Here is a 111,716-nt window from a genome sequence, read left to right as displayed (position 1 = left end):
TGCCCGCTGGCTCGAGAAAGCGTCGCATGAGGTGGTGCGCGGCCAGCAGAGCGACCTCGCGAGCATCGGTGTCGCCCGTGAGTTTCCAGGCGGCGACCGAAGCCAGGGTGTACAGGAATCCCAGGTCGTGGGTTTCCAGATCCTCACCCGCACGCACGCGTCGGGCGAAGTCCCTGGAGTGAGCAGCGGCCGCGGTGCGGAAAGTGGGGTCACCGGTGAGTTCCCAGGCGAGCCACTGCATCCCCGGGACAAAGCTTGTGGTCCATCCCCTATTGGCACCTTCGGCGAACCCGTGGGCGGCATGCCGCAACGGGTACCGGCGCTCCAGGGTCGTGTCATTCGGATAGCGCTCCCCGAATGCGTCGATATTCCGACGCACGGTCTGGAGCGCTGCCGCGATCGCGGCGTCCAGATCGAGAGGGATGTTCTGCTGCGCAGAAGAGATGGAACTCATAGGTCGTGATGTCTTTCGTCGTGGAGGGCGCGGTCGGTCATGCGACCGCGGCGGATTCTGTGTCGATCGCTGGTCGAAGGGAGTAGCGGGAATTCGCCCACACCAGATAGAGGGCGGGCGTCGCCGTTACACCGAGCGCAATCGCCGGGATCGAACTGAACAGCACAGCTTGTGCGATCAGGACCGCGAGCGAGACCGCCGTGAGATACCAGCGCCGCGCCAGGAAGTACAGGCTCACCGTGACGACGGTGCGCAGCCGAGCCCTGGGTTCCTCCGCAATGGCAACGAGTCCGACGGCGCCGAGAGCGAGACTCAGTGCGGTCAGCACCGCGAGCACGGGAATGATGACGACGCCCGCCTGGCCACCGGCGAAGAAACGCACGTCCACCAGCAGCACCGTCAGCGCGACGGCGACCAACGAGCCCAGCAGCATCGACGGCCGCCAGTTCAGGCGCCAGGCACGCAGGAAGAGCCGAAGGACACTCGGGTCGCCCTGAGCATTCCCCCCGAACACCGCGAAAGTTGCGCTCAGGCTCGGCGCGCACAGCGGTATCGCGACGACGATCAGCGGCCACGAATACGCCGGATCGGTGGTGACCAGCAGAGCGATCAGGGGCAGGCAGCCCACAACCAACAGTGCATTCGTCATGAGGCCGAGGTAGACGACGCCGAAGATCGCGGAATAGACGCCATGAGGAATTGCGCGCATGCCACTCATCCCTTCAGTCCGCTCGTCGCGAGTCCCTCGACGAAGAACCGTTGTCCGAAGAGGAAGATCAGGGCGATCGGGATCACCGAGATGCTCAACCCGGCGAAGAGGAGGGCGTAGTTGGTGTCATAAAGGCTGCTCACGAAACTCTTGAGCCCGAGCTGAATCGTCCACAGATCGGGGTTGCGCAGATAGATCAGCGGACCCAGATAGTCGTTCCAGGTCGTCACGAAGGTCAGCAGCGCGAGGCTCGCCAGAGCCGGCACCGACAGCGGCAGCATGATGCGCCACCAGATCGAATACTCACTGAGTCCGTCGATGCGCGCCGCCTCGGACAGTTCCTCGGGGATCGTCTCGTAGAACTGTTTCATGAGGAAGACACCGAACGCGCCGAACGCCTGTAACAGGATGATCGACCAGAGCGTGTTCGAGACCTTGAGGTTCGTCAGCAGGATGAACTGGGGGATCATGTACGACGCCCACGGGACGGCGATCGTGCCGACATAGAGCAGGAAGAGCGCGTCTCGACCACGAAAGCGCATCCGTGCGAAGCCGTAGGCAGCAAAGGAGCCTGTGAGCAACTGCAGGAAGGTCACGACGACGGCCAGGAACAGGGTGTTGCGAATCCACGTGACGATATCCGCTTTGGCCCAGATGTCGACGTAGTTGCTCCACACAAAGGTGTCCGGAATCCACACGACCGGCACCGAGAAGACCTCGTTTGGCGATTTGAGCGAACTCATCACCATCCAGAAGAAGGGAACCAGCAGTGCCACTGCTCCCACGATGAGCACGACATAACCGATGACTCTCCCCAGGCGCGATAGTGGAGATGCCTTGCGCCTGGGCCTCTCGCGCGGTTCGCCTTCGCGAAGCGTGAGCCTGGCTGGCGCCTCCGGGGCGACGAGTCCGGTCATGAGTTGCTCCTTCGCCTGTTCCACAGAAATTGCCCGATCGTCACGAGGATGCAGAGGAAGAACAGGGCAACCGATGCAGCCGAGGCGTAACCGAACTGACTCTCAACGAGACCCTTGCGGTAGATGAACTGCGACAGCACGAGCGTCGACTGACCGGGGCCGCCATCCGTCATGACGAGAATGAGATCGAAGATCTTGAACGAGTTGATGGTCAGGATCACGAGCACGAAGAATGTCGTGGGCCGCAGGCCCGGGAGCGTCACGTTGAAGAATCGCTGGATGACGTTGGCTCCGTCGACGCGGGCCGCCTCGATGAGTTCACGGGGCACGGTCTGCAGACCCGCGAGGAACAGGATCATGTAGTAGCCCATGTCTCGCCAGACGCTCACGACCACTACGGCCGGCATGGCCCAGTCTGTCGAGGTGAGCCACCCCGGAGGATGAGTGATCCCGACGAACCTGAGCACCTCGTTGATGGGCCCGTATTGCGGACTGAACAGCAGGTTCCAGACGATCGCGATCGCGACGATCGAGGTGATGTAGGGGAAGAAGGCGGCCGTGCGGAAGAAGGCGACCCCGCGAAACTTGTTGTTCAGCAACAGTGCAAGGCCGAGGGATGCGACGATCGTCAGCGGGATGTTCATGACCGCGAAATACAGAGTGTTCAGCAGGGCGATCCGAAAGCTGCCATCGCCGACGAGTCGCTGGAAGTTCGCGAGACCGATGAAGTCGGCTCTGCCGAAGACGTTCCAGTTCGTGAGCGACATATAGAAGAGCACGACCACCGGAACGAGCGTCAGCGCGCCGAACCCGATGAAATTGGGGAGGATGAAACTCCAGCCGATGAGCGCGTTGCGCCGTCGGAGCGCTGACGGGCGACGCGTCGGCCGCTGGTGCGCCTCCCTGGCGGGAACGCCGGTCTCCGGTGGAACGACTGTTGTCATGAGGTTGCGCCTTCTGCTGCTGGGACGAAGCTGTTGTGGCCGACCCGGCACTCTACGTGCCGGGTCGGCCACCCAACGGGATCAGTCGATGCCGACTTCGTTCTTCACGCGATCCTCTGCGGTCTTGATCGCGTCACTGATGGATGCCGAGCCCGACATGACGGAGGTGTGCAGATCACCGAGGATGCCCTGCACCGCGGCCGTCTTACTCGACGTCGGATTCTCTGGCTTCGTCAGGTGTGTTGAGTACGCGAACTTCGAGAGATCGTCGGTCGGTGCTCCCTTCACCGCGAAGTACGCGTCTGCAACTGCGGCATTGCCGAGCGCTGGCGTGATGCCGATCTTGGCGAGCGAAACGGCGGCCTTCTCACTTGCGGCGTAGGCCAGGAACTCCTTCGCGGCCTTGACCTTCGCCTTGTCGATGTTGGCGTTGATGCCGAAGCCGGTCGGGTCACCGAAGGTCACCGGCGTGTTCTTGAGTCCGGTGCTCTTCTTGCTGTACTGGGGAATCGGAGCGATACCCCACTCGAACGCGTCCGAGTCTCCCGAAGCCTGCTGCGCGATCAGGGTAGCGACGTACCAGGTGCCCATCGGCATCATGGCAGCGTGCTGCTTTCCGAACTCGCCCTGGTAGGTCAGCTGGTTGGCCTTCTCGGTGTTGAAGTCGACCTGGCTGCCATCCTTCTGCAGGGAGAGAACCCGGTCGTAGTACGGCTTGAGGTAGTCATAGTTGCCGCTGAGGATGTCTCCCTTGGGCGACTGCGAATTGGCGAAGCCCTGCACCGTTGACTGCCAGTTGTGCTGGTAGGTGCCCTTCGCATTCTTGTCCTTGAGCGCCGCCGTCAGCTTCGCCGCCGCAGTGTCGTAGTCATCCCAGGTCCACGAACCATCCGGCGTGTCGACACCGGCGGCCGTGAACAGCGCCTTGTTATAGAACAACACCCAGGAGTCCTGGCGGTAGGGAACTGCGTATGACTTTCCGTCGATCTTGTAGGAGCTTGCACCCCCGATGCCCTTGGGGAGCTTCACGTCAGACACGTCGAGCAACTGCCCTCCCTCCTGGAAGACGGGAACGTACTTCACCTCCTTCTGGGTGATGATGTCCGGTCCCGTGCCGGCTGCCAGGTCCGCAGTCACCAGGGTGTTGTACTGGGTGGGGTCGTACTCCTTGAGCTCGACCGTCACGTTCGGATTCTCGGCGTGGAAGCCATCCGCGAGCGTCTTGAATTCCGGCGTCGTCGCCAGGCTCCAGCCGGAAAGGCTGATGGTGACGGGTCCACTGCTCTTGGCAGGCTGGGCCGGTCCAGCGCTGCAGGCGGCGAGCGCCAGCATGGCCGCGACGGCTACGCCACCGGCGGCTATCAACTTGTGTTTCATGTGTTGCTGCTCCTTTGCGAGTGCTTTTCGAACCCATCCTCGGGTCCGTGGGTTCACCGATCCGCCACAGCGGCAGTTCGGAGTTCGATGAGCCGACTGGTCGTGGCGACCCCGTCTGGCCAGATGATCGAGGCCGTGAGTGCGCCCTCGACCGTGGCGAGGTTCAGGCTGCTTCGCCGGTCGACCGCGGGCGCGCCTGTGAGGGTGACGAGCGCACCCGTCCACTCCCCGACGGTGACCTCGTATTCGAGTGTTGGAACCACCGCAGCGGGGCCGAGCGGGCTCGCGTCCTCCCGCCTGACGGCCGTGGCCGTCGCCGTGCCAAGGAGGCTGTACAGGCCGCTTGTCGTTGCACCGGCAACGAGATGCGCGGTACCGCTGTCGACATGTGCGCGAGGCTCACCCGTCAGTGGCCATCCGCCGACACGGAGGCGAAGTGCCGAGGTCTCCACGCCCTCCCGCAGTGACTCGATCAGGCTGAGGCGCACCTCCCACGCGCCTCGGATGATCGAGCAGACGGTGAGCCGCCCGGCGACGGTTATCTCGCCCTCGATGCCGGAGCCGTGCCTGTGCTGCTCGGCTGCCGGGGCGATCCAGTGAGCGAGCGAGGTCGAGGCGGCGATGCCCACACGACCGCCTTCGTCATCTTGCACCCGCACGCCGAGGTTCTCGATAGCAGCACGGTGCGTGGCTGCGCCGTCTCCGTCTACGAGACACACGGACTGCTCAAGCGGTTCGTTCCAGGCTTGCGCGTCAAGCAGTGGCGCGGTCGCTGTGGAATAACCCAGTCGTGCGTAGAGCGGAGAGTCACCCACCATGGTGAATTGCCGCGCGTGGTCCGTGCCGTGATTCGTGACGCGGACGATGCCGTCCTCCTGTGTCGCCGACACCAACCACCCTGCGGCCCTGATCGACCGGATGTCATCGCTGAGCTGGATCGGCAGCGGCTCGGCCGGCGCGGACCAGACGGGATGATCGGCGGGAAGCGCGATTCCGAGCAGACCTTTTGCCGCCCAGTACGGGGACGCCGGCCCCGAGTAGGACTGCGCCAGGGTGCGCCACGGCCCGTGCCAGCCCATCGTCAGGAGGCCTTGCGCATCCGGCACGCCGTGGTCGCTGAAGTGGCTCACCACTCGCCCGGCCGCCGTGCGCAGCAGGCCCGGGGAGAGCGAGGGCACCTCCGCGATGACCCCGACCCAGAAGGGAGCAGCGGCGGCGAAGCGGTAGATGAGAGAGCGCCCTTGGATGAGTGGAGAGCCATCGGCGCCAACCAGCCTGACGGCATCGAGCAGATACCTGTCGAGCGCGGCGACGTCTCGCTCCGTGCGGCCGTGTGCAAGCTCTGCCGCACCCCGCATCCTTGCCCAGAGGGCCGGATAGAGATGCAATGCCCAGCCGACGTAGTGGTCGAACGAACGTTCGTCGCCGTCGGAGAGCCATCCGTCCTGCCTGATGAAGGAGTCGTGACGTGCGAGATCGTCGGCGATGTCCCGCTCGGACCACGGTCCACCGACCGAGCGCAGAAACGTCTGTACGACGATTCGGAACCATACCCAGTTGGTCTGCGGATAGCTCGTGTCACCCACGACCGGCGACAAGTACTCGATCACGCGGTCCCGAGTGAGCCCGTCGAGGCGTTCCCAAATCCATTCCCTGGTGAGGTCCAGGATGAGCGCAATGGATGCTGCTTCGACCTTCGCCTGCGGATGTTCGTCCAGGCGCACCCAGCGGTCGGACGCAGCCGGATCCACGCCGGTCTCAATGCCCTTGACGTAGAAGTCGATGAGTTCGTCGAGACCCTGTCCGCGCTCTCCGGCGATGCGGAAGCCGGCGAGGAGAAAGCTGCGGGCGAATCCCTCGAGTCCGTCAACGGCGGTGCCGTATCCACCCTCGGCCCCGGGCGGCGTGATACGCGCGTTGCCTGGCGATGCCCATGCCATGACCCCGGAGAGCAGGCGATCGGCGTAGCCGAGCCACTGCGCTCGACTCCAGTCGCCGCCCGCTGCACTCGTGCCGAGCGCATCGCTCTGCAGGAACGTCACCGCCACAATCTCCTTTGACTACTGACCGCCAGCATCCGCACCACGCCCTCGCGTGCGACACCGATCGTTTTGGAGCATATCGGCCCGTTTCGGTCATTGCAAGACATTATTAGAGTGGATATGATCGATTTAGACCGCTTTGGTCTCGGGTTCGCGACGACAGCGCCCGATCGCGCAGGGAGGAGGAGCGAGGAGATGGGCCAAGTTCACCCGTTCCGTGGACCGCTTTTCGAACTCTTTGCACGGCATGCGGCGCCCGATCGCCCCATTGAGGCGCTGACGGACCTCCTGCGCGCCGCGGTGCTGCCGCCCGACCGCGCGCTCCCGGTGGCGCCCGCCGTCGACCGTACGCTGTGGGACGGCGTCGACCGCGCAACGGTCGAGTCGCTCATCGCTCGAGCCGCGGCAGACGTCGGGACCGCCTGGCCCCAGCCGCTCGCGAGTGCTGCCGCGCGCGTGCACCGCGACGGTGATCGTCTCGCCTGGGAAGACCCGGCCTTCGCTCGCCAGCGACGTCTCAGCCGCGCCGCCGTCGCTGCCTTGGCGACACTGGAGGATCGGTGGGTCGACGAGGTCGCGGACGGCGCCTGGCTGCTCTGCGAGCAGACTTCCTGGTGCTGGCCGGCTCACGATGACAGCATGCGCGAACACGACTCGGTTCTCGCGACCGTCACCGATCCCTTCCTTGACCTCGGCGCCGGCGAAGTGGTCGCCCAGCTCGCCTGGATCGACCACCTCCTCGGCTCGCAGCTCGACGATCGCTATCCCGGACTGCGCACGCGCATTCGGCACGAGGCGCGCACCAGAGTGTTCGGACCATTCGTCGAGCGGCGCAACTGGCACTGGCTGGGCCTCGACGGTGACGTGCACAATTGGAACCCCTGGATCCACGGGAACGTGCTCGTGGCCGCCCTCAGGCTGCTCGATCAGCCAGAGGAGCGCGAGGAGCGCCTCCACGTCATCGCACTGACGATCGAAGGTCTTGACCGTTATGTCGCATCGCTTCCCGACGACGGAGCGATAGACGAGGGCTACGCCTACTGGTGGAATGGCGCCTGCCGCGCGCTGGAAGCACTCGACCTGCTCCGCTTCGCCACGGCGGGCGCGCTCGACGCGGTCCCTTCGATCGAGGCGCTGCGCAATACGGTGGCGTTCCCCCACCGGATGCACCTGGGCGGTGACTGGTACCTCAACCTTGCGGACGGGCAAGCGAAACCTTCGAGTGACCAGCCGTGGCACGCGCTGCACCGAGCCGCCGTGCGCGTCGGAGACTCCGAGGCCAAAGCCCACGCGGCAACACACAGGATCACCGGAGGCGCCGCAGCCACCGAGGCAACCGGGCTCGGTCGGCTCCTGATCGGGATGACGGATGCCGCATGGCTGACAGCGTCTGCGGCATCGTCGCCGCTTCCCCGTGAAGTCTGGCTCGGTTCGACGCAGGTTCTCATCGCGCGCGAGCGCGGCGGCTCGACCCTCGGATTGACTCTTGCGGCTAAGGCCGGCAACAACGGCGAGCACCACAATCACAACGATGTCGGATCGTTCGTTGTCGCATCCGACGGCATTCCCGTGCTCATTGATGCGGGGAGGCCGACATACACGGCAACAACGTTCGGCCCGGACCGGTACACGATCTGGACCATGCAGAGTTCGTGGCACTCGGTTCCCGACATTCGTGGGATCGCTCAGTCGGCGGGCAAGGAATACGCCGCGTCCAACGTCCAAGCGGCTCTTTCGCCGTCCTCGGCGTCACTCGGCCTCGACCTCGAGGGCGCCTATGATGTTCCCGGTCTTGGCCGTTGGCGGCGCGAGCTTCGACTCGACCGCGACGATGCGCCAGACGGGGCAGGCACCATCGTCATCGCGGATTCCTGGGACCTCGAACCGGGCTCGGCCGCCGGCGAATCGACCACGATCCGCCTCCTCGTCGCGGGCCGAGTGGCACTTGCCGCGGGCACCGCCGTGATCACTCCTCTCGAGGGAGCTCCGCCGCTCAGACTCCGCTGGCCGGAGGACGTGGGTGCCGCGACGACCGTGCGTGCCCTGGACGATCCGATGCTCTCCGAAGTGTGGGGAAGCACTCTCACCAGAATCGATCTCGACGTCACGGCTCGTGACAAACTCTCCGTTACGGTAGAGGTAGCAACAGGCTCCGGCAGAGGTGACCGATGACCGACGACATTCAGCGCACGCCGCTCGCCGCAAGCCGCAGAGCTCACATCCTGAGCTCCCTCGCGCGCGATGGCGCGGTGCGCTTCTCACAGCTCATGGAGGAACTCGGCGCCGCGCCGGTCACCGTGCGCCGCGACCTCGCACAGTTGGAACGTGAAGGGCTTCTCGTGCGCGTGCACGGGGGCGCCATGCCGCCGGACAACCCGGTGCAACTGGCGCTCGCGTCGACTCGAAACACCGCGCTCCCGGCAGATTCGCCGGCGGGATCGATCGCGGTGCTGGTCCCCTCGCTCAACTACTACTGGCCCGGCGTCGTGCGCGGCATCGAGGCCGAGGCCAAGCGACATGGCATGAAACTCCTGCTGCGAGGCGCATCCTATGAACTGCAGGATGAGCGCCCCGTACTCGAGCGGCTCGTCGGTATCGAGCACGTTCGTGGCCTGATCGTCGCGCCCAATACGGACACTGCGCACGCGCAGGACGTCATAGAGTGGCTCGCCAACCAGGGCACGCCCTCGGTTCTGGTGGAGCGCGATGCTGTGCTCCTCAGCGCGGGTACCCCGGTCGAGTCGGTCACCACCGACCACACGCTGGGCGCCGTGCTCGCGGCTCGACACCTGGCAGAACTCGGGCACCGCAAGGTGGGCCTCATGCTCTCCCGGGACTCGCCCACCTCACACAAGATCGCGATGGGCTGGGAGGCCGCCTGCGCCGAACTCGGTCTGACCCCGGCCGACCATTTCGAACAGGTCCTGCCCGATCGAAGCAGCCGAGAATTCTCAGGCGTCGTAGAAGCAACCCTGGATTTGGCTCTCACAACGGGAGTCACCGCGCTTCTCGTGCACTCGGACCCCGAGGCCATGGCCTTCGTCGACCTCGCTCTCAACCGCGGAATCTCGGTGCCAGACGACCTCTCTGTCATCGCTTATGACGACGAGGTGGCGCAACTCTTCACGCCAGCACTGACGGCCATCAGCCCGCCTCGGGCCTCGGTCGGCGAGAGCGCGGTGGATCTGCTCCTCAAGCGCATCGCAGACCCGTCGCGACCGGTGCACCGTGTGACGCTGAGCCCGAGCCTGAACGTTCGCGGGTCGACCGCTCCGCCGCGGCAACGGGAGAATTAGGAGGCGGCGAGCGCCTCGGCGACGACCTGCAGGCCCTCGGTCAACAGCTCGTCGGAGATGGAGAGCGGCGGCAGGAACCGGATGACGTTGCCAAAGGTTCCACAGGTCAACACGATGACGCCCGCGGTGTACGCCGCGGTCGCGATCCGCCCCGCGAGTGCCGCGTCGGGCGCCCCGGTGGCAGCGTCGACGAGCTCGATCGCGACCATGGCACCGCGGCCGCGAAGGTCGCCGATGCGGGCATCCGACTGCTTGAGGGCGCCGAGCCTCTCGAAGAGGATGTCGCCGAGTTGCCTCGCACGCTCGATCAGCCCGTCCTCTTCGTAGCTGCGAATCGCGGCGAGCGCTGCAGCGCAGGCGAGCGGGTTGCCGGCGTAGGTTCCGCCGAGTCCTCCGGCGTGCGGCGCATCCATGATCTCCGCCCGGCCCGTAACCGCCGAGAGCGGAAGTCCACCGGCGATGCCCTTGGCGGTGAGGATGATGTCGGGCACGACGCCCTCGTGCTCACAGGCGAACATCGCGCCCGTGCGAGCGAAGCCGGTCTGCACCTCATCCGCGATGAAGACGACGTCGTTGGCGGCCGCCCACTCGACGAGCGCCGGGAGGAATCCGGCAACTGGCACGACGAATCCGCCCTCGCCCTGGATCGGCTCGATGATGATGGCGGCGAGGTTGGCGGCACCGATCTGCTTCTCGATCATCGTGATCGCCTGCTTCGCCGCCTCGGCTCCGCTGAGTCCGCCGTCGCGGAACGGGTACGACATCGGGGCGCGGTAGATCTCCGGCGCAAACGGTCCGAAGCCGCTCTTGTACGGCATGCTCTTCGCGGTGAGCGCCATGGTGAGGTTGGTGCGGCCGTGGTAGGCGTGATCGAAGGCGACCACGGCCTGCTTGCCGGTGTAGTTGCGGGCGATCTTGACGGCGTTCTCCACGGCCTCGGCGCCGGAGTTGAACAGCGCGCTGCGCTTCTCGTGATCCCCGGGAGTGAGCCGGTTGAGGGCCTCGGCGACCTCCACATACGAGTCGTAGGGCGTGACCGTGAAACAGGTGTGGGTGAACTGCTCGAGCTGGGCGCGCACGGCCTCGACCACGCGTGGTGCGCTGTTGCCGACGCCCGTGACGGCGATGCCGGAGCCGAGGTCGATGAGCGAGTTGCCGTCGACATCGACGAGCACCCCTCCCCCGGCGGCCGCCGCGTAGACGGGGATGGCGTGTCCCACGCCCGAGGCCACGGCCTGGCTCTTGCGCTTCTCCAGTTCGACCGACTTCGGACCGGGGATGGACGTGACCAGCCTGCGCTCCTGCGGCAACGATGGGCCGCCCAGCGGCGTGCTGATTGCGGGGTCTGAAACGATCGTCATGCTCGTCATCGTAGGCTCGGCGGGTGCGCCGTCATATATACACTCTGTACAAGCACGAACGCGCAATGGCCGATACGTACAGGAGGTGCTCATGCCCGCAACGCTGCAACGGCTGCTCGAGGCGCCGGGCCTTGGTCTGCGATTGCTGAATCCCGCGGATGAACTGCCGCCGGCATCCCTGACCGCTGACGTCAGTTGGGTGCACAGTTCCGATCTCGTCGACCCGACCCCGTTCCTCTCCCCGGGCCAGGTGCTGCTGACGACGGGTGCGCACTTCCCGACGGACGACGGCGATGACGACTTCTACGGGCACTACGTCGACCGCCTCCACGAGCGGGGCATCGCCGGGATCGGCTTCGGCACCGAGGTGCTGCGCTCGGGAACTCCCGAGGCGCTCGTGGCCGCCTGTCGTGACCGGTCGCTTCCGGTGTTCGAGGTGCCGTACCGCACGCCCTTCATTGCCGTAGCGCGGCTCGCAGCTGACATCGTCGCCGAGGAGAACCATGCCAGGGAGAGCTGGGCACTGCGAGCGCAGCGGGCGATCTCACTCGCGGCCATCCGCCCGGACGGACTCTCGGCCACCCTCGCCGAACTGTCCACCCAGCTGGACTGCTGGGTTGCGCTCTTCGACGCGGGGGCATCCCTCGATCGTGTCTTCCCCGACCGCGCGGTGCCCGGCTCGACCATCGATGCCGTGCGGGCCGACGTGACGAGGCTGCTGCGCGGCGGGCAGCGTTCGAGCGCAACGGTCTCCGCAGCGGGCGAAACCGTCACGCTGCAGACCCTCGGCGAGCGCGGGAGGCTGCGCGGTGCGCTCGCGATCGGCGGTGCCGGCCAGCGCGACCAGGCGAGTGAGCAGGTGGTGACGAGCGTCATCGCCCTCGCCAGCCTCGCCCTCGAGCAGAACCACGCCCTCGACCGCGCTCGCGGGCACCTGCGCTCGGGACTGCTGCACATGCTGCTGAACGGTGAGGTCGACCTCGTCGCCGGCATAGCCGAGCAGATGTGGGGCGCGCTGCCCGAGGCGCCCGTGCGACTGATCATCGGCGAGGCTCGGCCGGACTCCCTCGACGCGGCCGTCGAGTACCTCGAGGTGCGCGCTCAGGATGCGGGGTCACCGCTCTTCTACGCCCTGCTCGACGAGACCGTTGTGCTCTGCGTTCCCGCGGGTGCCGATGTCGACGAACTCGTGGACTCGCTCGACCTGCGCGCCGGCGTATCCGCACCACAGGGCTACGACCGGATGCCCGAGGCCCGGCGCGAGGCGACGCTCGCACTCGAGGCGGCCAGGCTCGACGGCGGCGGAGGCGTGCGATTCGAGTCCCTCGCCGAGCGCGGCGTGCTCGCATTCGTCAGCGGCGACGGCGCGCGAGCACTGGGGCTCGGCATCCTTCGACCACTGCTCGATCACGATGCTGCCGAAGGCGCGCACCTCGTCGAGACGCTGCGAGTGTGGCTCGCGAACAACGGGCAGTTCGAGGCGGCCTCGCGCACGCTGGGGCTGCACCGGCACACCCTGCGCGCCAGGATCGCCCAGGCCGAACAGCTGCTCCGGCGCGACCTCTCCTCCTTCGAGGTGCGTGCGGAACTGTGGGCAGCGATCGTCGCCGCACGGGCCGACATCCGCGGCCCCGACTGAGCACTCGACCTGCCGTGCGCTCCCACCTAAAGTGGTGATGAACGTGCGCCGTCGCCGACCTCTCCGGGTGCGGATCTGCCGCGCACAGACGAGCGAGGAACACGATGAGTGAGTTTGCAGTGGTCAATCCGGCGACGGGCGAGACCGTGAAGAGCTACCCAACCATCAGCAACGACGAACTTGTGGCTGCCATCGCGCGAGCCGACGAGGCGCACCGCAGCTGGTCACGATCGACCACCGTCGAGCAGCGCGCCGCGCTCATCCGCCGCGTCGGCGAGCTGCACGTGGAACGCCGCGAGGAACTCGCCGACATCATCGTGCGCGAAATGGGCAAGCCGCGCGAGCAGGCCCTCGGTGAGATCGACTTCAGCGGCGACATCTACGGCTATTACGCCGACAACGCCGCGGACCTGATGAGAGACGAACCGATCGAACTGATGGGCGGCGAGGGCAGCGCCCTCATCCGGCGCAATTCCCTCGGGGTGCTGCTCGGCATCATGCCGTGGAACTTCCCGTACTACCAGGTGGCTCGATTCGCGGGGCCGAATCTCATCATCGGTAACACGATCCTGCTGAAGCACGCGGCGCAGTGCCCAGAGTCCGCGGCCGCGATCGAGCAGATCTTCCTCGATGCCGGGTTCCCCGACGGCGCGTACGTGAACATCTACGCCAGCCACGACCAGCTCGGCACCGTCATCGCCGACCCGCGCGTGCACGGCGTCTCGCTCACTGGGTCGGAGCGGGCCGGCGCCGCTGTCGCCGAGCTTGCCGGCAAGCACCTCAAGAAGGTGGTGCTCGAGCTCGGCGGCTCCGATCCGTTCATCCTGCTGAGCACCGATGACCTGGATGCCACGGTCGAGGCCGCCGTCGCCGCCCGCGTCGACAACAACGGTCAGGCCTGCAACGCGGCCAAGCGCTTCATCGTGATCGACGACCTGTACGAGCCGTTCCTGGAGAAGTTCTCCTCCGCGATGTCCGCCGTGGCGTTCGGCGACCCCATGGCGGACGACACCGTGCTGGGCCCGCTCTCCTCGGCCACCGCATCCGACCGCCTGCAGGAGCAACTGGACCGCGCCATCGCCGGTGGCGCACGGGTCGTGGTGTCCGGCGATCGCAAGGACAACTACTTTCCCGCAACGGTGCTCACCGACATCACCCCGAGCAACGACGCCTATCACGAGGAGTTCTTCGGCCCCGTGGCCGCGGTCTATCGGGTCGGCTCAGAGGACGAGGCGATCTCCCTCGCCAACGACACCCCCTTCGGTCTCGGCTCCTACGTCTTCACCACGGATGCCGAGCAGGCACTGCGCGTCGCCGACCGCATCGACGCGGGCATGGTCTTCGTCAACGTGGTGGGCGCCGACAGCCCCGAACTGCCGTTCGGCGGCATCAAGGGCTCGGGGTCCGGACGCGAGCTCGGCCGCTTCGGCGCGGACGAGTTCGTCAACAAGAAGATGATCCGCATCGGCTGAGTCGCAACGCCCACGTCGCGCCGCTCGCCTCGCGGCGCGGGCACCGCGATAATGGGGGCTGGCAGGTCATTGCGACCGTACAAGGAACGAGGAGGGATCCATGCCCGAGCTCGTCCCCATCCCCAATCCGGGAGTACCCGAGAGCTACGGCGCGACGGGCAATCCGCTCGTCGTGCTCGTGCACGACTGGTACGGCAGGCTCCCGTGGCTCAAGTTCTACGCCGAGGCGCTCGCCCACCGCGGCTTTCGCGTGGTCGTTCCCGACCTCTACGACGGGGTTGCCACCGACGATGCGGGCGACGCCCAGAAGCTCATGGAGGGCCTCGACGTCGCGACCGCACTCTCGGAACTCGACGACATCATGCAACTGGCTCGCTCCGAGGGCTCGCAGCGCATCGGACTCGTCGGCTTCTCGATGGGCGGGTGGCTCTCCCTGTTGCACGCGCAGTCCGGCGTCGCGGATGCCGTGGTCGCCTACTACGCGACGCTCAGTCCCGAACAGCACGGCGTCATTCCCAGCCCCGTGCAGCTGCACTTCGCGGAGTTCGACGAGTGGGACGAGGGCGAAGACCCGGAGTCGTTCATCGACCGGCTCAAGGACCACGGAACGCCGATCACGGAGTACAACTATCCGGGAACCGTGCATTCCTTCGCGAACGCCACCATTCCCGACAAGACGGATGTCGACGCGGCAGCCCTCGCCTTCGCCCGCACGGCGAGCTTTGTCGAGAAACACCTCATCGACTGACGCTCAGCGCGGTGCGATCACGCGCTGGTGCTGCTCACCCAGTCCCTCGATCGAGAGCCTCAGCTCGTCGCCGACCCGCAGCCACTGCGGCGGCTCCATTCCTGCCGCAACTCCGGGTGGGGTGCCGGTGTTGATCAGGTCGCCGGGCTCGAGCACCATGAACTGACTGAGGTAGTGCACGAGGTACGCCGGGCTGAAGATCATTGAGGCGGTCGAACCGCGCTGCCTGCGCTGCCCATTCACGTCGAGCTGCAGTTCAAGGGCCAGCACGTCGTCGAACTCGTCGGGCGTCACGAGCCAGGGCCCGCAGGGGTTGAAGGTTTCGGCCGACTTGCCCTTGGAGAATTGCCCGCCGCGCTCCTTCTGGAAGGAACGCTCGCTCACGTCGTTGCTGATGGTGTAACCAGCGATGACGGTTTCTGCTGCGGCCTCGTCCTCGAGGTAACTCGCCCGGGCACCGATGACGACGCCTAGTTCGACCTCCCAGTCGAGCTTGGTGGAGCCTCGCGGCATCCGCACGTCGTCATTCGCCCCGACCATGCTGTTCGGCGACTTGGTGAACAGGATCGGCTCCTCGGGCACGGCCGCGCCCGTCTCGGCGGCATGCTCGCGATAGTTCAGTCCGATTGCCAGGATCTGGTGCGGCCGCGCGATGGGCGAGCCGATGCGCTCACCCTGGAACGCGTGCACCGAGCCGGCCGCGACGCGCTCGTCCACCACGGGACGCAAACCATCCAACCCGGATGCGAAGAAGGCCTCGTTGAAGTCGGGGACGACATCCGAGACGTCGACATAGCTGTCGTCACTGATGCGAACGACGGGCCGCTCGGAGCCGGAGGCGCCAATGCGCATGAGATACATCTGAACGCTCTAACCGGCCCGGCTGAACGCGCCGCCGCTCACGTCCCAGAGGTGATGCACGGGGTCGTGCACGATGTACTTGCCGAAGCTGCTCACGGTGAAGCGCGCTCCATCGCTGCGGCGACCCGACCTGGCCCGGGCATCCGCGGGCACCGCGTCGAACGCGGCGGCGGCAGCGGAACCCGCATCGACGAGCTCGCGGCTCACGACCTCCGGCTCCTGCTCGTTGTAACGCTCCTCGATGGCCGTCGCGTCCTGGTCCCAGTTCGCGTACAGCGGGTCGTCTTCCTCGAGCATGAGGTTCAGGCGCACGACCGCGAGCCGGAACACGTCCCGCACGTGGGCCGCGTATTCGAGCGGCGACCAGGTGCTGTCGTCCGGCCGCGCCGCGACATCCGGGCGCTGCAGCACGGCGGGCCACGCGGCGGCGTTCGCGCGAAGCAGCGACCCGACCGCGTCATCGTCGACGACGGATGCGTCGTATCCGCACTCGGGGCAGGTGCGCTCGAGCACCCAGGTCCAGTTCTTCGTGTCGGGCGTTATCGGCATGCACCCATACTGCACCCGCCCGGCGGCGACGCAATGTCAAGCCCTGACCAAACCAACGAGGCGACCACTACGAATGGAAGACATGCGCGACGACCGTCGGGCTGTTTTGAGGAGGAAATCATGACCAAGTCCCCAAACCGTATGCTGGCTACTATTTTCGGCGCGGTCTATCTTCTAATCGGCCTGCTCGGGTTCGCCGTCACCGGCGGAGTCGGCTTCATCGCCACGAAGGGTGGCCTGCTTCTGGGCCTCTTCGAGGTGAACCCGCTGCACAACGTGGCCCACCTTGTGATCGGTGCCGCGCTTCTCATCGCGGGGCTCTCCAGCATTCGCGCGTCCAGGACGGTCAACTCCGTCGTCGGCGCCGTGTACCTGCTGCTCGGTATCGTCGGGCTCTTCATCCTGGACTCGCCCGTGAACATCTTGGCCATCAATGGCTGGGACAACGTGCTGCACTTCGCGAGCGCGATCATCCTGCTCGGTGTGGGTCTCGGCGCCGACAAGGGTCTGCGCACCGCAACGGCCTAGTTCGCAGCATCACTCAAGGGAAGGGGAGAGCAGATGTCACAAGTGACCCGCTGTTGGTTGTCTTTTGCCGCCATTGGATCTGGCATCGTCCATCTGGCGCTCGTGATCAGCTCTCCCCTTCCGCTCGCGATCCCGCTCCTCGTGCTGGGCGTCGCGGAGCTCGTCTGGGCGGTGAGCGTGCTGGTGAAGGACCGCGTCGTGACCGCCCGGCTCGCGCAGATCGGCGCGACAGCACCCCTCATCCTGTGGAGCCTGCTCGTGGTCGTCGCCACGATGCTGGGCACGCCACAGATCGCCTCGCCCCTGCGCTTCGTGCCCATGGCCATTGCCGCGGCGTTCGAGCTCTTCATCGCCGGCGTGCTCGGTGTCTACCTTCGGCGTCTCTCCGCCACACGGGGGCCGGATGCCGCCCCCGCGCCCGCAAAGACCCCTCCCGCTAAAACTCAGAGCGCCGGCAGATACCTGGCGGCAGTCTTCGTGGGAGGTCTGCTCGTCGGAGCTCTCACGACGCCCGCCCTCGCGGCCACCCAGGCCGGGACTGTTGCCCAGGAGCACGGTGGCACCATGGGTGGCATGATGATGATGGACATGCCCGGGATGGGCCACTAGCGTCTACCCCACTGTGCCGGTCGCACTCAACCAGCTGGGTGCGGCCGGTGCTTCACCCGCTCGCGGCCGAGACCGGACTGCTAGGCCTCGATGCCCGGCACGGCGACCGCCTGAGACATGAAGCGCCGCACGTTCTCGTCGACGATGATGTCGCTCGGCCGCAGCGGTCGGCTCAGGTAGAGCCCGTCGAGTGACGAGATTCGGCTGAGGGCCACGTAGGTCTGGCCCGGCGCGAATGAGCGCTGCCCGAGATCGACGATGGCCTTCTCGTAGGTCTTGCCCTGCGACTTGTGAATGGTGACGGCCCAGGCGAGCCGCAGTGGAAACTGGGTGAATTCGGCGACGATGTCGCGCTTCAGCTGCTTGGTCGCGGCCGAGTAGCTGTACTTGTACTTCTCCCACACTGCGGGCTGCACCTCGTGCTCCTCGCCGTCGACCTCGACGAACACCGTCGAGGAGATCTTCGTGACCGTGCCGACGCTGCCGTTGACCCAGCGCTGATCGGAGTCGTTGCGCAGGAACATCACCTGCGCGCCGACCTTCAGCTCGAGGGATTCGTCGGCCGGATAGGCACGCCCTCCGAACTCGCCGGTGATCTCGGCCTTCGCGGTGAGCACGCGACCGGGCAGGCGGGCGAGTTCGCTCGCGTTGATGCGGTTCACGGTGGCGTTGGTGGTGGCGAGCGTGATCGTGCCATCGGTCGGCGGTTTTCTTGCGCCGGTGGTGTTCAGTTGCTCGGCGATCTCGGCGGTCACCCGACCGTGCCGCACGGCGTTGAGCATGTACTTGAACTCCTGCTCGTGCTGCCGGTGAATGGTGCTGAGTTCGAAGATGCGCAGGTCGGTCTCCTGCCACACCTTGGCGTCGAAGAACCACATGGAGCGGTACTGGTCGTCGAAGTACGCCCGCTCGTCCTCGTCACCGGGCACCGGCGCCAGCTGGTACGGGTCACCGAAGAGCACGAGCTGCACGCCCCCGAAGGCCTCGAGCGGGCGCTGCCTGGCCTGTCGCAGGCTGCGGTCCACGGCATCCAGCAGGTCGGCGTTGACCATGGAGACCTCGTCAATCACGAGGGTGTCGATCGTGTTGAGCAGCTTGCGCAGCGCCGCGCTCTGGTCGATCTCGCGGTCCGCGATCACCCCGATGGGCAGCAGGAACAGCGAGTGAATGGTCTGGCCGCCTACGTTGAGAGCGGCGACGCCGGTGGGCGCGCAGATAACGACCTGCTTCGAGGTGTTCCACGACAGGTGGTTCAGCAGTGTCGACTTGCCCGTGCCGGCGCGGCCCGTGACGAAGATGTTGTCGCGCGTGGTCTCGATGTTGTCGAAGACCGCCGCCTGCTCGGGGGAGAGCGTGAACTCGCTCACGAAAAACCCTCTCACCGCGATGGACTGACTCTCCAATCTACTGCCCGACCGCTGAGAAGAACGGATGCCGCAGCGGCCTGTGCAGGAGCGCCGCCGAGGCCGCGCTGTGCAGGGCACTTTAGGATGTGGGCATGGGTCAACGCCGCGTCGCCATCACCTGGGCGGTGCTCGGCGGACTCCTCGTGGCGGTCTTCGCGGGCACCGTGCTCATCCTCAACGCGACGCTCTACAGCGCCTCCGGATTCGCGGGCTCCTACCTGGCCGCTCTTTCCCGCCACGACCTCTCGGCGGCGCTCGAACTGGCGGGTCCCGCGAGCGCGAGCGATGCCGCGAAGGCGGGCCGGGATCTGCTCGACCCGCGCGCGCTCGGGGAGCTCAGCGACATCCGCCTGGTCAGTGATGTGGAACGCGGCGGCGCGCACCTCGTGCGATACAGCTATCTGATGGCCGCGGGCGCGACGAAGAGCACGGGCACGACCACCTTCACGGTGGAGCGCGACGGGACGAGAATGGGCCTGTTCGCGGGCTGGTGCTTTTCCGCGACTCCGCTCGGCACGCTCACGATCACTCCGCAGCACGACGCCGGTTTCACGGTGAACGGGCTGCAGTTGACGTCGAGTGCACCGGATGCCGCCACTCGGCAGCTCGTGCTCACCCCCGGCCTCTACGTGCTCGGCCACGATTCCGATTACTTCACGGCCAAGCCGGTGCCCACCCGTCTCAGCAAGGCCGGCGCGGCATCGAAGGCCACGGTCGACGTGCAGGCGAACACCGCCTTCGTCTCGCAGGTGCAGAAGGGGTTGAACGCACAGTTGAAGACGTGCGCGACCCAGAAGGTGCTGCTGCCGACCGGATGCCCGTTCGGCAAGGAGATCGGCGATCGCATCGAGGGCGCGCCGGCCTGGTCAATCGTTCACAACCCCGTCGTGACGATCGCGCCGGGGGTGACCCCCGGAACCTGGCAGGTGCCGCACACGACGGGAGCGGCGCACCTCACTGTGAAGGTGCGCTCGATCTTCGACGGTTCCGTCACCACGCTCGATGAGGACGTGCCGTTCACCGTGGCCTACACGATCGGCTTCGCGGCCGACGGTCGGCTGGTGATCACCGGTACCTGACGACTAGGGCCGGTTCGACAGCTTCTGCAGCATCCGGTTGTATTCGGCCAGATCGAAATCGCCGTCGCGATCCGCCTTGCGATCCATGCGTTTTGCCTCTTTGGTGTCGCTCCGGCTCCACATGACCGCGATGACGATGGCGAGGATCACTGTGGGAATCTCGCCGACGCTCCACGCGATTCCGCCGCCCGTCTGTTGGTCGGCGATCGCGCTCACCCCCCAGGTGCGACCCATCGCGCCGTACCAGCTCGCCTGCAGCAGACCCGTGCCGGTCATGAGCCCCACCCCGAAGAAGGCGTGGAAGCCCACGGTCGCGAGCAGCACTATCAGCCGGATCGGGTAGGGCGCGCGGTAGGGAGCGGGGTCGACTCCGATGAGGGCCTGGATGAACAGGTACCCCGCGAGGAGGAAGTGCACGATCATAAAGGTGTGGCCGATGTGGTCGCGAGTCGCCCAGCCGAAGAGCGGTGTGTAGTAGAAGAGCCAGAGCGACCCGGCAAAGATCACTCCCGCCACCACCGGGTTGCCGAGAACTCCGGCCACCCTGGAGTGCACGGCGAGCAGGATCCATTCCCTCGGTCCGCGGCTGCCATCCGACCGTTTGGCTATGGCACGCATCGCGAGCGTGATCGGCGCCGCGGGCACCAGCAGCAGCGGCACCATCATGCCGAGCACCATGTGTCCCAGCATGTGCGCGCTGAACAGGTACTTCTCGTAGGCGTTGATGCCGCCGTTGGTCACGTAGAAGAGCAGCGCCAGGCCGAGGAGCCAGGTCGTGGTGCGATACCAGGGCCAGCGGTCGCCGCGCTTGTGCAGCCGCCAGACGCCCGCGATGTAGAAGAAGGCGAGGAACGCGGTGATGAGCACCCAGAGCAGGTCGAAGTTCCACTCGGTGAAGTAGCGCGCGAAGGTGAGCTGCGGCGGCATTGGCTCGCCCGTCAGCACGTAGGCGGGCGTCGTGGTCACCTGCACCTGTGGAACGAGCGGATCGGTCCTCGCGAGGGCCGCTGCGACCCCGGATGCGATGCCCATGAACCCGAGCTCCGCGACGACCAGCCACCAGAATGCCGGGTTGCGCCCATTCTTCGGCTGCTGCATCCGAGCGATCAGGAAGCGGCGCTGGGTGAGGCCGAACAGGCCAAGTGCACCGAGGGCGGCCACTTTGAGCAGAATGAGGATGCCGTAGGGCTTCAGAAGTGCGCCGAACGATCCGACGCGCAGCGCCGCATTCACGTACCCGGATGCCGCCACCACGATGAAGCAGATGATCGCCAGGGTGGAGTAGCGGGTGAGCACTGGTCCGATGCGGCCGCCCTCGAGCGATGGGCGCAGCAGCACGATCGTGAGCAGGCCGCCGAGCCACACGGCCGCGAAGACGAGGTGCAGACCGAGGGAGGTGACCGCTATGTCGTGGCCGCTTGCGCCGGCCGAGTGCCCCTGCTCCGCCATCGGCAGCAACCCGATGCCGGCGAACAGCGTCACGAAGAACAGCGCGGTTCGATTGCGCACCGCGAAGCACAGCACCGTCACGGTCGCGGCGACGAGGGTGATACCGAGCCAGGCCTGCCCCACCTCCGAGCCGGTGAGAAACTGTCCAAGCAGCTGGCTGAAGTCGGCGTCGAGGCTGACCTTCGAGTTCGACAGACCCAGGTAGGTGAAGAACGCGGTGGCACCGGATGCGACGGTCCAGAATGCGGCAAAGCCGGCGGCGACATCCAGTGCACGTTCGTATTCAGGCTCGCGGTCGCTCAGCGCAAACAGCGCGAGCACGAGGGCGCCGATGGTGCCCGCGACGCCGATGTTCACGAGCATCGTGACGAGCGGCAGCCCATAGCGGATGACGGGCCCCGGATCGAAGATGATCGACGCCTGCGCCGCCCCGCCTATCTGCAGTGCCGCGAGGAGGGACAGCAGCGCCACGACCAGCAGAACGGCTGGCCCGGCGACTCGCACTAGCCTCGGCACAACCTCCAGCCTAAGCGAGTGCGGCCGTGCTGATCACACCGGGGCTGCTGACACAAAGGGAAAGGGACGGCGCCCTGTCGGGCACCGTCCCTTTTCGAAGAAGGAGACTACTTCGCGGCGGCCTTCAGCTTGCTGCCCGCGCTGACCTTCACGCCGTAACCGGCGGCGATCTGGATGGCCTCACCCGTCGAAGGGTTACGACCGGCGCGCGCTGCGCGGTGGGTGCGCTCGACCGCGAGCCAGCCCGGGATCGTGACCTTCACGTCGTTGCCGACGGACTTCGCGAGGGTGTTGAAGAGAGCGTCGAGAACGGTGTTCACCGAAGCCTGGCTCTGGCCAGACTCAGCGGCAACAGCCGCGACGAGCTCGGTACGGTTTAGTGACTTGTCAGCCATCGAATGTCCTCCTCGGACGATATGTGTTGCAGTACGAGCGTGTCAGCCGATCAGGCTGCCCGTCCGTTTGGATCGGATCAGTGGTTGATCAGTACGGATCCTCCGTGACCAATGATCACGTCGAATCGACTGTAATTTACCAGCTTGACTTGGTAATTCCGGGCAATTCGCCGCGGTGCGCCATATCGCGGAAGCGCACGCGCGAAACACCGAACTGCTTGAGGAAACCGCGCGGGCGGCCGTCGATCGAGTCGCGTCCACGAACGCGCACCGGAGAGGCGTTACGGGGAAGCTTCTGCAGACCGAGGCGTGCGGCCTCGCGCTCCTTGTCGGTCGACGCGGGGTCGACGAGGGCCTTCTTCAGCTCGAGGCGCTTGGCCGCGTAACGGGCGACCACGACCTTGCGCTGCTCGTTCTTGGCAATCATGCTCTTCTTCGCCATTGTTAGCGCTCCTCGCGGAATTCGACGTGCTGGCGCACGATGGGGTCGTACTTCTTCAGCACGAGACGGTCAGGGTCGTTGCGACGGTTCTTCTTGGTCACATAGGTGTAACCGGTGCCTGCCGTCGAACGGAGCTTGATGATCGGACGAACGTCCTGCTGCTTGGCCATTAGATCTTCTCCCCACGGGCAAGGATGTCCTTGACCACGGACTCGATGCCGCGAGCGTCGATGACCTTGATGCCCTTGGCGCTCAGGGTCAGCGTGACGTTACGGCGCAGCGACGGCACGTAGTAGGTCTTCTTCTGAATGTTCGGATCGAAGCGTCGCTTGGTGCGACGGTGCGAGTGCGAAATGTTGTGCCCGAAGCCGGGAACGGCGCCGGTCACTTGGCAGGTTGCTGCCATGTCATCCTCCATCAGTACCGTAAGGCGATCTGCCTTACCCAAGGTCTCTTGTCGGCACACGCAACCCCACATATGGTGAAAAAGGTGGGATTCGCGCACATGGGCACACGGAGATACCGCGGCCAGCGACCAAGCTTACGTGCCAGGCGCGCACAGCGCAAACGCTGATCGGTCTGGGCTGCGAGCGGCGTGGCGGGTTTCGATGCCCTCCTGCCTCGCTACTCAACCCGCTGTGGTGCGCTGGCGCTGCAGCTCGCGCAGAGCCCGAAGACGTCCACGACGTGGGTGGGCTGGGTGAAACCGTGCTCGGCTGCCACGGTCTTCGCCCAGACTTCAACGGCATCCGCCTCGATCTCCACGGCGAGACCGCAGTTTCGGCAGATCAGGTGGTGGTGATGCTGACCGGGCGTGCAAGCCCGATACAGGCTCTCGCCCTCGGTCTGCAGCGAGTCGGCCTCGCCCTCGCCTTCAAGGTCGGCGAGCGCGCGATACACGGTGGCGAGTCCGATCGGTGAGCCCGCATCGCGAAGCTCGGAGTGCAGCGTCTGCGCACTGATGAACCCGTCGCTGTCGCCGAGCGCCTCGCGCACCGCCTCGCGTTGCCAGGTGTTTCTCTTCACCGCATCCTCCCTTACAGCGCGATTCTAGGCTTCGACCGTGCGAGCCGGCAGGCGGCCGTTCTGACCGCGACGGCTCCTGCGAGCGCCGACGATGCGGCACACGACGTAGATCAGGAACGAGATGGTCGTGACATACGGACTGATCGGCAGACCACCGAGAGCCAGCAGGATGCCACCGACGACCGATACCACGGCAAAGATCACACTCAGCAGGGGTGCGAGCAGCGGCGAGGCTGTTACTCGCATCGCCGCGGCAGCGGGCGTCACGAGCAGCGAGAGCACGAGCAGGGCGCCCACGATCTGGATGGCGACGGCCGTCGCAAGCCCAAGCAGGATCATGAACACGATGCCAAGGGCGCCGACGGGAAGTCCCTTGGCGCGGGCGACATCCGCATCGACGCTCGCGAAGCTCAGCGGCCGCCAGATCACGAGCAGCGCCAGGATGACGACCGCCGAGATGATGACGAGCGTCAGCAGTTGCGGGTTGTCGACCGAGACGATCTGACCGGTGAGGAGGCCGAACTTATTGGCGCTGCGCCCCTTATAGAGGGCGAGAAATAGAATGCCGAGCCCCAGCCCGAATGGCATGAGCACGGCGATGATCGAATTGCGTTCCTTCGCTCGGGCACCGAGCACGGCAATGAGCAGGGCAGCCAGCAGCGAGCCGGCCACGGACCCGGCGACGACGTTCACCCCGAAGAGCAGGGCGGCGGATGCCCCGGCGAACGACAGTTCGCTCACGCCGTGCACGGCGAAGGCCAGGTCGCGCGTCATGACGAACGGCCCGATGAGGCCGCCGACCACGCCGAGGATGGCACCGGCGAAGATCGAGTTGCGCACCAGAACGAGCAGTTCGCCGTAGTTGGCGAATCCGAAGATCTGCGACCAGAAGTCCCCACTCACGGTTCCGACCTCGCCGTTCCGTGGTGTTCCAGGTGATCGTGCACGCCGTAGCCCTCCGGCGCGCCAAGCACGACGATGCGGCCGCGGCTGCGGATGACCTCGACCGGAGTGTCATACATATAGGAGAGCACCTCGGAGCGCAGCACCTCGTCGGGGGTACCGACCTGAAAGCGGCCGCCTGCCAGGTAGAGCACTCGGTCGACCATGCCGAGGATCGGGTTGACGTCGTGCGTCACGAAGACGACGGCGGTATTGGTGGCCTTGCGCCGCTCGTCGATGAGTTCGCTGATGCCGCGCTGGTGGTGCAGGTCGAGCGAGAGCAGGGGTTCGTCGCAGAGCAGCACGCGGGGGTTGCCCGCGAGGGCCTGCGCCACCCGGATGCGCTGCTGCTCACCACCGGACAGTGTAGCGACCGGTACGTTCGCATACTCGCGCGCGCCGACGGAGTCGAGCGCCGCGTCGACCGTGCGCCGTACCGCCTTCGACGTGAGCGGCGGACCCCAGCGGTGGCCGTCGACGCCGAGGGCGACGAGGTCCCGCGCGCGCAGCGGCGTGCCCTGCTCGAGAAGCTGCTGCTGCGGAATGTAGCCAATCGCCCGGGAGCCGCGGCGGATCGGTTCGCCAAGGAGGCTGACCGAGCCGGAGGTGAGTCGCTGCTGGCCGAGAATCGTCTTCAGGAGGCTCGTCTTACCGGTGCCGTTGGGTCCGAGCACGGCGAGGAACTCGCCCGGCTGCACGTCGAGGTTGAGACCGCGCCAGAGAACGCGTTCCCCGAAGGCGAGCGTCGCGGCGCGAAGGCTCAGGACCGGCTCGGCGATTGCAGTCTCCATCAGCTCAGCGCGGCCTTCACCGCGTTAAGGTTGTCGGTCATCCAGCCGATGTAGTCCTTGCCGTCGGGGAGGGTCTCCGTCATGCCGATCGCTGGAACGCCCGCGGCCTTGGCCGCAGCGAGCACCTGGTCCGTCTCCGGGCCGCCGGTCTGCTTATTGTAGGCAAGCAGCGCGACGCGGTGCTCCTTGAGCAGTGCGAGCGTTTGCCTCAGCACGTCGGGGGCGACATCCGTTCCCGCCTCGATCGCCTCACTGAACGCATCCGGGGTCTTGTCGACCAGGCCGGATGCCGTGAGCAGATACAGGGGAACCGGCTCGGTGATCGCGACACCCTGCCCCGCCGCAGGCCCCGCCTTGATCGCGGCCTCGTCGGCCTCGAGCCCGCCGAGCGCCGTGTCGAACGCCCTCGCGTTCGCCGCGAAGGTCGCGGCGCGCGACGCGTCGAGGGCGGTCAGCGACCTCGCGATGCGAGCCGCGACCTTGCGCACGGTCGGGAAGTCGTACCAGATGTGTTCGTTGAGCCCGGTGCTCTGGTAGCCGGAGATATTCACGGCGTTGAGCACCTGCGCGGTGCTGTTGCCCGCGCCGCCGAGCAGGGTGCGCGCGAAGTCGTCGTAACCCCCGCCGTTCTCGATGACGATGTCGGCCTTCGACAGGGCGAGTTGCACCTGTGCGTTGGCCTCATAGGAGTGCGGGTCCTGTGCGGGGTCCGAGATGATCGAGGTGACGTGGATGGCGTCGCCGCCGATCTGCTTCGCGACATCGCCCCAGACGTTGGTCGACGCGACGACCGAGATCACGCCGTCATCCTTCGGCGAGGTCGAGCTCGAGCAGCCTGCGAGCGCGGTCGCCGCGATGGCGAGCGCCGCGAACAGAGCTGTGGCCTTGGTGGTGGAACGCATGAGAGGTGCCTTCTAAGCCGGAGAGCCCGACCGGTAATGAGATTCGTTATCATTAGTATGGCATAACGAAGCGCGCGCATCGCATTGGGGGCGAGATTCGCGCTTCGACAGGCTCAGCGACCGCGTTCCCTGAACAGGTCGAAGGGGCTCAATCGAGCAGCAGAGCGGGCTCCTCGATGATGCTCGCGACATCCGCCAGGAAGCGGCTCGCGACATCTCCGTCAACGATGCGGTGATCGAAGCTCGCGCCGAGCGTGGTCACGTAGCGCGGCCGAACCTCGCCGTCCACCACCCACGGCTTCTGCTTGATCGTGCCGAGGGCAACGATCGCGACCTCACCCGGATTCAGGATCGGCGTGCCCGTGTCCATGCCGAAGACACCGATGTTCGTCACCGTGATGGTGCCATTCGACATGTCCGCCGGCTGCAGTTTGCCCTCGCGGGCCACGTTCGTCATGCTCTCGATCGCCTGCGCGAGTTCGCGCAGCGAAAGCTCCTGGGCATCCTTGATGTTCGGCACGACGAGGCCTCGTGGGGTCGCCGCCGCGAAGCCGAAGTTGACGTAGTGGTGCACGACGATCTCTTTGTCGCTCCAGGTGGAGTTCACAGTGGGGTTGCGCCGAACCGCCCAGATCATCGCCTTGGCCATGATGAGCATGGGGGAGACCTTGACTCCCGCGAAGTCTGCGGAGTTCTTGAGCCGCTTGACGAACTCCATCGTGCGGGTCGCGTCGACGTCGACGAAGACGCCGACGTGCGGCGCCGAGAAGGCACTCTTGACCATCCCCGTGGCGATCGCCTTGCGCACGCCCTTGACCGGGATGCGCTCCTCACGTTCCACACCCCACTCCGGGGTTTCGATGTTGCGGAACACGCTCGCCTGCGACGCGGCGCGCACCACGTCGTCACGAGTGACCTCTCCGACGAGGCCCGTCGCCTCGACGACCGAGAGGTCGACGCCGAGGTCCTTGGCAAGCTTGCGGATGGGCGGCTTCGCGATGACGTTCGTTGTCGCTGCCGGTACGGCAGGGCGCGCGGGAGCCGCCGTGCGGGCGCGCCGGGAGTTCACCTGCCCCTTGAGGCCGTAGCCGACGAGCACGGCGCCGGAGGAATCCGCATCGGACTCTGTCGCGATGCTGCTGGTGGTGTCTGCGACGGCCGTGTCGGCATCCGGAGTGTTCGGCTCAGTCCCGTCTGACGACACCGTGATGATGGGCGTGCCCACGTCGACGGTCTGTCCCTCTTCGACGAGCAGCGCCGTGACGACGCCCGCGAACGGCGAGGGAAGCTCCACGAGCGACTTGGCGGTCTCGATCTCGACGAGCACCTGGTTCACCGAGACGGCGTCGCCGGCCTTGACCTTCCAGGCCACGATCTCCGCCTCGGTCAGTCCCTCGCCGACATCGGGAAGGGTGAAGTTCGAGCTGCTCACGATGGCGCTCCTTCGTTCTGGTTGCTGCGATATAGATCTAGGTCGAAAAATACAGCATGCGCCTAATAGGCCATGGCTCGATCCACTGCCTCGAGCACCCGGTCGGCGTCGGGGAGGTAGGTGCCCTCGAGCTTCGCCGGCGGGAAGGGCGTGTCGAACGCGTTCACCCGCAGCACCGGGGCCTCGAGCGAGTAGAAGCACTGCTCGGTCACGGTGGCCGCGATGTCGGAGGTGATGCTGGCAAGGCCGGGAGCCTCGGATGCGACGACGAGTCGACCGGTCTTCTGCACCGACTCAATGATGGGGCCGTAGTCGAGCGGCGAAAGCGATCGAAGGTCGACGACCTCGACGCTCGTGCCCTCGGCCTCAGCGAGTTCGGCCGCCTGCAGCAGCACGGTAACCATGGCGCCGTGGCCGACGAGCGTGACCTGCGTGCCGGTGCGCACCACGCGGCTGGCGTGCAGCGCGGCGGCACTGGCCGAGAAGTCGACGGCGCCCTTGTTCCAGTACCGGCTCTTCGGTTCGAAGAACAGCACGGGATCGTTCGAGGCGATCGCCTCCTGGATCATCCAGTACGCGTCGTTCGGGGTGCTCGGGCTCACGAGGCGAAGCCCCGGCGTGTGCGCGAAGTAGGCCTCGGGGCTCTCCTGGTGGTGCTCGACCGCGCCGATGTGCCCGCCGTAGGGCACGCGGATGACGACCGGCATCCGGATAGCGCCCTCGTGCCTGCTCGTCAGCTTCGCCAGCTGGGTGGTGATCTGATCGAAGGCGGGGAAGATGAAGCCGTCGAACTGGATCTCGCAGACCGGCCGGTAGCCGCGCATCGCGAGTCCGATTGCGGTGCCGACGATGCCGGATTCTGCGAGAGGAGTGTCGAAGACGCGCTTCGACCCGAAGTCCGCCTGCAATCCCTCGGTCACCCGGAAGACGCCGCCGAGCGGGCCGATGTCCTCGCCCATGAGGAGCACCTTCTGGTCGTCCTCGAGCGCCTTGCGCAGTCCGGCGTTCAGGGCCTTGACGAGCGGGATCTCCTGCTGTTCGGCGGTCATGCGCCTCCTCCGAAGGAGTTCTCGTAGTCCTCGAGCCACTTCTTCTGCTCGACGATCAGCGGGTGCGGCTCCGAATACACGTGATCGAAGATGAGGTCTCTGGAGGGAAGGCCGAGTTGCAGGGTCCTGGCACGCACATCCGCGGCGAAGTCTTCGGCCTCGACCGTGAGTTCCGCGAAGAACGCGTCGCTCTCGCCGCGGGAGCGCAGCCAGGTCTCGAAGCGCACGATGGGATCGCGAGCGATCCAGGAGTCGAGCTCCGCGTTCAGCCGATACTTGCTGGGGTCGTCGCTCGTGGTGTGAGCGCCGATGCGGTAGGTGAGCGCCTCGATGAACCGCGGTCCGCCGCCCGAGCGCGCCTCGTCGAGGTTGCGGCGGCTGACCGCGTAGCTCGCGAGCACATCGTTGCCGTCGATCTGGATGCCGGGAATGCCGAAGCCGCCCGCGCGCTGGGCGAGCGGACCGCGCGACTGCACGTCGACGGGCACCGAGATCGCCCACTGGTTGTTCTGCAGGAAGAAGACCTCGGGCGTCTGGAAGCTCGCGGCGAAGACGAGCGACTCGCTGACGTCTCCCTCGCTGGTCGATCCGTCACCGAAGTAGACGATCACCGCCTCGTCACGCTCGGGGTCGCCCGTGCCGCTCGCTCCGTCGAGGGCGATGCCCATCGCGAAACCGGTGGCGTGCAGCGTCTGCGTGCCGAGCACGAGCGTGTAGAGGTGGAAGTTGCCGCACTCCGCCGGGTTCCAGCCGCCATTCGTGACACCGCGCATGAGCCGGATGATGTCGATCGGGTCGACTCCGCGATCGAGCGCGACCGCGTGCTCACGATAGGAGGGGAAGGCGTGATCCTGGCTGCGCAGCGCGTGCGCGGAGCCGACCTGGGCGGCCTCCTGCCCGTGACTCGGTGGCCACAGCGCGAGCTGGCCCTGCCGCTGCAGGTTGGTGGCCTCGAGATCGAAGCGACGGGTGATCACCATGTCGTGGTGGAAGCGACGAAGCTGGTCGTCATCCAGAGCTTCGATGTATGGCAGGTATTGCTCGGTCGACTCCCCGGTGACCAGCGTGCCCTCGGGAGAGAGTAACTGGACCGTCGTTGCAGTTCCTGCCACGATTACCTCGCCGTTCTGTCTGAGCTTGGGTGCTGGGCTTCGGGTTCTGGACTTCGGATACCGCACCACCGGACCTTCACGGGCGCAGTGTGCGACACCGCCTGCCGCACCAGATCTCTAATCTAGCCGCGCCCCGGACACCGTACTTGGTAGGTCACGCACAACCTCTGCCGAAGCCTTTAGGAGTTTATCCACAGACTGCGGCTCCCCGATCGAGACCCGGATGCCGTCGGAACCGAGCGGGCGCGCCACGATTCCGTGGGCGGCGAACACCTCCGCGACGCGCGCGGTCGCCTCACCCGTCTCGAGCCAGACGAAGTTGCCCTGGGGCTTCGGCACGTTCCAGCCCTGGTCGATGAGCGCCTGCCAGATCTGGTCGCGCAGCACCGTCAGCCGGGCGACCCGCTCGAGCAGCGCATCCTCGTGGTCGAGCGAGACGAGCGCCGCGTGCTGCGACGGTGTGGTGACCGAGAGCGGAATCGCGGTGGCGCGGGCGGCATCCAGGATGTACGCGGGGCCGATCGCGTAGCCGATGCGCAGGCCGGCGAGACCATAGGCCTTGGAGAAGGTGCGCAACACGACCACGTTGGGGTAGCGGCCGAGCACGTCGACACCCTTCACGGCATCGGGGTCGGTCACGAACTCGCCGTAGGCCTCGTCGAGCAGCACGAGAACGTGCTGGGGCACGGCCTTCATGAACTCGGCGAACTCCTTGGCCGTCACGATGGTGCTGGTCGGGTTGTTAGGGGTGCACACGATCACGACGCGGGTGCGATCCGTGATCGCGGCGGCCATCGCGGGTAGGTCGTGCCTTCCGTCGGGCAGCACGGGGACCTGCACGCTCGTGGCGCCGGCGACGGTGACGAGCCCCGGGTAGGCCTCGAAGGAGCGCCAGGCGTACAGGACTTCGTCACCCGTACTCGCTGCCGCCTGGATGAGCTGCGCGATGATCGAGACGGAACCGGCGCCGAGGTGCACCTGCTCGATGCCGACGTTATAGCGGTGGGCGAGGCGCTGGCGCAGGTGAATGCCCGCGGCATCCGGATAGCGATTGATGCCGCTGGCCTTGGTGACGGCCTGCAGAACTTCCGGCAGCGGGTCGAACGGATTCTCGTTGGACGACAGCTTGAAGGCATCGTCGGCAGCCGGCTTGCCCTGGGCATAGGCGGCGAGCGCCGTGATCTCCGGGCGAAGGCGAACCGGGGAGGCGTCTGGACTGGTCACCGTCCAAGCCTAGGGCGGCCGGGTCCATTGCGGCTCGCCGAGGGGGCAGGGCATAGTGGTGCAATGTCAAGATTCCTCGTTCGCCTCGTCATCAACGCCGTCGCCCTCTGGCTGACCACACTTATCGTCCACGGCGTGACGGTGCGGCCATTCGCCCCGGGGGACACTCTCGCGTGGGTGCTGACCTACCTGCTCATCGCCCTCGTCTTCGGCGTCGTGAACGGCCTGATCGGCAACCTCATCCGCATCGTCGCCTTCCCGCTCTACATCCTCACGCTCGGCCTGATCGCTCTCGTCGTCAACGCCCTGCTGCTGCTGCTGGTCAGCTGGATCACCACTCTGCTCGGCTTCGGGCTGTACATCGCGGGCTTCTGGTGGGGCGTGCTCGGCGCGCTCGTGCTCGCACTGCTCAGCTGGCTCATCGGCATCCTGCTGCGCCCGGTTATCGGTCGCAGGTAGCGCTCATCCGCCGGTTCTGACCGCGTGGAAGTAGCTGGACTGCACCTCCGTCGTTCCCTCGGTGAAGTGGCGAAGGGCATCCCGACTGTCGGCAAGCCTCTGCTCGTCTGAGGCGTCGGCGAGGCTCGCGGTCTGCCGATAGTTCGAGAGTTCGTGAGCGGGAAAGAAGATGTCGCCCGAGTACGGATGGTCGCCGTACACGGTGAGCGTGACGAGCACGGGGTCTGACGACTTCCACACGCCGCCGGTGGCGGGCACGAGGTCGTCGGCGTGCTCGAGCGCGACGTACGGGATGTCGTGCGGCACCGAGACGCCTCCGGCAGGCCCGCCGAAGGTGACGAGCCCGCGGGTGTCGAAGTCTCCGGATGCCGCCAGCTGGGCCGAGAGCAGGCCGCCCTGCGAGTAGCCGGTGAAGACCACGGGCGTGGTGGAGTCGATGCCCGCCTGCTGCATCGCCTGCCGCGCCGCGACCATCGAGCCGGAATCGGCTCCCGCCACCGCATTGAGGTTGCTCGTCATGTCCCACGGCTCCGTGCTCGAGACGACGGAACCGTCAATGGTGCCGCCGAGGTACACCTCGAAGTGGTCGGGACCGTCGGGCTGCGAATACCGGTCGATGCGGATCTGATCATGGCCGGTGGGTATCCGCCGTGCGCGTTCGGCGAGGCCGATCGCGGGCGGCGCACCGACGCGGGTGGAACTGAGAGTGGTCGTCACCGGCGTCTCCCGCAGCGCACCGGCGGCGCCCGCGACTCCCACAGCGACCGCGGCCGAACTGCCGACGCCGAGGATGCCGAGGCCGTCGTCTCCGAGTAGCTGGGCAAGCGGCTCGGGCAGGTGCACGAGCCCCTCCCCGAAGTCATCTGCGCTCGAGACCGCCAGCCGCACGAAGCTTACGAACCGTGGGTCGCTGAGGATGCCCTTGTTCGCCTGCACCCACTCGTTCATCGTCTTCTCGCGGCGCGCCTCCGGCGTCATCAGCCACCCGCCACCGGCTGCTCCGGCCGCCGTCAAGGCGATCGGAAACAGAATGGGGAGCGCGAGAACACCGGCCACCGGAGACCAGAACCCGAGTTGATAGGCGATGGTCGCGCTCAGCTGCCTGGCCCAGCCGTCCACCGCGGCCTCGGCATTGCCGTAGGCGGTGGCGGCATCCGCGATCCCTCGGGCGAGAGTCGACGCGCGCTCTCGGGATGAGTGCAGAGCGTCCTGCGCCTCGGCCATCGCCCGCTCCGCGCGCATCGCGCTGAGCGGCGCATCCGCCGCCCGCATTCGCGCGCGACTCACCCTGCCGTCGATGGAGCGCAGCCTGGACCGGCACACGTTCAGTTCCTCCGCCAGCCGCTCGAGGTGCCGCTGCTGGGAGAGGAGCGCTGAGGTGGCGACCTCGGTCGATCCACCGCCGGAGATGATGAGGTCATCCGACACGAGCACCCAGGCTTTCTGCGGCACGCCGCGACTCGTGAAGTGCCGACCGCAGCCGATCCTCCGCGGTGGTCAGATCGGCTCGCAGCAGATCGAGGGACCAGCTGTAGACGAGCTGCGCGAGGCCCCGCCAGTCGCGTCCAGGACTCGTGGGCATGAGCGCGGCCGCGTGGGTAAAGCGGGTGAGCACGGCATCCAGCTCTCGCGACTGCTCCTCGAGCGCCCGCCGCAGTTCGATCGCGGCCGCGTCCTGGGGCACCGCCCCGAAGGCTGCCTCCGCACCATACATAAACGCCCCTTCCGCCAAGCGCCCATTCTGCTTCGATCGCGGCACCGGCATCCGCTCGCTCGCGCGGTCCGTGCGCTGTGCACCCGTTGCCACCCCTGTGGAGGAGTGGAGCGAAAGACCCGGGTGAGCAGCGCCCGATTCTGCGGGAGAATGAACCATGAGCTTCGACCGCACACTCGATGAGTCGGCGCTGTTCAGGATCTGTTTCGTCTGCACCGGCAATATCTGCCGCTCGCCCATGGCCGAGGTGGTCTTTCGCGACATCGTGAAGCGCGCCGGATTCGAGGGCAAGGTCACTGTCATCTCCGCCGGCACGGGTGACTGGCACGTCGGCGAGCGCTCGGATGATCGCACGGTCGCCGCGCTCTCGGCGCGTGGCTACGATGGGTCGCGGCATCGTGCGAAGCAGTTCGACACCGAGTGGTTCGACAACCTCGACCTGGTCGTGGTGTTCGATCGAAGCCAGGAGCGCATCATCCGAAGCTGGGCGAACACCGAAATCGACCGGGGCAAGGTGCGGCTGCTGCTCAGCTTTGACAGCGAGCAGGCCGCGCAGGTGGATGTGCCCGACCCGTATTACTCCGACGCCGCCATGTTCGACTCGGTGCTCGGCATGATCGAGAAGTCCAGTGCGGCGCTGTTCCGCCAAATCGAACCAGGAATTAGAGGCGTAGTCGCATGAGCCCACTGCCAGAACAACCGCTGAGTCCCCTCGATGGCCGCTACCGCGCCGCCGTGAGCGATCTCGGCGAATACCTCTCCGAGGCGGGGCTCAACCGCGCGAGGGTGCAGGTGGAGGTGGAGTGGCTCATCTACCTCACCGGCCATGAGTTGTTCGGCGCCGAGCGCCTCACGGCAGAGCAGGTCTCGTCGCTGCGGGCGCTCATCCCCGCGTTCGGCCAGGTCGACATCGATGAGCTCGCGGAGCTCGAGGCGACCACCCGCCACGACGTGAAGGCCGTGGAGTATTACGTGCGCGCGCGCCTCGCCGCCCTCGGTCTCGACCGGATTGCCGAACTGACGCACTTCGCCTGCACGAGCGAAGACGTGAACAACCTCTCCTATGCGCTCACCGTGCGTGACGCCATGCGCGAGGTTTGGCTGCCGAAGCTCGACGAGGTGATCGAGGAGCTCGCGATGCGCGCCGTTGACCACCGGGCGGATGCGATGCTCGCGCACACCCATGGCCAGCCGGCGACCCCGACCACCGTGGGCAAGGAGTTCGCGGTCTTCGTGATGCGCCTGAAGCGGCTGCGCGAGCAGCTCGGCCGCATCGAGTTCCTCGGCAAATTCAGTGGTGCAACGGGAACCTTCGCCGCCCATGTCGCCGCAGACCCCTCGCAGGACTGGCCGGCGATCTCGAAGGAGTTCGTGGAGTCGCTCGGCCTCGACTGGAATCCGCTCACAACCCAGATCGAGTCGCACGACTGGCAGGCCGAGCTGTACCAGAAGGTCAGCCACGTGAACCGAGTGCTGCACAACCTGTGCACGGATGTCTGGACCTACATCTCGATGGGCTACTTCACCCAGATCCCGCAAGCCGGGGCCACCGGCTCATCCACCATGCCGCACAAGATCAACCCGATCCGCTTCGAGAACGCGGAGGCGAACCTCGAGCTGTCGAGCGCGCTGCTCGATTCGCTCGCCAGCACCCTCGTGACCTCGCGCCTGCAGCGCGACCTCACCGACTCCACCACCCAGCGCAACATCGGTGTTGCGTTCGGTCACTCCGTGCTCGCACTCGACAACATCCTGCGGGGGCTCAGCGAGATCGCGGTGAACCGCACCGCTCTCGCCGCCGACCTCGATTCCAACTGGGAGGTGCTCGGCGAGGCCATCCAGACGGTGATCCGCGCCGAGGTCACCGCTGGCCGCAGCTCGATCGCCGACCCCTACGCGATGCTCAAGGAACTCACCCGGGGCAAGAAGGTCGACCAGGCGCAGCTCATCGCCTTCGTGAATGGCCTCGACATAGGGGCGGATGCGAAGGCTCGCCTCGTCGCCCTGACCCCGGCCGGCTACGTCGGTCTCGCGAGCGATCTCGTGGAGTACGCGGAGTAGTCGGCCGTCGGGCGCTCGCTGTTAGTGCGCGCCGCCGTCGCGCTTGTGCGCATCCTGATCCTGCAGGTCGAGCTTCTCTTCGGCGTTGGGCTTCATGGAGAGCTCGAGCAGGGCGATGGTCACGAGCGTGACGATGAAGGCGACACCGAAGAACACGATCGCAAGCAGCGGTTCTCGGGTCGTACCCAGGACGATGAGGCCGGTAAACAGCGCCAGCACGCCCGCGATCAGGAGGAACTCGAGCGGGCGCAGCCGGTCACGGCGACTTGGCGTATTCATGCGGCCGGGCCGCCTTTCGTCTGGGTTTCCGCGGGCACTGCCGAAGCGGATTGGGTTCCCCACTTGGCCGAGAAGCCGGCGATGAGGAGGTAGATGGCAAGTATCGCGCCGTAGGCCCCGAGGATGCCGACAGCGACGATCGACGCATCGAGCACGCCGGTCGTTCCCTCGGGAGTGCTCACGCGCTGGTGCAACTCCGGTGGCACCAGCAGGAACGCGACACCCGCGAGAACGGTGAGGATGCCGCCCACGCGCCAATCGCCCGAGGCGATGAAGCGCCCACGCGTTCGCAGCCCGCTGTACAGCTCGAGAAAACCGGTGAGAAGAGCGAAGACGGTGAAGAGGCTCAGGAGCGCGACGGTGCCGCCATCCTGCAACAGCATGGCCAGCAGTCCCAGCACGACGGCAATCGCACCCTGCGTGACCAGGGACGGGCGAACTCCGCTCACCGCCAGGCGGCGCCAGGAAAGCGAGGCCAGCAGGGCTCCGCTCACCATGGCAAAAACGCCGAAGGTCACCAGGCCGAGGCGCGCAGAGTGATCGGCGGTGAAGGTGATCGAGAGGCCGATCACGGCCGCAGGGACCGCGCGAATCAGCGGCACCGGCCAGTAGGCGGCGCGCTGCGCAGCGTTGTCCTGAAGAGCGGACACGTGACCTCATTTCGCGGGGAACAACAGTGCCCAGTTTACGCATCGCCGCTTGCGCCCGCGGCGCCGCTCGGGCTCGTCACAAGCGGCATATCGGCCGTGCTGGCTTAGCCTTGACCCGTGTCGACTCCCCCCGCTGCGATCTCGCTCTCGCGTATCCGTCACTACCCGGTGAAGTCCTGCCGGGGCCACGACCTCGACAGCGCCGTGATCGAGCCCTGGGGCATCGCCGGTGACCGACGCTGGATGCTCGTCGACCGCAAGGGCGTCGAGGTCACGGCCCGCAAGCATCCGCGACTGCTGTTCGTCACGCCCAGCATCGCCGAGGGCGGACTGCTGCTTGAGCGCCCGGGCACGGAGGCGCTGTTCGTGCCGTTCCCCGACGCCTCGGAGCTCGTGCCCGTGACGATCTGGAAGAACCCGGTGGATGCCGCTCCCGCGGCTGCGGAGGCAAGCGCTTGGTTCAGCGAGGTCGTCGGGTTCGCCGTGCGGCTCGTCTACCTCGACGATCCCACCCGTCGGCGCACCAACCCGCAGTACGGCCTCGACACCGATGTCGTCACCTTCGCGGATGCCTTTCCGCTCACGCTCACGAGCGAGAGTTCGCTGGCCGACGTGAACTCCTGGATCTCGCCGACCGGAGAAAGCGAGCCGCTGTCGATGGTGCGCTTCCGCCCGAGCGTTGTGGTCACCGGCGCCGAGGCCTGGGAGGAGGACTCGTGGCGTCGCCTTCGCATCGGTGATGCGCTGTTCCGGGCGGTCAAGGCGAGCGCGCGCTGCGTTCTCACCACGACCGACCCCGACACGGCCGCCCGCGGCAAGGAGCCGCTCGCCACTCTCGCGCAGCACCGGCGCTGGGACTCGAAGGCCTGGTTCGCGATCAATCTGGTTCCCGATAACCCGGGCGCTGTCATCCGCATCGGTGACGACGTCGAGGTGCTCGAGCGGGTCGCCTCCCTCGAGCCTCAGCGCTAACGGCGGGCTCCCCTCGCCGGCACAAGCCCGCGTATAAGGTCATACGTATGGCTATCGACCTACCCTCGCCCGCGGGACTCATCCCTCGGCGCGCGCCCGCAGAGCGACTCGGCGTCGCCGTCGTGGGAGAACTCGTCGAGTTGATTGTGACGGGCCAGCTTTCGGAGGGCGACATGCTCCCTCCCGAGGGCCCGCTGAGCGAACACTTCGGGGTGAGCCGCACCGTTCTTCGTGAGTCGGTGAAACGGCTGGAAGAAAAGGGACTGGTGATCGTCGCCCAGGGACGCGGTACCCAGGTAAACGCGCCGGGATACTGGCACATGCTCGATCCGGTCGTGCTGTCTGCCCTGATCGACAACGACCAGAGCCTTGGCGTGCTCGATGAGCTGACGGTCGTTCGTGCGAGTCTCGAATCGGTCATGGCGGGAGCCGTGGCCGAGTCGCACAGCCAGGAAGAGCTGCGGCGACTCGAGAATGCCCTGACCGCGATGCGGGAGAGTGAAGCAGAAACGGATTCCTTCCGTCAGGCTGACGTCATCTTTCACTACGCGATGATGGAAATCTCCCGCAACCGTCTGGCAGAAAACATCGCCAAGCACCTCTACAAGAGAGCGGTGGAAAGCAGCCGCTATCAGGGCATCAATACACCGGATGCCGTGTCCCTCACTCTCGCCGAACACGCCGCTGTCGTCGACGCCGTGGCGAAGGGTGACGCTCGCGCCGCCGAAAAGGCGATGAGCGAGCACATCCACACCTCGTGGGAGAGGCGCCGGCTTCCCGACCATTCACCGCGTATGCGCGGCAACGCACCCAAGCGTTAGGCGATCCGTACAGCGGTCGACCCATCCCGAACTTCTCGAGCACGGGCGCTGGGCAGGTTCACTTCGCCGCTCCAGGCAAGGCGCTGTCGATGATGTCTGGCTCCGACACCATCCTGAGGGCTGCACGCAGCGGGCGGACGTGCGGACCGGTGGATGGCGCGGAAACGGACTCTGATCCTGCTTGCATAACCGACTCGTCCACCTCGATGCCGAGTCCGGAGCGTTCGCCCAGAACGATGCCACCATTGTCGAACTCCTGGTCGACATCGAGACCCACCGGCATGGCCAGGTCCTGCACCTCGTGGGTGAGCATGTTCGGCACCGCCGCGGCCGCGTGGGCAATCGGGTTCGCGTTGTACGCGACGGGGCTGACGGGAAGATCGTGCGCGTGGGCCACAACGGCGACGCGCAAGAAGTGCGTGATTCCCCACACCGAACCGACCTGAACGACATCGAGCGCGCCCGCGTCGAGGAGGGGGCGATACTGCTCCAGACCGGTGAGGTTCTCACCGCTGGCAACGCCCGGCGTGATCTTGCCGCGGAGCATCGCCATTCCGCGCGCATCCCAGCGCCGCAACGGCTCCTCGATCCAGGTCAGATCGATGCGCTTGTCGACTTCAGACAGGTAGCGCACCGCTTGAGCGTGATTCCAGGCCTCGTTCACATCGAGCATGACCGCGGGATGGCGGCTGTTGGGACTCAACGCACCGCGCAGTATCTCGAGGCGCGGAAGGTCGCGATCGAGGTCGCGGCCGCCCTTCAGCTTGCCCGCCTTGAAGCCGCGGTCCGCGAATCGGCCGTATAGGGCGGCCAGTTCGTCATCGCCCGCGCCGAATTCGAGACCGGAGGCGTAACCCGGGATGAATCGATCTCGCGCGCCCAACAGTCGCCACAACGGTTGGCCAGCGGCCTTGGCCTTGATGTCCCAGAGGGCCATGTCGATCGCGCCGATGGTGCCGAACGTCGACCCGGCGTGGCCGGCCTTGAACACCCAGCTCAGCATCCGGTCATACAGCGCCGTGACCGCGAGCGGATCTTCTCCCTCGACGGCGGGGAAGACTTTCTGCATCTCGGCGTGCTGGCCGAGGCCGATACCCTCGATCCCCGCGTCGGTTTCAATGATGAGAACGTGAACCAGCGTTCGGTTTCCGCTCATCACGCCATTGACGTCACCGGTGGGCCGATTCCAGTCGTGGAAGGTCGTCAGACTGCGGTACCCGGTGATTTTCATGCTGCTTCTCCTCGTGCCGTCTCGATCATTCCTTCGTCCCTCCCGCGGTCATCCCTTCAACCAGAAAGCGCTGAGAGAAGACGAACACGAGGAGCACGGGCAGGATCGAGACGATGGTGGCCAGAGCCAGCGTGGGCAGTTGAACGGAGTCGGAGCCCGCCGAACTCGGATTGAACGCTGGCGTCGAGGAGAGCAGCGTCGTCAATCCGACCTGGATGGGGAACCCGTCGCTCGAGGGGAGCATCACAAACGGAAGGAAGAAGTTGTTCCAGTTCTGCACAAAGCTGAAGAAGGCGACGAGCGCGATCACCGGAGCCGCCAGCGGCATGGCGACCTTGATGAACACCTGCAGTTCGGAACAGCCGTCGATTCGGGCCGCGGCCAACAGGTCACGTGGAACGCTGGTCGAGAAGTAGATGTAGGTCAGGTAGACACCGAACGGGAAAAAGGACATCGGGAGGATCACCGAGAGCGGTGAACCTATCAGTCCAACGCTGCTGAGTTCGAGGAAGATCGGCAGCACGAGCGCCGTGCTCGGTATCAGCATCACGACGAGGGTGAGCACGAGCAGGGCTTTCCGCATCCGGAACTCTGTGAGCGCCATGGCATAGCCCGCAGGGATACTCGCCAGCAGCGTGATCACGAGCGCTCCGAGCGCGTACAGCGCCGAGTTGCCGATCCACCCGGTCACGGCGCCGTCTTGAAACGCGAAGAGCTGATTCCAGTTCGCGAGAAAGTCGGTCCACGAACCCAGAGAGAAGGGGTTGGTGACGATGAGGGCCCGCGACGATTTCGTGACGGCGAGCAGCAGCCACACGATCGGTACGACGAAGAAGCCGACGAAGAGCAGCACGATCGCGCCCAGGAGCGCTCGGCTGCTCCATCCGCTCAGTCCAACTCGGCTGCGGCGCTGCTCGATGAGATTCGCGGTCACTGTCACTCCGTTTCGAAGAGGCCGCCGCGCGTGACGAACACCCACGAGAGCAGGAGCGCGACGACGAGAAGAATGAGCGAGATCGCGGCGGCGCCGTTGAAGTCGTTCTGCTGAAAGGCGAACTGATAGGCGAGCTGGTTGAGCGAGTAGTCATTGGGCACCACGGCATTCGACGCCTGACTGAGCAGCTGCGGCTCGACGAAGAGCTGCGTTCCCGCGGCAAGCGACATCACGCCCATGTATGCGATCCACTTGCGCAGCATGGGCAACTGGATGTGGAGGGCGAGTTGCACAGTGTTCGCGCCGTCGATGCGAGCGGCTTCCACGATGTCTGCACTGATGTTATTGAGTGCGCCATACATGATGACGATCCAGCCGCCCGCGCCGGTCCAGAAGGCGATGATCGCGAAGATCGCCGGCAGATTCGCCGGCTGAATGACCTGCACGAAGGTCTGCAGACCGAGGAGGCGAAGCAGTCCGCTCACGGGACTCGCGGTTGGGTCCAACACGAAGAGCCACAGGAGCACACTGGATGCGCCCGCCAGCGCACCAGGCAGGTAGTAGACGAAGCGCAGAGTCGTGCTGGCCCAGCGCACCTTCACCGCGTGCACCGCGAGCGCAAGGAACACCACGAAGACGACGAGCGCCACGAGCCAGATGACGAGGTAGAGCACGACGTGCTCAACGGCCGGCCAGAACCGGAAGTCCGCCAGAACCTTCTGGAAGTTCTCGACGCCGGCGAATCCGCCGTCTGTCGTGGTGAAAGCAAGGAAAACCGCGTACAGCGCTGGTGCGATACCGAAGGCAAGCGCGAGCACGGCGTACAGCGAAACGAAGGCGTAGCCGATGGGCGCGCGCCGGAAAGCGCGTCGACCCGGTCGCCCCGGCTGCCGGTGCGCAATCGCACCGGCAGCCAGGTGACCGCTCACAGGAGCGAGGGTCACGTCACTTCACCTGATATCCGTTGACCTGGGCTTGATTCTTGATCGCGTCCTGCCAGGTCGGCAGCAGGTCAACGATGGACTTGCCGCTCGTGACTCCGGGGGTGATGGTCTTCGCCCAGATCGCTTCCTGGCTGAAGATCCCGTAGCCCCAGCCATCCCAGACCTGCCCCGCCGCGGTCACGATGGGCTGCAGCGAGGTTGCGTAGTACTTGCTCGCCTCCTGCTTCGCAATCCACTTCTGCGCAGCCGAGGCGTACGCCGGATATCCGGGCGCCTTTTCGACTTGATAGTCGTCCGCCGTGGTGACGAAATTCACAAACTTCGCCGCACCCTTCAGGTTCTTGGAGTGACTCGAAATGAACCACGTGCCGCCGCCGACATTGCCGGTCACGGGCTTCTCGCTGCCCCAGGCCAGCGGAGCGCCGACGCCCAGCTGTCCCGGTGCGACGTTCAACGACTGGGGGTTGTTGAAGATGGCGCCGGCGTACCAAGCGGGCCCCGGGATCATGAGTACCTTGCCCGTGTAGTTCTTGACGAACTCTGGCGTGAAGACGCTGATGACCGGCACCGTGTTGTTCGACCGCAGAGTGTCGAGAAGGCTGGCCGCGCGCTTGCACTGGTTGCTCGACGTGTTCACGGTGACGGCCTTCGGCCCGGTGACATCGTTCGCCTGGCACTTGCTGCCCCACATGTACACCTCGGGGGTCCATGCATCACCGGCGGCACCGATGATGTAACCGGGGTGGTCCTTGGCGACCTTCACTCCAAGGGCCTCGTAGTCTTCCCACGTCGTCGGCACCGTGTAGCCGAACTGGTCCATCAGGGACTTGTTGTACCAGAGCACGACCTGGGCGAGGTCGTTGCGCACGCAGTACACCTTGCCGTCGACCGTGCACGGAATCAGTGATCCGGGAGTGTACCCATCAAGGGTCTTCGCGGGGACGAGCCCGCTGTTGAGCTGGGCGGCGAAGGCCTGCTTGCCACCGCTCTTCTGGCTTGCCCAGGCGGCATCCGTGTTCTGCGAGGAGAACACGACATCGGGCCAACCGGATCCGGCGCGATCGAAGAGCTGCATCTTCGTTCTGAACGAGTTCGAGCCGTTGGCCGAGCCGTCGTAGGTGACGACCTTGAGTTTGGTGTCGGGGTTCGCGGCCTGGAATGCCTTGACTGCGGCCTGCCGATCCGCGTCCACCCAGACTGTGATCGTGGAGGAGGCCGTCTGTTTGGCTTCGGGGAAGCCGTACGATCCGCTGCTTGAGGTTCCCGCGCTCGTGCAGCCAGTGAGAGCCAGGAGTGTCGCCGTCGCTGCGACGAGCACACCCGTTGCCAGCGCGCTTCGCGGGCCGGAACGCACCGCTGTGTGATTTCCGAACATGTGTAGTCCTTGTCTGTCGACTTCATTGACGACTCTGTGGAGACGCGTCTCGACTATAGGACATACGTATGATGTTTGTAAATGAGCGCAGCTGTGGGGCCGTCAGCGGCATGATCGGTTTCGCTATGCGGGCGTAATGGACGCGCGTGGGCCCTGACGTGCGCGAGCACCCAGCGCAGAATCGGCGAAAACCTTCGCCGCCGACGATCAGGCGGGGGCCATGTCCTGGAAGCGGGAGAAGTGGCCCTGGAACGCGACCGTGACCGTGCGGGTCGGGCCGTTGCGGTGCTTCGCCACGATGAGATCGGCCTCGCCCGCGCGCGGGTTGTCTTTCTCATAGGCGCTCTCGCGGTGCAGCAGGATCACCATGTCGGCGTCCTGCTCGAGTGAACCGGACTCGCGGAGGTCGGACAGTGCCGGCATCTTGTCTTGCCGCTGCTCTGGGCCACGGTTGAGTTGGGAGAGCGCGATAACCGGAACCTGCAGTTCCTTGGCGAGCAGCTTGAGCGCACGAGAGAACTCGCTAACCTCTTGCTGGCGGGACTCGACACGCTTGCCCGAGGTCATCAGCTGCAGGTAGTCGATGACGACCATCTTGAGGCCGACCTTCTGCTTGAGCCTGCGGCACTTCGCACGGATCTCGACGAGCGTCATGTTCGGGCTGTCGTCAATGTAGAGCGGTGCGTCGTTGATGCGGCCGCGGGTGGAGGCGATGGTCGTCCAGTCGCGGGTGTCGACGGTGCCCTTGCGCATGTTCTGCAGCGGAACGGCGGCCTCGGCGGAGAGCAGGCGCATCGCGATCTCGCTGCGGCCCATCTCGAGCGAGAAGAAGATCGAGGGCATGTCGTGCTTGATGGATGCCGCCCGCGCGAAGTCAAGGGCGAGCGTCGACTTACCGAGGGCGGGCCGCGCCGCCACGATGATGAGCTGGCCGGGGTGCAGGCCGTTGGTGAGCTCGTCGAGCTCGGCGAAGCCGGTGGGAACGCCGGTCATTGATCCGTCACGGCCCTTGGCCGCCTCTATCTCGTCGATGGCCGTGGTCACCGCAACCGTGAGCGGGATGAAGTCCTCCGCCTCGACACCGCCGGTGACGCCGTAGATCTCCGCCTGGGCGTTGTTGACGAGGTCGACGACCTCGCCCTCGCTCGCGTAGCCCATCTGCACGATGCGGGTGCCGGCCTCGACCAGGCGTCTGAGCACCGCCTTCTCGGCGACGATCGTGGAGTAGTAACCCGCGTTGGCCGCGGTCGGAACCAGACCGGTGAGCGTGTGGAGATACTCCGCGCCGCCAGCCCGGCCGATCTCGCCGGTCTTGACCAGCTCGTCGGTCACGGTGATGACGTCGGTCGGTTCACCGTGGGAGTAGAGCGACAGGATCGCGTCGAAGATGATCTCGTGCTTGGGGATGTAGAAGTCGATCGCTCGCACGGATTCGATGACGTCGGCCACCGCATCCTTGCTGAGCAGCATGCCGCCAATGGCGCTCTGTTCGGCCAGCAGGTCGTGCGGGGGAGTGCGCTCTGAACCGCGCTGATCGCCTGACTGCCGAGTGTCACCGGCGAGGCCCAAATGGGCAATCGACATCGCACACCTCCTGATTCTTTTCTACGGGCGACCTCGGACATTCCGTCTCGGGGCGGCCCTCGCGGATGAGCGTCACGCGAAGCCTGCTTCACCCTAGGAAGCCCACGAGCGCTGCGCCACCCGAGCCTGTGCATAACCCTGTGGAGGAAACGGGCGAAACGCCGCGCGCCGTGTGAGCAAGCTGTGGAATCTCCTGTGGAAAAGCAGAAACTTTATGGTCGGAACCACGTGCTGATCAGGCCTTTCTGTATCCCCACGTCATGTGTAGAAACTTGTTTAGAGTGAGGGTTGAGGGTTGTACGACGTCGGGCGAGGCTGTGTACAAACAACCCCCCAATCTAGGCACAAAAAAGGATGGCGGCGAGCTTTCGCTCCGCCGCCATCCGGTAGTACAGTGAGTGCTATTTTGCCGCGCTGACCACGATCGTGATCGTCGCAACGAGGTCGTCGCGCAGGCGAACGGTCGCCTCGTGCTGACCCGTCGCCTTGATGGGCGAGGTGATCTCGATCTTGCGCTTGTCTACGGAGCCGAGGCCCGCCGCGGCGACCGCGTCAGCGACATCCGAGGTCTTCACCGAGCCGAAGAGACGGCCTTCCTTGCCGGCCTTGACGGTCAGCTTGACGGTGTTGGCCTCGAGCTTCGCCTTGAGGTCCTGTGCCTCTTCGAGCGTGGCGTGCTCGCGAGCAACACGAGCGGCCTTGATCGAATCGATCTGCTTCTCGCCACCGCGGGTCCACGCCACGGCGAAGCCCTGGGGGATGAGGTAGTTGCGAGCGAAACCGTTCTTGACTTCGATGACGTCGCCTGGGGCGCCGAGGCCGGTGACCTCGTGCGTGAGAATCAATTTAGACATATCCGTTGCTCCTAACGGCCTGAGCCGGCGTAGGGCAGCAGTGCCATCTCACGCGCGTTCTTGACTGCGCGGGCGATGAGACGCTGCTCCTGAACGGAGACACCGGTGATGCGGCGGGCGCGGATCTTTCCACGCTCGGAAATGAACTTGCGAAGCGTGGCGACATCCTTGTAATCGATGACGCCCACGCGGATTGCCTTTGCCGGAGCGGCGTTCTTGCCACCCTTGGCATTGCGAAGAGGCTTGCGGCGATCGCCGCTGCTCTTTCCAGCCATGGTTTCCTACTTTCTGAAATTCGTTGGTCGAGTTGGTCGCAGGGCGACCGCGAGGCGCTTTAGAAGGGCGTCTCGTCGTTGAAGTTGCTGCCCGGGTTGTTCCAGACATCACCGGACGAAGCATCTGCCGGTGCGGATGCCGCCCACGGCTCGTCTGCGACCTGGCCGCGGCCGCCACCAGATCCGCCATCGCGGGAGGAGGAGGTGCGGGTGACCTGAGCCGTCGCGTATCGCAGGCTCGGGCCGATCTCGTCGACCTCGAGCTCGATGCTGGTGCGCTTCTCGCCTTCCTTCGTCTCGTACGAGCGCTGCTTGAGCCTGCCGGTAGCGATCACGCGGGAACCCTTGGTGAGGGAACCGGCGACGTGCTCGGCAAACTCGCGCCACACGCTTGCACGAAGGAAGAGGGCGTCGCCATCCTTCCAGTCGTTGCTCGCGCGATCGAAACTGCGCGGCGTGGATGCGATGGTGAAGTTGGCAACCGCCAGTCCGTTCTGCGTGTAGCGCAGTTCGGGATCCGCCGTCAGGTTGCCCACCACGGTGATTACGGTTTCGCCGGCCATGGCTACTCTGCGCTCGCTGCGGCTTCGGCCGGCGCAGCGGGAGCTGCGGGGCGGGCTGCCTTGCGGGCGGCCTTCTCGGCGGAGAGCTTTGCGGCCTCCGCGACCTGTGCGATCGCCTCTTCTGCGCGAAGAACCTTCGTGCGCATGACTGCCTCGCTGAGCTTCAGCTGGCGGTCGAGCTCCTTCGTGGCATCACCGTTCGAGGTCAGCGAGACGACGGCGTAGATGCCCTCGGTCTTCTTGTTGATCTCGTAGGCAAGGCGACGCTTGCCCCAGATGTCTACCTTGTCGACAGTTCCGCCGTCATTGCGAATGACGTTCAGGAACTTGTCCAGGCTGGGAGCTACGGTGCGCTCATCGATCTCTGGATCGAGAATTACCATTAGTTCGTACTGATGCATAACTAACCCACCTCCTTTGGACTAAAACGGTCACAGACGTTCTGTGACAGGAGGGTTGTGGCATCGCTGTCCGCTTCGCGCACCGTAGAAAAGTGCGCGCAGACAACCTGCCTAGTGTAGTCAGTGCGCACTGCATCTATCAAGGAGCCACATTTCATGAGCCTTCGGGTTGCCATCGCCGGTGTCGGAAACTGCGCCAGCGCACTTATCCAGGGCGTCACGTTTTACCGTGACGCCGACGAATCCCAGTCGATCCCTGGGCTCATGCACACCCGGTTCGGTCCCTATTCGATTTCTGACATCGAGTTTGTTGCGGCTTTCGATGTGGACGCGCTCAAGGTGGGCGTCGACCTTGCCGACGCCATCTGGGCCAGCCAGAACCAGACGCTGAAGTTCTCGGAGGTCGCTCCCATGGGCGTCACGGTGCAGCGCGGACCGACGCTCGATGGTCTCGGCGAGTACTACCGCGACACGATCGACGAGTCGGATGCCCCCGCCGTCGACGTGGCCCAGGCCCTGCGGGATTCTGGGGCCGAGGTCTTCGTCGTCTACCTGCCCGTCGGATCCGAGGCCGCTGTGAAGCACTACGCGCAGGCCGCGCTCGACGCGGGCGTCGCCTTCGTCAACGCCCTTCCCGTCTTCGTCGCGAGCGACCCGGTGTGGGCGGCGAAGTTCACCGAGGCGGGCATCCCGATCGTCGGCGACGACATCAAGAGCCAGTTGGGCGCCACGATCACCCATCGCGTGCTCGCCCGCCTGTTCGAGGAACGCGGCATCGTGCTCGACCGCACCTACCAGCTGAACGTCGGCGGCAACATGGACTTCAAGAACATGCTCGAGCGCTCGCGCCTCGAGTCGAAGAAGATCTCGAAGACCCAGTCCGTGACGAGCAACATCGCCGGCCACCTCGACCCGCGCAACGTGCACATCGGACCGAGCGACCACATCCCGTGGCTCGACGACCGCAAGCTCGCCTTCGTGCGGCTTGAGGGCCACGGCTTCGGCAACTCACCCACGAGCCTCGAGTACAAGCTCGAGGTGTGGGACTCGCCGAACTCTGCCGGCGTCGTGATCGACGCGATTCGTGCGGCGAAGATCGCACTGGATGCCGGGCTCGGCGGCCCGGTGGAGGCGGCATCCGCCTACTTCATGAAGTCACCGCCGAAGCAGTATCCAGACCCCGTCGCCCGCGAACTGCTGGAGCAGTACATCCGCGACCACGGCTGATCCCCCACACTCGCCGCATCCGCGTGGTACCTCGCCGCCCGCTGAGGGGTGTCGATCGACTCGCGAGTTTTGGTAGCTCTGGCGGCCACGCTTTTCGGCCGTCAGAGCTACCAATGTCTGAGCTGGAGAGGGATGCACCTCCGCGGGAGGCGACCACGATCAGGCGCGATGCCCCCACCAGGCGCGCAGGCGCTCGGTCGCCTCTTCCGTTCCGAGCGGGCCCTCTTCGAGGCGCAGCTCGAGCAGGAAGCGGTAGGCCTCACCGACCTCGCGGCCGGGTTTCAGCCCCAGCAGCGCCATGATCTGTTCGCCGTCGAGGTCGGGCCGGATGGCGGCCAACTCCTCTTCCTCAGACAGCGCTGCCACGCGCTCCTCGAGGTCGTCGTAGGCGAATGCGAGCCGGTCGGCCTTGCGCCGGTTGCGCGTCGTGACGTCGGCTCGCGTGAGGATGTGCAGGCGCGGCAGAAGTGAGCCCGCGTCGCGCACGTAGCGGCGCACCGCAGAGTCGGTCCAGGCGCCCTCGGTATAGCCGAAGAACCGCAGGTGCAGCTCGATCAACCGGGAGACCGACGCGACCGTCTCGTTGTCGTACCTGAGCTGGCGCAGTCGCTTCGCCGCGAGCTTCGCGCCGACGACGTCGTGGTGGTGGAAGGTGACGACGCCGCCCGGTTCGGTGCGCTTGGTCGCGGGCTTACCGATGTCGTGCAGCAGCGCCGCCCAGCGCAGGATGAGGTCGGCCGGCTGCCCGGGGTTCCGCTCCTTTTCGAGATCGATGGCCTGCTCGAGCACGATGAGGCTGTGCTCGTAGACGTCCTTATGGTGGTGGTGCTCATCGATCTCGAGCTTCAGCGCGGGAAGCTCGGGGAGCACAAGGGCGGCAAGGCCCGTGTCGACCAGCAACTGCAGGCCCGCGCGCGGCGCATCCGCCTTGAGCAGCTTGCCCAGCTCGTCGCTGATGCGCTCGACCGAGATGATCGAGATGCGCTCCGCCATCTCCCGCATCGCGCGCTCGGTCGGTTCGGCCACGGCAAAGCCCAGCTGCGAGGCGAAGCGGGCGGCCCGCAGCATCCGTAGCGGGTCGTCGCCGAAGGACTGCTCGGCCGCACCCGGCGTCCTGATCCGAGCCGCAATGAGGTCCTCGACACCGCCCGCCGGGTCGACCAGCACCTGCTGCGGCAACCGAAGCGCCATCGCGTTGATCGTGAAGTCACGGCGCAACAGGTCGCCCTCGAGCGTGTCGCCGAACTCGACGACGGGCTTGCGCGACTCCCCGTCGTAGGCGTCGGTGCGGTAGGTCGTGATCTCGACCGTGTGACCGTCGACGCGGGCACCGATCGTGCCGAAGGCCCGACCGATGTCCCAGTGAGCATCAGCGAGTGGCGCGACGATGGCGAGGATCTCGTCGGGGCGGGCGTCGGTGGTGAAATCCAGATCATTGAGCGGACGGTCGAGAAATGCGTCGCGAACCGAGCCGCCGACGAGCGCGAGCTCGAAGCCCGCAGCGGCGAACGCGGAGGAGACTCGCGCGATGTGTGGCGCGCTCGCCAACTCGGCCAGTCTGGCGAGCGCTGCAGCGACGTTTTCCATATGCTCAACCCTATAGACGGCTCCGCCGAGGAATCGCCCAGCGCCCAAGGCCTAGAATCACATCATGCTGGCCGAGCGAAATCGACGGGTCGGCCTATGCCCATGAGACTTGTGACCATCCTCCTTGCCCTGGCCTTAGGTCTCGGGGCCCTGGGGTTCGGCGACTCCGCACAGGCCAGAAGCGCCAAGGCGGCGAGCGCCGGCGTGACCCTCACGATCGCTCCCGCCAACTCCGGCGTTCTCCATCCGGGCGAAGACCTGGTGCTCAGCGGAACGCTCAGCAACGGCACGTCTGCCGACCTGCCGGCCGGCACCGCATCCGTGTATCTCGACCGTTCCCCCGCCGCGAGCCGCGCCCAGTTGAGCGGCTGGCTCAGCACGTCCCCGGATGCCGACGACTCGCACGCGACAACGCAGGTCTTCCAGGCGCCGAGCCCCGCTGTGCCGGCGGGTGAGGCGCGCACCGTGTTCGTCACCGTTCCCGCGGCGTCGCTCGGTCTCGATCCCGACCCCGCGGCCTGGGGAAGCCGGGCAATCGGCGTGCGCGTGGCGGCGGGCTCGTCAGAGATCGCCGCCGACAACAGCAGCATCGTCTGGTTCCCGGGAGCCGCGGTCGTACCGACCCGACTCTCGCTGATCGTGCCGATTGCCGCTCCGCCCAGCACCTCGGGCCTGATCTCCTCGGACGATCTGGCGACCTTCACCGGGCCTGACGGCGTGCTCACGCGCGAGCTCGACCAGGCCGTCGACCGTCGCGTGGCTCTCGCTATCGACCCGATGGTCATCGCCTCGATCCGCATCCTTGGAACGTCGGCGCCCGCATCGGCCAGGGACTGGCTGCTCAGGTTGAAGAACGTGACCAACGACACCTTCGCGCTGAGCTATGCGGATGCAGACCTCGCCGTCATGAGCCAGAGCAACAGGGCCACGATCCTCACACCCACCGACTTCGCGATCGACCCCAAGCGATTCCCCGGCGCGCCGCCCACACCGACGAGCACGCCGAGCAGCCCGAGCACACCGAACCCCGGGGCCACGACGCCGCCCACCGAACCTGTGCTGCCGACCTCGAAGACAATCCTCGACTGGAAGTACACCGTGCCGAGCATCGCTTGGCCGCTCGATGACAGCGTGGTGCAGAAGGATCTCGGCGTCTTCGAACAGAACGGCCTGAAGACAACGATCCTCGCCTCAGGCAACGTGTCGCCATCACCGGATGATCAGACACTGAACGCGGCAAGGACCGTGGACGGCCATCCGGCGCTCGTCGCAGACGCCACGATCTCAACTCTGTTCCGTAAGGCCGTGTTGGCGTCGAACACGATCGCCTGGCAGGGGGCGATGGCCGAATTGTCGGCCTCGTTGGCCGTGATCTCACGGCAGAATGCGACCACGGCGAACACGCTGCTGGCGACCCTCGGCCGCAACTATCCCACCAACGCCTACCGCCTCACCGACACGATCGCGGCACTCAGCGCGCTTCCCTGGGTGGCAGGTTCCACCCTGTCTGATGCTCTCGCGGTGCCGCCCTCAGCCGCGACCATCGTGGCCGCCCCGGAAAAGCCGGAGCGCGTCGCGCAGGCGGATGCGCTCTTCGTGGCCGAGCAGGCCGTGGACGTCTTCTCCGCCGTGCTCAAGGAACCGACGCTCCTGAGTGGCCAGCACAGGCTCGACCTTCTCGCGACGCTGTCGAGCGCGTGGGTGGGAAACACGGCCGGCTGGAAGAACGCGTACGACACCTATGCGACGCGCTCCGCCGAGATCACGAACTCCGTGAAGATCGTCGAGAGCAGCTCCATCATCCAGCCCTCAGACAAGATCAGCCTTCCGGTCACCGTGCGCAATGACCTCGCATTTCCGGTCGAGGTGGTCATCACCGTGCGTTCACCGAGCGGGATCCTGCACGTGGTCGAGAACCGTGTTCCGCTGACGGTCGAGGCCAACTCGCAGGCCGGCGCCCGCATCGCCGTGCAGTCAGTGGCGAATGGCGATGTGCAGTTGCGAGTCTCGCTCAGCAGCACCTCGGGCACGCCCATCTCCTCGCCGTCCTTCGTCGACGTCAATGTGCAGGCGCAGTGGGAGACGGCGATCACGGTCGGCATCGGTGCGCTGCTGCTCGGCGTCTTCGGATTCGGCATCTGGCGCAACATCGCCAAGCGCCGCAGGGCGAAGCGCGCGGGAACCGACGACGAGACGGATGGCGACGCGGAGATCGAGACAGAAGCAGAGACAGAGACCGGCCGTGACTGAGCCGCAGGCCGCACCCGCGGCACCGGGACTCGGCAGGGCGAGCGCCATCTTGGCCTCGGGCACCGTGGTCTCCCGCATCCTGGGCTTCGTCAAGGTCGTGGTGCTGGCGGCCGCAATCGGCCAGGTCGCGAGTGTCAGCGCCGACAGCTTCGCCATCGCCAACCAGTTGCCCAACAACATCTACGCGCTCGTCGCGGGCGGTGTGTTGAGCGCCGTCCTCGTGCCCCAGATCGTGCGTGCCGGTCTGCACGACGACGGTGGGGAGCGCTTCATCAACCGCGTCGTCACCCTCGGGATGGTGATCTTCGCGCTCGTCACCCTCCTGGCCACGCTGCTGGCGCCCGCGCTCGTCACCCTCTATGCGCAGGCATCCTCGGCGACGTCGGGTCGCGGCTTCAGCCCGGACGCACTCGCGCTGGCCACGACCTTCGCCTACTGGTGTCTGCCGCAGATCTTCTTCTACGCGCTCTACAGCCTGCTGAGCGAAGTGCTCAACGCGCGCAACATCTTTGGACCATTCACCTGGGCGCCCGTACTCAACAACGTGGTCGCGATCGCGGGACTCGTCGTGTTCATGGTGCTGTTCGGCGACGCATCGAACAACCACGCCCTCGTGCACTGGGACGCCGGGCGCATCGCGCTCCTTGCCGGCACGGCCACGCTCGGCGTCGCGGCCCAGGCACTGGTGCTGTTCTTCTTCTGGAGGCGCGCAGGTCTGCGCTATCGCCCGGACTTCCACTGGCGCGGAGTGGGCCTGTCCGCCACGGGCAAGGCCGCCGGATGGCTCTTCGCCATGGTTCTGGTCACGCAGATCGCCGGCGTCTTCCAGAGCAAGGTGGCGTCGATCGCCACCGGGCACGGTGCATCGAACTCGGCACTCGCGAACACCTGGCTACTGTTCATGCTGCCGCACGGTGTCATAGCCGTCTCGATCGCTACCGCGTACTTCACCCGGATGAGCGGCCACGCCAATCGCGGAGACCTCGATTCCCTGCGCAAGGACCTCTCCGCGTCGCTTCGGGCGATCGGACTCGGAATGGTCTTCGCTGCCGTCGTGCTCGCCGTCGTCGCCTATCCGTTTGCTCGCGTGTTCGAGCAGGAATTCGCCAACGTCGCGGCCATGGGCAACGTGCTGCTGGCCTTCGTGCCTGGGCTCATCCTGTTCAGCATGCTCTTCGTCATCCAGCGCGTGTTCTACGCGCTCGGTGACACCCGCACGCCGTTCCTCATGCAGTGCGTGCAGTCCGGGCTCTTCATCGTGGGTGCGCTGCTCTGCTCGATGCTGCCCACCGAGTGGATCGCTGTGGGGATCGCTGCCGTCACCTCGATCGCGGGGAGCGCGCAGACCGTGGTCGCAATCGTGCTCGTTCGTCGGCGAATCGGCGGGATGGATGGCCGACTGGTGCTGCAGCGCCACGTTCAATACCTCGTGTTCGCGCTCGTCGCAGGTGTGATCGGTCTTGTCGTGCTCGTTCTACTCGGCGGCCTCTCGCCGGACGGCTTCGCCCAGGCGGATCGACTCTCGGCAATACTGACGATCATCGTCATCAGTGCCGTGATGGGCACCGTGTATTTCGGTCTACTTCTGCTCCTGCGCAATCCGGAACTGGCCTCCGTGGCGAATACTGTGCGGGCTCGCTTCAGCCGCACACGGTAGTCTCGCCGCACCGCTTCACCCCTGCGTGGCACGGAATATCGTGCGAATAGGATGTGTTGTATCGGTCAGCGAGCACCGCGGTAGCCACCCTGGCTGCCATCTGAGGAAGGTTTTCCGTTGCGCCAGACGATCATCATCGGTTCGGGCCCCGCAGGCTACACCGCCGCAATCTACGCGGCGCGGGCCAAGCTCCAGCCCCTGCTCATTGCGAGCTCGGTTGAGGCCGGCGGCGACCTGATGACCACCACCGAGGTCGAAAACTACCCGGGCTTCCCCGAGGGAATCCAGGGCCCTGACCTCATGCTCAAGCTGCAGCAGCAGGCCGAGCGTTTCGGCACCGAGGTCGTTCTGGATGACGTCACCTCCCTCGACCTGACCGGCCAGATCAAGAAGGTCACACTCGGCAATGGCGAGACGCACGAGGCGCTGTCGGTGATCTTCGCCACCGGCTCCGCGTACCGCAGGCTCGGCCTGGAGGACGAGGACCGCCTGAGCGGCCACGGAGTCTCCTGGTGTGCCACCTGTGACGGTTTCTTCTTCCGGGAAAAGGTCATTGCCGTGGTCGGCGGTGGCGACTCCGCGATGGAGGAGGCCAACTTCCTGACGAAGTTTGCCGACAAGGTCTACATCGTGCACCGCAGCGCAGCGCTGCGAGCCTCGAAGACCATGCTCGAGCGCGCCCAACAGAACCCGAAGATCGAGTTCCTGCTCAACAAGACCGTCGAGCACATCTACGGCGACGAACTCGTGACGGGCATCGGCCTGCGCGATGCCGTCGACGGCACCGAGACCACCCTCGACCTGAGCGGACTGTTCATCGCGATCGGCGCAGACCCGCGCACCCACCTCGTGCACGGTCAGCTCGACATCACTACGCATGGCACCATCGCGGTCGACGGTCGCAGCTCGCGCACCAACCTGCCCGGCGTATTCGCGGCCGGCGACGTGATCGACCCGAGCTATCGCCAGGCGGTCACCGCGGCGGCATCCGGAACTGTGGCGGCACTCGATGCCGAGCACTACCTCGAATCGCTTCCCAAAGAACTGCTTGCTCGAGCGGCCGTCGTCGCAGAGCCGGAAACCGTCTCGGCCTAGCGGTCACGCCGCCGTCGCCGATTCAACAATCGAAAGAGAGAAAGACATGTCGAACGCCCTTGATGTAACCGACGCCACCTTCGAGTCCGAGGTGCTCAACTCAGACAAGACGATCCTCGTCGACTTCTGGGCCGAATGGTGTGGCCCGTGTCGCGCCGTCGGACCGATCCTCGACCAGATCGGCAGCGAGAACGCCGACAAGATCACCGTGGTCAAGCTCAACGTCGATGACAACCCGCAGACCGCGGCCAAGTACCAGATCACGTCCATCCCGATGATGAAGGTCTTCAAGGGTGGCGAGGTCGCTAAGAGCATTCTCGGCGCAAAGCCGAAGCCGGCCCTCGAGTCGGACCTGGCCGAGTTCCTGGCGTAGACAGCCGATCGTTTCACTGGCACGAAAAGCCCTTCCACCGTCACGGTGGAGGGGCTTTTCCCGTATTCCCCCTATTCTTGAACCTCCACCACCATCGGCCACACTGGACACGAAATGACATCCCACGGCACCGCGCAGGGAGCGCACGGCACCAACCTCGATCCCTGGTACAACCACTACGCTGAGCGCTCCGCCGGCCTCAGTGCCTCGGAAGTGCGTGCCCTCTTCGCCGTCGCCTCCCGCCCAGAGGTGGTCTCCCTCGCCGGCGGCATGCCGTTCGTCTCCGCCATCCCGGAGGACCTGCTCACTGGTTCGATCGACCGCGTGATGCGTGACCAACGCGCCCAGGCTCTGCAATACGGCTCGGGGCAGGGGTCTCCGGCGCTGCGCGAGCACATCCTGCAGATCATGGCCATGGAGGGCATCAGGGCCGGTGTCGACGACGTGGTTGTCACGACCGGCTCGCAACACGCGCTCGAGTTGATGACCAAGCTCTTCATCGACCCGGGCGACGTCGTTCTGGCCGAGGCACCCAGTTACGTCACCGCGCTCGTGGTGTTCAAGTCGTTCCAGGCCGAGGTCAGCCAGGTCGCCATGGATGAGCATGGGCTCATCCCGGAGGCACTGCGCGAGCGGATCGCGTCGCTGAAGGCTCTGGGCAAGAGCATCAAGTTCCTCTACACGGTGCCGACATTCAGCAATCCGGCCGGAGTGACGCTCACGTGGGAGCGCCGGCTGGAGATCCTCGAGATCGCGCGGGCCAACAACATCCTCGTGCTCGAGGACAACCCCTACGGCTTGTTGTATTTCGACGGACCGCCCCCACACGCCATGCGCTCCGTGGAGGAGGACGGCGTCGTGTACCTCGGCACCTTCTCGAAGACCCTGGCACCGGGATTCCGCACCGGCTGGGCTCTCGCCCCGCACGCTATTCGAGAGAAGCTCATTCTCGCCAACGAGGCCGCGGTTCTCTCGCCCAGCTCGTTCAGCCAGCTGATTATCTCCGAATACCTGGCCACGGCCGACTGGCGCGGTCAGATCGATACCTTCCGCGGACTGTACCGCCAGCGCAGGGATGCCATGCTCGCGGCGCTCTCCGAATACCTCCCGCAGTTGAGCTGGACCGTGCCCAACGGCGGCTTCTATATCTGGCTCACGCTGCCCGATCACCTCGACTCGAAGGCGATGCTGCCGCGCGCGGTCACCGAGCTCGTGGCCTACACCCCCGGTACCGCCTTCTACTCGGATGGTGGGGGACGCAACAAGATCCGGCTCGCCTTCTGCTACCCGACGCCGGAATTCATCCGGGAGGGCATCCGGCGCCTCACCACCGTGATCAGCGGCGAACTCGACCTGCTCAACACCTTTGAACAGACGTCGGCGCTGCAGATCGTTCCAGCCGAACGGCGCTACAGCAGCCCGCCACCCAACCTGGGCTAGGAAATCATGACGAACAACTCCCCGACCCGCGTCCTCGTTCTCGCCGGCGGTATTTCGCACGAGCGCGACGTCTCCCTCCGCTCCGGCAGAAGGGTGGCCGACGGCCTCATCGAGCAGGGTGTAGAAGTCACGCTCAGAGACCCGGATGCTTCACTCCTCACCCACCTCGTCGAGAACCGCCCCGATGTCGTGTGGCCCGCCCTTCACGGCGCGAGCGGTGAGGACGGAGCCCTTCGCGGCATCCTCGACTTCCTCGACATTCCGTACGTGGGATCGCGTGCCGATGCCTCGCGCCTCGCCTGGGACAAGCCCACCGCGAAGGCCCTCGTTGGCAGGGTCGGTGTGCCCACACCTCGCTCGATTGCCCTGCCGCGCGATGCGTTCCGTGAACTCGGAGCCCACAGCATCCTGGACAGCATCCAGAACGAACTGCCCACGCCGCTGGTCGTCAAGCCGGCCCGAGGTGGATCGGCCCAGGGCGTTTCGCTCGTGCACGACCGCGGCGAGCTGCCGCGCGCCATGGTCGACGCCTACACCTACTGCGATGTCGCGCTCATCGAACAAATGATTTCGGGCACAGAGATCGCCATTGGCGTGATCGATACCGGTGATGGCCCCACCGCCCTGCCTGCCGTCGAGATCGAGCCGCTATCGGGCGTGTACAGCTTCGAGGCACGGTATAACGCCGGGGAGACCCGTTTCTATACGCCCGCCCGACTGAACGATGATGTCTCTGCCCGTGCCTCCTCCGCCGCCCTGCAGGCGCACGAGGCTCTCGGACTGCGCCACGTCTCCAGGATCGACCTGATCATCGACGATGCTGGAACCCCGTGGTTCCTCGAGGCCAACGTGCTGCCGGGTCTCACCGAGACGTCGCTGCTGCCACAGGCGCTCGAGGCTGCGGGCCACGACCTCGGACGCGTCTACCTGGCCCTCGCCGAGGCCGCAATGGCCGAGCGCGACGTCTGAACAGCCGGTTTGCTGAGCTCGCGTTCCCCGAGGGGTTGCCCTGCGACCGTCTCGAGGGGCTTTGCGAACACGGTCGCTGAGCTTGTCGAAGCGCCTAGGCCTCAGCCGAAACCGGGCTCGTTCAACTCCGCGAGGATGCGGTTCAGGTCTGCCACGGTCGCAAAATCAATGACGATGCTGCCCTTGCTCGAGCCGAGGTTCACCTTGACCCTCGTGCTCAGTCTGTCTCCCAACCGCTCCGCGATCTCGTCGAGCTGGCCCTGACGCTTTCCGGCGCTCGGCTTCGTCGGTCGCGCGGGCTTGGAGTTCAACTGTCCAGCGGCCGCCTCGGCAGCGCGCACCGAGAGATCCTCATTGACAATCTTGTCCGAGAGCCGCTCCATGGCGTCGACATCGCCGCTCGAGAGGATCGCGCGGGCGTGCCCGGCGCTCAACACGCCCGCCGCGACGCGCTTCTGCACGGTCTCCGGCAGCCGCAGCAGACGCAGCGTGTTGGTGATCTGCGGCCGCGAACGCCCGATCCTCGAGGCGAGTTCGTCCTGAGTGATGCCGAAGTCAGCCAGCAACTGCTGATACGCCGAGGCCTCTTCGAGAGGGTTGAGATTCGCCCGGTGCAGGTTCTCGAGCAGCGCATCCCGCAGCATCGCGTCATCCGCGGTGTTCTTGATGACGGCGGGGATCGTCTCGAGTCCGAGCTGCTTGCTCGCACGCAGGCGTCGTTCGCCCATCACCAGTTCGTACTGCGGCCCTCCAGGTGCAGCGTCTTCGATGGGCCTGACGACGATCGGCTGCAGAACGCCGATCTCACGAATCGAGTGAACGAGCTCGTCGAGGTCTTCCTTGACGAACTCCTTTCGAGGTTGTGCGGCGTTCGGCACGATGTCCGAAGGAGAGAGATTCGCCAACCTCGCGCCGGGCACAGACACGAGGGGATCGGCGGCTTGCTTCGCCGCGGGGAAGAACACGTCGACTGGACGTTGCGGCGATCCCGCATCCGTGGGGATCAGGGCGCCGATGCCCCGGCCGAGTCCGGTTCTCTTGGGTCCTGCCATCAGTTGGGTGCTCCACGTCGTGCGATTTCTGCTGCCGCCTCCAGATATGACAGCGAGCCCGGTGAGCTCGCGTCGTAGCTGATGACACTCTGACCATAGCTTGGCGCCTCGGAGATGCGCACCGATCGAGGGATGAGTGTGGATAACACCTGATCGGGGAAGTGGTCCCGAACATCCTGAGCGACCTGGTTGGCGAGGTTGGTGCGTGCGTCGTACATCGTCAGCAGAATCGTGGACACGGTCAACACGGGGTTGAGGTGCCGTTCGATGAGTTGGATGTTGGTGAGCAACTGGCTAAGACCCTCCAGTGCGTAGTACTCACACTGGATCGGGATGAGCACCTCACTCGCGGCCACAAAGGCGTTGATAGTGAGCAGACCGAGCGAGGGCGGGCAGTCGATGAAGACGTAGTGGAACGGCTCCTCGCTCTCCGAGATAAACAGCTCGAGCGCCGTGCGCAGCCGCTGCTCCCGCGCAACGAGCGAGACGAGTTCGATCTCGGCTCCCGCGAGGTGGATGGTGGCCGGGATGCAATAGAGCGCCTCAAACTCCGGGCTCTTCTGCACAACCTCGCGCACCGGCACGTCGTTGATGATCACGTCGTAGACGCTCACCGTTTCCGAACGATGTTCGATTCCGAGCGCCGTGGATGCGTTCCCCTGCGGATCGAGGTCGATAACCAGTACCCGAGCACCGTTTCTGGCAAGTGCGGCGGCCAGGTTGACGGTCGTCGTGGTTTTTCCCACACCGCCCTTCTGGTTTGCGACGGTGAACACGCGCGTCTTCTCGGGGAGCGGGAGGGCCTCCGCCGCCAAAGCCCGCCTGCGGCGAGTGATCTCGGAGAGCTCCCTGGCGAGCGGGGTGTCGTCAAAGCTGAACGACGTCGAGCGCGCCGATGTCACGGGTTGCGGTTGCCGGGCCGTAGCGGGCTCTTCGACCTGGGTCAGCTCCTGGTGATCCGGTTCCGAGAAATCCGTGGCAGCTTCTGCGGACTCGTCCGCAGCACCGAGCGATTCCACACCAGCCTCTGGCTGATGCTCAGTGAAAGCAGTTTTCTCGACATAGCGTGAATCCGAATCCTCCGACGCGTCGACCTCGGAAGCCGCCTGTTTCCACGCCTCCGCCTCCGGCGCATCTGATGTTTCCACGTCCGCGGCACCCGACTGCACTGTAGACGGCACGGCGTCGACCACGCCGTCGTTGTAGTGCTCCTCGCGGGGAGGCAGCGGAACCTCCATAATGTCGAGGAGCGCGGTGTCGGTATCCGGTTCGCCGTGGCTCGGTTGCTGCTCCGTGTGCGGCGCCTGCTCTGAATCGAGCTGATCTGTCGCCGACTGCGCCACCTCCGCCGAAGTCGTGTCGTCCTGCTCGCTACCGCTTGCTTCGACGGTTTCGTCCTGCGGATGTTTCACGTGAAACCTTCTTGCTCTGGTGCGGGAGGGGCCTGCGTCCGAAACAGCAGTGCCGGCCAGGCAGGGTGCCCCACGCCGTGCCCGAATGGAAAAAGTGTCGCTACAAGTGACTAGTCAACTGTAGCCCGAAAGACCCTCGTGACCTCCGACACGAGTCCCTCTCCGAGTGTCACAACGTCAACATCCGTCAGTCTCGCCTTGCGAATCACCTTAGAAGCGGCCTCCACTTCCTTCGCGACGCTCGCACCCTTAAGGAACAACAGCTCGCCTCCAGACCTCACAAGCGGAACCGTGAGGGGAATGAGCTTGGACAGCGCGCTGACGGCGCGCGCGGTCGCCTGATCCAGCCAAGGAGAAAGTTTCGCTTCTTCGGCACGTGCACGTACCACTTCGACATTGCCGAGTCGCAGACGCTCCGCCTCAGCGCGGAGCCACTCGACCCTGCGCTCCATGGGCTCGATGAGAACCAGGGTCACGTCGGGGCGCGCTATGGCTAACGCCAGGCCTGGCAACCCCGCGCCACTGCCGATATCGCCGACGCGGCCGGGTCGGAGGAGCGGAGCCAAGAGCCCGCAGTTGATGATGTGCCGCGACCACAGTTTCGGTAGCTCGAGCGGGCCGATCAGCCCCAATTCCTCACCGAACTGGGCTAGATCGTGGGTGAACTGCCTAGCGAGTTCCAGTCGGTCGCCAAAGATCGCGCGCGCCTCTGCCGGTTCCGGCTCCAGCTCGATATCGCTCAATGTTTCACGTGAAACTATGCGCGAGAGATCACGGTGTGCCGGTCGCGACCCTCGCCCTCGGACTCCGAGGAAAATCCGCGGGAGGCAACGAGGTCGTGCACAAGCTTCCGTTCGTAGGAAGACATCGGCGGCAGCGCGGCCGATGCAGCACCCTCTTCGATGCGACCGATCGCGTGCTCCACGAATGCGCTCAATTCCTTCTCGCGCGCCTGGCGTGATCCACCCACGTCGAGAATGAGTCGTGAGAACGACCCCGTCTTCGCTTGCACCGCAATGCGGGTGAGCTCCTGGAGGGCGGTCACGGTGTCCGGCTTCGAGAGCAGCCGCAAATTGCTGTCCTGGCTGGAGTTCACCGACACATACGCCCGGCCGGCGCGAGCATCGATGTCGATGTCGCCATCGAGGTCGCTAATATCGAGCAGCTCCTCGATGTAGTCCGCAGCAATCTCGCCCTCTTCCTCAAGCTGCGCAATCGTGCGTTCCGCGCGCGATTCAGTGAGTTCCTGGTCGGCAGCGACGTCGGCCACGGGTGTCTGATCGTCCTGTACTTCGTTTGACACGGCGCTATTCTCCATCTGGCGTTGGTGGTCGTGGGGGAGTTGAGTGGCTTCAGGCACTACTTCTTACCACTGGGCTTCTTCTTATTCCGATTCTTCGTGTTCACGGGCTGCTGCCTCTGGGGGCTCTTGGGCTCTTCGACCACTTCGGGCTTCCCCTCCTCGACGATGGTGATTCCCTTGCGCTGTGCTCGCTTGGCCAGCCTCGCCTCGCGAGCCAGCGCGGCCTCACTGCCCGGTGTTGGCAGGTTGCGGATGACGAGGAACTGCTGTCCCATCGTCCAGACGTTCGAGACGAGCCAGTAGAACATCACGCCCAGCGGGAAGGTGAAGCCAGAGAAGGCGAACACCAGCGGAAGGATGTAGAGCAGAACACGCTGCTGCTTGAACATCGGGCTGTTCTTCATCTCGGCGGACTGATTCTTCGACATGATCTGCAGCTGAGTGATGAACTGCGAGGCGGTCATCAACACGACCATCGTTGCTGCAATCGCGATGACCGCGACGTTGCCGTGAGCAGAACTAATCGAATCCTTGAGCGGAGCGATACCGAACAGGATCGCCTCACCGAACGACTTCGACAGTTCGGGGTTCAAGAGTCCGACGCCCGCGACGGTCTCGCGCTGCGCGTTGTTCAGCACCGAGAACAGGCTGAAGAAGATAGGCATCTGAATCAGTAGCGGCAGGCACGAGCTCAGCGGGTTGGTGCCGGTCTTCTTGTACAGCGCCATCGTCTCGCGGGACATCGCCTCGCGAGAGAACTGGTCCTTCTTACCCTTGTACTTGTCCTGGATCTTCTTGAGTTGCGGCGCTACCTCGAGCATGCGCCGCTGGCTCACAATCTGCTTCACGAAGATCGGAACGAGAGCGGCCCGGATCACCAGCACGAGCCCGACGATCGACAGCACCCAGGTGAGACCGGCGTCGGGATCCATGCCGAAGAAGGTGAAGACCGAGTGGAAGGAGACGAGCAGCAACTCCACAACCCACTTGATGGGCCAGAGAATTCCGTCGATTATCGCGGGGAAATTCATTTCGTAGTCAGCCCTTTCCGTGGCTACTCGCTACAACAAAACCAAAACGCGTGATCGCGTACTTCTGCCGCCGTCGAAGGGGAACATCGTCGATCCCGCCGGCAGCCCATGGATGGCAACGCGCGATTCTCAGAGATCCCATGACCGTGCCGCGCAGCACTCCATACTCCTGAATGGCTCGCAGCGCATACGCGGAGCACGAGGGGTAGTACCGACAGACATCACCGTACAAGGGCGAGATCACGGCGCGGTAGAGACGGAGGATAACGACGCAGATGTTGCGGGGAGCGAGCAATAAGAAGGACGCAATGGCTCTCACCTGCCCACCTCGAGTCTGTCTGCCAGGCCGAAAACTTCACTACGCAGGCTAACCCAGCTGGCCCCTCGCGAAGCTGGAAGCGCCCTCACGACGACATCGACCCCGGGACCGATGCGTCCGAGCGCCTCGTAGCTCGCCGCTTTGAGTCGACGGCGCACCAGATTCCGGGCGACGGCATTGCCCACGGCCTTCGAGACGATGAAACCGAATCGCGCCGGACCCGTATCGGCGCGGTTGACGACATAGCTGATCGTGTGTTCCGCTCCGAACTTGCGTCCCCGGCGAACGGTCTGCCGATAGTCATCGGCGCGCACCAAACGGTGGACCCTGGCAAGCACGAGGAACAGGCCGCCTCGGGAGCCGCTACGCGGAGAGCTCGGTGCGGCCCTTGCGGCGACGAGCGCTCAGGATTGCACGGCCGGCACGAGTGCGCATGCGCAGGCGGAAGCCGTGCACCTTGGCGCGACGGCGGTTATTAGGCTGAAAGGTTCTCTTGCTCATGATCAATCTCCGCGTGTTGGAACTCCACAAGGCCAGCAGTGAAGCCCAGGAAAGTAGAAGGGTTAGCCGAAAGGCTAGAGGTCAACTGATTAAAGCTACGAGCTTAAAGCGCTGCGGTCAAACCCCGGAGTAGGGACACCCCACTTTATCCACATGTGGACGACGGCGTCTTGCCATGCACTCTCCCGCACAAACTAAGGTGGTGGGACTGCACAGTCGGTGGATAACCCTGTGAGTAAGTGCGCATTTCGCGGGAGGGAACTATGAGCGAACCGGCAGATTCGACCCCGGGCATCTGGCGGTCAGTGCTCGCTTTACTTCGAGACGACGAGCGGATCACTCCCCAGTTGCAGGGCTTTCTCAGCCTTGTCGAACCCAAGGGCGTCATGGCCGGCACGCTCTACCTCGAGGTTCCCAACGACCTCACCAGGGGAATGCTCGAACAGCGCATCCGACTCCCACTCCTCAATGCCATCACTTCACTCGGCGATGAGGTCCCGGTGAGCAATTTCGCCATAGTCGTCAATCCCGACATCACGCACGATTCGCTCGAGCAGTCCGTCGACACCGCCGAGCAGGTCTACATCGAACAACCGGTCGCCCCGATCCAGCTCGATAGCGGTTCGACGTCCAGGCGAAGCGACTCGAGGCTCAATCCCAAATACAACTTCGATAACTTCGTCATCGGCGGATCGAACCGATTTGCCCACGCTGCCGCGGTCGCGGTTGCGGAGGCTCCGGCCAAGGCCTACAACCCACTGTTCATCTACGGTGACTCCGGACTCGGTAAGACACATCTCCTGCACGCCATCGGCCACTACGCCGAGAGTCTCTATCCGGGCATCCGGGTTCGGTACGTCAGTTCCGAAGAATTCACCAACGACTTCATCAACTCGATCGCAAACAACCGCTCCTCTGTCTTTCAGGCCAGATATCGCGAGATCGACATCCTGCTGATCGACGACATTCAATTCCTGCAGCGAGCGGTCGAGACCCAGGAAGCGTTCTTTCACACCTTCAATACTCTCCACGATCACAACAAACAGGTCGTGATCACGAGCGATCTGCCACCCAAACACCTCACCGGGTTCGAAGACCGCATGCGCTCCAGATTCGAATGGGGCCTGATCACGGATGTGCAGGCTCCCGACCTCGAGACTCGCATCGCGATCCTGCGCAAGAAGGCCCAGAGCGAGAAGCTGCAGGTGAGCGCAGACATCCTGGAGTACATGGCCACCAAGGTCTCCTCGAACATCCGCGAGCTCGAGGGCACCCTCATCAGGGTGACGGCCTTCGCGAGCCTCAATCGCACACCCGTCGACCTGGCACTCGTACAGACCGTTCTCAAAGACCTGATCACACTCGACGAAGACAATGTGATCGCGCCGGTCGACATCATCAACCACACGGCGGAGTACTTCAAGCTCTCGGTCGACGACCTCTACGGTTCTTCTCGCTCCCAGGCCGTTGCCACGGCGAGGCAGATCGCGATGTACCTGTGCCGCGAGATGACGAATCTCTCGCTGCCGAAAATCGGCCAGCTCTTCGGCAACCGCGATCACACCACCGTGATGTACGCGAACAAGAAGATCACGGAACTCATGAAGGAGCGTCGCTCGATCTACAACCAGGTCACCGAACTGACGAGCAGGATCAAGCAGAACCACCGCTTCAGTAAGGATTAGAAGTCGATCCTTCACACTGTTGACAAGCTGTGGATAACTTCGTGCGCAACGCCGTGCGCCTTGTGGGTAAGTTCCGCCCGACTGTGAACTGCGAACAGGGAGATCATCAACGAGCGGTCGCGCCCCGCAGTGATCTACACACGCCATCCACAACTTGCACGGTTGTAGTTCCGAGTCGGAACATGGCGGTCGAGTGACTTTCCACAGTTTCCACAGCGGTTAAGAGTATTAATCCTTAAAGATATTTAGAGGGGGAAAGAGAACCCTCTGGGTTCGTGCTCACACCGGCTGTGCCAGTATTGGGTTCTCAGGCGGTCGTTCAGAGCTAAGGGGTGAAAATGAAGTTCCAGGTCAATCGTGACGTCTTCAGCGAGGCCGTCTCCTTTGCGGTAAAACTTCTGCCCCAGCGCACCACCCTTCCCATCCTGAGCGGGGTTCTCATTGAGACGACCGACACCGGACTCACTCTCTCCTCGTTCGATTACGAGGTCTCAGCCCAGACCGAGATCTCGGCAGAGGTGGAGGAACCGGGACGCATCCTGGTCTCGGGCAGACTGCTCGCAGACATTGCGAGTCGTCTTCCGAACGCACCCGTGCAGTTCAGCTCTGAGGACTCGAGAATCAACGTGGTCTGCGGGCCCGCGCACTTCACCCTACTCAGCATGCCCGTCGAGGAATACCCGACTCTTCCGGTGGTTTCGGCGCAGTCCGGGCTGCTGCCCGCCGAATCCTTCTCAACCGCCATTGCCCAGGTTGCCGTTGCCGCGTCGCGCGACGACGTGACACCCGTGATCACCGGCGTTCAACTCGAGGTATCCGAAAATAGCCTTAGCCTCGTCGCCACCGATCGCTATAGGGTCGCCGTTCGTGAAGTCGAATGGGATGGCGGCGACTCCGCGGGAACCACGAGCCTGACCGCACTCGTTCCGGCGCGTACGCTTCAGGAAGTCGGCAAGACTTTCGGCCACAGCGGCACGATCTCTGTCGCGATCACGAACAGCGATGAGCGCGAGCTCATCGCCTTCAGCGCTGACAAGAAGACCGTCACCTCGCTGCTCATCAAGGGCAACTTCCCTCCCGTGAAGCGCCTGTTCCCCGAGACCGTTGACAACTACGCCGTGATCAACACGGGAGAACTGATCGAGGCCGTGCGACGCGTCTCGCTAGTGCTCGAGCGTGAGGCCGCGCTGCGGTTCACCTTCAACATCGATGGCGTCACCCTCGAGGCGATCGGATCCGAGCAGGCCCAGGCATCTGAAACCATCGACGCCCACCTCAGCGGTGGCGACACCGTGGTGTCCTTGAAGCCGCAGTTCTTGCTCGACGGCCTCGGCGCCGTACATTCCGAGTTCGTGAGAATTTCTTTCACTAAGACCGAGAATCCCAATAAGCCCGGCCCCGTGCTCATCACGAGCCAGTCGTCGAAGGACCAGCCGGGCGCGGACAACTACAAATATCTGCTGCAGCCGAACCTGCTTCTTCGTTAGGCAGTCGGTTCGAACTGGCAGGGCATGAGCCGGGCTTCGACCGACTCCGAATCGAATAACAGCAAGTGAGGAACAGATGCATATCGGACTCATTGGTCTCGGCAGAATGGGAAGCAACATGCGCACCCGGCTGCGCGATCACGACATCGAGGTCACCGGTTTCGACCGCAACCCGGATGTAACGGATGTCGCCAGCATCGCCGAACTGGCACAGGCGCTTCCGACACCGCGCATCGTGTGGGTCATGGTTCCGGCGGGAGAGATCACAAGTTCGGTGATCACCGAGCTCGCCGAGGTTCTCGAAGCCGGCGACCTCATCATCGACGGCGGCAATTCACGGTTCTCCGAAGACATCCGGCACGCCGAGCAGGTGTCGGCGAAGGGCATCAAGTACATGGATGCCGGCGTCTCCGGGGGAGTTTGGGGTCTGGCGAATGGCTACGGCCTGATGGTCGGCGGCGACAGCGCATCGGTTGAGCGCGCGATGCCGATCTTCGACGCGCTGCGGCCGGAGGGTCCGCGCGAAGAGGGATTCGTTCACGTCGGAGAGACCGGTGCCGGTCACTACGCGAAAATGGTACATAACGGCATCGAGTACGCGCTCATGCAGGCGTATGCCGAGGGTTATGAGCTGCTCGACAAGCGCGAAGACATCATCAAGGACGTCACCGGAACATTCAAGGCGTGGCAGCGTGGAACGGTCGTGCGCTCCTGGCTGCTCGAGCTGCTCGTGAGGGCACTCGAGGAAGATCCGGAATTCGAGGACATCGAGGGATATGTCGAGGATTCCGGCGAAGGTCGCTGGACCATTGAGGAGGCCCTGGCGAACGCGGTTCCGGTTCCCACGATCAGCGCCTCGATCTTTGCGCGCTTCGTTTCGCGTCAGGAGGATGGTTCGCCGGCGATGAAGGCCGTCGCCGCACTACGCAACCAGTTCGGCGGGCACGCGGTCAAAAAGGCCGATTAGCCGTGGCCGCGTGATCGTCACACACCTGAGCCTGAGCGACTTTCGCAATTACCACACCGCGGAGGTCGCGCTCAGCGCCGGCCCGAACCTGTTCGTCGGCAGCAATGGTCAGGGCAAGACGAACCTGGTGGAGTCTCTCGGGTTTCTGAGCACGCTCGGATCTCACCGCGTCTCCGTCGACCACGCGATGATTCGCCAGGGCACGGATGTCGCAATTATCCGCGCCCGCCTCGAACACGGCGAGCGGCAGTTGCTCGCCGAGGTACAGATAAACCGCACCGGGGCGAACCGCGCGCAAATCAACCGCGCGGTCATCAAGACCAGGGAGTTGCCGCGCTATTTCTCGAGCGTGCTCTTTGCACCGGAGGATCTGGCACTCGTGCGCGGCGAACCATCCGGCAGGCGCCGGTTTCTCGACGAGCTGCTGGTGCTGCTCTCGCCCCGCTACTCCGGGGTCATGGCCGACTACGACCGCGTTCTGAAGCAGCGCAACTCGCTGCTCAAGTCGGCCAGGACATCCGGACTCAAGGGGACACAGCTCAGCACCCTCGAGATCTGGGACGACCGGCTCGTGACCCTCGGCTCGGAACTGATCGAGGCGCGCACGGGTCTGGTGGCACGACTGCTGCCGGCCGTCACCGCAGCATATGAATCGGTTGCCGGTGAAGACCACCACGCGAGCCTCTCCACCTACCTCACGATCTCGGATCCGGAAGGCGCCGGATCCGACGCCGAGGCGAGAGGTGCACAGCTGCAATCGAGGCCCGGCGACCAGCCGGTGACCGCGGGGGAGGCGGCGGCGGGTTTTCGATCGGCACTCGACCGGCTTCGCCGGAACGAACTCGACCGGGGCATCACCCTGGTCGGGCCCCATCGCGACGATCTCGTGCTCGAGCTCAATGGCATGCCGGCGCGCGGCTACGCGAGTCATGGGGAGTCGTGGTCCTTCGCGCTCGCGCTCAAGCTCGCCTCGGCCGGACTCCTGCGCAGGGAATCCGTCACCGGCGACCCCGTGCTCATGCTCGATGACGTCTTCGCCGAGCTCGACGCATCACGCCGACTGCGGCTGGCATCCGCGGTTGCGGGGTTCGAACAGGTGCTCATCACGGCTGCCGTATACGACGATGTGCCTGCAGAACTCGCGGCACACACCGTGCGAATTTCCGCCGGCACGATCCTTGCAGCGGCCGAGACCCAGGTCGACGGCGAGCAGCGGATGGAGCCGGCGGCCCCCGCGACCGAGGTCGAGCAGTGAGTAGCGAGCGATGATCACCCCACAACCGCCCGATGCCGCAGGCGATGAGCCGGGCGTCGAATCCGAATCCCAGTCCGTGTACCTGCGCTTTCGGCGTGTTTTCGGAGACGGGTCATCCCGTTCGGCCGACGCACGGAAGCGAGCCAAGCGCGAACCTGGCTCGAGCTCGCCGTTCGGGAGCGGCCGAGACCCGGAGGGACTCGGTTCCGTCATGGACGCGCTGACCTCGAGACTCGGCTGGAATTCACCGCTCGCCCAGTCTGAGCTGCTCGCATCCTGGAGTGATGTCGCCGGCGCCGAGACCGCCGAGCACTCGGCTCCGGTCGGCATCGAAGATGGAGTGCTCACGGTTCGGTGCGACTCGACGGCGTGGGCCACGCAGCTGAGAATAATGCGCGTGCAGATCGCCACCAGCATCGCGAACCGCTATCCAGATGCGGGTATCACGCGGGTGCGCTTTGAGGGGCCGGGTGTTCCCTCGTGGAAAAGAGGCCCCAGATCAATTCCAGGGCGTGGTCCGCGCGATACTTACGGCTGACTGGGCAAAAGAGGTGGGCCGAGCAGAATAAAGTCCCCAGAGGGGCGATTTGGCCCCTCTGAGCGCCACCATTTGGTAGACTGGTGAAGTCGTCACGGTATCTCCTAGTCGCAGGAGCAGGGCAATGAACGACGCTCGATCTATCGGCTGGAGCCTCATCCCATATGTCTAATTCGACCCCCAAGTTCGACCACAGCTACGGCGCGGATGACATCCAGATTCTTGAGGGGCTCGAAGCGGTTCGCAAGCGCCCGGGCATGTACATCGGTTCCACGGGGCCGCGCGGCCTGCACCACCTCGTCTACGAGGTTGTCGACAACTCGGTCGATGAGGCGCTCGCCGGCTACGCCGACGACATCCGGGTGACCATGACCCGTGACGGCGGTATCCGCGTCATCGACAACGGCCGCGGCATCCCGGTCGGCCTCAACAAGGCCGAGAACAAGTCCACCGTCGAGGTCGTGATGACGATCCTCCACGCCGGTGGAAAGTTCGGTGGCGGCGGATACGCGGTGTCCGGCGGTCTGCACGGCGTCGGTATCTCCGTCGTGAACGCGCTCTCCCGCGAGGTGGATGTCGAGGTGCACCAGCAGGGTCACGCCTGGCGCATGAGCTTCAAGCACGGTGTTCCCGTCGCACCGCTCGAGAAGGGCGAGGAGGTCGAGGGCACCGGAACCACGATCACCTTCTGGCCGAGCGCGGAGACGTTCGAGACCGTCGAGTTCGACTTCGAGACCCTGCGGGCCAGGTTCCAGCAGATGGCGTTCCTCAACAAGGGCCTGCGCATCACGCTCACTGATGAGCGCGTCAATCTCGACGAGCACGGGGACGAGCAGGAACCCGTGGTGGTCAGCTACATGTACGAGCAGGGCCTCGTCGACTATGTGCAGTACCTCAATTCGGCGAAGAAGGTCGAGGTCGTGCACCCCGACATCATCTCCTTCGAGCTGGAAGACACCGACGCGAAGATCTCCCTCGAGGTCGCCATGCAGTGGACGAGTTCCTATCAGGAGAGCGTGCACACCTACGCGAACACGATCAACACGCACGAGGGTGGAACGCACGAAGAGGGATTCCGCGCGGCGCTCACCACGCTCGTCAACAAGTACGCCAGGGAGAAGGGGATCATCAAGGAAAAGGATGACAACCTCACCGGCGACGACGTGCGCGAGGGTCTGACCGCGGTCATCTCGGTCAAGCTCTCCGAGCCGCAGTTCGAGGGTCAGACGAAGACCAAGCTCGGCAACACGATCGCGAAGTCCTTCGTGCAGAAGGTGGCTGGCGATCAGCTCGGCGACTGGTTCGATCGCAACCCCACTCAGGCGCGCGACGTCATCCGCAAGGCGATCCAGGCATCCGCCGCCAGGCTCGCCGCTCGCAAGGCGCGGGAACAGACCAGGCGCAAGGGCCTGCTCGAGTCGAGCGGCATGCCCGGCAAGCTTCGCGACTGCTCGAGCAATGACCCGAGCCTGTCCGAGATATTCATGGTCGAGGGTGACTCGGCCGGTGGTTCAGCAGTGCAGGGCCGCAACCCGGAATTCCAGGCCATCCTGCCCCTGCGCGGCAAGATCCTCAACGTGGAGAAGGCGCGCCTCGACCGGGCACTCGCCAATAACGAGGTGCAGTCCATGATCACCGCGTTCGGCGCGGGAGTCGGCGAGGATTTCGACCCCGAGAAGGCCAGATACCACAAGATCGTGCTCATGGCCGATGCGGATGTCGACGGCCAGCACATCACCACGCTGCTGCTCACCCTGTTGTTCCGCTACATGCGGCCGCTCATCGACCTCGGTTACGTGTACCTCGCGCAACCACCGCTGTACCGACTCAAGTGGAGCAACTCTCCGCACGAATACGTCTACAGCGACGAGGAGCGCGACGCGCTCGTGGCCGCCGGGGTCGCCGCGGGCAAACGGATTCCGAAAGACAACGGCATCCAGCGCTACAAGGGTCTCGGCGAAATGGACTACAAGGAACTGTGGGAGACCACCATGGATCCCGCGACGCGAACCCTGCTGCAGGTCACTCTGGATGACGCACTCGCCGCCGACGAGATCTTCTCCACCCTCATGGGTGAAGACGTCGAGTCGCGCCGCAGCTTCATCCAGCGCAACGCAAAAGACGTTCGCTTCCTCGACATTTGATCGCGTGCGGACGCTGAGCTTGTCGAAGCGCCCGCGCCAACCCCGCTTCCCTTCGACAGGCTCAGGGAACGAACTACTGAAACGAAGACTGGACATCAATGGCTGACGATACCGAGACCGGCGAGAACGACGGCGCGAGCGAGCAGATCGCGGGCAAGGCGATCGACACGACCCACGACAAGATAAGCCAGGTCGACCTGCAGCTCGAGATGCAGCGCTCGTACCTCGACTACGCGATGAGCGTCATTGTCGGGCGCGCGCTTCCGCTCGTCGAAGACGGTCTCAAGCCGGTTCACCGCCGCGTCATCTACGCCATGTACGACGGTGGCTACCGCCCGGACAAGGGATTCTCGAAGTGCACCCGCGTCATCGGAGACGTCATGGGGCAGTTCCACCCGCACGGTGACTCGTCGGTCTACGACGCGCTCGTGCGCCTCGTGCAGCCGTGGAGCCTGCGCTACCCGCTCGCGCTCGGCCAGGGTAACTTCGGTTCACCGGGCAACGACGGCGCGGCCGCCCACCGATACACCGAGACCAAGATGGCGCCGCTCGCCATGGAGATGGTGCGGGACATCGAAGAGGAGACCGTCGACTTCCAGCCGAACTACGACGGCCGCACCCAGGAGCCGACGGTTCTGCCGAGTCGCTTCCCCAACCTGCTCGTCAACGGCTCGGTTGGCATCGCGGTCGGCATGGCCACGAACATCCCGCCTCACAACCTTCGCGAGGTGGGCGAGGCCGCACTGTGGCACCTGTCCCACCCCGACGCCTCGCAGGAGGAACTCGTCGAGGCGCTCATTCAGCGCATCAAGGGACCGGACTTTCCGACCGGCGCACAGATCCTCGGCATCAAGGGCATCCAGGATGCGTACCGCACCGGTCGTGGTTCGATCACGATGCGCGCGGTTGTCAACGTGGAGGAACTGCAGGGTCGCACCTGCCTCGTCGTCACCGAACTGCCGTACCAGGTCAACCCCGACAATCTGGCGCTGAAGATCGCGGACCTCGTCAAAGAGGGCAGGCTCGCGGGCATCGCCGACATCCGTGACGAGACCTCGGGCCGCACCGGCCAGCGCCTCGTCATCGTGCTGAAGCGCGACGCGGTCGCGAAGGTTGTGCTCAACAACCTCTATAAGCACACCCAGCTGCAGGAGAACTTCGGCGCGAACATGCTCGCGATCGTCGACGGCATCCCGCGCACACTCGCGATCGACGGTTTCGTGACCGCGTGGGCCACTCACCAGATCGACGTGATCGTGCGTCGCACCAGGTTCAGGCTGCGCAAGGCCGAGGAGCGGGCGCACATCCTGCGCGGCTACCTCAAGGCGCTCGACGCGCTCGACGAGGTCATTGCGCTCATCCGCCGTTCGCCCACCGTCGAGGATGCCAGAGACGGCCTGATCGAGTTGCTCACCATCGATGAGCTCCAGGCGCGCGCCATCCTCGACATGCAGCTGCGCCGCCTCGCGGCCCTCGAGCGCCAGAAGATCATCGAGGAGAACGAGAAGATCGAGCAGGAGATCGCAGAGTTCAACGCGATCCTCGCCGACCCACAGCGCCAGCGCGACATCGTGAGCGAAGAACTCACCGAGCTCATCGACAAGTACGGCGACGACCGCCGCACCGAGATCATGTTCGGTTTCGATGGCGACATGAACATGGAAGACCTCATCCCCGAAGAGGAGATGGTGGTCACCGTGACGCGCGACGGCTACGTCAAGCGCACCCGCAGCGACAACTACCGAAGTCAGCACCGCGGCGGCAAGGGTGTCAAGGGCGCGCAGCTGCGGGCGGATGACGTGGTCGAGCACTTCTTCGTCACCACGACCCACCACTGGCTGCTCTTCTTCACCAACAAGGGACGCGTCTACCGCGCGAAGACCTACGAGCTGCAGGAGGCCGGGCGCGACGCCAAGGGACAGCACGTCGCCAACCTCCTCGCCCTGCAGCCGGAGGAGGAGATCGCCCAGATCCTCGCGATTCGCGACTACGAGGCGGCAAACTACCTCGTGCTCGCAACGCGCGCCGGGCTGATCAAGAAGACCATGCTGTCGGAGTACGACACGAACCGCTCTGGTGGCATCATCGCGATCAACCTCCGGGAGGACGACGAGCTCGTCTCCGCCAAGCTCGTCGAGCGCGACTCGGACCTGTTGCTCGTTTCACGCAAGGGAATGTCGCTTCGGTTCACGGCATCCGATGAGGCGCTGCGCCCCATGGGTCGCGCCACCTCGGGCGTGATCGGTATGCACTTCCGCGAGGACGACACCCTGCTCGCTGCCACGGTGGTGAGCGACGAGGGCTATGTCTTCGTCGTGACAGAGGGCGGCTACGCGAAGCGCACCTCCGTTGACCAGTACCGCACGCAAAACCGTGGTGGACTCGGGATCAAGGTTGCGAAACTCGCGGAGGCGCGGGGCGACCTGGCGGGAGCGCTGATCGTCGAGGAGGACGACGAGGTTCTTGTGGTTCTTGCCAGTGGCAAGGTGGTACGCTCCTCCGTGGCCGAAGTACCGGCTAAGGGCCGTGACACCATGGGTGTTGTGTTCGCCAGGTTTGCGGACGACGACCGAATCATCGCAGTCGCGAAGAACAGTGAACGTAATCTGGACGAGCAGGGCCAGCAAATTCAGCAGGACGAGACACCGGTCGCAGAACCAGAAGCCGGGAAGGACGAAGCAATAGATGAGTAGCGTCGCCGAGAAACTTCAACGAAAGTCGCAGAAGGCTGCGGCAACCAAGCAGGTTCGCCTCAAGCTCGTCTACGTCGACTTCTGGTCGGCCGTGAAGCTGTCGTTTCTGATTGCACTCGCGCTGGGTATCGTGCTGGTCGTCGCATCGCTGTTGATCTGGATCGTGCTCGACACCACCGGCATCTTCGGCAACCTCGACGGGCTGCTGCAGGAGATCCTGAACGACAGCAGCTTCAGCGTGACCAGCACGGTGTCGCTCGGAACGGTGCTGCTGTTCTCGATTATCGTCGCGCTGCTTAACCTCGTGATCGGCACCGCACTCGGTGCGATCATGGCGCTGCTCTACAACTTCAGCGTGCGGATCACCGGCGGGCTTCTGGTGGGATTCACCAACAACTGATCCGATTGGGTGAAAATCGGCGGGTGCGATACTCTCGTATCTGCCCACGGGGATATAGCTCAGGCGGTTAGAGCGCTTCGCTGATAACGAAGAGGTCCGAGGTTCAAGTCCTCGTATCCCCACTCGAATCCCACCCGGATTCACGCGGGGCCTTAGCTCAATTGGTAGAGCGCCTGCTTTGCAAGCAGGAGGTCAGGGGTTCGATTCCCCTAGGCTCCACAGTTCAACCGCGACGTCGACCGCTACTTATATGCCGTCATCGTCGGCACTTCGGGGCCCATCTCGGCGCGCGCCATCATCAAGTGCTTTCAGCGCGGAAGATGTGGATCGCTTCCGTGATCGCGTAATACACGATGACTAGCCCTGCGACGGGGTCGGCCCACCACCAGCCGAACAGCAGATCAAGGGTGAGTCCGAGGAGTACGGCGACGGCGAGGAGCCCGTCGACGAGCGTCACCCGACCCTCGGTTTCGAGCACCGGATTGCCCAGCTCCCGACCGGTTCGCACCTTGAGAGCGGCGAGGGTGAACATCACTACGGCCGTCACACAGGTCCAGACGATGCCACCGAAGCTCGGCGAGGCGCGGTGGCCCGACATGAGAGCCACGACCGACTGGGCCAGCAGATAGGCAGCCAACAAGACAAAGGCGATGCCGATCAACCGCAGTGCTCTCCGCTGCCTGGCCTCGCCTCTGCCCGAAAGCTCCCACAGCACGACGATCGAGGCGCCGATCTCGATGAAGCTGTCCAACCCGAACCCGAGCAATGCGACGGATGATGCCCTCACCGCCAGAACACCGAGCACGATCACTCCGACCACGTTCCAGCCGAGCGTGAACCACTCGAGCCACCTGCCGCGACGCAGCAGGGTGTGGCGAGCGACCGGTCGAATCGTCATGAACTGATTTTCTCAGCGATCGATTATTGCGGCGTACCCCAGCTGGCTATGAGGTTCTGGTGTCGACCCAGGGCCGAGGCGATCGGCTACTGGGGCGATTGAATCGCGGGCGTCGAGCCGCCCTGTTCCGCCGAGGTCTTCGGCCGCGCGCGCAGATGGGCGCGCTCGCCCTGCTGGCCGAACAGGCTGAGGAACTCCACTGGATCGGGATCGGCGGAGCCGAACCAGTGCGGAACGCGCGTGTCGAACTCCGCCGCTTCGCCGGGAATGAGTACCAGATCGCGCTCACCGAGCACGACCCGGAGCCGCCCGCTGAGCACATAGATCCACTCGTAGCCCTCGTGAACCTTCAGCTCGGGAGTGCTGCGCTCGCCTGAGAGCACGATCTTGAATGCCTGGATGCCGCCGGCTCGCGTGGTGAGCGGCAGCATCGTCATTCCGTGCGCCTTCACCGGGCGAAGGTGGACGCGCGGGTCCCCGGTCGCGGGCGCATCCACCAGTTCATCGAGCGTGACCCCATAGGCCCTCGCGAGCGGCAGCAACAGCTCGAGCGTCGCCCGTCGCTCACCGGATTCGAGTCGTGACAGCGTGCTGAGCGAAATCCCGGTCTGCGTCGCCAGCGTCGCCAGCGTCATGTCGCGACTGAGCCGCAGCGACCGCAGGTGCGGCCCGATCTTCTGCAGGGACTCTGCGATGCCATCCATGACCCCAGCTTGCCACAACAGCAAACGGGCTTGCCATGTGTCGGACGAGATTGCACACTTTATGCGGAGGTGGTCACGATGACCGAACAGCACCCACATCAGAACAGCGCCGAGTTCTGGGAGGAGTTCTACGGCGAGAGGGGTCCGTGGACAGGAAACCCCAACGCGGCGCTCGTCGCCGAACTCGCGGAGCGGCCGCTCACGCCCGGTTCGGCACTGGATGTCGCGTGCGGCACGGGCGGTGACGCGATCTGGCTCGCCGCTCAGGGATGGGCGGTCACGGGCGTGGATATCGCGCGGGCCGCTCTGACTCAGGCGGCGCGGGCCGCGGAGGCCGCGGGATGCGCCGACAAGATCCACTGGCAGCAGGCCGACCTCGAGACAGCCTTCCCGGACGGCGCCTGGGACCTCGTGAGTGTCGCGTACCTGCACTCACCCGTGACACTCACCCGCGAGCGCATTCTGAGAAGTGCGGCAACCGCGGTCGCGCCCGGCGGCACGCTGGTGATCATCGGCCATCAGGGCACAATGCACTGGGCAGAGAGCTCAGACGGACAACTCCCATCGTTCCCCACCAACAACGAGACGCTCGCTGCGCTCGACCTCGCGGACTGGACCCTCGTCCACTCCGGCGAAGTACCCGTGATGCGCCGCAAGCCGGACGGCACGGCGGAGAGCCATGTGGATGGTGTCATCCGCCTGCGCAGGGAACCCGCATAGGGCGAACTCAGCCCTCGACGGGCGTCACTGCCGCGACATCCGCTTCTTCGTCGACCTCGTCGCTGACCCAGAGCTCATCGTCGGCACGAAGTGTCTGCCAGGCGGCGTATGCCACGCCGGCCACGGCAACCAGACCGAGGCCGATGAGGATGTACTTGCCCGGGCCGGACGATTTGCTCGCCGTCGGCATGACCTTGGCACCGACCTTGGCGCCCGCCTTGCCGACTCTGCCGAGCGCCTCGCGCACCTGCGGGTTCTTGGTCGCCTCGATGACGGCGAGTGCGGAGCTGAGGGCCGAGGTCACGTTGGGGAGCACCTCATCGACAAACTTGTCCTTGGTCGCTCCCGCCACGGTGCGTGTCGCAGCGATACCGGCCGCTACACCCGGCCGCACGTGGTTGTCGACCGCGTCGCGAACACGCGGCGCGAGCTCCTCGCGCCCGAGGCTGGTGGCCTGATGTCCCGCATCGCGCACGACCCGAGACGCGCGATCGAGCACCTCGCGCTGTTCGTCCCACAGTTGCGACGCATTCTTCGCGAGCTTCTTGAGCTCCTTCTGGCGCTTTCGTGACAGTCTCACAGAGTCCTCCTCGTGCCGCATCGACATCGCATCAATCTTCCCATGCGCCCCGGAGGCCGCCAATGCATTGCCAGCAGGCGCACAGACAATGCCCAGACGCGGCGTCTCCCGAGCAATGCTGTGGAAGAATAGCCGAATGCCTGTGCACACTCACGTAGCCACCTTCCACACCACCCTCGGCGACATCAAGGTCAACCTTCTGGGCAATCACGCCCCGAAGACGGTGGCCAACTTCGTCGGCCTCGCGAAGGGTGACATCGAATGGACGCACCCCGCGACCGGCAAGGTCTCCAAAGACAAGCTGTATGACGGTGTGATCTTCCACCGCATCATCGACGACTTCATGATCCAGGGCGGCGACCCGCTCGGGCAGGGAACCGGCGGACCGGGTTACCAGTTCGACGACGAGATCCACCCGGAGCTCGACTTCACTCAGCCTTACGTTCTCGCCATGGCGAACGCCGGCATTCAGATGGGACGCGGCACCAACGGCTCGCAGTTCTTCATCACGACCGTGCCCACGACCTGGCTTCAGGGCAAGCACACCATCTTCGGCAAGGTCGAAGACGAAGAGTCGAAGAACGTGGTGAAGAAGATCGAGGCCGTCAAGAAGGATGGCCGCGACCGCCCGCTGGAGGACGTCGTCATCCAGAGCATCAGCATCGACGAGGTCTAACCTCGTGGCACGACCGTGACCGACGCCTCGGCCGAGGCGCAGCAGGATCCTGCGAACTTCTGCTACCGGCATCCGGACCGGCAAAGTTTCATTCTCTGCCAACGCTGCGGCCGCACCATCTGCCCGGAATGCCAGACGCAGGCGGCGGTCGGCGTGCACTGCCCGGAATGCACCAGGGAGGCACGACTCAGTGCACCCAGGCGTAGGCCCGCCGTCGTCACATCGACCCGGATCGCGCTGAGCAATGGGGCGCCCGTGGCGACCTGGTCGATCATCGCGCTCTGCGCACTGGTCTTCGTCGTGCAATATTTCACGGGAGGGCCCGACTCCGGCACGGCCACCCTGGCGCTCATTGACTTCTCGCCGTGGGTGCCCGCCGAACCATGGCGGATGCTGACGGCACTGTTCCTGCACGCGTCCTTCATCCACATCGCGCTGAACATGTACTCGCTCTACATCTTCGGCCCGATCCTGGAGCGGATGCTCGGCCGCACGCGCTTCATCGTGCTCTATCTGTTGAGCGGATACGGCGGCTCGCTCGCTGTGTTGCTGATCGATCCCCGGATTCCGGTGCTCGGGGCATCCGGCGCACTGTTCGGTCTGTTCACCGCGTTCTTCATCATCCAGCGCGGCCTCGGTGGCAACGGCAACTCGCTGCTGGTGCTGATTGCGATCAACCTCGTGATCGGATTCATCCCCGGTTTGCACATCGCCTGGCAGGCGCACGTGGGAGGCCTGGTGGTCGGGGCGCTCGTCGCGCTGGTGTTCATGAGAACGCGACGGATCGACCGGCGCGGAACGCAGATCCTGCTGCTGGTCGGTCTCGCAGTCGCACTCGTCGCGCTCACCGTGGTGGGCATTCAGCTCATGCCTGTGCGACTGTCCTAAAAGTTATCCACAGGGCTTTCCACAATGGGGATAATTACACCCGTGTAATTGCCCTCATTGTGGCGGACAGGCGTGTACCCCCGCGGCGACGGACGCCGTTAGCGCCAGCGCGTGGTCATCAGGAATCCCACAAAGAGGATGCCGAAACCCACCAGAATGTTCCAGTTGTCGAGCTCGGGGACGGGCAGTTTCACGTCCCCGCTGACGTAGAACACAATGATCCAGGCGAGACCGATGAGCATGAGGCCGAACATGATCGGCTTGAACCAAACGGGGTTAGGAGCATCGTCACCCGTGCGAGCGGTCTGCGGTCGTTCGGGCTTCGTGCGAGTAGTCGGTCTGGCCATGCCCCAGATTCTAGCGTGAAAGCCTCTCCGCCCGGCCCGAGGGCCCGGGAGGCCGGGCGTGGGGGCGGTCTCGGTCACCTAGAATCGACTGCATGACTGGCGCGCCACATCCGAAAGGCTCCGGCGGCCCGCACCGTCTCAGCGTCATAGGGCTGCTTGGTGAATTGCTGATCACGGCCGGCGTGCTGGTGTTCCTCTTCCTGGGCTGGCAGTTGTGGCTGAACGACCTGGTGGTGGGTGCCCAGCAGGACAAGGCGGCGGTGCAGCTCGCGAAGAATTGGAGCGGTTCCGTACCCACGCGCACTCCACCAAAGGTGGAGAAGCCGGACTACGGACCACCGGTGGTTCCTGCCGCCCAGAGGAACGCAACGAAATTCGCGGTGCTCTACATTCCGCGATTCGGTTCTGACTACGCTCGCGCCATCGCGGAGGGCGTCGGAACGGGCGACGTTCTCGACAAGGGGATTCTCGGCCACTATCCCGACAGCCAGTTACCGGGGGCGATCGGCAACTTTGCCGTCGCGGGCCATCGCACCACTCATGGCGCCCCCCTCAAGCAGATTGCTAGCCTGAGGGTTGGCGACAAGATCTACGTACAGACCGCCGACGGGTACTTCACCTATGACTTCCGTGGGCTCGAGTATGTGAGGCCTACCGGCGTCGGCGTGATCGACGCGGTGCCCCAGAGTCCCGGTGTGGCGCCGACCGACCGCATCCTGACCATGACCAGTTGTAATCCGATGTTCTCCTCCTCCGAGCGCATCGTCGGCTACGCGGTTTTCGATTCGTGGCAGCCGACATCCGCCGGTCCTCCGGCCGAGATCGCGGCGACCGTGCAGGCGAGAGGATAGACGCATGTACGCGGCTCTTTGGCGGATCCTGCCCGGACCGGTGTGGTTGCGCATTTTGCAACTGATTCTGCTGTTGGCAGTGGTGCTCTTCCTGCTCGTCGCGTTCGTGTTCCCCTGGTTCAACGAATGGATCAACGTCAGTGAGGTTACGGTGAACACATGACACGCGTTCTTGTGATCGACAACTACGACAGCTTTGTGTACACGCTCAACGGCTATCTGCTGCAACTCGGCGCCGAGACGACGGTGCTGCGCAACGATGCCTTCGATGCGGATGAGGCTGCCGAGCGCATCGCGGAGTTCGACGCCGTGCTTTTGTCACCGGGACCTGGCACGCCGGCGGATGCCGGCGTCTCCATCCCCATCGTGCGCGCCGCGCTCGCCGCGGAGTCGCCGCTGCTCGGAGTGTGCCTCGGCCATCAGGCGATCGCGGAGGCTCTGGGCGCAACGGTCACCCACGCCGACGAGCTGATGCATGGTAAAACCTCGCTCATCACCCATGACGACAGCGATTTCTATGCCGGAGTGCCGCAGCCGTTCAACGCCACCCGGTACCACTCGCTCGCGGTAGTCGACTCGACCGTGCCGCCGGAGCTCGTGGTCACCTCCCGCACCCAGGGCGGCGTGATCATGGGTTTCCGTCACGAGAGCGCGCCGATGTTTGGTGTGCAGTTCCACCCGGAGTCGGTGCTCACCGAGGGCGGCTATTACATGCTCGCCAACTGGCTCGAAGTGGCGGGACTCGCGGGCGCGCGCGACGCGGCTAAGGGGCTGACGCCGCTCGTGAAGCTCACCTGATCGAGATTCTCAGCGCGCCCGCTCTCGCGGGGGCGACATCCGGGGGTCAGCCGCCGCTGCAGTAGGTGAGGTCTACGGACGAGCGCTGCGGCTGGTCACCCTTCGGGAGCGACTGGGCCGTCACCTTGGAGCCGCTGCAGTTCGGATCTGGCGTGTTGGTGACCGTAAGTTGCAAGGCCCTCAGTTGTGTATTCGCATCCGTGATCGCGAGCCCTGTCACCTCGGGAACCGTGACCAGACCATCCGAGACGACGATGTCGACGATGTCGCCCTCTTCCACGGAGGCGTTGCTCTCGGGACTGCTGCGGATGATGACGCCCGCGGGAATGCTGGGTGAGTGCTCCGTCGTGACCGCGCCCTCCTTGAGACCTCTCTGGGCGAGGGCGGCCTTCGCGGCATCCTCGGTGAGATTGGTCATCGCGGGAACCGTCACCTGGCTCTTGCCGAGAGAGACGTAGACCTGGATCGACTGGCCCGTCCCGACCTTGGTGCCGGCGACCGGTGTGGTGCGGATGATTGCGCCAGCGGGCACCGTCTTGCTCTGCTCCTGCACGCGGTCGGGTACGAGCTTGCGTGCCGTGAGTTCCTTAGCGCCCGAGTCGTAACTCTGCCCCACGATGGAGGGCACCCTGACCGACAGTCCGCTACTGAGTTCACTGCCGCTCGGCAGGTTGACCACCCAGAACACCACGGCGACGAGGATGACGAGAATCATCGCGATGCCCGCCCAGATCCACGCGACGGGCGGCCTCGTCTGAGTGCGCATGGCTCGATCGTCATCGCGCGACGCGAGCTGGCGCAGGGCGGCTTCCGAGCCCGCGGTCGCGCTGGGGCTCGCGCCGAACAGGGTGGCGTTGAAGTCGTTCGTCGGAAGCTTGCGAGTGGGCACTTCGCCGGCGGCCGCGGTCTCCAGGTCGTCCCTGAACTCCGAGGCCGTCTGGAATCGCTCGAACTTGTCTTTCGCCAGCGCGTGGAGCACGACGGCGTCGAGTGCTGGCGACACCTTGGGATTCAGGGTGCTCGGGGCAACCGGCGCCTCGCTGATGTGCTGGTACGCGACGGCGGCGGCGCGGTCCCCGCGGAACGGCGGTCGACCGGTGAGCAGCTCGAACAGCACGACACCCGTCGAGTACAGGTCGGTGCGTGCATCCACGGTCTCACCGCGGGCCTGCTCCGGCGAGAAGTACTGCGCCGTGCCGAGAACGGCGCTGGTGTCAGCGACCGTTGCCGAGTTATCCGAGACGGCGCGCGCAATGCCGAAGTCCATGACCTTGACCTGGCCATTCTGCGTGACCATGACGTTGCCTGGCTTGATGTCGCGGTGCACGAGCAGCGCGCGATGGCTGTATTCGAGCGCGGTGAGAATGCCCGCGACGATGCGCACGGCCTCCTTCGGCTCGAGCGGTCCCTCCGCGATGATGTCGCGCAGTAGGCGGCCGTCGACGTATTCCATGACGATGTACGGAACCTGCGTTTCGACACCGTTCGGCTCGCGGACGGTCTCCTCGCCCGCGTCGAAGACTCGAACGATCGTGGGGTGGGCCATCCTGGCGGCCTTCTGGGCCTCTTCACGGAACAGCACGCGGAACTTGGGATCGGTGGCGAGAGCCGGCTTTAGCAGCTTGATCGCCACCCGGCGACCGAGCCGGGAGTCAGTGCCGAGGTGCACATCGGACATCCCGCCGCGACCGATGAGGTCACCGACCTGGTATCTGCCAGCGAGCAGGCGGGTACCTTCAGTCACGTGCTATCTCCTGGTGGCGTGGGTGGACTACCTGCCAAGTGTAATGCGTGAAATTGGTGGGGGCTTCAGCCCGCGGGTGCGGGCGGCACCGTCAAGGTGACCCCGTCCGAGGGCGGAGACTTCGTCCCGGAGCACTGGGCAAGGTACTGCACAGTCGTCGTGCTGCCCGCCGGGTCGCTGGGCAGGGTGACCGTGACCTTGTTCTGATCCGGAGGAACCGGGTTCGCGGGCGTGTAGCTGACGGAGCCGGGCGATACCGCCACGGTGTAGGAGTCGAGCTTCGTGCCGTATTGGCACTGGAAGGGCGACCACGTGACGGTGACCTGCTGACCCGGCGTGTACGGTCCGGCGGGACTGGCGGTGGGTGTGGCAGGTTTCGCGGGCGTCGGCACGTCTCCATACAGGGTGACCGTGATCGTGGAACCCGGGTTGACCCATCCTGTGGGGTTCACGTCGTAGACGAGGCCGACCTGATCGGTGCTCTCGGCAGCCTTGCCCGTGTTGACCGCGGCGGAGAGCCCGAGCTTGTCGAGCGCGTCGCGCGCCTCGGCCTCCGTCTTGCCTTCGAAGTCGCTCTTGAGCACCTGAATACGGCTATTCGTCGGCGTGGCTTTTGGTGTCGGCGTCGGCGACTTCGACTGAGTGACGGTGGCGCTCGGTGACGACTTCGGCGGGCCGGGAGAGGCAAGGAGTGCGATGAGGGTACCGACGAGCACGACAAGGAGGATGCCGATGAGGGCAATGAGCGGCCACGTCCACGGGTTGCGGCCCTTGGACTGCGTGGTCTGTTCCGTGGTTGTGGTGGCGGTGGACGCCGCCATCGACGGCAGGATGCTGGTGGCCTGCGTGGCACCGTACCCTCCCGCCGCGGCACCGAATGCCACGGTGGCCGCGGTGGCGGTATCCGCCCCGGCCACGCCGGGAACTGCCGCGACTGCGGCGCCGACATCGCCGCGGCGGAGCGCCTGGGCGGCCCTGGCCAGGTGCTGGGCAGAGGCCGGTCGGTCGGCCGGGTTCTTCGCGATGCACGAATAGACGAGGTTGCGCACCGGCTCCGAGACCGTGACCGGGAGATCCGGCGCCTTCTCATTGATCTGCGCCATCGCGATAGCGACCTGCGACTCGCCCGTGAACGGACGGCGTCCCGCCAGTGCCTCGTAGGCGACGATGCCGAGCGAGTAGATGTCGGTGGTCGGCGAGGCGGGACGACCGCTCGCCTGCTCCGGGGAGAGGTACTGAACGGTGCCCATGACCTGGCCGGTGGCCGTGAGGGGAACCTGGTCGGCGATCCTGGCGATGCCGAAGTCGGTGATCTTGACCCGGCCATCCGGGGTTATCAGGAGGTTGCCGGGTTTGATGTCGCGGTGCACGAGGCCCGCGGAGTGTGCGGCGTGCAGGGCGGATGCGGTCTGGGCCACGATGTCGAGGACGCGGTCGGTCGAGAGGACGCGCTCACGCTCGAGGATGGTGGACAGCGCCTCGCCGGGCACGAGTTCCATGACGAGGTAGGCGCTGCCGTCCTCTTCGCCGTAGTCGAAGACGTTGGCGATTCCCTCGTGGTTCACGAGGGCCGCGTGCCTGGCCTCCGCGCGGAAGCGCTCGAGGAAGCCCGGGTCGCCCAGATACTCGTCTTTCAGGATCTTGATGGCGACGGTGCGCCCGATCACGAGGTCGGTCGCCTGCCAGACCTCGCCCATGCCGCCGATCGCGATTCGGCTGGAGAGTTGGTATCGTCCACCAAAAGTGAGGCCACTCGTGGGTCTCATTTGTTCAGCACCGCCTCTATGACTTTTCTCGCGATTGGCGCCGCAACCGCGTTGCCGAAACTGGTTCCGTTCTCAACAACGACCGCGACGGCGATTTGTGGGTCGATCGCTGGAGCGAAACCGGTGAACCAGAGGGTGTACTTTCGTCCCTCGCCGTTCTGTGCTGTTCCGGTCTTACCGGCTACATCGACTCCGTTTATTCTTGCATTACTGGCAGCACCATTGTTCACGTTGGCCACCATGAGTTGAGTGAGTGTCGCACTTGCCTGGTTGCTGATGGGCTGCCCCAGCTGCTTCTCCTGGTACGCCTGCACGGGCGTGAGGTTCGCGGCCATGATCGAGTCGACCAGCGTCGGCTTCATCAGCGTGCCGCCGTTCGCGATCGCCGCGGTGACCATGGCGACCTGCATCGGGGTGACCCGGTCTTCGTCCTGACCGAATGCGGAGAGCATCAGCTTCGCCTTATCCGAGTTGAGCGGGTAGGTGCTCGGTGTCACTGCCATGGGCACCGAGAGCTTCTCGCCGAAGCCATAGGCCTTCGCGTACTTCGCGATCTCAGCGGAACCGAGTGCCGCACCAAGCTGGGCGAACGGGATGTTGCAGCTGAGGCGGAGCGCCGTGGCGATCGTGACCGTGGGCGTCCCACCGCAGGTGCCGCCCTCGGCGTTCGTGATGGAGGTGCCGCTGCCGGGCAGCTTGAGCGTCGGTGGATTCGGGAACTCGCTCTCCGGGGTGTATTTGCCGCTGTCGATGGCGGCGGAGGCGACGACGAGTTTGAATACGGAACCGGGGTGATAGAGATCTCCGGCGATAGCCCGGTTGATCAGCGGTTTCGTCGGGTCGCTGAGCAACTTCTTGTAGTTGGAGATGACGGTGTTGGTGTCGTGGCTGGCGAGAAGGTTCGGGTCGTAGCCGGGCTTTGAGACCATCGCGAGGATGGCACCGGTCTTGGGATTGAGCGCGACGACGGCTCCGGAGTTGTCGCCGAGCGCATCCCAGGCGGCCTGCTGCGCCGCCGGGTTGATGGTCGTGGCAACCGCGGCGCCCTGCGGGTTCTTGCCACTCACGATGGAGTTCATCTTGTCGAGGAACTGGTCATTGTCGGTGCCGCTCAGGTAGTCGTTGAGCGCCCCCTCGATGCCCGTGTTGCCCTGGTTGAGGGTGAAGTACCCCGTGACGGCCGAATACAGATTCGGATTCGAATAGACCCTCTGGAAGTTGAACCGATCTTTCGAGGGCTCCGACTTGGCGATCGGCTGACCCGCAGCGAGGATCGGGCCACGCTCCGCTGAATAGCTGTCGTAGATTGTGCGCACGTTCCGTGGGTCGTTGCGCAGGCTGTCGGTCTGGAGGACGCCGACGACCGTGGTGGAGCACAGCAAGGTGACGAACATGAGCAGTACGGCGATGCTCACTCGTTTGAGTTCGCGATTCATGAGTCCACCACCAGCCTGGGTTGGTTGCGCACGGAGTCTGATAGCCGCAGCAGGAGTGCCGCGATGATCCAGTTCGCGACGAGGGAGGATCCGCCCGCCGCGAGGAACGGCGTGGTCAAACCGGTCAGCGGGATGACGCGCGTGATGCCGCCGATCACGATGAATACCTGGAGCGCCACGACGAAGGAGAGGCCGACGCCGAGGAGACGACCGAAGTCATCCTGCCCGGCGAAGCCGATGCGGAACCCGCGCGAGACGAACAGGAGGTAGAGCGCGAGGATGGCGAACAGGCCGGCGAGGCCGAGTTCCTCGCCGAGGCTCGCGACGATGTAGTCGCTTTCGGCGAGGGGCACGATGGCGGGTCTGCCCTCGCCGAGGCCAGTGCCGATGAGGCCGCCGTGGGCCAGACCGAAGAGTCCCTGCACGAGCTGGTAACTGCCGCCGTTCGATTCGTAGATCTTCTGGTTGAACGCGTCGAGCCAGGAGTCGAATCGGCCGGAAACGTAGCTGAGCAGACGACTCGCGAGCAGCGCACCGCCGAGGAACAGGCCGAGACCCAGCACAACCCAGCTTGCCCGACCGGTCGCGACGTAGATCATCACCAGGAAGAGGCCGAAGTAGAGGAGCGAGGTTCCGAGGTCACGCTGGAAGATCAGCACCACCATTGCGGCGGCCCAGATCACGAGGATCGGGCCGAGGTCGCGCGCGCGCGGGAACCGCATCCAGAGGAATTTCTTGCCCACCATCGACAGGCTGTCGCGGCTCGTGACGAGGTAGCCGGCGAAGAAGATCGCGAGGGCGATCTTGGCCAGCTCGCCCGGCTGGAAGGAGAATCCGCCGATCTCGATCCAGAGCCGCGCACCGAACTTGGTCGATCCGATCGCGGGCAGCATCGGCAGTAGGAGGAGCAGGATGCCGGTGAACATGGCGATGTAGCGGTAGCGCTGCAGCACCCGGTGGTTGCGGATGAGCACCACGACCGCGAGGGCGATGATCATGGCCATCGCCGTCCACGCCACCTGACGCACGCCCGCCGACTCCCAGCCGCTGAGGTGCTTGGAGATGTCGATGCGGTAGATCTCGGCGATGCCGATGCCATTGAGCAACGCGCTCACCGGGAGGATGAACGGGTCGGCCTGCGCCGCGACGAAGCGCAGCGCTATGTGGATGACCAGGCCGAGCAGGGCGAGCACCACGCCGAGCGCGATGGGACCGGCCTCGAGCCGGTGTAGCGCGCCGAGCTGCACGAGTGCGATCGCGCCGCAGTTGAGGATCGACGCGAAGATGAGCAGCAGCAGTTCGAGGTTGCGTTGCCTCGCCGGCACACGCAGCTTCAGCCGGATGGTGCTGGTGAAGGTATTGCGCTGACCGGCTTCGATCGGCGCTGCTACGGCGGCCGCGGGCTTAGTGGCTGGCATCGCTTAGTCGCTCGATAATGCTTTCGGCATCCTGCAGGTCAGTGGCGTTGATGGTTCCGGCGACGGTCTCGCGCGTAAACTCCGGGAGGTCCTTGAGCCTGACGCTCGTCTCCTGATAGATGCTGTGCATCGAGATCGGCCCGATGTTCTGCTGGATGCCGCGGTAGATCGCGACGGTCTGCCCGTTCGGGCCGACGTAGTAGCGCGACTGCGTCCACTGGTAGGCGAGCACAAGCGCGACGACGATGGCGATCACGGCCAGCGAAACAGCCACCAGCCAGGTGATGCGGCGGTTACGTGCGCGCAGTCGATCTTCGAGGATGAGTTCGTCGAGGTATTCGTCCGACTCCGGCTCGAAATGGGCGTCTTCGTGCTGGGTCGACTTGAGCGGATGCAGCAGTAGCGTCGGCAGGCGTAGCGAACGGCGGCCCGATTCGCCTTCGAACGACAACGGCACCGACGCCGACCCCACCACGACGGGCGGGTTCGAGCCGGAATCCGTCGACTCGTCGATGTCGACGATGACGATGGTGACGTTGTCGGGGGCGCCCTGGTCGAGGCTTTCCTTGATGAGTTTCTCTGCCGCGGTCTGCGCCACTGGTTCGGTGGCGAGCACCGCCTCGATCTTCTCGTCCGCGACGTAGCTGCTCAGGCCGTCGGAGCAGAGCAGCCAGCGATCGCCGGGCTTGGTGTCGAGGATGGTGGTGTCGATTTCGGGCGAGGAATCCACATCCCCCAGCACTCGCATCAGCACTGAGCGCCTCGGGTGCACCGCCGCCTCCTCCGGCGTGATGCGGCCGCTGTCGACGAGTCGCTGCACGAAGGTGTGGTCGGCACTGATCTGGGTGAGAACGCCCTCTCGAAAGAGGTAGATGCGCGAGTCGCCAATGTGCGCAAGGGCGAGCTTGTGGCCTACGCGAAGGAGGGCGCTGACCGTGGTGCCCATTCCGGTGAGCTCCGGATGCTCGAACACTGTCTCGGCGAGCAGCGAGTTGGCCGCAATGAGCGAAGCCTGCAGAGCGAACTCCGCGTCGTGCGCCGAGGAATAGCTCTTGTCGGTCTCCATGATGCGCGTGAGGGCAATGGCCGAGGCGACATCCCCGCCGGCATGACCGCCCATGCCATCGGCAACGACGAAGAGTTGCCGACCCGCGTATCCGCTGTCCTGATTATTGGCGCGAATCTTTCCGACATGGGTGACGGCGGCGCTCTTACCCGTAGTGGCCATTCACCTACCGCCGAAGTTCGAAACTGGTCGTACCAATTCTGACCGGAGTGTTCAGGGGCACCGGGGTCGGCACCGTCACGCGGGCACCGTCGAGGAAGGTGCCGTTAGTCGAGTCTAGGTCTTGGATAACCCAGCCATCGTTCCAGAGCATGAGCCTGGCGTGATGCGTGGACGTGTAGTCGTCACGGATGATGAGACCGCTCTCGCTGGAGCGCCCGATGGTCAGCGGCTCCTTTCCGAGGGGGAGCTCCTGGCCCTCCTTGGAGCCGGACGTGATGACGAGACGGGTCGCGTCGACGCTCTTTTCGCCGCCCATCGTGCCGCGGAAGGCTTTCGCGGCCGTGACCGGCGCCGTGGGCGCCGAGGGGGATGCGGGAGTGGGAGGGCGAGTGGGAGCCGGGGTCGCGGGGAATAGCGCGGGCGACGATTGGTCAGCCGGCATCCGCTTGACGCGTTGACCGAAAAGGTCGGTGCGGAGGGTGTAGACCACGACGAACACGAAGGCCCAGAGGAGTAGGAGAAACCCGAACCTCAGAACCAGCAGTGTCAGTTCGCTCACCGGAGCCCACCCCGTCGATCGTCACCGTGCTGTTGATTTCGAAGGTCTGCGAACTGATCGACATCGGCGGATTGGGCGAGCACCCGGAAAACGATACGGGTTCTGCCGATGGAAATGACGGAATCCGGCTGAAGTGGCGCCTTTGTGACCGGCGCACCATTGAGCTGGGAACCGTTGGTCGAGCCGAGGTCATTGACCTGGGCGCGCGAGCCGTCCCACAGAACCTCGACGTGCTTGCGTGAGATGCCGCTGTCGTCGACGGTGATGTCTGCCTCGCTGCCGCGGCCGATGATGGTGCGGGACTTGGTGAGCGGATAGCGCTTGCCTGCGATGTCGAGCACCGGCGTCCAGGAGATGTCGCCCTTGACGTTCACGGATTCGAGCTCGACCATTCCCTCGGTCAGCGAAGGATCATTGGCGAGGCTGATCGAGATGCCTCCGGCGAACTGGTAGTGCTGGGCGGCCGCGTGCTGTTGCACGAGTCCGATGAGCTCGTCGATGAGCGCCTCGCCGAGCCCGGTCATCCGCTCGTAGTCCCCACTGGAGAGCCGAACGGTGAACTTATTCGGCACGAGGATGCGGTCCCGAGCGACGACGACAGCCTTGGTATCGAGTTCCCTGCGCAGGGCCGCGGTGATCTCGATGGGCTGCAGTCCCGACTTGAAGGTCTTAGCGAAGGCGCCATTGACCGCCCGCTCAAGACCTCTTTCGAAGCTGTCCAGAATGCCCACGAATCTCCTGCCCCACCTTGCGCTTGACTATGTAGATGTTAGTGGGCGGGTCTGGGCACTGGCGGAATGTGGTGTCGGAACCCATCGAGAAGCTGCGCGAGCGGCCTCGACGGCCCCAGAGGAAACGGCGTGGCCCGCGCGCTGTGGTAATGTCGCTAGGTCTGCGCGAGTGGCGAAATTGGCAGACGCGCACGGTTCAGGTCCGTGTGCCCGTGAGGGCATGGGGGTTCAAGTCCCCCCTCGCGCACGAAGGGTCGGCAGCTCACCGAATGAGACTGCCCAGCCCGTACGACACGAAAGGCCCCCGAGTGCTCGGGGGCCTTTGGTCTTCCTGATGGCCGCGTTACTTGGATCGCCAGCCGAAACGGGACTTGGGGGTGGATGTCTCCACCTTCTTCTGCACCTCGCGGCGCTGAGTGCGCTGCTGGCTCTTCACGAGCTCCTCGGGGATGAAGGAGAAGTAGGAGCACTTCTGGCAGAGACGAAGGTAGTGGTGCTTGGCCAGGCCGACACCGTAAGACGGGTTGTGGAAGGTCTTCATCCATCCGTCGCATCGCGGGCAAGGGAAGGCTCGACGGAACTGTTCCGGGATACTCGGTAGGTTGTCGCCGTTGGCGGCGCTTGGCAGTGACATCGGAGTGCTCAGTAGAGGGTCAAGCAGAGACGCTATGACCGTGCGTTTCGTAGCGATGGCGGACCGAGGTGAACGGTCCGTGGATGTCGACGACACCGTTGCATCCGGCGGGTTCGAAGTGGATGCTCAGAAGCTGGCGCTGGTCGTTGTCTTCGTCTACGAGGAGAACGCGAGTGCGAACCGAGAGGGAAGCGTGGTGGCCCATGACGTTTGCAATTCCTGTGAGGTGAGACCATCGGGGTTCCGACGGCCGCCGGCTGCATGAAAAAGTCTTCGGGCCAATTCGTCTTGCTTCCGTTCGGACAAGACTAATCTGTACGCGACGATCTGCCCAGCGAAATGGGGCTAATTGGATTAATTTCCTCTCAGTCTCCTTGCGGTCGGCGGGTCGAACCCTCCGCATCCTCGCACCACCGTGCTGCTACTGTGGCGCGAAAAGGAAGGTGGGACGGTGTTCAGCGCAGCGGACGAGCACGTCGTGGCGATCACGCAGACGGTATGGCTGTGGTCCACGGCGGCCACATTCGCGCTGTTCCTCGTGGCCATCTTCATTCTCTGGGGGTTCCGAGAGAGGATGCCGGCGTCACGCCTCGTGCTGTGGATCGTCGTCATCGTGCTGGTGCCGATTGCGGGGCCCATCCTGTGGTTCGTGCTGGGACGACGCCGCTACCCGTCCCCGCCCGCGGCCACGTTCGCGAGCGCGCCCCCTATCCGTGCGACTCGAGGTGATCGATCAGGCGGATGACCAGGTCGGCATCCCCACGCGCGCTCGCAATTGCGCGCGCATTGTCCTCGTCCGACCCGCGGGCCCTCGCGTAGGCCACTTCTGCGGTCGTGCCGAACCGTCTGTGCCGAGCGGTCAGGCGCTCGATTCTGATGTCGTTCGCCAGCTCGAGGTACCAGGTCTCGTCGAGCAGCTGACGAAGATCGCGCCAGCCCGATTCACGAGAGAGAAGGTAGTTGCCCTCAGTAATGACGATGCGGTGCTGGCGCGTCACGGCGATCGCCCCTGCGACAGGCTCTCCGATCGCGCGATCGAAGGCCGGCGCGTAGGTGACGTCCTCCGCATCGGCCCGGAGCCGGGCCATCAGGGTGAGGTAACCGGCGACGTCGAAGGTGTCGATAGCGCCACGACGATCCACATGCTCCGGCGAGGCGAGTGCGGTCGTGGCTATGTGGAAGCCATCCATGGGTACGACGATGGCCTCGTCGCCGACGAGGGATGCGAGACGCTCCGCGAGAGTCGATTTGCCCGCGCCCGGAGCGCCGCAGATGCCCAGCAGGAGTCGCCGGTCGGCCCGGAGGATGAGACCGAGTCTCTCGACGAGGCTCGAGAGATCCGTGCCGACGTCGATGGAGTCCCTGTGTTCGGCTGCGGTCATCGCGCACCGGCGCCAGGTACGGAGTGCTCGAGCGTCACGGTCGGGCCACTGGTATCTCGCCGGATCCGCGTGGGATGAGTCGTGTCGGGACCGTGTAGGTCTGCTCGGCCTGTGAATCACCGGCCAGTCGGGCGAACAGTCGCTCGGCCGCGAGAGCGCCAATGCGGCGCGGGTCTTGTGAGACGACGCTGATTCCCGGCTCTAGCAGGTCGGCAAGCTCGAAGTCGTCGAAGCCGACGAGGGCGATCGATCGGTGCATGTTCCGATCACGTAATGCACGGATCGCCCCGATGGTGACGAGGTCTTGTCCACCGAAGACCGCCGTGGGAGGATTCGGGCTGTCCAGCAAGGCCGTCATCGCGGTGCGAGCGCGCTCCTCGTTGTAAAGGCCCTCGACGATGGTGGCGTCGTTCGTGGAAATGCCCGCGCGCCCCAGCTCGTCGAGGAAGCCGCGTCGCCGCTCCCGTGCCGTTTGGATCTCCGGCCGGTCGCCAAGGAACGCGATGCGACGGTGGCCGTGCTCGATGAGGTGTCGTGTGGCCGCCGATCCACCGGCGGCGTTGTCGCTGACCACGGCATCCGCATCGATTCCGACCGGTTCCCGGTCGACGAACACGAATCTGGTGCCGCGCTCCTGCTCGGGGATCAGATACGACTGATTTTTGCTGGCCGTGGTGAGGATGAGCCCGTCGACTCGACGCCGGAGGAACGTGGAGACGATGGCGAGTTCGCGGTCCGCGTCGTCATCGAGGCTCGACGCGAACACGGCGACCCCGTGCGCGGATGCGGCGTCTTCGATTGCGCGGTGTACTGCGCCGGCAAAGGGGTTGCCCACGTTTCCGACGAGCAGCCCAATCGTCTTGGTCTGCCGATCGCTGCGGCGAAGGTTGCCCGCGTGCGGGTCCGGCATGTAGTGAAGGCTCTGGGCTGCTGCCCGCACTCTGGCCGTGGTCTCTTCGGAGACATTGGGCTCGCCGTTGATGACACGAGAGACCGTCTTGATGCCCACGCCGGCGAGTGCGGCGACGTCGCGCATCGTGGGTCGCTGCGCAGCAATCGCGTGTTGCGAATCTGACAACGGTGTCACGATTAGGCCTCCAAAATCCAGTGTGGCTTGACTCTAACGGGTGATTGCTTTACACATATCTAATGACATCGTTGTCAGGCATGCAAATGCCCCAAGGGAAGAGAGAATTCAATGTTGAATCGCGCTGCACCGCCATTCGCTAAGAGCGTCGTGGCTGCATGTTCCATCGCCATGCTCGCGGCACTGGGCATGACGGGGTGCTCATCGACTGGCTCGAACTCCGGTTCGGGAGACGCTTCGGGTGATGTGGGTATCTCGCTCATCGTCAAGACCACCACGAACCCCTACTTCGTAGCCATGGATGACGCGGCAAAGGCCGCCGCAGCGAAGGACGGGGTCAAACTCACCCTCGCCGCGGGCAAGAAGGACGGCGACGCGGCAACCCAGATTCAGGCGATCGAAGACTCGATCTCCCGTGGCGACAAGGGCATCCTGATCACGCCCATCGATGAGACCGTGAATACCGCCATCGCGAAGGCGCGCAAGGCCGGCATCTACGTGATTGCGCTCGACACCGCGCCGAATCCTGCCGATGCCGTGGACATCACCTTCGCGACCGACAACCGCGCCGCGGGCGAGGCGATCGGCAAGTGGACTGCCGCCCAGCTCGACGGCAAGAAGGCGATCATCGGACTCGTCGACCTGTTCAGCAACCAGGTTGCGACCGTCGACTACGACCGCGACCAGGGCTTCCTCAAGGGGATGGGCATCGACGTGAACAACCCGAACAAGAACGGCGACGAGGCTGCGACGGGCAAGTACACCGGCGGCAAGGGCGGCGACTACGTGATCGCCGGTAGTCAGGCGTCGAACGGCGACCAGGCAGACGGTCGTACGGCCATGGAGACTCTGCTCTCGAAGAATCCGAAGATCAACGTCGTGTACGCCATCAACGAGCCGGCGGCGTACGGCGCGTACCAGGCGCTCAAGGCACACGGCACCGAGAAGGACACCCTGCTGGTGACCATCGACGGTGGGTGCACCGGCGTCAAGCAGGTCGGCGAGGGCATCTTCGGCGCGACCAGCCAGCAGTATCCGTCCAAGATGGCACAACTCGGCATGAAGGCGATCGTGAAGCTGACTAAGACCGGTCACAAGCCCTCGACATCCGATGGCCTGGACTTCTTCAACACCGGTTCCCAGCTTGTCACGGACAAGGCGGTGCCCGGATTGAAGAGCATCAGCAGCAGCGAAGGCTCCAAGATCTGCTGGGGCAAGTAGCACGCAAGCACAACAGGAGGCGGCGGGTGCTATATCTCCCCGCCGCCTCCTCCTCATACAGTGAAGACACGAACAGAGAGGTTCAGGACATATCGTGAGCCAACAGGGTACCGACGCCAGTCCGCCAACGAACCAGCTTGATCTCGCGACCGAGTTCCTTGATCGGCAGACGCCACTCGGACGGGTGCGGCAGGCGCTGCACAGATATCCGGCGCTGAGCCCGGGGATCGTCATCGTCGTTGCGGTGATCGTCTTCGGTGTGCTCAACCCCCGATTCTTCTACGCGAACAATCTCTCGCTCATCACCCAGCAGGTCGCGGTGGTCGGAACGCTTGCCATCGCGCAGACGGTCATCATTCTGACGGCGGGCATCGACCTGTCGGTCGGCGCCATGATGGTGCTGGCCTCGATGGTGATGGCTCAGACGGCGAGTCAGAACGGATTTCCCGCACCGCTCGCCCTGCTTGCCGGTCTCGTCGTGGGCTTGGCTGCCGGCGCCCTGAACGGCTTTCTCGTGACGAAGCTGACGCTGCCACCGTTCATCGTCACGCTCGGAACGCTGAGCATTTTCCTCGCTCTCACGCTTCTGTATTCGAACAGCGCGTCTGTGACGGGCGCGAGTATCCCGGCGATGATCACGGCAACCGGCGCCACCTTTGCTGTCGGTGGGGTCAACGTCACCTACGGCGTCGTGATGATGCTCGTGCTCTACATCGTCGTGGCCTTCGTCCTCGGCAGGACCGGGTGGGGTCGCCACGTCTACGCGGTCGGCGACGACCCGGAGGCAGCGCGGTTGGCCGGCATCAGCGTCAACCGTGTTCTCATGGGGGTCTATATTTTCGCCGGCGCCATCACCGCGATCGGTGCCTGGATCCAGATCGGCCGGGCCGACGCCGCGAGTCCGAACGCAGGAACAGATATCAACCTCGACTCGATCACCGCGGTCGTGATCGGCGGCACGAGCCTCTTCGGTGGCCGCGGCACGATCTGGGGCTCGCTGCTCGGCGCTCTGATCGTCGGAGTCTTCCGCAACGGCCTCGCCCTCGCCGGGCTCGACGTTCTCTACCAGACGCTCGCTGTCGGAATTCTCATCATCGTCGCGGTGTCGATCGACCAATGGATTCGGAAGGTACGCAAATGACGATCACGGACTCGAGCCCATCCGGTACGGCCACGCCATCGGGGCAGCCGATCCTGCAGGCGAAGCGCCTGGTGAAGACCTTCGGTCGCGTCGTCGGCCTCGACGGAGTGAGCCTCGAGCTCTACGCCGGCGAGGTGCTGGCGATCATCGGCGACAACGGCGCGGGAAAGTCGACCCTGGTCAAGTGCCTCACCGGAGCCGAGATTCCCGATGAGGGCGAGATCTTCCTCAACGGTCAGCAGGTGAACTTCAAGCGCCCGCAGGATGCGCGCGAGGCGGGGGTTGAGACTGTCTACCAGACGCTCGCGGTGTCGCCAGCGCTCGACGTGGCATCCAACCTCTTCCTGGGCAGAGAAGAACGCAAGAGTGGCATCCTCGGCTCTGTCTTCCGCATGCTCGATGTGAAAGGAATGCGAGAGAAGGCCAAGGCGGAACTCATCAATCTCGGTATTTCGACGCTTCAAGACGTGACCGTGCCGGTGGAAAATCTTTCGGGAGGACAGCGGCAGGCCGTCGCCGTAGCGCGCGCGGCGGCCTTCGGCTCGAAGGTCGTCGTGCTCGATGAGCCGACCGCGGCGCTCGGTGTTCGCGAGTCGAACCAGGTGCTGCAACTCGTGCGCAATCTGCGCGACCGGGGCATTCCCGTCATCCTGATCAGCCACAACATGCCTCAGGTATTCGAGGTGGCCGACCGCATTCACATCCAGCGGCTGGGCAAGCGCGCGGCGACCATCACGCCACAGTCACACTCGATGACGGAGGCCGTTGCCATCATGACGGGAGCATCGGTCTGAGTCGCCTTTCCCGGGCGGCCGCGTCAGGATGAGACGGGGCCACACTCCGGGCAGGACCAGTCGTTGCCCGACTGGCACAGTATGGTTCCGCAGTCGGGGCAGGTGCGCAGTTCATCCATGAACCCATTGTTACTCCGCACCGCGCCAGGATGTCAGCAACTACGATGGAGGAAGCGCTTTCTCGGGCAGGAACCGCGCCTCTCACGCTGATCGGAGTAGAAGATGACGGAGACCTCGGCGAACGAGCTCGAGACGATTGCGGCGAGGGCCGCGGCCGCGGCACCACTCTGGGCCGCGACCTCTCCCCACGCCAGGGCCGGGGCGCTCGTCGCTGTTGCCGACGCGCTGGTGGCCGCCGCCTCGGGGCTCGTGCAGACCGCGATGCGAGAGACCGGACTCAGCGAGACGCGCCTCGCGGGAGAACTGAACCGCACCGCGACACAACTGCGACTGTTCGCTGACACCGTGGTGGACGGCTCGTACCTCGATGTGCGCATCGACGAGGCGGATCCGCAGTTCGCGCTCGGCTCTCGCCCGGATGTACGTCGCTATCGGATTCCGGTCGGACCCGTGCTGAACTTTGCCGCTAGTAACTTCCCGTTTGCGTTCTCTGTGGCCGGTGGCGATACCGCGGCGGCGCTCGCCGCGGGTTGTCCGGTGATTCTCAAGGCGCACTCCGGACATCCGGAGCTCTCGGTGCAGACGGCGGACGTCGTGACCGCGGCGCTCGCGGGCGCGGGCGCACCCGACGGGACTTTCCAGCTGATCAGCGGCCAGGATGCTGGCGTCGCGATGCTGAAGGATCCGCGAATCGCTGCCGGCAGCTTCACGGGCTCCATTCGCGCGGGCCGTCTGCTTGCGGACATCGCCGCCTCAAGGCCAGCACCGATCCCGTTCTACGGTGAACTGGGGAGCGTCAACCCGGTGTTCGTCACGAAGGCGGCTATCGATGAGGACGCGGAGGCGATCGCGAACGGCTTCGTGACCAGCGTCGCCGGGTCTGCCGGGCAACTCTGCACCAAGCCGGGCTTCCTCTTCGCGCCGCGGGACAACGGTTTGAGCGACCGCATCGCAGAACTTGCCGCCGTCGTGCCGGAGCACCGATTGCTGAACCCGGGTATCACCCGCGGTTTCGAATCGAGGCGCGACGCTATCCTGGCGACCCCCGGCATCGAGATCATCGCCGAGGGTGCTCTGCGCGTGGACGCTGAGGGCGAGGGCTGGGCCACCCCCACCATCGTGAGCGTCACCGCGGACGGCCTTCGAGCGCACCGGGATTCTCTACTCGACGAGGCCTTCGGACCGCTCTCGATCGTGGTTGAGTATCCGCAGGGCGCGGACCTTGCCGCGATCGCGAACGAGCTCTTCGAGGGCAATCTGACCGGAACCGTGCACACGGCATCGGGCGAGGATGACGCGGCGATCCGTTCGCTCGTCGGCTGGATCACCGGGCATGCGGGTCGGGTGCTCTTCGGTGGCTGGCCCACCGGCGTGGCCGTGACCCCTGCCATGCAGCACGGAGGCCCCTGGCCTGCGACCACGAATGACTCCAGCACCTCTGTGGGAACAGCCGCGATCGGCAGGTTCCTGCGCCCGGTCGCCTACCAGGACTCCCCGGCCGCGCTGCTGCCCGAACCACTCCGCGATGACAATCCGTGGAATGTGCCACAGGCTCGCGCGGGCGCGGGCGAATCCCGGACGTGGGGCGCGAGGGCGAACAGCTAGCGTCGAGACTGTGCTCAGTAGCGGTAGTCGCCGACGGCGTCGAGGCTGAAGGGTTCCGCACTCGCGGCCGATGCCGGTGCCGGTGCGTTCGCGGCGAAGCCGGCGACTGCGGCCTCGCGGCTCTCGTAGCGTACGGGTTCGGTGGAGCGGCGCACATCCGTCGCATCGAAGGAATCGGCCGTCTGCTGGATGAATCCGAGCAGGGTGCGCGGGTTCGTCTCCCTGAAGCGGCGGTCGATCACACGCCAGTTGCCCTGGGTCAACTCTTCCAGGCGGATGTCGGCGAGGGTCGCCTGCGGCAGCTCGCGCTCCATCACGACACCTCCGAGGGACACTCTCCCGCTGCCGGAAGTCCGCCGTGCAAGCCGTCCGCAGGCTCCGCATCGAGGTCGTGTACAGAGAAGGGTGTCGACGGCGCCACGTGGAGCATCTCCAGGCCGTCCTCATGCAGGAGCGGCACGAGCTCGGCCTCGCCGGAGTCGATCAGCCGCTGCGCGCGACGGAGGAAGATTCCTGCCATCTCAAAGCTCGCGATGAACCGCCGACCCCCGTAGTGCACGCACACCAGTTCATGTGCGCGACGTCGCAACGTCGCGTGCTTCGACCGGGTGGGAACCCCTGCGTCGCCATCCAGTGGGCGTTCGATTTCCTCACGCCGCAATGCCTGCTGTGTGATCGAATCCGCCGGACGCTTCTCCCGCGGATTGAGATCCTGTACCTGTGCCATGTGCTCACCCCCGCCAGTGCCAACAGCTACCGCTGCAAGGCTGACCATACCCCCCAGAACGGGGGCAGACAATGATGTTCAGTACTCCCCCAGCACCTCCTCAGCTTTGCCGGAGGGATGCACCTCCCTGGCGAAGAGCGCGGGCCAAAACGGAGCCGTCCGTGTTAGCGTGCGGCATGGCCCGAATCGCCAGCGTGTCCACCGCATTTCCGGCGAACAGCTACCCCCAACAGACGATCACCGATGCCATCGCGCCACTGATCAGCACGGACTCTTCAAAGCAGGCGGTGCTGCGAAGGATGCATGGCGCCAGCGGGGTGCGCACCCGCAACCTGGTGCTGCCGATCGAGAGCTACGGTGATCGGCAGAGCTTCACCGAGTCGAACGGATTGTTCGTCGAGGTTGCCGTGCAGCTGGTCGGCGAGGCGCTGAACTCGGCGCTCCAGACGGCCGGGCTTCTCGCGCGCGAGGTCGACTACGTCATGTTCACCTCTGTCACGGGCATCTCCGCGCCGTCGGTCGAGGGACTGCTCGTGCCCCGGCTCGGGCTGCGCACCGATGTCAAGCGCGTGCCGATGTTCGGCCTCGGCTGCGTCGCGGGAGCCTCGGGGATCGCGAGGATCAACGACTACCTGGCCGGACATCCGAATGACGTCGCCGTGTTGCTGTCGGTGGAGTTGTGTTCCCTGACCTTCCAGCGTGACGACGACTCGATGGCCAACATCGTGGCCACCGGGCTCTTCGGCGACGGGGCCGCCGCCGTCGTGATGGTGGGTGCCGATCGCGCGTCCCGCATGCCCGTGACCGGCCCGGATGTCATCGACTCGCGCAGCCAGCTCTACCCCGGCACCGAGGAGGTGCTGGGTTTCAACGCCGGTGAGACGGGCTTCCGCATCGTGCTCACCTCGGCCGTCGCCGGCGTGATCGAGAGCAATTTCGAGGCGGATGTTGTGGGCTTCCTCGCCGCGAACGATCGAACGCTGGGCGACATCGACGGTTTCATCGCGCACCCGGGCGGACCGCGCGTGCTCGAGGCGTTCCAGTCCTCGCTCGGTCTCGCCGACGGCGCACTCGATAACAGCTGGCGGTCGCTGGCCGAAGTCGGCAACCTGTCCTCCGCATCCGTGCTGCACATACTCTCGACCGAGCTCGCCGCCGGCGCGCAGTCCGCGGGCACCCAGACGCTCCTGTTCGCGCTCGGCCCAGGCGTCAGCGCCGAACTGGTGCTGCTGCGATGGCCGGACGCCACCGCGGAGACCGCCGCATGATCTGGTTCGCCGTGCTCGTGCTGCTCACCGGCTTCGAGCGCCTCTGGGAGCTCGTGCTCTCCACCCGCAACGCACGCTGGGCCTTCGAACGCGGCGGTCGCGAGTTCGGGCAGTCCCACTATCCGTTCATGGTGGTGCTCCACACCGGTCTGCTGCTCGCCTGCCTCGCCGAGGCGTTCTTCGGTCAGCGTCCGTTCCTGCCCTGGCTCGGCTGGCCGATGCTCGTGATCGCGATCGCCTGCCAGGGCCTGCGTTACTGGTGCATCCTCGCTCTCGGCCATCAGTGGAACTCGCGGGTCATCGTGGTGCCGGGTCTTGGCAGGGTGACGCGCGGGCCCTACCGCTTCCTGACGCATCCGAACTACGTCGTCGTGATCGCCGAGGGCATCGCGTTGCCGCTCGTGCATACCGCCTGGGTCACCGCCCTCGTCTTCACCGTGCTGAACGCGATCCTGCTGTTCGGCTTCCGAATCCCCACCGAGGAGCGGGCGCTGGCATCGCTCGATGACGCGCGCACGGCATGAGACCGGATGTCGACGTGCTCGTGGTCGGCGGCGGACCCGTCGGTCTGGCGTGCGCGATTGAAGCGCGGTTGCGCGGACTGACCGCCGCGATCGTCGAGCCGCGCGAGGGCGCGATCGATAAGGCCTGCGGTGAGGGGCTCATGCCGGGGGCCGTGCCCGCGCTCGAGCGGCTCGGCGTGCGGCCGCCCGGACATCCGCTGCGCGGTGTGAGCTATCGCGATGCGAGCCGCACCGTCGAGCACCGCTTCACCGCGGGCAGCGGCCTGGGTGTGCGGCGCACCGTGCTGCACGCCGCTCTTCTGGTTCGAGCTGTCGAGGTCGGCGTGGATGTGCTGCACGCTCGCGTGACAGCGATCAACCAGGACGCGAATGGGGTCGAGGCCGCGGGCCTGCGTGCCCGCTACCTCATCGGCGCGGATGGGCTGCACTCGACGGTGCGCACGCTGCTGGGCGTCGACGTGGCCTCATCGGGACCTCGGCGCTACGGGCTGCGGCGACACTTCTCCGTGGAACCATGGACCGACCTGATCGAAGTGCACTGGACTCCACGCCTCGAGGCCTATGTGACACCGCTCGGCGACGGCATGGTCGGCGTCGCGATGCTCGGTGCTCGCGGAACGAACTTCGAGGAAGAGCTCGCTGCCATCCCCGCGCTCGCCGCGCGCATCGGCTCGGCCGCTCCGGCGAGTTCGTTGCGCGGAGCGGGTCCGTTTCGCCAGCGCAGCTCCCGCCGCAGGGTCGGGCGCGTGATGCTGGCGGGGGATTCGTCCGGGTATGTGGATGCGATCACCGGGGAGGGCATCCGGGTCGGTCTTGCCCAGGCGCGGGCCGCGATCGACTGCGTTGCCGCGGATGATGCCTCCGGCTACGAGCGCGCCTGGTCGAAGTGCACACGCGACTTTCGACTGCTCACCTCCGGACTCGTCGCGCTCGCGGGTTCGCCGCTGCGACCGGCGATCGTTCCGCTCGCCGATGCGCTGCCGGGAGTCTTCGGCGCGGTCGTGGAGCGGTTGGGGCGGTAGCGCGCTTTCGGCGCTTCGACAGGCTCAGCGACCGAGCAGCCTCAGCGACCGAGGGGACGGCGACGCTTCGACAGGCTCAGCGACCGAGCAGCCTCAGCGACGGGTGGCGGCGACCAGGCGGTCGAAGAGCTCGTTCAGTTGCGGGTCGACCTTCTGCTCCGCGGGATGCGCATCGTACCAGTCGACGATTTCCCGCGCGCCCGCGGCGAAGGGCGTGGTGGCCACGAAGTCCGGCACGAGCGACTTCACCTTGCTGTTGTCGAAGATGACCGAGTGCGAACGATCACCGAGGTGACCGGCGCCCATCTCCGGGTCGGCCGCGGCAATCGCATCCGAGGTGACGTGCACGAGGTTTGGTGTGACACCGAGCGCGCTGCCGAAGATGCCCGCGATCTGATCCCAGGTGTGCACCTCATCCGAGGTGATCTGGAAGGTGTCGCCGACCGCCTGCGGGTGGCCGAGAAGCCCGACGAAGGCTTTGGCGAAGTCCCGGGCGTGCGTGAGCACCCAGAGCGAGGTGCCGTCGCCGTGAACAACCACGGGCTCGCCGCGGCGCATGCGGTCGAGGGCGGTCCATCCGCCGTTCAGCGGCAGGCTCGTCTGGTCATAGGTGTGTGATGGCCGGATGATCGTGGCCGGGAAGCCGCGCTCGCGGTACGCCGCGACGAGCAGGTTCTCGCACGCGATCTTGTCGCGGGAGTACTGCCAGAACGGGTTGCGCAGCGGCGTGGACTCGGTGATCGGCAGGTGCGCGACGGGCTTCTGATACGCGGATGCGGAGGAGATGAAGACGTACTGCCCCGTTCGCCCCTCGAACAGATCGATATCCGCCTGCACGTGACCCGTGGTGAATCCCACGAAGTCGGCCACGACATCGAACTCGCGGTCACCGAGCGCGGCGCGCATCGAGGACGCGTCGCGCACATCCGCCTGCAGCAGTTCGGCGCCTTCGGGCGCTGGGCGACGCGCACTCTCGCCGCGATTGAGGATGGTGAGGTCGATGCCGCGCTGCACTGCGAGGTGACTCACCGCGTTGCTGATCGTGCCGGTACCGCCGATGAAGAGGACTGTGAGGGAGGTCATTGCTCTACAGTCGCGGCTGCGATGAGCTTCGTCAAGGTGGCACGGATCTCCTGCAGCTCTTCGACCGGCACTCCGAGCCGATCCACGATTTTGCCAGGCACCTCTTCTGCCTGGACGCGCAGGGCGGCACCCTTTTCCGTGAGGGCCACATCGAGCGCGCGTTCGTCGGTCGCGCTGCGCTCTCTCGTCAGCAGTCCCGCGGCTTCCAGCCGCTTGAGCAGAGGCGAGAGGGTCGCCGGTTCGAGGAACAGCGCCTCACCGATGTCGCGCACGGTGCGAGGGTTGCGCTCCCACAGGGCGAGCATCACGAGGTACTGCGGATGCGTGAGGCCGAGCGGTTGCAGGACCGGCCGGTAGTGCGCGATCACCGTTCGGGCCGCGACCGCGAGACCGAAACAGACCTGGCGTTCGAGAGCGAGTGGATCCTTCGTTGTCGTCATCGTCACGAATCTTCCTCCTGCTCGCAGCCTAGCGCCAAATAGTTAGTACACTAAGTAAATTGCCCACGAGAGAGGACCGGTGTGGCTACGACAGTGCCATGGTGGACGCGCCTGAACCGTGCGCTGTTTCCCGTCGTCGGACCCGCGCAACTGGGTCCGTTCAACGAGCCGCCGCTGCCGTCACCGCACAGCAAGCCGTGCCCGCTGTGTGGCACCGCGATGAGCGAGCACACCGTCGAACGGCGAGACGGTCGGCCGACAAAGCTGCACTGCCCGGGTCACGGCAGCTACACCGTGGGCCCGGCTGCCGAGATCAACCTCTAGACCGCGATGCGCGATTCGCCGAGCAGCAACTCGTGCAATTGCGTCGCCGTGTCGACGCTCGCGATCGTCCCCTCCGACTCGGCCGGAGTGCCGTAGCCCCAGGTGACGAAGATGGTCGGCACGTCGTGCTCCGCGGCTCCGCTGACGTCGTGCTCCCGATCCCCCACCATCACGGGCGCGGAAATGTCGGCACCCAGGAACTCGAGGCGGCGCAGCGCCTCGGCCACGACATCCGACTTGCGACTGCGCACCTCGTCTTCTGAGGCGCCGGTGATCGCGTCGAAGTATCCCGTGAGACCGGCGAGGTTGAGCATCTTCGTGGCGGGCAGCTCGGGTTTCGACGTCGCGAGCGAGAGCGGGATGGGACTGCCGTGCACCTGCCTGAGCAGTTGCGCGACCCCCGGGTAGACGGTGCTCTGCAGCGCCCCGCGTTCGAGATAGCGCACCCGATAGATATCGAGTGCCTCCTGCGACTCCCGAGGGTTCATCCCGGCGAGGTCGCGGAAGGAATCGAGGATGGGCGGGCCGACGTAGCGGAGAAGCTCCGACTGGGGCGGCACCGGACGACCGAGCTCGGTGAACATGTAGGCGAGCGATTCGGTGATGCCGGGAGCTGAGTCGAGGATCGTGCCGTCGAGGTCGAAAAGAATGCAGCTCCATGGGGTAGACATCACGCCAAGCCTAAGGCGCCGTCGCGTCCCGCGCTCGCCAACGGTCAGGCGGATGCGCGCAGGCGTCGCTGCATCAGCAGGGCCAGGTCGCGCAGTCGGGCGAGGTCCGCGTCGTCCGTCGAGTCGCGCGGCTCCGGATCGAAGACGCAGAGAGCGCCGATGCGCTCGCCGGAGGGGGATTCGATCGGAAAGCCGGCGTAATAGCGGATGCCCGGCTCGCCTGCCACGAGCGGATAGTCACGGAATCGTTCGTCCTGCTGCGCATCCGGTATCACCAGGCCACCTCGCAGGCGAATCGTCGTGTCGCAGAAGGACCCGGCTCGCGGCAGTTCGTCGACCGGCGAGCGGGCGCTCGCGCGAATCACCTGCTTGTCGTGGTCGAGCACCGTGAGCACCGCCGTTCGCACCTGCAGCGAGGTCTGTGCGATGCCGAGGATTTCGTCGAGAGCCCGGCCGAGGTCGGAATCCGACAGGTCGAGGGCGTCGACGGCCGCCTGGCGTTCCATCTCCGCGCGATCCTCGTCGTAAGGGAACGGGCGGTACGGGTCGTCGGGCTGGTGGGGGAGGCGCGCGAGTGCTGGAGCCAGCGCGGCGGCGATGACCTGTGCGGCGCCGGCGTAGCTGTCCGGGCCGCGGTGGCGGTGCGGCGCAGGAAAGGCGAGGGCGGGCAGCGGCAGAAAAATGGCGTGCGGCGCGGCCGCGCAGACCTCGGCCGATTCTTCGTTGAGCAGGAACCCGTGGTCCTCCGCGAGGCCACCGAGGGCAGAGTCGTAGATGCGGATGGACCGCACCCTCGGGATCGCCGTGAATACGACGGGCACGGGCGCGATTTCGGCCAGGGTCGTGAGCAACTCGGTGAGATCGCTTCGCCACTTCTTGGTCGGGGCGAGCTCGAGCGCCTCGTTGACTCCGAGCACGATGACAATCGCGTCGTAGCGCCAGAGTCGCATGGCACTCAGCCGGGCCAGCGCACCATCGAGGTGGTTGGCGGGATGCGAGACGACGTCGACGTCGGTGCCGCGCTTGGTGAGAGACGAGAGGGCTCTGGCCAGGAAGCCGGGCAGCGCCAGGTCATGGGTGGTCACGCCCCAGCCGACCGACATACCGGCGCCGAAGAGGAGGATGCGATCGCTGTTGGGCCCGCGCGCGCTCACGTGCGGTTCGTCGTAGGGGCGCGGCGTCTGCTCGAGTTTCGTTTCGATTCCGGCGCGCCACAGTCGCATCAGCGGAGCAAGCCGACGCTTGGCAGAATCGGCGCTGAGAAAGCCGCGCTTGCCGGCCTCGCCCGCGCGTCCATACCCCGCCATCATCGCACCCCACCCGTACGTCGTTCCTCTTGCGCAGCCATTCGGGTGGACCGCTCACAGGCAGCCTAGCCTACGCAGACAGGCGCCAAAGAGCCCCCGCGGCGAGGCTCCGACGCCGTCTAGAACAGGCGCGAATGACCGTCGTCGAGCCCGCGCATTTCGTCGTAGTCGAGAAGCAGACAGCGGATGCCCCGGTCCTCGGCCAGCGTGCGCGCCTGAGGTTTGATCTCCTGGGCCGCGAACACGCCGACCACGGGTGTCAGGTGCGGGTCACGGTTCATGAGCTCGAGGTAGCGGGTGAGTTGCTCGACGCCGTCGATGTCGCCGCGGCGCTTGATCTCTACGGCGACCGCCTTGCCCGCGGCATCCCGGGCCAGGATGTCGACCGGCCCGATGGCGGTCATGTACTCGCGGCGCACGAGGGTGTGTCCGTCGCCGAGAAGTTCGATGTGTTCGGCCAGCAGTTTCTGCAGGTGCGCCTCGACGCCGTCCTTCTGCAGGCCGGGGTCGATGCCGAGTTCGTGCTCGCTGTCGTGCAGGATCTCGTGGATCGAGATCACGAGCATGTCGGCGGTCTTCGCCTGCGCGACCTTCCAGATCTCGGTGACTCCGGCATCCGCCTGTTCGGCATCGGGCACGATCGCCGAGATGTAGCACGGCGGGCTCATCCAGTTGAGTGGCTTATAGGAGAGGGAATCCGAGTGCACGAGCACGCTGCCGTCGGCCTTGAGCAGCAGGAGCCGCGTGGCGAGCGGGAGATGCGCGCTGAGACGGCCCGCGTAGTCGACGGAGCAGCGGGCAATGACGAGACGCACCCGTCGAGCCTAGCGTTCGCCGCGTTCGTTTCGTTCGACAGGATGACCTCGCCCGATCGGGCGCTCGACAGGAGAAACGGGTGCCCGCGGCACCCGGCTTCCTGTCGAACGAGTGGTTACTCGGCGGGTGGTATCGACTGCGGCTCGCGCGCGGCGAACGACACGATGCCGGCGAGCGCGACGAGCACGAGCACGAGCAGCAGTCCGTGCAGGATGCCGAAGTGGTTGCCGAGGAATCCGATCACCGGTGGACCGACGAGGAATGCGAGGTAGCCGATCGTGGCGACGGCACTCACGCGTGCGGCCGCCTTGCGTGGGTCGTCGGCCGCAGCAGACATCCCCACCGGGAAGCCGAGCGAGGCGCCGAGACCCCAGAGCACCACGCCGATGATCGCGACCCAGACGATGGGCACGAAGATGAGGATGAGCAACCCGACCGCCGCGAGTGCCGCGGTCGCACGCAGCACCGGAACCCGGCCGTAGCGATCGAGAAGGCGCACGCCCGACAGCCGCCCGACCGTCATCGCCGTGACGAAGACACCGAACACGAGTGCTCCGACGGTGGCATCGGTGTGATGGCCGTGCACCATCGCGTAGGAGAGCCAGTCGTTCGCGGAGCCCTCGGTGAACGCCATCCCGAGCACGATCAGGCCGATGAGCAGGGTGCGCGGATCGCGCCAGATCGAGAGGCGCTTGCGCCAGCCATCCGTTCCCTCCGGCTTCACGGAGTGGTCGGTGCCGCCACCCTCGGGCAGCAGGTAGCGCACCGCCCAGATGACGACGACGATGATGAGCACGCCCAAGGCGGCGAGGTGGATCTCGAGAGGCAGCTTGAGCGCCTCCGCGAGAGCGCCGAGCCCGGCGCCGACGATCGTGCCGGCGCTGAAGAAGGCGTGGTAGATCGGCATGATCGTTCTGCCGATGGCTCGTTCATTCGCGGCGCCCGAGACGTTCATGGCAACGTCGCAGATCCCGGTCGCGGCGCCGAACACCACGAGGCCGGCCACGGCGACAGCGAAGGAGTCGAAAATGGTGACGCCCATCGCCGCCAGGACGAGGCCGAGGGGTGCGATCAGAAGCGTGACCAGGATGGTGCGCTTCGCGCCGAAGTTGGCGACGAGGTGCCCCGAGGCGATGAGCCCCGTGATCGAGCCGACGGCGATGCCGAACAGAAGAACGCCAACCTGCGCGGTGTCGATGTCGAGCGCGACGCTCACGGCGGGAATGCGGGCGGCCCAGCTGGCCAGCCCGACGCCGCAGAGCGCGAAGATCACGAACAGTGAGTTGCGCCATGCTGTGAGGGCGGCGCGGTCGGGCGCAGTCACGCCCGAACCGAGTCGGTCGGCGCTCGCCGGAGTGGTCGATGACATGAAAACCTTCGGAGTCTGTGCTGAGCGATGCGCTCGTTGCGGGAGCCGCGAGAGATGGTCGAATCGATTCGATCGAATCGTTTCGACTAAGCTACCAAACCATGGTGAACGTGGCAAACGATGAGCGGCCTCCTTCCCGCCCCACACTCGCCGCAGTGGCAGCGCTCGCAGGAGTCTCCACCTCCACCGCCTCCCTCGCCTTCAGCGGCTCCGGTCCCGTGTCGGCCGCGACGCGAGAGCGGGTGCTCGCCGCCGCCGCTTCCCTCGACTACGCGGGCCCCGATCCGCGAGCCCAATCGCTGCGCCGCGGCCGCTCCGGCATTGTCGGCGTCGTCATCGAGGATCGCCTGAGCGACGCCTTCCGCGACCCCATGAACATCGCCATGCTCGACGGTCTCGCCGACGAGACCGGCGCGATCGGCTCGGGACTGCTGCTGCTCACCGACACCGCCGACGGTCAGGTCAGCATCGAGAATGCGCCGGTCGACGCGGTTGTGCTGGTCGGATGCAGTACCCGCCTCGATTCCGCCGTGGCCATCCTGCGGCAGCGCGGCATCCCGCTCGTCGCGGTCGAAGCGGAACCCATGGACGGCGTGCTCGCGATCGACCTCGACAATCGCGAGGCGTCGCACGCCCTCGCGGGGCACCTGAGCGCGCTCGGTCACGAGCGGGTCGCGATGGTCGTACTTCCGCTTGACCCGAGCCGCGAGCGCGGAACGCTCACCGCGGAACGAGAGGCCGCGAGTTCCGGCTACACCGCATCCGCCCGCATCGCCGGAGTGCGCGAGGTTTTCCCGGACGCCGGCGGATGGGTCACGCGTGGCAGCCTCACCGAGGAGGGCAGGGTCGCGGGACTTGCGCTGCTCGGCGGGGCGGATGGGCGCCCCACCGCAATCATCGCCCAGAGCGACCTGCTCGCCCGCGGCGTCATTCTCGCCGCCGAGGAGCTCGGCCTGAGGGTTCCGGAAGACGTGAGCGTCGTCGGCTTTGACGGGGTGCGACTTGATGGGATGGGCGACCGCGATCTCACCACGATGGTGCAGCCCGCGGTCGAGAAGGGTCGCGCGGCCGGGCGCGGAATCGTTGCGCTGTTGAACGATGAGCCGGGTGTGGCCGAGCGGTTCACGAGCGTGTTTCACCGCGGTAACACGACGGCGCCGCCGCGCGCCTGAGCCGCGCATCGTCGGTCGGATGCGCGCGGCGCTCAGCGAGTGCCGACGACCATCCACCTCGCGGTGCGGGCGCGCAGCCCGAGCGTGACCGCCCTCGCGCCGATGTAGCCGAACGCGAAGGCCGCCATGAGCCAGGCCAGCGCGGGTGATCCGGGCTGCGACCACACGATCACCGCCCAGGCGAGCGGCACGAAGACGGCGACGTTCGCTATGCCCGTGATCGCGAGGTAACGTGCGTCCCCGGCGCCGATCAACACTCCGTCGAGCACGAAGACGACGCCGCAGAGCGGAACCGAGGCGCCGAGAACGACCAGGGTCCAGGGCAGCAGCGCTGCGACATCCGCGGAGCTCGTGAACAGCCCGCCGAGCACCGCGCTCGTCGCGATCACGATGAGCCCGAGGACGACACCGCACAGTACGCCCCACTCCAGGCACCGCCGAAGCACCGCGCGCACCGCGTCGAGATCGATCGCGCCCAGCGCGCGACCGACGAGAGCCTGGGCTGCGATCGCGAGCGAATCCAGCGCGAATGCGAGCGTTGCGAAGAGCGTCATTGCCACCTGGTAGGCCGCGAGCTCGTTCGAACCGAGCGCGGTCGCCACGAACACCGCGAGCAGCATCGCCGCCCGCAGGCTCACGGTGCGCAGAAACAGCCAGCCGCCCGATGTCGCCCCGAGCGCCATGCCCGCACGCTCAGGTCGGAGCCGCGCACCCGTCGCACGCGCATGGTGCATGACCACGACGACGTACACCGCCGCCATGCCCCACTGCGCGACCACGGTGCCGAGCGCGGAGCCCTCGAGCCCGAGCCCCAGACCATAGATGAACAGGAAGTTGAGCGCGATGTTCGCGGCAAAGCCGACGCCCGCTATGTAAAGAGGAGTGCGCGTGTCTTGCAGCCCGCGCAGCAGCCCGGTCGCCGCGAAGACGAGGAGCATCGCCGGGAGGCCGAGCATCGACAACTGCAGGTAGGCGACGGCACCCGCGGTCACCTCGAGCGTTGCCCCGAATGCGGCGATGAGCGTGGGCGCCGCCACCCACCCCGCGACGCCCAGCACCACGCCGAGTGCGAGGGCGAGCCAGGCGCCGTCGACCCCGATGGACACGGCGCGGCGACGATCGCCCGCACCCAGCCAGCGCGCGACGGATGGCGTGGTCGAGTAGGCGAGAAACACCATGAGTCCGATCACGGTCTGCAGCACCGCGCTCGCAAGGCCGAGCCCGGCGAGAGGGGTCGCTCCGAGATGCCCGACCATGGCGGAGTCGGCGAGCAGAAAGAAGGGCTCCGCGATGAGTGCCCCGAGCGCGGGCACCGCGAGGCGCAGGATCTCGCGATCGACGGGACGGGGGCTGAAGATTCCGATGTTCGACTCTATCTAGCGGCAAGCCTCGCAACCGGGTCTGGACGGAGGCTATACAAGTGTGTAGCCTGCTATACATGCGTATAGCGAGCGACCTCCACGAAGGTGACCTGACCACGCGCGCCAGGCTGCGCAATGCCGCCGTTGAGGTCTTCGCACTCCGCGGATTCAGCGCATCTGTGCGTGACATCGCCGCCCACGCCGGGGTGAGCGCGGGCCTCATCACCCACCACTTCGGCTCGAAGGAAAAGCTACGCGAGGAATGCGACGCCGAGGTGCTGCGCCAGTATCGCGCCATCAAGGGCGACAGCATGGCGACCTCGCCGACGCAGACGATGTCGCTGTTGGCCGAGCTCGACGACTACGCACCGATGCTCGTGTACATCCTGCGCAGTGTGCGTGATGGGGGCGCGGCCGGGGTCGCGTTCCTCGAGAACATGATCGAGGAGGCCGTGGCCTTTTCCGAGGAGGGCGTCGCGGCAGGCGTAGTGCGGCCCAGCAGGGATCCGCGCGCCAGGGCCCGCTATCTGGTCACGTCGAGCCTGGGTGGACTCCTGCTTCAGCTCACACTCGAGCCGAGCCTTCAGCTCGCCGACATCGGACCAACCGTTCGGCGGCTCGTCGAGGAGATCACGCTGCCCACGCTCGAGATCTACACCGAGGGTGTGCTCGCCGATCGTCGCTACCTCGACGAATATCTGCGCTATCGCACCGGGCCACCGGGTGCAGAGCACTCGCCCTCGTCCGCCAACACATCACCGGAGACCACATCATGACCACCTCACTCGCCGTCGACGTTCGCGGCCTCGAAAAGAATTTCGGCCGGGCGCGAGCCCTCGACGGGCTGACCCTCCAGGTCGGCACGGGAACGGTTGCCGGCTTTCTCGGGCCGAACGGTGCGGGTAAGTCCACGACCATCCGCATCCTGCTCGGTCTGCTTCGAGCGGATGGTGGCCACGCCACGCTGCTCGGTGGAGATCCGTGGCGCGACGCCGTCGAGCTGCATCGGCGCATTGCCTACGTCGCGGGCGACGTGACGCTGTGGCCAAGCCTCACGGGAGGTCAGGCGATCGATATCCTCGGGGCTCTCCGTGGCGACCACGACCGCAAGCGCGTCGAGACCTACCTCGCACGGTTCGATCTCGACCCCACGAAGAAGGCGCGCAGCTACTCCAAGGGCAACCGGCAGAAGGTCGCCCTCGTCGCCGCATTCGCCAGCCGCGCCGAGCTGCTCTTTCTCGACGAACCGACGAACGGCCTGGACCCGCTCATGGAGGGTGTCTTCACCGACTGTGTCAGGGAGGCGCGCGACGAGGGCCGCTCGGTGCTGCTCTCGAGCCACATCTTCGCCGAGGTGGAGAAGCTGTGCGACACCGTCACGATCATTCGCGACGGCCGCACCGTCGAATCCGGCACGCTCTCCGAGCTCAGACACCTGCAGCGCTCGACCGTCTCCGTGACCCTGGGTGGGGATCCCGGCGGGCTCGCCGCGATCGAGGGGCTGCATGACCTGGTGACGGATGGCGCGCGCGCCACGTTCACCGTCGACAGCGCCGCCCTCCCGAACGTGCTGGCCGCGCTCGCCCCGCTCGCACCGCGCGAGCTCGTCTCCACTCCTCCATCGCTCGAAGAGCTGTTCCTGCGGCACTACGGGGTGCACGCGGACGCATCGGGGGCGCGCTCATGACCACGACGACCTCGGAGCGGGTCGCGGCCCCATCCACGGTCGGGGTGAGAGGTCACAACCGTTACGCCGGACTCGGCCTCATGGTGCGGTTCATCCTGCGTCGCAACTGGCTGCGGATGCTCATCTGGCTGGTCGTGCTGGCGGGCATGGTCCCCGTCGTCGTCGATTCGCAGCGCGAACTCTTTCCCACCCAGGCCGCACGGGACGCCTACGCTTCGGTCGCGAACACGCCCGCGATCGCCGCGCTGACCGGGCTTCCCTACGCCGCCGGAACACTCGGCGGCATCCTGAACATCAAGCTCTGGATGACCGTGGCCGTGGCGCTCGCCTTTGCCGTGATCTTCCTGGTCACCCGCAACGGCCGGGCGGAGGAGGAGAGCGGCCGCACCGAACTGCTGCGCGCCGGCGTGCTCGGTCGGCACGCGTACTCGCTCGCCAATTGGCTCGTCGCGTGTGGCTTTGCCGCCGCCATCGGTCTGGCCTCCGCGGCTGCGGCCATGAGCCAGAAGCTTCCCGCGGCCGGCGCGCTGCTCATGGGCGCATCCTTCGTCGGTGTCGCGTTCGTCTTCGTGGGCGTCGCCGCCGTCGCCGGGCAACTCAGCAGGACCAGCCGCGGTGCGAACACCCTCGCCTCGGCTGTGCTCGCCGTCGCCTACCTGATTCGGGCGGGCGCCGACGTGGGAGCAGAGCACGGCAGGGCGAACTGGGCTACCTGGCTCTCGCCGATCGGCTGGGCGCAGCAGACGCGGTCCTATGGCGAGAACCTGTGGTGGCCCCTCGTGCTCTGCGTCGCCGCGACCTTCGCGCTCTGTGGCATCGCGCTCGCGATCGAGCGTCGCCGCGA

The 111,716-nt window shown here is 65.5% G+C and carries 116 protein-coding genes and 3 tRNA genes (2 of these 119 only partly in view); 50 read left to right on the top strand and 69 right to left on the bottom strand.

Annotation, left to right across the window (positions count from 1 at the left end; all coding sequences use genetic code 11):
• The 6 genes from ABUA37_RS10730 to ABUA37_RS10705 all read right to left on the bottom strand — a co-directional run.
• Positions 1–454: the 5' end (the start) of a glycoside hydrolase family 88 protein gene (locus ABUA37_RS10730; protein ID WP_349899185.1), read on the bottom strand. Its footprint begins 731 nt before the window's first position; only the first 454 of its 1,185 coding nucleotides appear in the window; its start codon is at positions 452–454; the stop codon falls past the left edge of the window.
• 37 nt (positions 455–491) lie between these two features.
• A complete protein-coding gene (locus tag ABUA37_RS10725; RefSeq protein WP_349899184.1) occupies positions 492–1,163 on the bottom strand; it encodes a YesL family protein in 672 nt (223 codons plus the stop codon).
• 5 nt (positions 1,164–1,168) lie between these two features.
• Entirely contained in the window at positions 1,169–2,080 is a 912-nt protein-coding gene (locus tag ABUA37_RS10720; RefSeq protein WP_349899183.1) for a carbohydrate ABC transporter permease, read from the bottom strand.
• On the bottom strand, positions 2,077–3,024 hold the full coding sequence (locus tag ABUA37_RS10715) for a carbohydrate ABC transporter permease (protein WP_349899182.1): 948 nt from the start codon (positions 3,022–3,024) through the stop codon (positions 2,077–2,079). Before ABUA37_RS10715 ends, ABUA37_RS10720 begins: the two co-directional genes overlap by 4 nt.
• 81 nt (positions 3,025–3,105) lie before the next feature.
• On the bottom strand, positions 3,106–4,401 hold the full coding sequence (locus ABUA37_RS10710) for an ABC transporter substrate-binding protein (protein ID WP_349899181.1): 1,296 nt from the start codon (positions 4,399–4,401) through the stop codon (positions 3,106–3,108).
• A gap of 53 nt (positions 4,402–4,454) precedes the next feature.
• On the bottom strand, positions 4,455–6,443 hold the full coding sequence (locus tag ABUA37_RS10705) for a DUF2264 domain-containing protein (protein ID WP_349899180.1): 1,989 nt from the start codon (positions 6,441–6,443) through the stop codon (positions 4,455–4,457).
• A gap of 195 nt (positions 6,444–6,638) precedes the next feature.
• Between ABUA37_RS10705 and ABUA37_RS10700 the strand changes: the two genes are divergently transcribed.
• Both ABUA37_RS10700 and ABUA37_RS10695 read left to right on the top strand, forming a co-directional pair.
• Positions 6,639–8,615 (top strand): heparinase II/III domain-containing protein, encoded by a 1,977-nt coding sequence (locus ABUA37_RS10700; protein ID WP_349899179.1) that lies wholly within the window; start codon positions 6,639–6,641, stop codon positions 8,613–8,615.
• A complete protein-coding gene (locus ABUA37_RS10695) occupies positions 8,612–9,739 on the top strand; it encodes a substrate-binding domain-containing protein (RefSeq protein ID WP_349899178.1) in 1,128 nt (375 codons plus the stop codon). The genes ABUA37_RS10700 and ABUA37_RS10695 overlap by 4 nt, the downstream gene beginning before the upstream one ends.
• Here the strand turns inward: ABUA37_RS10695 and gabT are convergent.
• Positions 9,736–11,100, bottom strand: coding sequence for a 4-aminobutyrate--2-oxoglutarate transaminase (gabT, locus tag ABUA37_RS10690; protein WP_349899177.1), 1,365 nt, complete (start codon positions 11,098–11,100; stop codon positions 9,736–9,738). The two genes, ABUA37_RS10695 and gabT, sit on opposite strands and share 4 nt — an antisense overlap.
• A gap of 91 nt (positions 11,101–11,191) precedes the next feature.
• Between gabT and ABUA37_RS10685 the strand changes: the two genes are divergently transcribed.
• From ABUA37_RS10685 to ABUA37_RS10675, 3 genes are all read left to right on the top strand, one after another.
• Complete coding sequence (locus tag ABUA37_RS10685) at positions 11,192–12,739, top strand: PucR family transcriptional regulator (RefSeq protein WP_349899176.1); 1,548 nt, start codon at positions 11,192–11,194, stop codon at positions 12,737–12,739.
• 104 nt (positions 12,740–12,843) lie between these two features.
• Positions 12,844–14,211, top strand: a complete 1,368-nt coding sequence (locus ABUA37_RS10680) for an NAD-dependent succinate-semialdehyde dehydrogenase (protein ID WP_349899175.1) — start codon at positions 12,844–12,846, stop codon at positions 14,209–14,211.
• A 100-nt stretch (positions 14,212–14,311) separates the two neighbouring features.
• Entirely contained in the window at positions 14,312–14,959 is a 648-nt protein-coding gene (locus ABUA37_RS10675) for a dienelactone hydrolase family protein (RefSeq protein ID WP_349899174.1), read from the top strand.
• Positions 14,960–14,962: 3 nt separating this feature from the next.
• On the opposite strand, the gene ABUA37_RS10670 is transcribed toward ABUA37_RS10675, so the two are convergent.
• Together ABUA37_RS10670 and ABUA37_RS10665 are read right to left on the bottom strand one after the other, a co-directional pair.
• Positions 14,963–15,811: a fumarylacetoacetate hydrolase family protein gene (locus ABUA37_RS10670; protein ID WP_407075370.1), complete on the bottom strand. Its 849-nt coding sequence runs from the start codon at positions 15,809–15,811 to the stop codon at positions 14,963–14,965.
• An 18-nt stretch (positions 15,812–15,829) separates the two neighbouring features.
• Complete coding sequence (locus tag ABUA37_RS10665) at positions 15,830–16,369, bottom strand: DinB family protein (protein WP_349899172.1); 540 nt, start codon at positions 16,367–16,369, stop codon at positions 15,830–15,832.
• A gap of 120 nt (positions 16,370–16,489) precedes the next feature.
• Here ABUA37_RS10665 and ABUA37_RS10660 point away from each other — a divergent pair, with 120 nt between their 5' ends.
• Positions 16,490–16,897, top strand: coding sequence for a DUF4383 domain-containing protein (locus ABUA37_RS10660; protein ID WP_349899171.1), 408 nt, complete (start codon positions 16,490–16,492; stop codon positions 16,895–16,897).
• 33 nt (positions 16,898–16,930) lie between these two features.
• On the top strand, positions 16,931–17,506 hold the full coding sequence (locus tag ABUA37_RS10655) for a hypothetical protein (RefSeq protein WP_349899170.1): 576 nt from the start codon (positions 16,931–16,933) through the stop codon (positions 17,504–17,506).
• An 80-nt stretch (positions 17,507–17,586) separates the two neighbouring features.
• Here the strand turns inward: ABUA37_RS10655 and ABUA37_RS10650 are convergent, their stop codons facing one another.
• Positions 17,587–18,873, bottom strand: a complete 1,287-nt coding sequence (locus ABUA37_RS10650; RefSeq protein ID WP_349899169.1) for an ATP-dependent DNA helicase — start codon at positions 18,871–18,873, stop codon at positions 17,587–17,589.
• A 131-nt stretch (positions 18,874–19,004) separates the two neighbouring features.
• Here ABUA37_RS10650 and ABUA37_RS10645 point away from each other — a divergent pair, with 131 nt between their 5' ends.
• Positions 19,005–19,991: a hypothetical protein gene (locus ABUA37_RS10645; RefSeq protein WP_349899168.1), complete on the top strand. Its 987-nt coding sequence runs from the start codon at positions 19,005–19,007 to the stop codon at positions 19,989–19,991.
• Between the two features lie 3 nt (positions 19,992–19,994).
• Here ABUA37_RS10645 and ABUA37_RS10640 read toward each other — a convergent pair whose 3' ends face one another.
• The 13 genes from ABUA37_RS10640 to hisC all read right to left on the bottom strand — a co-directional run bounded on the left by ABUA37_RS10640 (position 19,995) and on the right by hisC (position 31,271).
• A complete protein-coding gene (locus tag ABUA37_RS10640; protein ID WP_349899167.1) occupies positions 19,995–21,956 on the bottom strand; it encodes a cytochrome c oxidase assembly protein in 1,962 nt (653 codons plus the stop codon).
• 107 nt (positions 21,957–22,063) lie between these two features.
• Entirely contained in the window at positions 22,064–22,351 is a 288-nt protein-coding gene (locus tag ABUA37_RS10635) for an HU family DNA-binding protein (protein ID WP_325519815.1), read from the bottom strand.
• Positions 22,352–22,487: 136 nt separating this feature from the next.
• Complete coding sequence (rpsN, locus tag ABUA37_RS10630) at positions 22,488–22,793, bottom strand: 30S ribosomal protein S14 (protein WP_349899166.1); 306 nt, start codon at positions 22,791–22,793, stop codon at positions 22,488–22,490.
• 2 nt (positions 22,794–22,795) lie between these two features.
• Complete coding sequence (gene rpmG, locus ABUA37_RS10625; protein WP_325519819.1) at positions 22,796–22,963, bottom strand: 50S ribosomal protein L33; 168 nt, start codon at positions 22,961–22,963, stop codon at positions 22,796–22,798.
• A complete protein-coding gene (rpmB, locus tag ABUA37_RS10620) occupies positions 22,963–23,199 on the bottom strand; it encodes a 50S ribosomal protein L28 (RefSeq protein ID WP_349899165.1) in 237 nt (78 codons plus the stop codon). The genes rpmG and rpmB overlap by 1 nt, the downstream gene beginning before the upstream one ends.
• A 218-nt stretch (positions 23,200–23,417) precedes the next feature.
• The gene (locus ABUA37_RS10615) at positions 23,418–23,819 is read right to left on the bottom strand and encodes a Fur family transcriptional regulator (RefSeq protein WP_349899164.1); all 402 of its coding nucleotides are present in this window, start codon (positions 23,817–23,819) and stop codon (positions 23,418–23,420) included.
• A 24-nt stretch (positions 23,820–23,843) separates the two neighbouring features.
• Complete coding sequence (locus ABUA37_RS10610) at positions 23,844–24,722, bottom strand: metal ABC transporter permease (RefSeq protein WP_349899163.1); 879 nt, start codon at positions 24,720–24,722, stop codon at positions 23,844–23,846.
• Positions 24,719–25,552, bottom strand: a complete 834-nt coding sequence (locus ABUA37_RS10605) for a metal ABC transporter ATP-binding protein (RefSeq protein ID WP_349899162.1) — start codon at positions 25,550–25,552, stop codon at positions 24,719–24,721. Before ABUA37_RS10605 ends, ABUA37_RS10610 begins: the two co-directional genes overlap by 4 nt.
• Positions 25,552–26,454: a metal ABC transporter solute-binding protein, Zn/Mn family gene (locus ABUA37_RS10600; RefSeq protein WP_349899161.1), complete on the bottom strand. Its 903-nt coding sequence runs from the start codon at positions 26,452–26,454 to the stop codon at positions 25,552–25,554. Before ABUA37_RS10600 ends, ABUA37_RS10605 begins: the two co-directional genes overlap by 1 nt.
• A 148-nt stretch (positions 26,455–26,602) precedes the next feature.
• Complete coding sequence (locus ABUA37_RS10595) at positions 26,603–27,886, bottom strand: dihydrolipoamide acetyltransferase family protein (protein ID WP_349899160.1); 1,284 nt, start codon at positions 27,884–27,886, stop codon at positions 26,603–26,605.
• Between the two features lie 62 nt (positions 27,887–27,948).
• A complete protein-coding gene (locus ABUA37_RS10590) occupies positions 27,949–28,935 on the bottom strand; it encodes an alpha-ketoacid dehydrogenase subunit beta (RefSeq protein ID WP_349899159.1) in 987 nt (328 codons plus the stop codon).
• Positions 28,932–30,047 carry a thiamine pyrophosphate-dependent dehydrogenase E1 component subunit alpha gene (locus tag ABUA37_RS10585; protein ID WP_349899158.1) on the bottom strand — a complete coding sequence of 372 codons (1,116 nt, stop codon included), beginning with the start codon at positions 30,045–30,047 and terminating at the stop codon, positions 28,932–28,934. Before ABUA37_RS10585 ends, ABUA37_RS10590 begins: the two co-directional genes overlap by 4 nt.
• A gap of 117 nt (positions 30,048–30,164) precedes the next feature.
• The gene (hisC, locus tag ABUA37_RS10580; RefSeq protein ID WP_349899157.1) at positions 30,165–31,271 is read right to left on the bottom strand and encodes a histidinol-phosphate transaminase; all 1,107 of its coding nucleotides are present in this window, start codon (positions 31,269–31,271) and stop codon (positions 30,165–30,167) included.
• A 63-nt stretch (positions 31,272–31,334) separates the two neighbouring features.
• On the opposite strand from hisC, the gene ABUA37_RS10575 reads away from it, so the two are divergent.
• Positions 31,335–31,730: a phage holin family protein gene (locus ABUA37_RS10575; RefSeq protein ID WP_349899156.1), complete on the top strand. Its 396-nt coding sequence runs from the start codon at positions 31,335–31,337 to the stop codon at positions 31,728–31,730.
• Positions 31,731–31,733: 3 nt separating this feature from the next.
• On the opposite strand, the gene ABUA37_RS10570 is transcribed toward ABUA37_RS10575, so the two are convergent.
• Positions 31,734–33,182: a hypothetical protein gene (locus tag ABUA37_RS10570; RefSeq protein ID WP_349899155.1), complete on the bottom strand. Its 1,449-nt coding sequence runs from the start codon at positions 33,180–33,182 to the stop codon at positions 31,734–31,736.
• The gene (locus ABUA37_RS10565; protein ID WP_349899154.1) at positions 33,148–33,444 is read right to left on the bottom strand and encodes a hypothetical protein; all 297 of its coding nucleotides are present in this window, start codon (positions 33,442–33,444) and stop codon (positions 33,148–33,150) included. The genes ABUA37_RS10570 and ABUA37_RS10565 overlap by 35 nt, the downstream gene beginning before the upstream one ends.
• A 157-nt stretch (positions 33,445–33,601) precedes the next feature.
• Between ABUA37_RS10565 and ABUA37_RS10560 the strand changes: the two genes are divergently transcribed.
• Positions 33,602–34,126 (top strand): low molecular weight protein-tyrosine-phosphatase, encoded by a 525-nt coding sequence (locus ABUA37_RS10560; RefSeq protein ID WP_349899153.1) that lies wholly within the window; start codon positions 33,602–33,604, stop codon positions 34,124–34,126.
• The gene (gene purB / locus ABUA37_RS10555; RefSeq protein WP_349899152.1) at positions 34,123–35,505 is read left to right on the top strand and encodes an adenylosuccinate lyase; all 1,383 of its coding nucleotides are present in this window, start codon (positions 34,123–34,125) and stop codon (positions 35,503–35,505) included. The genes ABUA37_RS10560 and purB overlap by 4 nt, the downstream gene beginning before the upstream one ends.
• Positions 35,506–35,526: 21 nt before the next feature.
• Here the strand turns inward: purB and ABUA37_RS10550 are convergent, their stop codons facing one another.
• Entirely contained in the window at positions 35,527–35,784 is a 258-nt protein-coding gene (locus tag ABUA37_RS10550) for a hypothetical protein (protein WP_349899151.1), read from the bottom strand.
• Positions 35,781–36,434, bottom strand: a complete 654-nt coding sequence (locus ABUA37_RS10545; RefSeq protein ID WP_349899150.1) for a DUF308 domain-containing protein — start codon at positions 36,432–36,434, stop codon at positions 35,781–35,783. Before ABUA37_RS10545 ends, ABUA37_RS10550 begins: the two co-directional genes overlap by 4 nt.
• Before the next feature lie 117 nt (positions 36,435–36,551).
• On the opposite strand from ABUA37_RS10545, the gene ABUA37_RS10540 reads away from it, so the two are divergent.
• Together ABUA37_RS10540 and ABUA37_RS10535 are read left to right on the top strand one after the other, a co-directional pair.
• Entirely contained in the window at positions 36,552–37,406 is an 855-nt protein-coding gene (locus tag ABUA37_RS10540) for an MOSC domain-containing protein (protein WP_349899149.1), read from the top strand.
• Positions 37,407–37,453: 47 nt separating this feature from the next.
• Complete coding sequence (locus tag ABUA37_RS10535; protein ID WP_349899148.1) at positions 37,454–38,227, top strand: FadR/GntR family transcriptional regulator; 774 nt, start codon at positions 37,454–37,456, stop codon at positions 38,225–38,227.
• A 58-nt stretch (positions 38,228–38,285) separates the two neighbouring features.
• Here ABUA37_RS10535 and ABUA37_RS10530 read toward each other — a convergent pair whose 3' ends face one another.
• The 9 genes from ABUA37_RS10530 to rpsF all read right to left on the bottom strand — a co-directional run bounded on the left by ABUA37_RS10530 (position 38,286) and on the right by rpsF (position 46,388).
• The gene (locus ABUA37_RS10530; RefSeq protein ID WP_349899147.1) at positions 38,286–39,458 is read right to left on the bottom strand and encodes a mandelate racemase/muconate lactonizing enzyme family protein; all 1,173 of its coding nucleotides are present in this window, start codon (positions 39,456–39,458) and stop codon (positions 38,286–38,288) included.
• A gap of 25 nt (positions 39,459–39,483) precedes the next feature.
• Positions 39,484–40,392: a carbohydrate ABC transporter permease gene (locus ABUA37_RS10525; RefSeq protein WP_349899146.1), complete on the bottom strand. Its 909-nt coding sequence runs from the start codon at positions 40,390–40,392 to the stop codon at positions 39,484–39,486.
• Between the two features lie 2 nt (positions 40,393–40,394).
• On the bottom strand, positions 40,395–41,336 hold the full coding sequence (locus ABUA37_RS10520; protein WP_349899145.1) for a carbohydrate ABC transporter permease: 942 nt from the start codon (positions 41,334–41,336) through the stop codon (positions 40,395–40,397).
• A gap of 1 nt (position 41,337) precedes the next feature.
• On the bottom strand, positions 41,338–42,711 hold the full coding sequence (locus tag ABUA37_RS10515; protein ID WP_349899144.1) for an ABC transporter substrate-binding protein: 1,374 nt from the start codon (positions 42,709–42,711) through the stop codon (positions 41,338–41,340).
• Positions 42,712–42,918: 207 nt separating this feature from the next.
• Positions 42,919–44,295, bottom strand: a complete 1,377-nt coding sequence (gene dnaB / locus ABUA37_RS10510) for a replicative DNA helicase (protein ID WP_349899143.1) — start codon at positions 44,293–44,295, stop codon at positions 42,919–42,921.
• A gap of 401 nt (positions 44,296–44,696) precedes the next feature.
• On the bottom strand, positions 44,697–45,149 hold the full coding sequence (rplI, locus tag ABUA37_RS10505) for a 50S ribosomal protein L9 (RefSeq protein ID WP_349899142.1): 453 nt from the start codon (positions 45,147–45,149) through the stop codon (positions 44,697–44,699).
• Positions 45,150–45,160: 11 nt separating this feature from the next.
• Complete coding sequence (rpsR, locus tag ABUA37_RS10500) at positions 45,161–45,424, bottom strand: 30S ribosomal protein S18 (RefSeq protein WP_163473846.1); 264 nt, start codon at positions 45,422–45,424, stop codon at positions 45,161–45,163.
• 59 nt (positions 45,425–45,483) lie between these two features.
• Complete coding sequence (locus ABUA37_RS10495; RefSeq protein WP_349899141.1) at positions 45,484–45,987, bottom strand: single-stranded DNA-binding protein; 504 nt, start codon at positions 45,985–45,987, stop codon at positions 45,484–45,486.
• A 2-nt stretch (positions 45,988–45,989) separates the two neighbouring features.
• The gene (gene rpsF, locus ABUA37_RS10490) at positions 45,990–46,388 is read right to left on the bottom strand and encodes a 30S ribosomal protein S6 (protein WP_349899140.1); all 399 of its coding nucleotides are present in this window, start codon (positions 46,386–46,388) and stop codon (positions 45,990–45,992) included.
• 156 nt (positions 46,389–46,544) lie between these two features.
• On the opposite strand from rpsF, the gene ABUA37_RS10485 reads away from it, so the two are divergent.
• The gene (locus tag ABUA37_RS10485; protein WP_349899139.1) at positions 46,545–47,615 is read left to right on the top strand and encodes an inositol-3-phosphate synthase; all 1,071 of its coding nucleotides are present in this window, start codon (positions 46,545–46,547) and stop codon (positions 47,613–47,615) included.
• 159 nt (positions 47,616–47,774) lie between these two features.
• Here ABUA37_RS10485 and ABUA37_RS10480 read toward each other — a convergent pair whose 3' ends face one another.
• The gene (locus ABUA37_RS10480; protein WP_349899138.1) at positions 47,775–49,202 is read right to left on the bottom strand and encodes a CCA tRNA nucleotidyltransferase; all 1,428 of its coding nucleotides are present in this window, start codon (positions 49,200–49,202) and stop codon (positions 47,775–47,777) included.
• A gap of 96 nt (positions 49,203–49,298) precedes the next feature.
• On the opposite strand from ABUA37_RS10480, the gene ABUA37_RS10475 reads away from it, so the two are divergent.
• The 6 genes from ABUA37_RS10475 (at position 49,299) to ABUA37_RS10450 (ending at position 56,986) form a co-directional block, all read left to right on the top strand.
• Complete coding sequence (locus ABUA37_RS10475; protein ID WP_349899137.1) at positions 49,299–51,452, top strand: DUF6049 family protein; 2,154 nt, start codon at positions 49,299–49,301, stop codon at positions 51,450–51,452.
• Entirely contained in the window at positions 51,445–53,109 is a 1,665-nt protein-coding gene (murJ, locus tag ABUA37_RS10470; RefSeq protein ID WP_349899136.1) for a murein biosynthesis integral membrane protein MurJ, read from the top strand. Before ABUA37_RS10475 ends, murJ begins: the two co-directional genes overlap by 8 nt.
• 117 nt (positions 53,110–53,226) lie before the next feature.
• Positions 53,227–54,204 (top strand): thioredoxin-disulfide reductase, encoded by a 978-nt coding sequence (gene trxB, locus ABUA37_RS10465; protein ID WP_349899135.1) that lies wholly within the window; start codon positions 53,227–53,229, stop codon positions 54,202–54,204.
• Positions 54,205–54,250: 46 nt separating this feature from the next.
• On the top strand, positions 54,251–54,577 hold the full coding sequence (gene trxA / locus ABUA37_RS10460; RefSeq protein WP_349899134.1) for a thioredoxin: 327 nt from the start codon (positions 54,251–54,253) through the stop codon (positions 54,575–54,577).
• Between the two features lie 114 nt (positions 54,578–54,691).
• A complete protein-coding gene (locus ABUA37_RS10455; protein WP_349899133.1) occupies positions 54,692–56,017 on the top strand; it encodes an aminotransferase-like domain-containing protein in 1,326 nt (441 codons plus the stop codon).
• 6 nt (positions 56,018–56,023) lie between these two features.
• The gene (locus ABUA37_RS10450; RefSeq protein WP_349899132.1) at positions 56,024–56,986 is read left to right on the top strand and encodes a D-alanine--D-alanine ligase family protein; all 963 of its coding nucleotides are present in this window, start codon (positions 56,024–56,026) and stop codon (positions 56,984–56,986) included.
• 101 nt (positions 56,987–57,087) lie between these two features.
• Here the strand turns inward: ABUA37_RS10450 and ABUA37_RS10445 are convergent, their stop codons facing one another.
• The 8 genes from ABUA37_RS10445 to rpmH form a co-directional block, all read right to left on the bottom strand.
• The gene (locus tag ABUA37_RS10445; protein ID WP_349899131.1) at positions 57,088–58,038 is read right to left on the bottom strand and encodes a ParB/RepB/Spo0J family partition protein; all 951 of its coding nucleotides are present in this window, start codon (positions 58,036–58,038) and stop codon (positions 57,088–57,090) included.
• Positions 58,038–58,940: a ParA family protein gene (locus ABUA37_RS10440; protein WP_349899322.1), complete on the bottom strand. Its 903-nt coding sequence runs from the start codon at positions 58,938–58,940 to the stop codon at positions 58,038–58,040. The genes ABUA37_RS10445 and ABUA37_RS10440 overlap by 1 nt, the downstream gene beginning before the upstream one ends.
• A gap of 620 nt (positions 58,941–59,560) precedes the next feature.
• Positions 59,561–60,193: a 16S rRNA (guanine(527)-N(7))-methyltransferase RsmG gene (gene rsmG / locus ABUA37_RS10435; protein WP_349899130.1), complete on the bottom strand. Its 633-nt coding sequence runs from the start codon at positions 60,191–60,193 to the stop codon at positions 59,561–59,563.
• A 14-nt stretch (positions 60,194–60,207) separates the two neighbouring features.
• The gene (locus ABUA37_RS10430) at positions 60,208–60,720 is read right to left on the bottom strand and encodes a Jag family protein (RefSeq protein ID WP_407075377.1); all 513 of its coding nucleotides are present in this window, start codon (positions 60,718–60,720) and stop codon (positions 60,208–60,210) included.
• 89 nt (positions 60,721–60,809) lie between these two features.
• Positions 60,810–61,784: a membrane protein insertase YidC gene (gene yidC, locus ABUA37_RS10425; RefSeq protein WP_349899129.1), complete on the bottom strand. Its 975-nt coding sequence runs from the start codon at positions 61,782–61,784 to the stop codon at positions 60,810–60,812.
• 7 nt (positions 61,785–61,791) lie between these two features.
• Positions 61,792–62,103, bottom strand: a complete 312-nt coding sequence (yidD, locus tag ABUA37_RS10420) for a membrane protein insertion efficiency factor YidD (RefSeq protein ID WP_349899128.1) — start codon at positions 62,101–62,103, stop codon at positions 61,792–61,794.
• Complete coding sequence (gene rnpA, locus ABUA37_RS10415; RefSeq protein WP_407075376.1) at positions 62,100–62,417, bottom strand: ribonuclease P protein component; 318 nt, start codon at positions 62,415–62,417, stop codon at positions 62,100–62,102. Before rnpA ends, yidD begins: the two co-directional genes overlap by 4 nt.
• A 49-nt stretch (positions 62,418–62,466) precedes the next feature.
• Complete coding sequence (gene rpmH / locus ABUA37_RS10410; protein ID WP_022895130.1) at positions 62,467–62,604, bottom strand: 50S ribosomal protein L34; 138 nt, start codon at positions 62,602–62,604, stop codon at positions 62,467–62,469.
• 263 nt (positions 62,605–62,867) lie between these two features.
• On the opposite strand from rpmH, the gene dnaA reads away from it, so the two are divergent.
• The 10 genes from dnaA to ABUA37_RS10360 all read left to right on the top strand — a co-directional run bounded on the left by dnaA (position 62,868) and on the right by ABUA37_RS10360 (position 73,992).
• Positions 62,868–64,289 (top strand): chromosomal replication initiator protein DnaA, encoded by a 1,422-nt coding sequence (gene dnaA / locus ABUA37_RS10405; RefSeq protein WP_349899126.1) that lies wholly within the window; start codon positions 62,868–62,870, stop codon positions 64,287–64,289.
• A 338-nt stretch (positions 64,290–64,627) separates the two neighbouring features.
• A complete protein-coding gene (dnaN, locus tag ABUA37_RS10400; RefSeq protein WP_349899125.1) occupies positions 64,628–65,776 on the top strand; it encodes a DNA polymerase III subunit beta in 1,149 nt (382 codons plus the stop codon).
• A gap of 76 nt (positions 65,777–65,852) precedes the next feature.
• Positions 65,853–66,743: a phosphogluconate dehydrogenase (NAD(+)-dependent, decarboxylating) gene (gene gnd, locus ABUA37_RS10395; protein WP_349899124.1), complete on the top strand. Its 891-nt coding sequence runs from the start codon at positions 65,853–65,855 to the stop codon at positions 66,741–66,743.
• A 10-nt stretch (positions 66,744–66,753) separates the two neighbouring features.
• Positions 66,754–67,998, top strand: coding sequence for a DNA replication/repair protein RecF (gene recF, locus ABUA37_RS10390; protein WP_349899123.1), 1,245 nt, complete (start codon positions 66,754–66,756; stop codon positions 67,996–67,998).
• 10 nt (positions 67,999–68,008) lie between these two features.
• A complete protein-coding gene (locus ABUA37_RS10385; RefSeq protein WP_349899122.1) occupies positions 68,009–68,536 on the top strand; it encodes a DUF721 domain-containing protein in 528 nt (175 codons plus the stop codon).
• Positions 68,537–68,700: 164 nt separating this feature from the next.
• A complete protein-coding gene (gene gyrB / locus ABUA37_RS10380) occupies positions 68,701–70,680 on the top strand; it encodes a DNA topoisomerase (ATP-hydrolyzing) subunit B (protein WP_349899121.1) in 1,980 nt (659 codons plus the stop codon).
• A 98-nt stretch (positions 70,681–70,778) separates the two neighbouring features.
• Complete coding sequence (gene gyrA / locus ABUA37_RS10375; protein WP_349899120.1) at positions 70,779–73,373, top strand: DNA gyrase subunit A; 2,595 nt, start codon at positions 70,779–70,781, stop codon at positions 73,371–73,373.
• Positions 73,366–73,773: a DUF3566 domain-containing protein gene (locus ABUA37_RS10370; protein WP_349899119.1), complete on the top strand. Its 408-nt coding sequence runs from the start codon at positions 73,366–73,368 to the stop codon at positions 73,771–73,773. The genes gyrA and ABUA37_RS10370 overlap by 8 nt, the downstream gene beginning before the upstream one ends.
• Positions 73,774–73,821: 48 nt before the next feature.
• Positions 73,822–73,895 (top strand) — tRNA-Ile (locus ABUA37_RS10365).
• Between the two features lie 24 nt (positions 73,896–73,919).
• Positions 73,920–73,992: transfer RNA gene (locus ABUA37_RS10360), tRNA-Ala, on the top strand.
• 79 nt (positions 73,993–74,071) lie between these two features.
• On the opposite strand, the gene ABUA37_RS10355 is transcribed toward ABUA37_RS10360, so the two are convergent.
• Together ABUA37_RS10355 and ABUA37_RS10350 are read right to left on the bottom strand one after the other, a co-directional pair.
• Positions 74,072–74,671 (bottom strand): cation transporter, encoded by a 600-nt coding sequence (locus ABUA37_RS10355; RefSeq protein WP_349899118.1) that lies wholly within the window; start codon positions 74,669–74,671, stop codon positions 74,072–74,074.
• An 86-nt stretch (positions 74,672–74,757) separates the two neighbouring features.
• Positions 74,758–75,375 carry a helix-turn-helix domain-containing protein gene (locus tag ABUA37_RS10350; RefSeq protein WP_349899117.1) on the bottom strand — a complete coding sequence of 206 codons (618 nt, stop codon included), beginning with the start codon at positions 75,373–75,375 and terminating at the stop codon, positions 74,758–74,760.
• Positions 75,376–75,453: 78 nt separating this feature from the next.
• On the opposite strand from ABUA37_RS10350, the gene ABUA37_RS10345 reads away from it, so the two are divergent.
• Entirely contained in the window at positions 75,454–76,095 is a 642-nt protein-coding gene (locus tag ABUA37_RS10345; RefSeq protein ID WP_349899116.1) for a class I SAM-dependent methyltransferase, read from the top strand.
• A gap of 7 nt (positions 76,096–76,102) precedes the next feature.
• Here the strand turns inward: ABUA37_RS10345 and ABUA37_RS10340 are convergent, their stop codons facing one another.
• Complete coding sequence (locus tag ABUA37_RS10340; protein ID WP_349899115.1) at positions 76,103–76,675, bottom strand: hypothetical protein; 573 nt, start codon at positions 76,673–76,675, stop codon at positions 76,103–76,105.
• Positions 76,676–76,811: 136 nt separating this feature from the next.
• Here ABUA37_RS10340 and ABUA37_RS10335 point away from each other — a divergent pair, with 136 nt between their 5' ends.
• Positions 76,812–77,351, top strand: a complete 540-nt coding sequence (locus ABUA37_RS10335; RefSeq protein WP_349899114.1) for a peptidylprolyl isomerase — start codon at positions 76,812–76,814, stop codon at positions 77,349–77,351.
• A 255-nt stretch (positions 77,352–77,606) separates the two neighbouring features.
• Positions 77,607–78,239 carry a rhomboid family intramembrane serine protease gene (locus ABUA37_RS10330; protein ID WP_349899113.1) on the top strand — a complete coding sequence of 211 codons (633 nt, stop codon included), beginning with the start codon at positions 77,607–77,609 and terminating at the stop codon, positions 78,237–78,239.
• Positions 78,240–78,337: 98 nt separating this feature from the next.
• Here the strand turns inward: ABUA37_RS10330 and ABUA37_RS10325 are convergent, their stop codons facing one another.
• Positions 78,338–78,586: a cell division protein CrgA gene (locus tag ABUA37_RS10325; RefSeq protein ID WP_349899112.1), complete on the bottom strand. Its 249-nt coding sequence runs from the start codon at positions 78,584–78,586 to the stop codon at positions 78,338–78,340.
• Between the two features lie 92 nt (positions 78,587–78,678).
• Here ABUA37_RS10325 and ABUA37_RS10320 point away from each other — a divergent pair, with 92 nt between their 5' ends.
• The 3 genes from ABUA37_RS10320 to ABUA37_RS10310 are packed head-to-tail and all read left to right on the top strand — an operon-like array spanning position 78,679 to position 80,235.
• Positions 78,679–79,437, top strand: a complete 759-nt coding sequence (locus ABUA37_RS10320) for a class E sortase (protein ID WP_349899111.1) — start codon at positions 78,679–78,681, stop codon at positions 79,435–79,437.
• A 4-nt stretch (positions 79,438–79,441) separates the two neighbouring features.
• Positions 79,442–79,600, top strand: coding sequence for a hypothetical protein (locus ABUA37_RS10315; protein ID WP_349899110.1), 159 nt, complete (start codon positions 79,442–79,444; stop codon positions 79,598–79,600).
• Positions 79,597–80,235: an anthranilate synthase component II gene (locus tag ABUA37_RS10310; protein WP_349899109.1), complete on the top strand. Its 639-nt coding sequence runs from the start codon at positions 79,597–79,599 to the stop codon at positions 80,233–80,235. Before ABUA37_RS10315 ends, ABUA37_RS10310 begins: the two co-directional genes overlap by 4 nt.
• Before the next feature lie 46 nt (positions 80,236–80,281).
• Here ABUA37_RS10310 and pknB read toward each other — a convergent pair whose 3' ends face one another.
• The 7 genes from pknB to ABUA37_RS10275 form a co-directional block, all read right to left on the bottom strand.
• On the bottom strand, positions 80,282–81,979 hold the full coding sequence (pknB, locus tag ABUA37_RS10305; RefSeq protein WP_349899108.1) for a Stk1 family PASTA domain-containing Ser/Thr kinase: 1,698 nt from the start codon (positions 81,977–81,979) through the stop codon (positions 80,282–80,284).
• Positions 81,980–82,044: 65 nt separating this feature from the next.
• Positions 82,045–83,745, bottom strand: a complete 1,701-nt coding sequence (locus ABUA37_RS10300; protein ID WP_349899107.1) for a protein kinase domain-containing protein — start codon at positions 83,743–83,745, stop codon at positions 82,045–82,047.
• Positions 83,742–85,181, bottom strand: coding sequence for a peptidoglycan D,D-transpeptidase FtsI family protein (locus ABUA37_RS10295; protein WP_349899106.1), 1,440 nt, complete (start codon positions 85,179–85,181; stop codon positions 83,742–83,744). Before ABUA37_RS10295 ends, ABUA37_RS10300 begins: the two co-directional genes overlap by 4 nt.
• Positions 85,178–86,599 carry an FtsW/RodA/SpoVE family cell cycle protein gene (locus tag ABUA37_RS10290; RefSeq protein ID WP_349899105.1) on the bottom strand — a complete coding sequence of 474 codons (1,422 nt, stop codon included), beginning with the start codon at positions 86,597–86,599 and terminating at the stop codon, positions 85,178–85,180. The genes ABUA37_RS10295 and ABUA37_RS10290 overlap by 4 nt, the downstream gene beginning before the upstream one ends.
• Positions 86,586–87,827: a PP2C family protein-serine/threonine phosphatase gene (locus ABUA37_RS10285; protein ID WP_349899104.1), complete on the bottom strand. Its 1,242-nt coding sequence runs from the start codon at positions 87,825–87,827 to the stop codon at positions 86,586–86,588. The genes ABUA37_RS10290 and ABUA37_RS10285 overlap by 14 nt, the downstream gene beginning before the upstream one ends.
• A 4-nt stretch (positions 87,828–87,831) precedes the next feature.
• Positions 87,832–88,386 carry an FHA domain-containing protein FhaB/FipA gene (locus ABUA37_RS10280; RefSeq protein WP_349899103.1) on the bottom strand — a complete coding sequence of 185 codons (555 nt, stop codon included), beginning with the start codon at positions 88,384–88,386 and terminating at the stop codon, positions 87,832–87,834.
• Complete coding sequence (locus ABUA37_RS10275; RefSeq protein ID WP_349899102.1) at positions 88,383–89,117, bottom strand: DUF3662 and FHA domain-containing protein; 735 nt, start codon at positions 89,115–89,117, stop codon at positions 88,383–88,385. The genes ABUA37_RS10280 and ABUA37_RS10275 overlap by 4 nt, the downstream gene beginning before the upstream one ends.
• Before the next feature lie 163 nt (positions 89,118–89,280).
• On the opposite strand from ABUA37_RS10275, the gene ABUA37_RS10270 reads away from it, so the two are divergent.
• Positions 89,281–89,364, top strand: a tRNA-Leu gene (locus ABUA37_RS10270).
• A gap of 96 nt (positions 89,365–89,460) precedes the next feature.
• Here ABUA37_RS10270 and ABUA37_RS10265 read toward each other — a convergent pair.
• Entirely contained in the window at positions 89,461–89,658 is a 198-nt protein-coding gene (locus ABUA37_RS10265) for a hypothetical protein (RefSeq protein WP_349899101.1), read from the bottom strand.
• Positions 89,659–89,770: 112 nt separating this feature from the next.
• Positions 89,771–89,956, bottom strand: coding sequence for a hypothetical protein (locus tag ABUA37_RS10260; RefSeq protein WP_349899100.1), 186 nt, complete (start codon positions 89,954–89,956; stop codon positions 89,771–89,773).
• A gap of 246 nt (positions 89,957–90,202) precedes the next feature.
• On the opposite strand from ABUA37_RS10260, the gene ABUA37_RS10255 reads away from it, so the two are divergent.
• Complete coding sequence (locus tag ABUA37_RS10255) at positions 90,203–90,496, top strand: PLDc N-terminal domain-containing protein (protein WP_349899099.1); 294 nt, start codon at positions 90,203–90,205, stop codon at positions 90,494–90,496.
• Here the strand turns inward: ABUA37_RS10255 and ABUA37_RS10250 are convergent.
• Positions 90,459–91,133: a nucleoside/nucleotide kinase family protein gene (locus ABUA37_RS10250; protein ID WP_349899098.1), complete on the bottom strand. Its 675-nt coding sequence runs from the start codon at positions 91,131–91,133 to the stop codon at positions 90,459–90,461. The two genes, ABUA37_RS10255 and ABUA37_RS10250, sit on opposite strands and share 38 nt — an antisense overlap.
• A gap of 34 nt (positions 91,134–91,167) precedes the next feature.
• Positions 91,168–92,169, bottom strand: coding sequence for a LacI family DNA-binding transcriptional regulator (locus ABUA37_RS10245; RefSeq protein WP_349899097.1), 1,002 nt, complete (start codon positions 92,167–92,169; stop codon positions 91,168–91,170).
• Between the two features lie 162 nt (positions 92,170–92,331).
• On the opposite strand from ABUA37_RS10245, the gene ABUA37_RS10240 reads away from it, so the two are divergent.
• From ABUA37_RS10240 to ABUA37_RS10225, 4 genes are all read left to right on the top strand, one after another.
• Entirely contained in the window at positions 92,332–93,441 is a 1,110-nt protein-coding gene (locus ABUA37_RS10240; RefSeq protein ID WP_407075369.1) for a substrate-binding domain-containing protein, read from the top strand.
• A 94-nt stretch (positions 93,442–93,535) separates the two neighbouring features.
• Positions 93,536–94,582 carry an ABC transporter permease gene (locus ABUA37_RS10235; protein WP_349899096.1) on the top strand — a complete coding sequence of 349 codons (1,047 nt, stop codon included), beginning with the start codon at positions 93,536–93,538 and terminating at the stop codon, positions 94,580–94,582.
• The gene (locus ABUA37_RS10230; protein ID WP_349899095.1) at positions 94,579–95,376 is read left to right on the top strand and encodes an ATP-binding cassette domain-containing protein; all 798 of its coding nucleotides are present in this window, start codon (positions 94,579–94,581) and stop codon (positions 95,374–95,376) included. Before ABUA37_RS10235 ends, ABUA37_RS10230 begins: the two co-directional genes overlap by 4 nt.
• Positions 95,377–95,598: 222 nt before the next feature.
• Positions 95,599–97,101, top strand: coding sequence for an aldehyde dehydrogenase (NADP(+)) (locus tag ABUA37_RS10225; RefSeq protein WP_349899094.1), 1,503 nt, complete (start codon positions 95,599–95,601; stop codon positions 97,099–97,101).
• 14 nt (positions 97,102–97,115) lie between these two features.
• Here the strand turns inward: ABUA37_RS10225 and ABUA37_RS10220 are convergent, their stop codons facing one another.
• Together ABUA37_RS10220 and ABUA37_RS10215 are read right to left on the bottom strand one after the other, a co-directional pair.
• Entirely contained in the window at positions 97,116–97,415 is a 300-nt protein-coding gene (locus tag ABUA37_RS10220) for a hypothetical protein (RefSeq protein ID WP_349899093.1), read from the bottom strand.
• Positions 97,415–97,828 carry a hypothetical protein gene (locus ABUA37_RS10215; protein ID WP_349899092.1) on the bottom strand — a complete coding sequence of 138 codons (414 nt, stop codon included), beginning with the start codon at positions 97,826–97,828 and terminating at the stop codon, positions 97,415–97,417. Before ABUA37_RS10215 ends, ABUA37_RS10220 begins: the two co-directional genes overlap by 1 nt.
• Before the next feature lie 71 nt (positions 97,829–97,899).
• Between ABUA37_RS10215 and ABUA37_RS10210 the strand changes: the two genes are divergently transcribed.
• From ABUA37_RS10210 to ABUA37_RS10200, 3 genes are read left to right on the top strand one after another with little or no spacing between them, the layout of a single operon-like run.
• Positions 97,900–99,096 carry a type III polyketide synthase gene (locus ABUA37_RS10210; protein ID WP_349899091.1) on the top strand — a complete coding sequence of 399 codons (1,197 nt, stop codon included), beginning with the start codon at positions 97,900–97,902 and terminating at the stop codon, positions 99,094–99,096.
• Positions 99,093–99,620, top strand: coding sequence for an isoprenylcysteine carboxyl methyltransferase family protein (locus ABUA37_RS10205; protein ID WP_349899090.1), 528 nt, complete (start codon positions 99,093–99,095; stop codon positions 99,618–99,620). The genes ABUA37_RS10210 and ABUA37_RS10205 overlap by 4 nt, the downstream gene beginning before the upstream one ends.
• The gene (locus ABUA37_RS10200) at positions 99,617–100,642 is read left to right on the top strand and encodes an NAD(P)/FAD-dependent oxidoreductase (protein ID WP_349899089.1); all 1,026 of its coding nucleotides are present in this window, start codon (positions 99,617–99,619) and stop codon (positions 100,640–100,642) included. Before ABUA37_RS10205 ends, ABUA37_RS10200 begins: the two co-directional genes overlap by 4 nt.
• A gap of 93 nt (positions 100,643–100,735) precedes the next feature.
• Here ABUA37_RS10200 and ABUA37_RS10195 read toward each other — a convergent pair whose 3' ends face one another.
• Positions 100,736–101,725: an SDR family oxidoreductase gene (locus ABUA37_RS10195; RefSeq protein WP_349899088.1), complete on the bottom strand. Its 990-nt coding sequence runs from the start codon at positions 101,723–101,725 to the stop codon at positions 100,736–100,738.
• Positions 101,722–102,165, bottom strand: coding sequence for a MarR family winged helix-turn-helix transcriptional regulator (locus tag ABUA37_RS10190; protein ID WP_349899087.1), 444 nt, complete (start codon positions 102,163–102,165; stop codon positions 101,722–101,724). The genes ABUA37_RS10195 and ABUA37_RS10190 overlap by 4 nt, the downstream gene beginning before the upstream one ends.
• A gap of 81 nt (positions 102,166–102,246) precedes the next feature.
• On the opposite strand from ABUA37_RS10190, the gene ABUA37_RS10185 reads away from it, so the two are divergent.
• A complete protein-coding gene (locus ABUA37_RS10185; RefSeq protein ID WP_349899086.1) occupies positions 102,247–102,489 on the top strand; it encodes a hypothetical protein in 243 nt (80 codons plus the stop codon).
• On the opposite strand, the gene ABUA37_RS10180 is transcribed toward ABUA37_RS10185, so the two are convergent.
• From ABUA37_RS10180 to ABUA37_RS10165, 4 genes are all read right to left on the bottom strand, one after another.
• On the bottom strand, positions 102,486–103,160 hold the full coding sequence (locus ABUA37_RS10180) for an HAD hydrolase-like protein (RefSeq protein WP_349899085.1): 675 nt from the start codon (positions 103,158–103,160) through the stop codon (positions 102,486–102,488). The two genes, ABUA37_RS10185 and ABUA37_RS10180, sit on opposite strands and share 4 nt — an antisense overlap.
• A gap of 44 nt (positions 103,161–103,204) precedes the next feature.
• Positions 103,205–104,467, bottom strand: a complete 1,263-nt coding sequence (locus tag ABUA37_RS10175) for a GAF domain-containing protein (RefSeq protein ID WP_349899084.1) — start codon at positions 104,465–104,467, stop codon at positions 103,205–103,207.
• 119 nt (positions 104,468–104,586) lie between these two features.
• Positions 104,587–105,282: an endonuclease NucS gene (gene nucS, locus ABUA37_RS10170; RefSeq protein ID WP_349899083.1), complete on the bottom strand. Its 696-nt coding sequence runs from the start codon at positions 105,280–105,282 to the stop codon at positions 104,587–104,589.
• A 116-nt stretch (positions 105,283–105,398) separates the two neighbouring features.
• Complete coding sequence (locus ABUA37_RS10165; RefSeq protein ID WP_349899082.1) at positions 105,399–106,652, bottom strand: MFS transporter; 1,254 nt, start codon at positions 106,650–106,652, stop codon at positions 105,399–105,401.
• 101 nt (positions 106,653–106,753) lie between these two features.
• Between ABUA37_RS10165 and ABUA37_RS10160 the strand changes: the two genes are divergently transcribed.
• The gene (locus ABUA37_RS10160) at positions 106,754–107,824 is read left to right on the top strand and encodes a LacI family DNA-binding transcriptional regulator (protein ID WP_407075368.1); all 1,071 of its coding nucleotides are present in this window, start codon (positions 106,754–106,756) and stop codon (positions 107,822–107,824) included.
• A gap of 32 nt (positions 107,825–107,856) precedes the next feature.
• Here ABUA37_RS10160 and ABUA37_RS10155 read toward each other — a convergent pair whose 3' ends face one another.
• Positions 107,857–109,137 (bottom strand): MATE family efflux transporter, encoded by a 1,281-nt coding sequence (locus ABUA37_RS10155; protein ID WP_349899080.1) that lies wholly within the window; start codon positions 109,135–109,137, stop codon positions 107,857–107,859.
• A 125-nt stretch (positions 109,138–109,262) separates the two neighbouring features.
• Here ABUA37_RS10155 and ABUA37_RS10150 point away from each other — a divergent pair, with 125 nt between their 5' ends.
• The 3 genes in view from ABUA37_RS10150 to ABUA37_RS10140 are tightly spaced (each overlapping or abutting the next) and all read left to right on the top strand, a layout consistent with a single transcriptional unit that may run on beyond the window.
• Complete coding sequence (locus tag ABUA37_RS10150) at positions 109,263–109,961, top strand: TetR/AcrR family transcriptional regulator (RefSeq protein ID WP_349899079.1); 699 nt, start codon at positions 109,263–109,265, stop codon at positions 109,959–109,961.
• A complete protein-coding gene (locus tag ABUA37_RS10145) occupies positions 109,958–110,872 on the top strand; it encodes an ABC transporter ATP-binding protein (RefSeq protein WP_349899078.1) in 915 nt (304 codons plus the stop codon). The genes ABUA37_RS10150 and ABUA37_RS10145 overlap by 4 nt, the downstream gene beginning before the upstream one ends.
• Positions 110,869–111,716, top strand: partial view of an ABC transporter permease gene (locus ABUA37_RS10140; protein WP_349899077.1) — the 5' portion only. It continues 808 nt past the right edge of the window; only the first 848 of its 1,656 coding nucleotides appear in the window; the start codon lies at positions 110,869–110,871; its stop codon lies beyond the right edge, outside the window. Before ABUA37_RS10145 ends, ABUA37_RS10140 begins: the two co-directional genes overlap by 4 nt.

The organism is Parafrigoribacterium soli (assembly GCF_040227235.1).
GTDB classification, from domain to species: Bacteria; Actinomycetota; Actinomycetes; order Actinomycetales; family Microbacteriaceae; genus Parafrigoribacterium_A; species Parafrigoribacterium_A soli.
This window is presented reverse-complemented; position numbering and strand designations above follow the sequence as displayed.

Excerpts from the sequence above, each read along its gene's own strand:
- ABUA37_RS10725 (WP_349899184.1), bottom strand. The coding sequence starts at position 1,163 with ATGCGCGCAATTCCTCATGGCGTCTATTCCGCGATCTTCGGCGTCGTC.
- ABUA37_RS10720 (WP_349899183.1), bottom strand. The coding sequence starts at position 2,080 with ATGACCGGACTCGTCGCCCCGGAGGCGCCAGCCAGGCTCACGCTTCGC.
- ABUA37_RS10715 (WP_349899182.1), bottom strand. The coding sequence starts at position 3,024 with ATGACAACAGTCGTTCCACCGGAGACCGGCGTTCCCGCCAGGGAGGCG.
- ABUA37_RS10710 (WP_349899181.1), bottom strand. The coding sequence starts at position 4,401 with ATGAAACACAAGTTGATAGCCGCCGGTGGCGTAGCCGTCGCGGCCATG.
- ABUA37_RS10700 (WP_349899179.1), top strand. The coding sequence starts at position 6,639 with ATGGGCCAAGTTCACCCGTTCCGTGGACCGCTTTTCGAACTCTTTGCA.
- ABUA37_RS10695 (WP_349899178.1), top strand. The coding sequence starts at position 8,612 with ATGACCGACGACATTCAGCGCACGCCGCTCGCCGCAAGCCGCAGAGCT.
- gabT (WP_349899177.1), bottom strand. The coding sequence starts at position 11,100 with ATGACGATCGTTTCAGACCCCGCAATCAGCACGCCGCTGGGCGGCCCA.
- ABUA37_RS10685 (WP_349899176.1), top strand. The coding sequence starts at position 11,192 with ATGCCCGCAACGCTGCAACGGCTGCTCGAGGCGCCGGGCCTTGGTCTG.
- ABUA37_RS10680 (WP_349899175.1), top strand. The coding sequence starts at position 12,844 with ATGAGTGAGTTTGCAGTGGTCAATCCGGCGACGGGCGAGACCGTGAAG.
- ABUA37_RS10675 (WP_349899174.1), top strand. The coding sequence starts at position 14,312 with ATGCCCGAGCTCGTCCCCATCCCCAATCCGGGAGTACCCGAGAGCTAC.
- ABUA37_RS10670 (WP_407075370.1), bottom strand. The coding sequence starts at position 15,811 with ATGCGCATTGGCGCCTCCGGCTCCGAGCGGCCCGTCGTTCGCATCAGT.
- ABUA37_RS10665 (WP_349899172.1), bottom strand. The coding sequence starts at position 16,369 with ATGCCGATAACGCCCGACACGAAGAACTGGACCTGGGTGCTCGAGCGC.
- ABUA37_RS10660 (WP_349899171.1), top strand. The coding sequence starts at position 16,490 with ATGACCAAGTCCCCAAACCGTATGCTGGCTACTATTTTCGGCGCGGTC.
- ABUA37_RS10655 (WP_349899170.1), top strand. The coding sequence starts at position 16,931 with ATGTCACAAGTGACCCGCTGTTGGTTGTCTTTTGCCGCCATTGGATCT.
- ABUA37_RS10645 (WP_349899168.1), top strand. The coding sequence starts at position 19,005 with ATGGGTCAACGCCGCGTCGCCATCACCTGGGCGGTGCTCGGCGGACTC.
- ABUA37_RS10635 (WP_325519815.1), bottom strand. The coding sequence starts at position 22,351 with ATGGCTGACAAGTCACTAAACCGTACCGAGCTCGTCGCGGCTGTTGCC.
- rpsN (WP_349899166.1), bottom strand. The coding sequence starts at position 22,793 with ATGGCGAAGAAGAGCATGATTGCCAAGAACGAGCAGCGCAAGGTCGTG.
- rpmG (WP_325519819.1), bottom strand. The coding sequence starts at position 22,963 with ATGGCCAAGCAGCAGGACGTTCGTCCGATCATCAAGCTCCGTTCGACG.
- rpmB (WP_349899165.1), bottom strand. The coding sequence starts at position 23,199 with ATGGCAGCAACCTGCCAAGTGACCGGCGCCGTTCCCGGCTTCGGGCAC.
- ABUA37_RS10605 (WP_349899162.1), bottom strand. The coding sequence starts at position 25,552 with ATGGAGACTGCAATCGCCGAGCCGGTCCTGAGCCTTCGCGCCGCGACG.
- ABUA37_RS10600 (WP_349899161.1), bottom strand. The coding sequence starts at position 26,454 with ATGCGTTCCACCACCAAGGCCACAGCTCTGTTCGCGGCGCTCGCCATC.
- ABUA37_RS10590 (WP_349899159.1), bottom strand. The coding sequence starts at position 28,935 with ATGACCGCCGAACAGCAGGAGATCCCGCTCGTCAAGGCCCTGAACGCC.
- ABUA37_RS10575 (WP_349899156.1), top strand. The coding sequence starts at position 31,335 with ATGTCAAGATTCCTCGTTCGCCTCGTCATCAACGCCGTCGCCCTCTGG.
- ABUA37_RS10565 (WP_349899154.1), bottom strand. The coding sequence starts at position 33,444 with ATGTATGGTGCGGAGGCAGCCTTCGGGGCGGTGCCCCAGGACGCGGCC.
- ABUA37_RS10560 (WP_349899153.1), top strand. The coding sequence starts at position 33,602 with ATGAGCTTCGACCGCACACTCGATGAGTCGGCGCTGTTCAGGATCTGT.
- purB (WP_349899152.1), top strand. The coding sequence starts at position 34,123 with ATGAGCCCACTGCCAGAACAACCGCTGAGTCCCCTCGATGGCCGCTAC.
- ABUA37_RS10550 (WP_349899151.1), bottom strand. The coding sequence starts at position 35,784 with ATGAATACGCCAAGTCGCCGTGACCGGCTGCGCCCGCTCGAGTTCCTC.
- ABUA37_RS10535 (WP_349899148.1), top strand. The coding sequence starts at position 37,454 with ATGGCTATCGACCTACCCTCGCCCGCGGGACTCATCCCTCGGCGCGCG.
- ABUA37_RS10530 (WP_349899147.1), bottom strand. The coding sequence starts at position 39,458 with ATGAAAATCACCGGGTACCGCAGTCTGACGACCTTCCACGACTGGAAT.
- ABUA37_RS10515 (WP_349899144.1), bottom strand. The coding sequence starts at position 42,711 with ATGTTCGGAAATCACACAGCGGTGCGTTCCGGCCCGCGAAGCGCGCTG.
- dnaB (WP_349899143.1), bottom strand. The coding sequence starts at position 44,295 with ATGTCGATTGCCCATTTGGGCCTCGCCGGTGACACTCGGCAGTCAGGC.
- rplI (WP_349899142.1), bottom strand. The coding sequence starts at position 45,149 with ATGTCTAAATTGATTCTCACGCACGAGGTCACCGGCCTCGGCGCCCCA.
- rpsR (WP_163473846.1), bottom strand. The coding sequence starts at position 45,424 with ATGGCTGGAAAGAGCAGCGGCGATCGCCGCAAGCCTCTTCGCAATGCC.
- ABUA37_RS10495 (WP_349899141.1), bottom strand. The coding sequence starts at position 45,987 with ATGGCCGGCGAAACCGTAATCACCGTGGTGGGCAACCTGACGGCGGAT.
- rpsF (WP_349899140.1), bottom strand. The coding sequence starts at position 46,388 with ATGCATCAGTACGAACTAATGGTAATTCTCGATCCAGAGATCGATGAG.
- ABUA37_RS10485 (WP_349899139.1), top strand. The coding sequence starts at position 46,545 with ATGAGCCTTCGGGTTGCCATCGCCGGTGTCGGAAACTGCGCCAGCGCA.
- ABUA37_RS10480 (WP_349899138.1), bottom strand. The coding sequence starts at position 49,202 with ATGGAAAACGTCGCTGCAGCGCTCGCCAGACTGGCCGAGTTGGCGAGC.
- ABUA37_RS10475 (WP_349899137.1), top strand. The coding sequence starts at position 49,299 with ATGCCCATGAGACTTGTGACCATCCTCCTTGCCCTGGCCTTAGGTCTC.
- trxA (WP_349899134.1), top strand. The coding sequence starts at position 54,251 with ATGTCGAACGCCCTTGATGTAACCGACGCCACCTTCGAGTCCGAGGTG.
- ABUA37_RS10455 (WP_349899133.1), top strand. The coding sequence starts at position 54,692 with ATGACATCCCACGGCACCGCGCAGGGAGCGCACGGCACCAACCTCGAT.
- ABUA37_RS10450 (WP_349899132.1), top strand. The coding sequence starts at position 56,024 with ATGACGAACAACTCCCCGACCCGCGTCCTCGTTCTCGCCGGCGGTATT.
- ABUA37_RS10445 (WP_349899131.1), bottom strand. The coding sequence starts at position 58,038 with ATGGCAGGACCCAAGAGAACCGGACTCGGCCGGGGCATCGGCGCCCTG.
- yidC (WP_349899129.1), bottom strand. The coding sequence starts at position 61,784 with ATGAATTTCCCCGCGATAATCGACGGAATTCTCTGGCCCATCAAGTGG.
- rpmH (WP_022895130.1), bottom strand. The coding sequence starts at position 62,604 with ATGAGCAAGAGAACCTTTCAGCCTAATAACCGCCGTCGCGCCAAGGTG.
- dnaA (WP_349899126.1), top strand. The coding sequence starts at position 62,868 with ATGAGCGAACCGGCAGATTCGACCCCGGGCATCTGGCGGTCAGTGCTC.
- dnaN (WP_349899125.1), top strand. The coding sequence starts at position 64,628 with ATGAAGTTCCAGGTCAATCGTGACGTCTTCAGCGAGGCCGTCTCCTTT.
- gnd (WP_349899124.1), top strand. The coding sequence starts at position 65,853 with ATGCATATCGGACTCATTGGTCTCGGCAGAATGGGAAGCAACATGCGC.
- ABUA37_RS10385 (WP_349899122.1), top strand. The coding sequence starts at position 68,009 with ATGATCACCCCACAACCGCCCGATGCCGCAGGCGATGAGCCGGGCGTC.
- gyrB (WP_349899121.1), top strand. The coding sequence starts at position 68,701 with ATGTCTAATTCGACCCCCAAGTTCGACCACAGCTACGGCGCGGATGAC.
- gyrA (WP_349899120.1), top strand. The coding sequence starts at position 70,779 with ATGGCTGACGATACCGAGACCGGCGAGAACGACGGCGCGAGCGAGCAG.
- ABUA37_RS10370 (WP_349899119.1), top strand. The coding sequence starts at position 73,366 with ATGAGTAGCGTCGCCGAGAAACTTCAACGAAAGTCGCAGAAGGCTGCG.
- ABUA37_RS10355 (WP_349899118.1), bottom strand. The coding sequence starts at position 74,671 with ATGACGATTCGACCGGTCGCTCGCCACACCCTGCTGCGTCGCGGCAGG.
- ABUA37_RS10350 (WP_349899117.1), bottom strand. The coding sequence starts at position 75,375 with ATGGATGGCATCGCAGAGTCCCTGCAGAAGATCGGGCCGCACCTGCGG.
- ABUA37_RS10345 (WP_349899116.1), top strand. The coding sequence starts at position 75,454 with ATGACCGAACAGCACCCACATCAGAACAGCGCCGAGTTCTGGGAGGAG.
- ABUA37_RS10335 (WP_349899114.1), top strand. The coding sequence starts at position 76,812 with ATGCCTGTGCACACTCACGTAGCCACCTTCCACACCACCCTCGGCGAC.
- ABUA37_RS10325 (WP_349899112.1), bottom strand. The coding sequence starts at position 78,586 with ATGGCCAGACCGACTACTCGCACGAAGCCCGAACGACCGCAGACCGCT.
- ABUA37_RS10320 (WP_349899111.1), top strand. The coding sequence starts at position 78,679 with ATGACTGGCGCGCCACATCCGAAAGGCTCCGGCGGCCCGCACCGTCTC.
- ABUA37_RS10315 (WP_349899110.1), top strand. The coding sequence starts at position 79,442 with ATGTACGCGGCTCTTTGGCGGATCCTGCCCGGACCGGTGTGGTTGCGC.
- ABUA37_RS10310 (WP_349899109.1), top strand. The coding sequence starts at position 79,597 with ATGACACGCGTTCTTGTGATCGACAACTACGACAGCTTTGTGTACACG.
- ABUA37_RS10300 (WP_349899107.1), bottom strand. The coding sequence starts at position 83,745 with ATGAGACCCACGAGTGGCCTCACTTTTGGTGGACGATACCAACTCTCC.
- ABUA37_RS10295 (WP_349899106.1), bottom strand. The coding sequence starts at position 85,181 with ATGAATCGCGAACTCAAACGAGTGAGCATCGCCGTACTGCTCATGTTC.
- ABUA37_RS10290 (WP_349899105.1), bottom strand. The coding sequence starts at position 86,599 with ATGCCAGCCACTAAGCCCGCGGCCGCCGTAGCAGCGCCGATCGAAGCC.
- ABUA37_RS10285 (WP_349899104.1), bottom strand. The coding sequence starts at position 87,827 with ATGGCCACTACGGGTAAGAGCGCCGCCGTCACCCATGTCGGAAAGATT.
- ABUA37_RS10265 (WP_349899101.1), bottom strand. The coding sequence starts at position 89,658 with ATGAAGACCTTCCACAACCCGTCTTACGGTGTCGGCCTGGCCAAGCAC.
- ABUA37_RS10260 (WP_349899100.1), bottom strand. The coding sequence starts at position 89,956 with ATGGGCCACCACGCTTCCCTCTCGGTTCGCACTCGCGTTCTCCTCGTA.
- ABUA37_RS10250 (WP_349899098.1), bottom strand. The coding sequence starts at position 91,133 with ATGACCGCAGCCGAACACAGGGACTCCATCGACGTCGGCACGGATCTC.
- ABUA37_RS10245 (WP_349899097.1), bottom strand. The coding sequence starts at position 92,169 with ATGCGCGACGTCGCCGCACTCGCCGGCGTGGGCATCAAGACGGTCTCT.
- ABUA37_RS10240 (WP_407075369.1), top strand. The coding sequence starts at position 92,332 with ATGTTGAATCGCGCTGCACCGCCATTCGCTAAGAGCGTCGTGGCTGCA.
- ABUA37_RS10230 (WP_349899095.1), top strand. The coding sequence starts at position 94,579 with ATGACGATCACGGACTCGAGCCCATCCGGTACGGCCACGCCATCGGGG.
- ABUA37_RS10225 (WP_349899094.1), top strand. The coding sequence starts at position 95,599 with ATGACGGAGACCTCGGCGAACGAGCTCGAGACGATTGCGGCGAGGGCC.
- ABUA37_RS10220 (WP_349899093.1), bottom strand. The coding sequence starts at position 97,415 with ATGGAGCGCGAGCTGCCGCAGGCGACCCTCGCCGACATCCGCCTGGAA.
- ABUA37_RS10215 (WP_349899092.1), bottom strand. The coding sequence starts at position 97,828 with ATGGCACAGGTACAGGATCTCAATCCGCGGGAGAAGCGTCCGGCGGAT.
- ABUA37_RS10210 (WP_349899091.1), top strand. The coding sequence starts at position 97,900 with ATGATGTTCAGTACTCCCCCAGCACCTCCTCAGCTTTGCCGGAGGGAT.
- ABUA37_RS10205 (WP_349899090.1), top strand. The coding sequence starts at position 99,093 with ATGATCTGGTTCGCCGTGCTCGTGCTGCTCACCGGCTTCGAGCGCCTC.
- ABUA37_RS10200 (WP_349899089.1), top strand. The coding sequence starts at position 99,617 with ATGAGACCGGATGTCGACGTGCTCGTGGTCGGCGGCGGACCCGTCGGT.
- ABUA37_RS10195 (WP_349899088.1), bottom strand. The coding sequence starts at position 101,725 with ATGACCTCCCTCACAGTCCTCTTCATCGGCGGTACCGGCACGATCAGC.
- ABUA37_RS10190 (WP_349899087.1), bottom strand. The coding sequence starts at position 102,165 with ATGACGACAACGAAGGATCCACTCGCTCTCGAACGCCAGGTCTGTTTC.
- ABUA37_RS10180 (WP_349899085.1), bottom strand. The coding sequence starts at position 103,160 with ATGTCTACCCCATGGAGCTGCATTCTTTTCGACCTCGACGGCACGATC.
- ABUA37_RS10175 (WP_349899084.1), bottom strand. The coding sequence starts at position 104,467 with ATGGCGGGGTATGGACGCGCGGGCGAGGCCGGCAAGCGCGGCTTTCTC.
- ABUA37_RS10165 (WP_349899082.1), bottom strand. The coding sequence starts at position 106,652 with ATGTCATCGACCACTCCGGCGAGCGCCGACCGACTCGGTTCGGGCGTG.
- ABUA37_RS10160 (WP_407075368.1), top strand. The coding sequence starts at position 106,754 with ATGGTGAACGTGGCAAACGATGAGCGGCCTCCTTCCCGCCCCACACTC.
- ABUA37_RS10150 (WP_349899079.1), top strand. The coding sequence starts at position 109,263 with ATGCGTATAGCGAGCGACCTCCACGAAGGTGACCTGACCACGCGCGCC.
- ABUA37_RS10145 (WP_349899078.1), top strand. The coding sequence starts at position 109,958 with ATGACCACCTCACTCGCCGTCGACGTTCGCGGCCTCGAAAAGAATTTC.